Annotated in this window: 105 protein-coding genes, 1 tRNA gene and 1 pseudogene (2 of these 107 running past the window's edge); 49 read left to right on the top strand and 58 right to left on the bottom strand. The window is 41.4% G+C overall.

Going from position 1 to position 115,343, the window contains the following annotated elements:
• Positions 1 to 535, top strand: partial view of a LytR/AlgR family response regulator transcription factor gene (locus ACFSR5_RS12600; RefSeq protein WP_380904283.1) — the 3' portion only. Its footprint begins 203 nt before the window's first position; the window shows 535 of its 738 coding nt (coding positions 204–738); its start codon lies off the left edge, out of view; it ends in the stop codon at positions 533 to 535.
• Positions 536 to 623: 88 nt separating this feature from the next.
• The gene (locus ACFSR5_RS12595; RefSeq protein ID WP_380904281.1) at positions 624 to 2,003 is read left to right on the top strand and encodes a serine hydrolase domain-containing protein; all 1,380 of its coding nucleotides are present in this window, start codon (positions 624 to 626) and stop codon (positions 2,001 to 2,003) included.
• Between the two features lie 31 nt (positions 2,004 to 2,034).
• Here ACFSR5_RS12595 and ACFSR5_RS12590 read toward each other — a convergent pair whose 3' ends face one another.
• Positions 2,035 to 2,508, bottom strand: coding sequence for a peroxiredoxin family protein (locus tag ACFSR5_RS12590; protein WP_380904279.1), 474 nt, complete (start codon positions 2,506 to 2,508; stop codon positions 2,035 to 2,037).
• A 114-nt stretch (positions 2,509 to 2,622) separates the two neighbouring features.
• Here ACFSR5_RS12590 and purN point away from each other — a divergent pair, with 114 nt between their 5' ends.
• Positions 2,623 to 3,198 carry a phosphoribosylglycinamide formyltransferase gene (gene purN, locus ACFSR5_RS12585; protein ID WP_380904277.1) on the top strand — a complete coding sequence of 192 codons (576 nt, stop codon included), beginning with the start codon at positions 2,623 to 2,625 and terminating at the stop codon, positions 3,196 to 3,198.
• Positions 3,199 to 3,934: 736 nt separating this feature from the next.
• Positions 3,935 to 5,461 (top strand): bifunctional phosphoribosylaminoimidazolecarboxamide formyltransferase/IMP cyclohydrolase, encoded by a 1,527-nt coding sequence (purH, locus tag ACFSR5_RS12580; RefSeq protein WP_380904275.1) that lies wholly within the window; start codon positions 3,935 to 3,937, stop codon positions 5,459 to 5,461.
• A gap of 203 nt (positions 5,462 to 5,664) precedes the next feature.
• On the opposite strand, the gene ACFSR5_RS12575 is transcribed toward purH, so the two are convergent.
• The 7 genes from ACFSR5_RS12575 to ACFSR5_RS12545 form a co-directional block, all read right to left on the bottom strand.
• Positions 5,665 to 6,639, bottom strand: a complete 975-nt coding sequence (locus ACFSR5_RS12575; RefSeq protein ID WP_380904273.1) for an MBL fold metallo-hydrolase RNA specificity domain-containing protein — start codon at positions 6,637 to 6,639, stop codon at positions 5,665 to 5,667.
• Positions 6,630 to 7,232: a dephospho-CoA kinase gene (gene coaE / locus ACFSR5_RS12570; RefSeq protein WP_380904271.1), complete on the bottom strand. Its 603-nt coding sequence runs from the start codon at positions 7,230 to 7,232 to the stop codon at positions 6,630 to 6,632. The genes ACFSR5_RS12575 and coaE overlap by 10 nt, the downstream gene beginning before the upstream one ends.
• A 1-nt stretch (position 7,233) precedes the next feature.
• Positions 7,234 to 8,121, bottom strand: a complete 888-nt coding sequence (locus tag ACFSR5_RS12565; RefSeq protein WP_380904269.1) for a hypothetical protein — start codon at positions 8,119 to 8,121, stop codon at positions 7,234 to 7,236.
• Positions 8,122 to 8,301: 180 nt separating this feature from the next.
• Positions 8,302 to 8,622 carry a preprotein translocase subunit YajC gene (gene yajC, locus ACFSR5_RS12560; protein ID WP_380904267.1) on the bottom strand — a complete coding sequence of 107 codons (321 nt, stop codon included), beginning with the start codon at positions 8,620 to 8,622 and terminating at the stop codon, positions 8,302 to 8,304.
• Between the two features lie 50 nt (positions 8,623 to 8,672).
• Entirely contained in the window at positions 8,673 to 9,113 is a 441-nt protein-coding gene (locus tag ACFSR5_RS12555) for a DUF1573 domain-containing protein (protein ID WP_380904265.1), read from the bottom strand.
• A 48-nt stretch (positions 9,114 to 9,161) separates the two neighbouring features.
• Positions 9,162 to 10,109 (bottom strand): transcription antitermination factor NusB, encoded by a 948-nt coding sequence (nusB, locus tag ACFSR5_RS12550; protein ID WP_380904263.1) that lies wholly within the window; start codon positions 10,107 to 10,109, stop codon positions 9,162 to 9,164.
• 67 nt (positions 10,110 to 10,176) lie between these two features.
• Entirely contained in the window at positions 10,177 to 11,250 is a 1,074-nt protein-coding gene (locus ACFSR5_RS12545; protein WP_380904261.1) for a Leu/Phe/Val dehydrogenase, read from the bottom strand.
• A gap of 157 nt (positions 11,251 to 11,407) precedes the next feature.
• On the opposite strand from ACFSR5_RS12545, the gene ACFSR5_RS12540 reads away from it, so the two are divergent.
• The 5 genes from ACFSR5_RS12540 (at position 11,408) to ACFSR5_RS12520 (ending at position 19,411) form a co-directional block, all read left to right on the top strand.
• A complete protein-coding gene (locus tag ACFSR5_RS12540) occupies positions 11,408 to 13,183 on the top strand; it encodes an ABC transporter ATP-binding protein (protein ID WP_380904259.1) in 1,776 nt (591 codons plus the stop codon).
• 9 nt (positions 13,184 to 13,192) lie between these two features.
• The gene (locus ACFSR5_RS12535; RefSeq protein ID WP_380904257.1) at positions 13,193 to 15,217 is read left to right on the top strand and encodes a DUF3857 domain-containing protein; all 2,025 of its coding nucleotides are present in this window, start codon (positions 13,193 to 13,195) and stop codon (positions 15,215 to 15,217) included.
• Positions 15,218 to 15,301: 84 nt separating this feature from the next.
• Positions 15,302 to 16,588: a BamA/TamA family outer membrane protein gene (locus ACFSR5_RS12530; protein WP_380904255.1), complete on the top strand. Its 1,287-nt coding sequence runs from the start codon at positions 15,302 to 15,304 to the stop codon at positions 16,586 to 16,588.
• Positions 16,589 to 16,677: 89 nt separating this feature from the next.
• Positions 16,678 to 18,777: a TonB-dependent receptor gene (locus ACFSR5_RS12525; protein WP_380904253.1), complete on the top strand. Its 2,100-nt coding sequence runs from the start codon at positions 16,678 to 16,680 to the stop codon at positions 18,775 to 18,777.
• A gap of 274 nt (positions 18,778 to 19,051) precedes the next feature.
• Positions 19,052 to 19,411 carry a DUF4180 domain-containing protein gene (locus ACFSR5_RS12520; RefSeq protein WP_380904251.1) on the top strand — a complete coding sequence of 120 codons (360 nt, stop codon included), beginning with the start codon at positions 19,052 to 19,054 and terminating at the stop codon, positions 19,409 to 19,411.
• A gap of 19 nt (positions 19,412 to 19,430) precedes the next feature.
• On the opposite strand, the gene ACFSR5_RS12515 is transcribed toward ACFSR5_RS12520, so the two are convergent.
• On the bottom strand, positions 19,431 to 20,627 hold the full coding sequence (locus ACFSR5_RS12515) for a class I SAM-dependent methyltransferase (RefSeq protein WP_380904249.1): 1,197 nt from the start codon (positions 20,625 to 20,627) through the stop codon (positions 19,431 to 19,433).
• 142 nt (positions 20,628 to 20,769) lie between these two features.
• Here ACFSR5_RS12515 and ACFSR5_RS12510 point away from each other — a divergent pair, with 142 nt between their 5' ends.
• Entirely contained in the window at positions 20,770 to 21,558 is a 789-nt protein-coding gene (locus ACFSR5_RS12510) for a Cof-type HAD-IIB family hydrolase (protein WP_380904247.1), read from the top strand.
• A 127-nt stretch (positions 21,559 to 21,685) separates the two neighbouring features.
• Here the strand turns inward: ACFSR5_RS12510 and trxB are convergent, their stop codons facing one another.
• From trxB to pyrE, 4 genes are all read right to left on the bottom strand, one after another.
• Positions 21,686 to 22,648, bottom strand: coding sequence for a thioredoxin-disulfide reductase (gene trxB, locus ACFSR5_RS12505; protein ID WP_380904245.1), 963 nt, complete (start codon positions 22,646 to 22,648; stop codon positions 21,686 to 21,688).
• A 17-nt stretch (positions 22,649 to 22,665) separates the two neighbouring features.
• Positions 22,666 to 23,607, bottom strand: coding sequence for an exonuclease domain-containing protein (locus ACFSR5_RS12500; protein ID WP_380904243.1), 942 nt, complete (start codon positions 23,605 to 23,607; stop codon positions 22,666 to 22,668).
• A gap of 272 nt (positions 23,608 to 23,879) precedes the next feature.
• Positions 23,880 to 24,278, bottom strand: coding sequence for an SRPBCC family protein (locus tag ACFSR5_RS12495; protein ID WP_380904241.1), 399 nt, complete (start codon positions 24,276 to 24,278; stop codon positions 23,880 to 23,882).
• Positions 24,279 to 24,295: 17 nt separating this feature from the next.
• Positions 24,296 to 24,940 (bottom strand): orotate phosphoribosyltransferase, encoded by a 645-nt coding sequence (pyrE, locus tag ACFSR5_RS12490; RefSeq protein WP_380904239.1) that lies wholly within the window; start codon positions 24,938 to 24,940, stop codon positions 24,296 to 24,298.
• Between the two features lie 22 nt (positions 24,941 to 24,962).
• Between pyrE and ACFSR5_RS12485 the strand changes: the two genes are divergently transcribed.
• Complete coding sequence (locus ACFSR5_RS12485; protein ID WP_380904237.1) at positions 24,963 to 25,547, top strand: NUDIX hydrolase; 585 nt, start codon at positions 24,963 to 24,965, stop codon at positions 25,545 to 25,547.
• 71 nt (positions 25,548 to 25,618) lie between these two features.
• Here the strand turns inward: ACFSR5_RS12485 and ACFSR5_RS12480 are convergent, their stop codons facing one another.
• Positions 25,619 to 26,095: a hypothetical protein gene (locus ACFSR5_RS12480; RefSeq protein ID WP_380904235.1), complete on the bottom strand. Its 477-nt coding sequence runs from the start codon at positions 26,093 to 26,095 to the stop codon at positions 25,619 to 25,621.
• A 248-nt stretch (positions 26,096 to 26,343) separates the two neighbouring features.
• On the opposite strand from ACFSR5_RS12480, the gene ACFSR5_RS12475 reads away from it, so the two are divergent.
• Positions 26,344 to 26,425, top strand: a tRNA-Leu gene (locus ACFSR5_RS12475).
• Positions 26,426 to 27,209: 784 nt separating this feature from the next.
• Complete coding sequence (locus ACFSR5_RS12470; RefSeq protein ID WP_380904233.1) at positions 27,210 to 27,362, top strand: hypothetical protein; 153 nt, start codon at positions 27,210 to 27,212, stop codon at positions 27,360 to 27,362.
• A gap of 93 nt (positions 27,363 to 27,455) precedes the next feature.
• Here the strand turns inward: ACFSR5_RS12470 and ACFSR5_RS12465 are convergent, their stop codons facing one another.
• The 3 genes from ACFSR5_RS12465 to alaS form a co-directional block, all read right to left on the bottom strand.
• On the bottom strand, positions 27,456 to 28,145 hold the full coding sequence (locus ACFSR5_RS12465) for a response regulator transcription factor (RefSeq protein ID WP_380904231.1): 690 nt from the start codon (positions 28,143 to 28,145) through the stop codon (positions 27,456 to 27,458).
• Positions 28,146 to 28,242: 97 nt separating this feature from the next.
• Positions 28,243 to 29,343, bottom strand: a complete 1,101-nt coding sequence (locus ACFSR5_RS12460; protein ID WP_380904229.1) for a TlpA family protein disulfide reductase — start codon at positions 29,341 to 29,343, stop codon at positions 28,243 to 28,245.
• Between the two features lie 111 nt (positions 29,344 to 29,454).
• Positions 29,455 to 32,067, bottom strand: a complete 2,613-nt coding sequence (alaS, locus tag ACFSR5_RS12455; RefSeq protein ID WP_380904227.1) for an alanine--tRNA ligase — start codon at positions 32,065 to 32,067, stop codon at positions 29,455 to 29,457.
• A 168-nt stretch (positions 32,068 to 32,235) separates the two neighbouring features.
• Between alaS and ACFSR5_RS12450 the strand changes: the two genes are divergently transcribed.
• The 5 genes from ACFSR5_RS12450 to ACFSR5_RS12430 all read left to right on the top strand — a co-directional run bounded on the left by ACFSR5_RS12450 (position 32,236) and on the right by ACFSR5_RS12430 (position 39,565).
• The gene (locus ACFSR5_RS12450; RefSeq protein ID WP_380904225.1) at positions 32,236 to 33,087 is read left to right on the top strand and encodes a universal stress protein; all 852 of its coding nucleotides are present in this window, start codon (positions 32,236 to 32,238) and stop codon (positions 33,085 to 33,087) included.
• Positions 33,088 to 33,098: 11 nt separating this feature from the next.
• The gene (locus ACFSR5_RS12445) at positions 33,099 to 33,965 is read left to right on the top strand and encodes a universal stress protein (protein WP_380904223.1); all 867 of its coding nucleotides are present in this window, start codon (positions 33,099 to 33,101) and stop codon (positions 33,963 to 33,965) included.
• A 247-nt stretch (positions 33,966 to 34,212) separates the two neighbouring features.
• Positions 34,213 to 35,556, top strand: coding sequence for an OmpA family protein (locus ACFSR5_RS12440; protein WP_380904221.1), 1,344 nt, complete (start codon positions 34,213 to 34,215; stop codon positions 35,554 to 35,556).
• A 247-nt stretch (positions 35,557 to 35,803) separates the two neighbouring features.
• Positions 35,804 to 37,597 (top strand): DEAD/DEAH box helicase, encoded by a 1,794-nt coding sequence (locus ACFSR5_RS12435; RefSeq protein WP_380904219.1) that lies wholly within the window; start codon positions 35,804 to 35,806, stop codon positions 37,595 to 37,597.
• A 174-nt stretch (positions 37,598 to 37,771) separates the two neighbouring features.
• Positions 37,772 to 39,565: an AMP-dependent synthetase/ligase gene (locus ACFSR5_RS12430; RefSeq protein ID WP_380904217.1), complete on the top strand. Its 1,794-nt coding sequence runs from the start codon at positions 37,772 to 37,774 to the stop codon at positions 39,563 to 39,565.
• An 88-nt stretch (positions 39,566 to 39,653) separates the two neighbouring features.
• Here the strand turns inward: ACFSR5_RS12430 and ACFSR5_RS12425 are convergent, their stop codons facing one another.
• From ACFSR5_RS12425 to ACFSR5_RS12400, 6 genes and pseudogenes are all read right to left on the bottom strand, one after another.
• On the bottom strand, positions 39,654 to 40,250 hold the full coding sequence (locus ACFSR5_RS12425; RefSeq protein ID WP_380904215.1) for an HPP family protein: 597 nt from the start codon (positions 40,248 to 40,250) through the stop codon (positions 39,654 to 39,656).
• Between the two features lie 5 nt (positions 40,251 to 40,255).
• Positions 40,256 to 41,035 carry a 23S rRNA (guanosine(2251)-2'-O)-methyltransferase RlmB gene (gene rlmB, locus ACFSR5_RS12420; protein ID WP_380904212.1) on the bottom strand — a complete coding sequence of 260 codons (780 nt, stop codon included), beginning with the start codon at positions 41,033 to 41,035 and terminating at the stop codon, positions 40,256 to 40,258.
• Positions 41,036 to 41,278: 243 nt separating this feature from the next.
• Positions 41,279 to 43,081 carry a DNA polymerase III subunit gamma/tau gene (locus tag ACFSR5_RS12415; RefSeq protein ID WP_380904210.1) on the bottom strand — a complete coding sequence of 601 codons (1,803 nt, stop codon included), beginning with the start codon at positions 43,079 to 43,081 and terminating at the stop codon, positions 41,279 to 41,281.
• Between the two features lie 143 nt (positions 43,082 to 43,224).
• On the bottom strand, positions 43,225 to 43,944 hold the full coding sequence (locus ACFSR5_RS12410) for an MIP family channel protein (RefSeq protein ID WP_380904208.1): 720 nt from the start codon (positions 43,942 to 43,944) through the stop codon (positions 43,225 to 43,227).
• Positions 43,945 to 44,063: 119 nt separating this feature from the next.
• Positions 44,064 to 46,247: pseudogene (locus tag ACFSR5_RS12405) on the bottom strand (DUF4838 domain-containing protein).
• Positions 46,248 to 46,413: 166 nt separating this feature from the next.
• Positions 46,414 to 46,791: a response regulator transcription factor gene (locus ACFSR5_RS12400; RefSeq protein ID WP_380904206.1), complete on the bottom strand. Its 378-nt coding sequence runs from the start codon at positions 46,789 to 46,791 to the stop codon at positions 46,414 to 46,416.
• A gap of 554 nt (positions 46,792 to 47,345) precedes the next feature.
• On the opposite strand from ACFSR5_RS12400, the gene ACFSR5_RS12395 reads away from it, so the two are divergent.
• The gene (locus tag ACFSR5_RS12395; RefSeq protein ID WP_380904204.1) at positions 47,346 to 48,554 is read left to right on the top strand and encodes a hypothetical protein; all 1,209 of its coding nucleotides are present in this window, start codon (positions 47,346 to 47,348) and stop codon (positions 48,552 to 48,554) included.
• Positions 48,555 to 48,808: 254 nt separating this feature from the next.
• Here ACFSR5_RS12395 and ACFSR5_RS12390 read toward each other — a convergent pair whose 3' ends face one another.
• Both ACFSR5_RS12390 and ACFSR5_RS12385 read right to left on the bottom strand, forming a co-directional pair.
• Positions 48,809 to 51,634 carry a TonB-dependent receptor gene (locus tag ACFSR5_RS12390; RefSeq protein ID WP_380904202.1) on the bottom strand — a complete coding sequence of 942 codons (2,826 nt, stop codon included), beginning with the start codon at positions 51,632 to 51,634 and terminating at the stop codon, positions 48,809 to 48,811.
• Positions 51,635 to 51,747: 113 nt separating this feature from the next.
• A complete protein-coding gene (locus ACFSR5_RS12385; RefSeq protein ID WP_380904200.1) occupies positions 51,748 to 52,971 on the bottom strand; it encodes a hypothetical protein in 1,224 nt (407 codons plus the stop codon).
• 341 nt (positions 52,972 to 53,312) lie between these two features.
• On the opposite strand from ACFSR5_RS12385, the gene ACFSR5_RS12380 reads away from it, so the two are divergent.
• From ACFSR5_RS12380 to ACFSR5_RS12370, 3 genes are read left to right on the top strand one after another with little or no spacing between them, the layout of a single operon-like run.
• Entirely contained in the window at positions 53,313 to 53,951 is a 639-nt protein-coding gene (locus ACFSR5_RS12380) for an ABC transporter ATP-binding protein (protein WP_380904198.1), read from the top strand.
• A 5-nt stretch (positions 53,952 to 53,956) separates the two neighbouring features.
• Entirely contained in the window at positions 53,957 to 55,342 is a 1,386-nt protein-coding gene (locus tag ACFSR5_RS12375; RefSeq protein WP_380904196.1) for an ABC transporter permease, read from the top strand.
• Position 55,343: 1 nt separating this feature from the next.
• On the top strand, positions 55,344 to 55,829 hold the full coding sequence (locus tag ACFSR5_RS12370; protein ID WP_380904194.1) for a hypothetical protein: 486 nt from the start codon (positions 55,344 to 55,346) through the stop codon (positions 55,827 to 55,829).
• 25 nt (positions 55,830 to 55,854) lie between these two features.
• Here ACFSR5_RS12370 and ACFSR5_RS12365 read toward each other — a convergent pair whose 3' ends face one another.
• The 9 genes from ACFSR5_RS12365 to ACFSR5_RS12325 all read right to left on the bottom strand — a co-directional run bounded on the left by ACFSR5_RS12365 (position 55,855) and on the right by ACFSR5_RS12325 (position 64,819).
• Positions 55,855 to 56,574 (bottom strand): 16S rRNA (uracil(1498)-N(3))-methyltransferase, encoded by a 720-nt coding sequence (locus ACFSR5_RS12365; RefSeq protein ID WP_380904192.1) that lies wholly within the window; start codon positions 56,572 to 56,574, stop codon positions 55,855 to 55,857.
• Positions 56,575 to 56,577: 3 nt separating this feature from the next.
• Positions 56,578 to 57,894 (bottom strand): hemolysin family protein, encoded by a 1,317-nt coding sequence (locus ACFSR5_RS12360; RefSeq protein WP_380904190.1) that lies wholly within the window; start codon positions 57,892 to 57,894, stop codon positions 56,578 to 56,580.
• A gap of 8 nt (positions 57,895 to 57,902) precedes the next feature.
• Complete coding sequence (locus ACFSR5_RS12355; protein ID WP_380904188.1) at positions 57,903 to 58,445, bottom strand: inorganic diphosphatase; 543 nt, start codon at positions 58,443 to 58,445, stop codon at positions 57,903 to 57,905.
• Positions 58,445 to 59,104, bottom strand: a complete 660-nt coding sequence (locus ACFSR5_RS12350) for a DedA family protein (protein WP_380904187.1) — start codon at positions 59,102 to 59,104, stop codon at positions 58,445 to 58,447. The genes ACFSR5_RS12355 and ACFSR5_RS12350 overlap by 1 nt, the downstream gene beginning before the upstream one ends.
• A 137-nt stretch (positions 59,105 to 59,241) precedes the next feature.
• Positions 59,242 to 59,661, bottom strand: coding sequence for an HIT family protein (locus ACFSR5_RS12345; RefSeq protein WP_380904185.1), 420 nt, complete (start codon positions 59,659 to 59,661; stop codon positions 59,242 to 59,244).
• Positions 59,662 to 60,029: 368 nt separating this feature from the next.
• Positions 60,030 to 60,503, bottom strand: coding sequence for a transcription elongation factor GreA (gene greA, locus ACFSR5_RS12340; RefSeq protein WP_380904183.1), 474 nt, complete (start codon positions 60,501 to 60,503; stop codon positions 60,030 to 60,032).
• A gap of 132 nt (positions 60,504 to 60,635) precedes the next feature.
• Positions 60,636 to 61,334, bottom strand: coding sequence for a response regulator transcription factor (locus ACFSR5_RS12335; RefSeq protein WP_380904181.1), 699 nt, complete (start codon positions 61,332 to 61,334; stop codon positions 60,636 to 60,638).
• An 8-nt stretch (positions 61,335 to 61,342) separates the two neighbouring features.
• Positions 61,343 to 63,016, bottom strand: coding sequence for a sensor histidine kinase (locus ACFSR5_RS12330; protein ID WP_380904179.1), 1,674 nt, complete (start codon positions 63,014 to 63,016; stop codon positions 61,343 to 61,345).
• A gap of 3 nt (positions 63,017 to 63,019) precedes the next feature.
• A complete protein-coding gene (locus ACFSR5_RS12325) occupies positions 63,020 to 64,819 on the bottom strand; it encodes a S9 family peptidase (RefSeq protein WP_380904177.1) in 1,800 nt (599 codons plus the stop codon).
• 267 nt (positions 64,820 to 65,086) lie between these two features.
• On the opposite strand from ACFSR5_RS12325, the gene ACFSR5_RS12320 reads away from it, so the two are divergent.
• Positions 65,087 to 65,377, top strand: a complete 291-nt coding sequence (locus ACFSR5_RS12320) for a DUF4286 family protein (protein WP_380904175.1) — start codon at positions 65,087 to 65,089, stop codon at positions 65,375 to 65,377.
• A 7-nt stretch (positions 65,378 to 65,384) separates the two neighbouring features.
• On the opposite strand, the gene ACFSR5_RS12315 is transcribed toward ACFSR5_RS12320, so the two are convergent.
• From ACFSR5_RS12315 to ACFSR5_RS12290, 6 genes are read right to left on the bottom strand one after another with little or no spacing between them, the layout of a single operon-like run.
• Positions 65,385 to 65,777: a DUF983 domain-containing protein gene (locus ACFSR5_RS12315; RefSeq protein WP_380904173.1), complete on the bottom strand. Its 393-nt coding sequence runs from the start codon at positions 65,775 to 65,777 to the stop codon at positions 65,385 to 65,387.
• A 9-nt stretch (positions 65,778 to 65,786) separates the two neighbouring features.
• Positions 65,787 to 66,056, bottom strand: a complete 270-nt coding sequence (locus ACFSR5_RS12310) for a hypothetical protein (RefSeq protein WP_380904171.1) — start codon at positions 66,054 to 66,056, stop codon at positions 65,787 to 65,789.
• Between the two features lie 54 nt (positions 66,057 to 66,110).
• Complete coding sequence (locus ACFSR5_RS12305) at positions 66,111 to 66,800, bottom strand: RluA family pseudouridine synthase (protein WP_380904169.1); 690 nt, start codon at positions 66,798 to 66,800, stop codon at positions 66,111 to 66,113.
• Positions 66,801 to 66,850: 50 nt separating this feature from the next.
• On the bottom strand, positions 66,851 to 67,843 hold the full coding sequence (locus ACFSR5_RS12300) for an MlaD family protein (RefSeq protein WP_380904167.1): 993 nt from the start codon (positions 67,841 to 67,843) through the stop codon (positions 66,851 to 66,853).
• Positions 67,844 to 67,849: 6 nt separating this feature from the next.
• Positions 67,850 to 68,623, bottom strand: a complete 774-nt coding sequence (locus ACFSR5_RS12295; RefSeq protein WP_380904165.1) for an ABC transporter ATP-binding protein — start codon at positions 68,621 to 68,623, stop codon at positions 67,850 to 67,852.
• 7 nt (positions 68,624 to 68,630) lie between these two features.
• Complete coding sequence (locus tag ACFSR5_RS12290) at positions 68,631 to 69,389, bottom strand: MlaE family ABC transporter permease (RefSeq protein ID WP_380904163.1); 759 nt, start codon at positions 69,387 to 69,389, stop codon at positions 68,631 to 68,633.
• 222 nt (positions 69,390 to 69,611) lie between these two features.
• Between ACFSR5_RS12290 and ACFSR5_RS12285 the strand changes: the two genes are divergently transcribed.
• From ACFSR5_RS12285 to ACFSR5_RS12275, 3 genes are all read left to right on the top strand, one after another.
• On the top strand, positions 69,612 to 70,991 hold the full coding sequence (locus ACFSR5_RS12285; RefSeq protein ID WP_380904161.1) for a DUF6600 domain-containing protein: 1,380 nt from the start codon (positions 69,612 to 69,614) through the stop codon (positions 70,989 to 70,991).
• 121 nt (positions 70,992 to 71,112) lie between these two features.
• Positions 71,113 to 72,288: a nicotinate phosphoribosyltransferase gene (gene pncB / locus ACFSR5_RS12280; RefSeq protein WP_380904159.1), complete on the top strand. Its 1,176-nt coding sequence runs from the start codon at positions 71,113 to 71,115 to the stop codon at positions 72,286 to 72,288.
• Positions 72,285 to 72,986, top strand: coding sequence for a class I SAM-dependent methyltransferase (locus ACFSR5_RS12275; RefSeq protein ID WP_380904157.1), 702 nt, complete (start codon positions 72,285 to 72,287; stop codon positions 72,984 to 72,986). The genes pncB and ACFSR5_RS12275 overlap by 4 nt, the downstream gene beginning before the upstream one ends.
• A gap of 422 nt (positions 72,987 to 73,408) precedes the next feature.
• On the opposite strand, the gene serS is transcribed toward ACFSR5_RS12275, so the two are convergent.
• On the bottom strand, positions 73,409 to 74,680 hold the full coding sequence (serS, locus tag ACFSR5_RS12270) for a serine--tRNA ligase (RefSeq protein ID WP_380904155.1): 1,272 nt from the start codon (positions 74,678 to 74,680) through the stop codon (positions 73,409 to 73,411).
• A 503-nt stretch (positions 74,681 to 75,183) separates the two neighbouring features.
• On the opposite strand from serS, the gene rsmI reads away from it, so the two are divergent.
• The 4 genes from rsmI to ACFSR5_RS12250 all read left to right on the top strand — a co-directional run bounded on the left by rsmI (position 75,184) and on the right by ACFSR5_RS12250 (position 79,574).
• Entirely contained in the window at positions 75,184 to 75,852 is a 669-nt protein-coding gene (gene rsmI / locus ACFSR5_RS12265; protein WP_380904153.1) for a 16S rRNA (cytidine(1402)-2'-O)-methyltransferase, read from the top strand.
• A gap of 45 nt (positions 75,853 to 75,897) precedes the next feature.
• Positions 75,898 to 76,602, top strand: coding sequence for a PH domain-containing protein (locus ACFSR5_RS12260; RefSeq protein WP_380904151.1), 705 nt, complete (start codon positions 75,898 to 75,900; stop codon positions 76,600 to 76,602).
• 2 nt (positions 76,603 to 76,604) lie between these two features.
• Entirely contained in the window at positions 76,605 to 78,242 is a 1,638-nt protein-coding gene (gene lnt / locus ACFSR5_RS12255) for an apolipoprotein N-acyltransferase (RefSeq protein WP_380904149.1), read from the top strand.
• A 195-nt stretch (positions 78,243 to 78,437) separates the two neighbouring features.
• The gene (locus tag ACFSR5_RS12250) at positions 78,438 to 79,574 is read left to right on the top strand and encodes a cysteine desulfurase family protein (RefSeq protein ID WP_380904147.1); all 1,137 of its coding nucleotides are present in this window, start codon (positions 78,438 to 78,440) and stop codon (positions 79,572 to 79,574) included.
• Positions 79,575 to 79,699: 125 nt separating this feature from the next.
• On the opposite strand, the gene ACFSR5_RS12245 is transcribed toward ACFSR5_RS12250, so the two are convergent.
• Together ACFSR5_RS12245 and ACFSR5_RS12240 are read right to left on the bottom strand one after the other, a co-directional pair.
• Positions 79,700 to 80,113: a copper resistance protein NlpE gene (locus ACFSR5_RS12245; protein WP_380904145.1), complete on the bottom strand. Its 414-nt coding sequence runs from the start codon at positions 80,111 to 80,113 to the stop codon at positions 79,700 to 79,702.
• A gap of 65 nt (positions 80,114 to 80,178) precedes the next feature.
• Positions 80,179 to 80,517 (bottom strand): tetratricopeptide repeat protein, encoded by a 339-nt coding sequence (locus tag ACFSR5_RS12240; protein WP_380904143.1) that lies wholly within the window; start codon positions 80,515 to 80,517, stop codon positions 80,179 to 80,181.
• Between the two features lie 368 nt (positions 80,518 to 80,885).
• Between ACFSR5_RS12240 and ACFSR5_RS12235 the strand changes: the two genes are divergently transcribed.
• The 5 genes from ACFSR5_RS12235 (at position 80,886) to ACFSR5_RS12215 (ending at position 86,266) form a co-directional block, all read left to right on the top strand.
• Positions 80,886 to 81,623, top strand: coding sequence for an electron transfer flavoprotein subunit beta/FixA family protein (locus tag ACFSR5_RS12235; protein WP_380904142.1), 738 nt, complete (start codon positions 80,886 to 80,888; stop codon positions 81,621 to 81,623).
• Between the two features lie 20 nt (positions 81,624 to 81,643).
• Entirely contained in the window at positions 81,644 to 82,618 is a 975-nt protein-coding gene (locus ACFSR5_RS12230) for an electron transfer flavoprotein subunit alpha/FixB family protein (protein ID WP_380904140.1), read from the top strand.
• Positions 82,619 to 82,813: 195 nt separating this feature from the next.
• Positions 82,814 to 83,434, top strand: a complete 621-nt coding sequence (locus ACFSR5_RS12225) for a bifunctional nuclease domain-containing protein (protein WP_380904138.1) — start codon at positions 82,814 to 82,816, stop codon at positions 83,432 to 83,434.
• Between the two features lie 18 nt (positions 83,435 to 83,452).
• The gene (locus tag ACFSR5_RS12220) at positions 83,453 to 84,817 is read left to right on the top strand and encodes a nucleoside permease (RefSeq protein ID WP_380904136.1); all 1,365 of its coding nucleotides are present in this window, start codon (positions 83,453 to 83,455) and stop codon (positions 84,815 to 84,817) included.
• Between the two features lie 114 nt (positions 84,818 to 84,931).
• Positions 84,932 to 86,266 carry a mechanosensitive ion channel family protein gene (locus ACFSR5_RS12215; protein WP_380904134.1) on the top strand — a complete coding sequence of 445 codons (1,335 nt, stop codon included), beginning with the start codon at positions 84,932 to 84,934 and terminating at the stop codon, positions 86,264 to 86,266.
• A 207-nt stretch (positions 86,267 to 86,473) separates the two neighbouring features.
• Here the strand turns inward: ACFSR5_RS12215 and ACFSR5_RS12210 are convergent, their stop codons facing one another.
• The 3 genes from ACFSR5_RS12210 to ACFSR5_RS12200 all read right to left on the bottom strand — a co-directional run bounded on the left by ACFSR5_RS12210 (position 86,474) and on the right by ACFSR5_RS12200 (position 89,402).
• Positions 86,474 to 88,036, bottom strand: coding sequence for a calcineurin-like phosphoesterase C-terminal domain-containing protein (locus ACFSR5_RS12210; protein ID WP_380904132.1), 1,563 nt, complete (start codon positions 88,034 to 88,036; stop codon positions 86,474 to 86,476).
• Positions 88,037 to 88,214: 178 nt separating this feature from the next.
• A complete protein-coding gene (locus tag ACFSR5_RS12205) occupies positions 88,215 to 88,631 on the bottom strand; it encodes a hypothetical protein (RefSeq protein WP_380904130.1) in 417 nt (138 codons plus the stop codon).
• 174 nt (positions 88,632 to 88,805) lie between these two features.
• Positions 88,806 to 89,402, bottom strand: coding sequence for a C40 family peptidase (locus ACFSR5_RS12200; protein ID WP_380904128.1), 597 nt, complete (start codon positions 89,400 to 89,402; stop codon positions 88,806 to 88,808).
• 76 nt (positions 89,403 to 89,478) lie between these two features.
• On the opposite strand from ACFSR5_RS12200, the gene ACFSR5_RS12195 reads away from it, so the two are divergent.
• Positions 89,479 to 90,375 (top strand): EamA family transporter, encoded by an 897-nt coding sequence (locus tag ACFSR5_RS12195; RefSeq protein WP_380904126.1) that lies wholly within the window; start codon positions 89,479 to 89,481, stop codon positions 90,373 to 90,375.
• Between the two features lie 43 nt (positions 90,376 to 90,418).
• On the opposite strand, the gene mtaB is transcribed toward ACFSR5_RS12195, so the two are convergent.
• Complete coding sequence (mtaB, locus tag ACFSR5_RS12190) at positions 90,419 to 91,741, bottom strand: tRNA (N(6)-L-threonylcarbamoyladenosine(37)-C(2))-methylthiotransferase MtaB (RefSeq protein WP_380904124.1); 1,323 nt, start codon at positions 91,739 to 91,741, stop codon at positions 90,419 to 90,421.
• A 115-nt stretch (positions 91,742 to 91,856) separates the two neighbouring features.
• Here mtaB and ACFSR5_RS12185 point away from each other — a divergent pair, with 115 nt between their 5' ends.
• The 3 genes from ACFSR5_RS12185 (at position 91,857) to ACFSR5_RS12175 (ending at position 96,393) form a co-directional block, all read left to right on the top strand.
• Complete coding sequence (locus tag ACFSR5_RS12185; protein ID WP_380904122.1) at positions 91,857 to 92,678, top strand: thymidylate synthase; 822 nt, start codon at positions 91,857 to 91,859, stop codon at positions 92,676 to 92,678.
• 34 nt (positions 92,679 to 92,712) lie between these two features.
• Positions 92,713 to 93,207, top strand: coding sequence for a dihydrofolate reductase (locus tag ACFSR5_RS12180; protein WP_380904120.1), 495 nt, complete (start codon positions 92,713 to 92,715; stop codon positions 93,205 to 93,207).
• A 528-nt stretch (positions 93,208 to 93,735) separates the two neighbouring features.
• Positions 93,736 to 96,393 (top strand): M14 family metallopeptidase, encoded by a 2,658-nt coding sequence (locus ACFSR5_RS12175; protein ID WP_380904118.1) that lies wholly within the window; start codon positions 93,736 to 93,738, stop codon positions 96,391 to 96,393.
• A gap of 33 nt (positions 96,394 to 96,426) precedes the next feature.
• Here the strand turns inward: ACFSR5_RS12175 and ACFSR5_RS12170 are convergent, their stop codons facing one another.
• Entirely contained in the window at positions 96,427 to 97,431 is a 1,005-nt protein-coding gene (locus tag ACFSR5_RS12170; protein ID WP_380904116.1) for a D-alanine--D-alanine ligase family protein, read from the bottom strand.
• Positions 97,432 to 97,629: 198 nt separating this feature from the next.
• Between ACFSR5_RS12170 and ACFSR5_RS12165 the strand changes: the two genes are divergently transcribed.
• From ACFSR5_RS12165 to ACFSR5_RS12135, 7 genes are all read left to right on the top strand, one after another.
• On the top strand, positions 97,630 to 98,388 hold the full coding sequence (locus ACFSR5_RS12165) for a PASTA domain-containing protein (RefSeq protein ID WP_380904114.1): 759 nt from the start codon (positions 97,630 to 97,632) through the stop codon (positions 98,386 to 98,388).
• Between the two features lie 3 nt (positions 98,389 to 98,391).
• Complete coding sequence (gene mltG / locus ACFSR5_RS12160; RefSeq protein ID WP_380904112.1) at positions 98,392 to 99,435, top strand: endolytic transglycosylase MltG; 1,044 nt, start codon at positions 98,392 to 98,394, stop codon at positions 99,433 to 99,435.
• 37 nt (positions 99,436 to 99,472) lie between these two features.
• Positions 99,473 to 99,883, top strand: coding sequence for an acyl-CoA thioesterase (locus tag ACFSR5_RS12155; protein ID WP_380904110.1), 411 nt, complete (start codon positions 99,473 to 99,475; stop codon positions 99,881 to 99,883).
• Positions 99,880 to 100,848, top strand: a complete 969-nt coding sequence (locus ACFSR5_RS12150; protein WP_380904108.1) for a YihY/virulence factor BrkB family protein — start codon at positions 99,880 to 99,882, stop codon at positions 100,846 to 100,848. The genes ACFSR5_RS12155 and ACFSR5_RS12150 overlap by 4 nt, the downstream gene beginning before the upstream one ends.
• Before the next feature lie 234 nt (positions 100,849 to 101,082).
• Positions 101,083 to 103,017, top strand: coding sequence for a 30S ribosomal protein S1 (gene rpsA / locus ACFSR5_RS12145; RefSeq protein ID WP_380904106.1), 1,935 nt, complete (start codon positions 101,083 to 101,085; stop codon positions 103,015 to 103,017).
• Between the two features lie 146 nt (positions 103,018 to 103,163).
• Entirely contained in the window at positions 103,164 to 103,979 is an 816-nt protein-coding gene (locus tag ACFSR5_RS12140; protein ID WP_380904104.1) for a metallophosphoesterase family protein, read from the top strand.
• A 1-nt stretch (position 103,980) separates the two neighbouring features.
• Complete coding sequence (locus ACFSR5_RS12135) at positions 103,981 to 104,556, top strand: hypothetical protein (RefSeq protein WP_380904102.1); 576 nt, start codon at positions 103,981 to 103,983, stop codon at positions 104,554 to 104,556.
• 29 nt (positions 104,557 to 104,585) lie between these two features.
• Here the strand turns inward: ACFSR5_RS12135 and ACFSR5_RS12130 are convergent, their stop codons facing one another.
• Positions 104,586 to 105,467, bottom strand: coding sequence for a pirin family protein (locus tag ACFSR5_RS12130; protein WP_380904100.1), 882 nt, complete (start codon positions 105,465 to 105,467; stop codon positions 104,586 to 104,588).
• A 96-nt stretch (positions 105,468 to 105,563) separates the two neighbouring features.
• Positions 105,564 to 107,522, bottom strand: a complete 1,959-nt coding sequence (gene gyrB, locus ACFSR5_RS12125; protein WP_380904098.1) for a DNA topoisomerase (ATP-hydrolyzing) subunit B — start codon at positions 107,520 to 107,522, stop codon at positions 105,564 to 105,566.
• Between the two features lie 216 nt (positions 107,523 to 107,738).
• On the opposite strand from gyrB, the gene ACFSR5_RS12120 reads away from it, so the two are divergent.
• Together ACFSR5_RS12120 and ACFSR5_RS12115 are read left to right on the top strand one after the other, a co-directional pair.
• Positions 107,739 to 108,356 (top strand): OmpH family outer membrane protein, encoded by a 618-nt coding sequence (locus tag ACFSR5_RS12120; RefSeq protein ID WP_380904096.1) that lies wholly within the window; start codon positions 107,739 to 107,741, stop codon positions 108,354 to 108,356.
• A gap of 149 nt (positions 108,357 to 108,505) precedes the next feature.
• Positions 108,506 to 109,408, top strand: a complete 903-nt coding sequence (locus ACFSR5_RS12115) for a CorA family divalent cation transporter (protein WP_380904094.1) — start codon at positions 108,506 to 108,508, stop codon at positions 109,406 to 109,408.
• On the opposite strand, the gene tsaB is transcribed toward ACFSR5_RS12115, so the two are convergent.
• The 5 genes from tsaB to mscL all read right to left on the bottom strand — a co-directional run bounded on the left by tsaB (position 109,403) and on the right by mscL (position 111,586).
• Complete coding sequence (tsaB, locus tag ACFSR5_RS12110; protein ID WP_380904092.1) at positions 109,403 to 110,095, bottom strand: tRNA (adenosine(37)-N6)-threonylcarbamoyltransferase complex dimerization subunit type 1 TsaB; 693 nt, start codon at positions 110,093 to 110,095, stop codon at positions 109,403 to 109,405. The genes ACFSR5_RS12115 and tsaB overlap by 6 nt on opposite strands.
• Positions 110,096 to 110,101: 6 nt before the next feature.
• Positions 110,102 to 110,356 (bottom strand): membrane protein insertion efficiency factor YidD, encoded by a 255-nt coding sequence (yidD, locus tag ACFSR5_RS12105; RefSeq protein ID WP_380904090.1) that lies wholly within the window; start codon positions 110,354 to 110,356, stop codon positions 110,102 to 110,104.
• On the bottom strand, positions 110,319 to 110,732 hold the full coding sequence (locus ACFSR5_RS12100) for a ribonuclease P protein component (RefSeq protein ID WP_380904088.1): 414 nt from the start codon (positions 110,730 to 110,732) through the stop codon (positions 110,319 to 110,321). The genes yidD and ACFSR5_RS12100 overlap by 38 nt, the downstream gene beginning before the upstream one ends.
• Before the next feature lie 50 nt (positions 110,733 to 110,782).
• A complete protein-coding gene (gene rpmH, locus ACFSR5_RS12095; RefSeq protein WP_003002285.1) occupies positions 110,783 to 110,941 on the bottom strand; it encodes a 50S ribosomal protein L34 in 159 nt (52 codons plus the stop codon).
• A 237-nt stretch (positions 110,942 to 111,178) separates the two neighbouring features.
• Positions 111,179 to 111,586, bottom strand: coding sequence for a large-conductance mechanosensitive channel protein MscL (gene mscL / locus ACFSR5_RS12090; protein WP_380904085.1), 408 nt, complete (start codon positions 111,584 to 111,586; stop codon positions 111,179 to 111,181).
• A 291-nt stretch (positions 111,587 to 111,877) separates the two neighbouring features.
• Here mscL and ACFSR5_RS12085 point away from each other — a divergent pair, with 291 nt between their 5' ends.
• On the top strand, positions 111,878 to 112,525 hold the full coding sequence (locus ACFSR5_RS12085) for a response regulator (RefSeq protein WP_380904083.1): 648 nt from the start codon (positions 111,878 to 111,880) through the stop codon (positions 112,523 to 112,525).
• Positions 112,526 to 112,547: 22 nt separating this feature from the next.
• Here the strand turns inward: ACFSR5_RS12085 and ACFSR5_RS12080 are convergent, their stop codons facing one another.
• The 3 genes from ACFSR5_RS12080 to ftsZ all read right to left on the bottom strand — a co-directional run.
• Positions 112,548 to 113,690 carry a sugar phosphate isomerase/epimerase family protein gene (locus ACFSR5_RS12080; protein ID WP_380904081.1) on the bottom strand — a complete coding sequence of 381 codons (1,143 nt, stop codon included), beginning with the start codon at positions 113,688 to 113,690 and terminating at the stop codon, positions 112,548 to 112,550.
• Positions 113,691 to 113,849: 159 nt separating this feature from the next.
• The gene (locus ACFSR5_RS12075) at positions 113,850 to 114,035 is read right to left on the bottom strand and encodes a histone H1 (RefSeq protein WP_380904079.1); all 186 of its coding nucleotides are present in this window, start codon (positions 114,033 to 114,035) and stop codon (positions 113,850 to 113,852) included.
• Between the two features lie 269 nt (positions 114,036 to 114,304).
• Positions 114,305 to 115,343 carry the 3' portion of a cell division protein FtsZ gene (gene ftsZ, locus ACFSR5_RS12070; RefSeq protein ID WP_380904077.1) on the bottom strand. 680 nt of this gene lie beyond the right edge of the window, so only the last 1,039 of its 1,719 coding nucleotides appear in the window; its start codon lies beyond the right edge, outside the window; the stop codon is at positions 114,305 to 114,307.

The following is a 115,343-nucleotide window of genomic DNA, read 5'->3' as shown; positions in this document are numbered from 1 at the left end:
AGTTGATGATATGCCTAACGTTATATTTACGACAGCGTTCGACGAGTTTGCTATTAAGGCGTTCGAAAAAAATGCTGTGGATTATCTCTTGAAACCAATTAGCAAAGACCGGTTTGAACAAGCGCTTCTGAAATTTCGAAATACCCATACTCCATCTTCAGCACAACAGGTGTCGTCGAAAGTATCTGCCATAACGGAAGAAGAATCTATAGAACGTATTGTGGTCAAAAATGGCGCTCAGATCAAGATCATTCCGGTACAACAAGTTAACTTTTTAGAAGCCTATGACGACTATGTGAAAATCCATACAAAAGATGGAGTATTTCTAAAGAACAAGACGATGAGTTCTTTTGAAAAACAACTCGATCCGAAGCAGTTTGTACGCGTACATCGTTCCTTCATAGCCAAAGTAGATCAATTGGCTAAAATTGAACCTCTGGAAAAGGAAAGTTACATTGCGACGCTACTTACTGGCGAAAAAATCAACATCAGCAAATCGGGTTATACACGTTTAAAACAAATCATTGGCTTATAAGTAATTGTTTATGTAATTTTGCGCCATGATTCGCAATCTACTTTCACTTATCGGCATCGTATTTTCTTTGGCAACTTTCGCTCAAAGTATGACAGAACAAGCCAATCGGGCAGTTTTCAATAGGATCGAATTTTTTATTAATACCCAAACAACAGATTCCATTTATAGCTTAGCCTCTGATAATTTTAAATCGCAAATTCCAGCCGAACAGCTGGCCTTCGTTTTAAACAATGTATATCAACTCGGAAAAATTAAAAATGTGGAGGTTGTTGATTTCAGGGAAAACACGGCAACTTATCGATTGCAATTTGCCCAGCATGCAGTTCAGGCGAAATTCGCATTGGGTGACGATTACCACTATGACTTATTGAGTTTTGGCCCTGCTGCCGATAAGATAGAACCAAAAGCCGACAAAACCGAGGTCTTAAGCAATGTGGAAAAGGTATCTCCGTTAGATTTCTTTATCGATTCCGTAGCGAACACCTATATTAAAAAAAGAAATACACAATCGCTTGCGATTGGCATTTTTCACCAGAATCAGTATAAGACCTTTTCTTATGGAGAAACAGAAAACGGCAATGAGACTTTACCAACAGAAAACACAATCTACGAAATCGGATCAATTACCAAAGTGTTTACAGCTGTTCTGCTGGCTGATCTCGTAGAGAAAAAACTTGTCCAACTAGACGATTCTATTATTAAATTTTTACCAGATTCGCTTCAGCGGAATCCCTCCTTACAAGGAATCACATTCAAAAGTTTAGCGAACCATACTTCAGGACTACCACGGTTGCCTGACAATGCGGATGCCGACGCTGGCTTCTCAACGAAAGATCCCTACGCGTTGTACGACCGCAAGGCGCTATTCGCTTTCTTAAAAGGATTCAAAGCAAACCGACCGCCGGGTGAAATTTATGAATACAGTAATTTGGGTTTTGGATTACTTGGTGAGCTCTTGTCTATCGTGACGAAGAAAACGTATATACAGCTGCTTCAAGAGACTATCCTCACACCTTTACAGATGGTTAATACGACAGACAAAGCGGACCCGAAGAAAGAGCAAATCTTGTCAAAGGTATATGACGACCAAGGAGAAGAAACTCTCCCATGGAATTTTAAAGCAATGGTTGGCGCCGGCGGATTAAAGTCTAACGTGAAAGATTTGATACGGTTTGCCGTGGAGCAGTTCAAAATGCCACAAGAAGAACTGCAGTATGCCATGGCGCTTACTCGGCAATTTACATTCTTTACCCCTGAAAACATGGATATCGGGCTAGCTTGGCATATGAGCATGCTCGACGGCCTAATCTATTTTCATCATACCGGTGGAACTGGGGGCAGTAGCTCTTTTATCGGTTTATCCCCAGACACAAAAACAGCTGTAGTAGTACTTTCCAATGCAGCGAGTAGCGTTAACGCAGTAAGTATGACCATTATGGAAAAATTACTAGAGCAGAAAAATGAGTAAAATAAAGGTTTGCGCCAAAATGGCCTGAATATTAAAGCGTATTGTACACATTATGCCCCACCTGAGATTCCCGAAGCAACTTTTTGCTTTTCGCATCGTAGACGTAGGTAGCAGGATAGTTTTCTGGCCGAAAGCGTTCTAAAAACTCCACCCCAGGATCTTTCCAAAACGAAATCCGAGGTTTGTTTTTTAATTCCTTTGCGAACATATTGATAAAGCCATCCACATATTCCCTGTCGTTCATACTAATAAAGAAAAACGATACATCGGTAAGTCGAGGCAGGTTTTTCGCGATACTTGTGCCCAATTCTTGACAATGGCCACATCCGGTGTCGTAAAAAACTAGAACTATCCGTCCCTCTTTCGGAAGCGCTTGTTGTAACAGTCGTTCGGGACAGTAAACATCATGTATAGACATAAATTTCGGCAGTTCCTTTGGCGCATGCTGACCAAACGAATGGAACGAGAATAGAATAAAAGATAGGATTAATCTGTTTTTTGTCATTATTTACCGGTTATGGTTGTATTACGAAGCAATCATCATGCCCGCGGTTAAAATGTCCAAGAAATACCATATATTTGGTACAAATCAATATTAAAAGATAAAAGATTTATCATTGTGAAAAAACGCATCGCTATCTTTGCCTCCGGCTCGGGTTCAAATGCACAAAAAATCATGGAGCATTTCAAATACTCCAACGTAGCTGAAGTCGCATTGGTATTAAGCAACAATCCCGAAGCTTACGTTTTACAACGTGCTGACAATTTTGAAATTCCGTCACACATTTTTGACCGCAAGACATTTTATGAAACTAATGAGGTCGTAGAAATCTTAAAGCGACTGGAAATTGATTTGGTGGTGCTCGCAGGTTTCCTGTGGCTTGTCCCTGAAAATCTGTTGAAGGCATTTCCCAATAAAATTATCAATATCCACCCAGCTCTATTACCAAAATTTGGCGGAAAAGGAATGTACGGAGACAGGGTTCACCATGCTGTTTTGGCAGCTAAAGAAGATGAGCATGGAATTACCATACACTTTGTCAACGAAAATTTTGACGAAGGCGAAGTCATTCATCAAGCCAAATTTAAAATTGAACCGGAAGATACGTTGGAGATCGTAAAATTCAAAGGGCAGCAGCTCGAACATCAATATTTTCCCAAGGTGATTGAGAACTTGTTAAAGAAATATAATTAAAAGGAACGGTTCGTTCCTTTTAATTGGAATAGCTTAGAAAAAAATGGCCAGGTAGTCAAGCGAATTGGACCATGCGTGTCCACCGTCACTTTCATAATATTGGTATGTGATATGCTGCTATTCTAGTCTACGCCTGAACTTTTCTCCCGTTTGATACAGAAAAGTATATCACCTTTTAGAAACTGTTCCGTGAGGCACTTCTTGAATTTGATATCGTGCAGAACGGTCACCATTCGTAATCAAATAGCTAAACATATTCCTGACGTCTCGCATCTGATACATATTCAATGGATCTCTTGTCAAAACCCCATCTATCTCGAACTGGTATAAAAATACGTCGGATGGTAGTACGGTGCTTGTATATGTTTACATCTCTCCTTTTTTTCACAGGCATTTTACCTGGGGTTCCATTTGAATCAAGTTCCATCCAGTTTTCAAGCACATATACCTCGGTTGGGCTAGCAAAAGGTAGGTTAAACGTCACCGTATTATTCGCATGCACCACAGACGAAAGGATACGTTACCTCTGTCCGGATCCCCTATTTTCCTGACCACGAGTGGACATAATTACAACGATCCAAAACAATGGAGTAAAAAGAAAGACAGCTCTATACATAGCTAGTTGTTTATTCTTAAAGATACGAAAGCCTTTGATTACCAGTAGACGTCTAAAAAACGAAAAAGTCAAAATTTATTAAATCTATATTTGTATCTTTGCGGCTCCAAACATATTACAATGAATCATCCTGTTAAGATTAAAAATGCTTTGGTGTCAGTTTATTATAAAGACAACTTAGCGCCACTTATCCAACTTTTGAACAAATACGGAGTTACTTTCTACTCTACAGGCGGTACGGAAGCGTTTATCCGTGAACAAGGAATCGACGTGGTTCCGGTTGAAGAGCTAACCAGCTATCCATCTATCCTCGGAGGACGCGTAAAGACCTTGCACCCGAAAATATTTGGAGGTATATTAGCACGTCGTCCGTTAGAGAGTGACCAACAGCAGCTGACACAATATGAAATCCCTGAGATTGATCTGGTAATTGTTGATTTATATCCATTTGAAGAAACCGTGGCATCAGGAGCATCGCAACAAGATATTATTGAAAAGATAGATATAGGCGGGATTTCGCTTATCCGAGCTGCCGCAAAGAACTTTCATGACGTCGTTATTCTATCTTCCAAAAATGATTATCAAGAATTGGAAGATCTATTAGCTGCACAGGACGGACAAACATCTGTGGAACAACGTAAAGAGTTCGCAAAAAGGGCTTTTAACACGTCTTCTCATTACGACACGGCAATCTTTAATTATTTCAACCAAGAATCACCAATACCTGTATTCAAACAATCTGTTCAACAGTCCCAAACATTACGGTACGGTGAAAACCCGCACCAAAAAGGGACATTTTTTGGTGATCTTGATGCGATATTTGACAAACTCAATGGTAAGGAACTTTCTTACAACAACCTTGTTGACGTAGATGCTGCTGTTGCTATTATCGATGAATTTGAAGAGCCAACCTTTGCCATTCTTAAACATACCAACGCCTGCGGTGTAGCTTCACGTTCGACCGTAAAACAAGCTTGGCTGGATGCCTTAGCTTGTGATCCCGTTTCGGCATTTGGGGGTGTATTAATCACCAACGGTGAAATAGATGCTGAAACAGCATTGGAAATCAACAATCTATTTTTTGAAGTGCTAATCGCGCCGTCATACACGGAGGAAGCGCTTCACGTGTTAACAGCAAAGAAAAATCGTATTCTTTTAAAACGAAAAAACATAACGTTACCGAAGGAACAGTTTAAGACTTTGCTGAATGGTGTGATCTTGCAAGACAAAGATCATACGGTAGAAGGTCCAGATTCCATGGAAGCGGTCACTACAGTCAAGCCGACAGAAGACCAATTACGTGATCTATACTTTGCTAATAAAATTGTCAAACATACCAAATCCAATACTATCGTCTTTGCGAAAAATGGAACTTTAATTGCTTCAGGTGTAGGACAGACATCACGGGTCGACGCGCTGAAACAAGCAATAGAAAAAGCGCTGTCATTTGGTTTTGACATCCAAGGAAGCGTAATGGCTTCTGATGCATTTTTTCCATTTCCAGACTGTGTCGAAATAGCTGGAGACGCAGGCGTCGTCGCTGTTTTGCAGCCGGGGGGATCGATCAAAGATCAATTGTCTATCGATATGGCCAACGAAAAAGGAGTTGCCATGGTGATCACTGGTGTTCGACATTTCAAGCACTAAAAGCCATCATCAAAAGAGACAAATAAGGAGCCTAGGCTCCCTATTTGTCTTTCTTTTGCTATAAAAAACCAAGGAGCCAATAGATAATGATGAATACGACAATTGTGCCAAAACACCCCAGTCCCACTTTCCTTGCCCCCCAGCCTGCTATCAATGCCCTGAAAAACTTGTTCATAATCTGTTTATAATTTTTGTAAACACGATCAAGAACAGTGCCGAAAACATTCTGCTTTTAATAAATCTCGAACGACCATTTGTTGGGCAAAGTGTTTTTGTAACGCTCGCCCATCCCCATGAATAGTCCATATCTCAGTAGGTTCTACTTTTGCTATGAAAGAGAGCAAGTCATCCCAATCCACGTGATCGGATATATAGAGTTCTATATCATTTTGCTTTTGTAAACGTTCCCAACCAGATGCAAATGCTTTTAACACGTTTTTTGCCTTGAAATAACTGTTAAATGTCAGTGGCGGCACCAAGTATATTTTGTTCGTCGCTCCTTCCTTCATTGCCTTTCGGTTGTAAAGGGAATAACGGAGGGCCGTCCGCCCAAACAGCTCGTACAGCTTATGAATCGGGTGCATTTTATGATGGACAAGAACTTCACGCTCCGGCAAATATTGATTAATCAGTGCAGTCAAACGCTGAGCTTTCCCAAGCGTGTAGCAGCCCAGCATAATGTTGCTTGGCCGATCTTTGAGCTTTAAAATCTCTTCACGGAAATCAGGATGTTTCGTTGCGGGATCTGCAAACGTAGATTCGGTAATAAGTACCTCCGCCGGTACGATCTGCAACGGCTCACATGTTGCATCCTCCTGTAGTTTATAATCTCCCGTGTATAGATACCGTACGCCTCGAAATATCATAAGAATTTGAGCAGAACCTAATATGTGGCCAGCGGGAAACAACGTAAGTTCTACCTCTCCTAATCGAAAGGGAAAACCAAAATCTTGTTTAAGCATTGATATTTCGGGAATTTTGGCATATTTATTTCTCATAAAGGCAAATGTGGCTGCTGTCGCATACATCCGCCCATGTCCGTTTGTGGCATGATCACCATGAGCGTGCGAAATAACGTTTGTCTCTACTGGAGCCAGTGCATCAATGTAGAAATCTCCGTACCGACAGTAATATCCTCTTTCCTCTCTCACTAAAAAGTCTGCTAACACTACTGCCATACGTTCCCCTCTTTCAAAAAAAGCTCATGCAACGCAAGCACCTCCGATAGCAGCGGATTTTTCTCATCATTCGACAGCACAAAATCCGCCATCTTTATCTTCTCCTCATCTTTCATTTGTTTTTCAATTCTATCGAGCACTTGTTCCCGCGAGAGACCGTCTCGTTTTATTACTCTGTCAATCCTTAGATCCATGGGTGCCATAACCAATATCGTATAATCTAACGACTGATATGAGCCCGTTTCGAATAGTAGTGCTGCTTCTTTTAAAGAATAAGCAAAGGTCTGATCCTCAGCCCATTGTTTACCGTGTTCAATAACAATTGGATGTATAATCGCATTCAATGTGTTCAATTTCTCTTGATTCGTAAATACCACTGCGGATAAATAATTCTTATCCAACCGTCCATCGATATTATAGACCCTTTCGCCGAAAACATCAATTAATTCGGCTCGTATGGTTTCGCTGGTATTCATTAAGTGTTTAGCTTCATAGTCAGCGTCGTAAAACGGTACACCCAGCGCTCTAAAAATCTTGGCTACATAGCTCTTTCCTGAACCAATACCTCCAGTAATGCCTATTTTCAATCCCATGCTAACGTCTTACAAAAAAATCTACATTTTGTGGTTCAATACTAATAACGTGACAGAAGTCAGGAATTTTAGTCAAAATTACAGAGAGACTTTGCACCTTATTTTTTTCCCAACTCTCCATATCAACTACTGCTTCAAAATCACGAGACGACCACTTGTTATAATCCTTTAGTGAAACTAAGAATGTTACCTTTATCTTGCTAGGAAGCGTGCGCACTGAAGTATATCGAGATGCGTTTTCTACCTTCAAAGGGAGTTCAACAGTTTTTTCGGTGATCTCACCAACGGGTATCGTAATCTCCGAAAAGGTTGGATAAATCGTAATATTATTTTTTTGATGTTTATTTAAGTAGGCTACGGTACGAATGTCGGCACCAACATTACGGCCCCGGATCGTATCCGTTTCTAAAAACTCAATATTAGCAACATCTTCCAAAGGACCTGTTACGGTTACATACTCGGGATTGGCCTTAGTATCCCCAATAATACCATATTGTTTTTTAAATTGTATGTCATACAATGGGCGAACAGGCACCTTCCGCTGAGTCTGCTTTGAAAAGTCAAAAAACAAAGTATCTGGACTAACGGATACCACCTGATTGTCTACTGGAAACTGCCTGTTAATATAGCCCAGTTGATTTGTAAACACGATAAAACTTCGTGTTTTCAAGCCGCTGAGATCGACTTGAATATGCGGTGTATCGGGCTGCAATTTCTTCAGAAAGATCTTCCAGCCGCTCATTTTCATCTTTACACTCACTGTATCTGATTGTAATGGATGAAAGGCCTTCTGTTCCGGGATATTGACATAAGAAATACCGGCTTTAATGGTGTATGTCTGTATACTGGAAACCGCAAACAGTAACCAAGCGACAAAAGAGATCGCCATACATCGCAAGAATATTGCAATTTTCCTTCGCTTTACTTTGCTAATTCGCGGTTGAGCCATAGGCACAAAGGTAACAAATCTTCGTTATTTTGCAGCTATGTCCATTGGTGTAACGGCTGCTACAAACAGAGAAGAGGCGACCAAAAAAGGTTGCCTCTTCTTCCATATAATACTTCCGAATTATTTTTTTACTGCTTCTCCATTTGCTGCTTTTGAAGCATCCAATGCGATGGCTGATTTATCAAAACGAATGCGTACACCTGATCCGACGTCTACTAAAAATGTGGATTCCGCAACCTCTACAATGCGGCCATGAATACCCGCCGTCGTTACGACCTTCGAATTTACGCCTAGCTCTTCAATATATTTTTTGTGATCTTTTTGTTTCTTCATTTGCGGTCTAATCATAAAGAAATAAAAAACCACAATAATCAAGATCATGGGTAAAAAACTCATAAGGTTACTGCCTCCCGGTGTTGCCTGTAATAATGTTGTCATCATATCAAAAATCAAATTAAAGTTAAAAACTGAAAAAGGACAAGGTCTGTTCGTTACTTCGCTGCTACTTCTCCCTTTAATTGAATGGTTGTTACTCCATTTTCCGCATTGGAAACTACCGTAACAATCTTTTGTTGTTTGCCCACTTGCCCATTGCTATCAAAGCTCACTTTGATCTCGCCTGTCTTCCCGGGAAGAACGGGCGTCTGCGTGTATGACGGAGTCGTACACCCGCAGGACGCAGATACCTGGGATAAAATCACTGGAGATTTGCCCGTATTTTCGAACGTATATACGTGTTCCACAATGTCTCCTTCGTTCACTTGTCCGAAATCAAATGCCGTTTCGGCAAACTCGATTTTACCTAAATGGGACGAATCCTTCGTGGCGACAGCTGAACTATCATTTGTTGCATCCGTATTGCCTCCTGTAGTACCACAAGACGTAAGTGTTGCTAACACAAAACAAATAAAACCTATGTTAATTATATTCATATCTTCTGTATTTGAGCAGTTTTTTACTCTTTTCCATGCTAATCTGAACTAATCCTTCAACCCTCGTCCCTGTTTCTGTATACGCCGTTGTTGTGTCAGGTCAGCTAAAATTTTATCCAAAATACCATTAATGAAGGTATTACTTTTTGACGTACTGAAAGCTTTAGATAACTCGATATATTCATTAATAGTAACCTTTACTGGAATTGTCGGAAAATTTATCAGCTCACAAATAGCCATACGCATTAATAAATTATCTACCAAAGCAATGCGATCCGCTTCCCAATTCTTTGTCTTCAGTGAAATCATCTCCTGATACTCGCCCCCATAGCGGATTGTCTGTTTCAGCAAGTTGATAATAAATTCCAAATCTTCGTCCCAATTGGGCGTTAACACCGCCAACTTATTTTGTACAGGGTTTTCACTATTAAAGTTCTTGAAGGTCTTGGCGATCATGGCTTGTAATACTTCTTTGTCTACCGGCCAATTAATAAATCTGGTCTCGAATACCTGCTCTATTTCCGATGATTTCAGAATGATCTTTTTGAAAATGTATTTGATGATGTCCTTCTCTACTCCAATGGAGCGATCTTCTTGTTGAAGGTAAGCCATATATTCTTCCGATTCTTTCAGTTCTGCGAAAATGGATCGAACAATTTCAGGATCAAACCCCCACGAAACCCGATATTTTTTGACATTTTCGAGGTAAGTCCTGTTTTGCCTAAGGGATTCGATAAAACTGTTGCTGTTTAACTTGGTTGTGTACGCCTTGTCCTTTTCGGTCGGCAAAAATTTATTGGCTCTTCCCTCTGCGTCAATCAACACATATTCCGCAACTTCATCCAAAAGATTCAGTGTCCAAATATACATTTGATTGACTTCATCCACACTGGTCATCAGCGCTTTTTCAAAATCTTTGATGTGTTTATCTTCTGATAAACTAAACGCATAAAGCGTTTGCATGACTTTCACCCGAAGGTGCCTTCTGTTAAGCATAATGTAATTTAAAGAACGATTGTATATAAATAAGAACGATATTATACTTGATAACGGATAGCCTACACTATCTTTTTAATTTCTTGATGTCAAAGATACGCTTTTCTGCCAATTGTTTAGCCGCTTCATAGGTGGTAATTTCATCTTCCACAGATTTCTGTATAACGTGTCGAGTGGCATTATAGATGTTTTTCACGAGCGACTCAGTTCGGTCGCTGCCGTAGCCCTCCAATTCCGAATAACAACTGATCAATGCTCCCGCATTAATCAAAAAGTCGGGGGTATATAGAATATTATGCTCCTTCAACAAACGATTTGTCGCCTCTTCGTCTTTCAACTGATTATTGGCAGATCCAGCTATAATTTTACAGCGCATACGTGGAACCGTATCCGGGTTAACCGTCCCGCCTAATGCGCATGGCGCATAAACATCAGCATCCAACTCGAAACTTGTAGAGTACGTAATTGGTTCCGCCTTATATTTGGCAGCAATTTTCATTTTACGTTCCTCGGTCATATCGGATACATATACGCGCGCATTCTCAGCACGCAACATTCCCACCAATTGTTCGCCAACGCTTCCAACACCTTGCACGGCGATTTTTCGACCAGCTAAACTATCATCACCATACAGCTCCTTAATCGCAGCCTTTATCCCATAAAAGACACCCCTCGCCGCAAACACCGTGGTATCTCCTCCGCCATTTAACGATGCCGGTAGCCCTGCCACGTAGTTGGTCTCGGAAAGCATATACTCCAAATCTTTCTGCGTTGTCCCAATATCCGTGGACGCTATAAAATTTCCATTCAACCCTTCGATAAACTGGCCAAAACGACGCATCAGTACTTCGGTTTTGTCCAAACGGTTATTACCGATAATGATAGCACTGCCCCCGCCTAAATTTAATCCCGCTATAGATGCCTTGTACGTAATCGCCTGAGAAAGCCGCAATGCGTCTTCTACAGCATCCGAGACGGATTCGTAAGGTAACATCCGAACACCTCCTATCGCCGGCCCTAGCGTCGTGTCATGAATGGCAACTATAGCCTGCAAACCTACAGCCTGGTCATGACAGAAAAATAAGTTCTGATGACCCGAAAGGCCCATCTTTTCAAATACAGAAGAATTGTATACCTCCATAGCACTTAAATAGAAACAAATTAACTTTTGCAAAAGTAGGAAATATTTCCGGCACCCGATTTCGATTCTTTGCAATATTTACACAATTGCAATTCATTGACAGAACCTACGAATTCTTGGAATCTTTTTTGAAATTTTAGCCTTACATTTGTTCTCGATGAAAGAGCTCGCCTATCTGAATAAATATTTTTATAAATATCGCTGGAAATTGATTCCCGGAATCCTCTTTGTAGTCATTTCTAACTATTTTGGAATTCTTCCTGCCAAAGTAATTCGCGAAGCCTTTGATCTGGTTAAAGAAAATATTGATCTTTATCGTCTTTATGATGGCTTCGATCGTCAAGATCTCGTATACCAAGTTTTCGGAAGTAGCTTACTTTTTTTTGGGGCAGTAGTGCTACTCCTTTCCTTATTACGAGGCCTTTTTCTTTTTTTCATGCGACAGACGATTATCTTAACGTCACGACATATTGAATACGATCTAAAAAATGAGATTTATAATCACTATCAACAATTAGATTTCGCTTTTTTTAGGAAGAACAATACCGGCGATATGATGAACCGTGCAACGGAAGACGTAAATCAGGTTAGAAACTATCTTGGTCCAGCCATTATGTACGCTATTAACACAGTAGTGTTATCGATCATGATCATTTATGCCATGTATGATGTAAACCCAAAATTGGCAACCTATTCTTTGCTCCCCATTCCAATTCTGTCTGTCATTATCCTATACATCAATAAAATCATCAATATACGAAGCGAGCGTATACAGCGACAACTCTCTACGTTATCGTCTTTTGTCCAAGAGACCTTTGCGGGTATTCGTGTCATTAAAACTTACGCGCGCGAAGAACATAAAATGCAGGTATTTGCCGGAGAAAGCAATGTATACAACAAAGTATCTCTGGACCTAGTTCGGGTACAGGCAATTTTTTTTCCTTTAATCATTTTTTTGGTCGGTTTTAGTACGATTATTACGGTGTATGTCGGGGGAATTGAAGTCAATAACGGTACTATTACAGCGGGAAATATTGCTGAATTCATACTATATGTAAATCAATTGACTTTTCCAGCGATGTCGCTGGCTTGGGTAACTTCACTTTTCCAACGAGCTGCGGCGTCCCAGAAACGGATCAATGAATTCTTAAAGACAACTTCAGAAATCGCCGACGGCACCGAAAATATTCAGGTAGTGGGAAATATCACAGTAAACAACCTATCATTTACATATCCGGAAACAGGAATTAAAGCAATCGATAACTTATCTTTTTCCATCGCACAAGGCAAAACTTTAGCCATCATCGGAAAGACTGGATCAGGGAAGTCTACCCTTGCTAACTTACTACTTCGCATGTACGATGCCGACGAAGGCGTGATCATGTACGATGGAATTCCGGTTAACAAATTGAAAATCAGTAAACTTCGAACACAAATTGGCTTTGTTCCCCAACAAGTTTTTTTGTTTTCAGATACTATTGCCAATAATATTGCCTTTGGTCTAGATACCTTAGCATTAGAAAAAGTAGAGAAAGCGGCAAAAAATGCAGCAGTTTATGAAAACATCATCGGCTTCGACGAAGGATTCCAAACGTCTATTGGCGAGCGAGGAATAACGCTTTCTGGCGGACAGAAACAACGTGTGTCCATAGCCCGCGCATTGATTAAAGATCCGCAAATTTTAATATTTGATGACTGCCTTTCTGCGGTTGACACCAAAACAGAAGAAGAGATCTTATTTAATTTGAGCCGTATCATGAAAGACAAGACGACCATATTTATAGCTCATCGTATCTCGACGATTAAAAACGCAGATCACATATTAGTCTTAGACCAAGGTCGGATTGTAGAACAAGGAACACATACGGAATTAATGGCCTTAGGCAGAGACTATTTCGAACTACATGAAAAACAGTTGTTGGAGACCGAATAAGTAAATAAAATGAGAGCAATCTCATTTTATATCTGTATATTGCCGACCAAATTAACCATGGTTATGCGCCTTTTATTAACAGCATTTTTTATCCTGACACTTGGAACAGTATTTAGTCAGGAACATCCAATTCCTTCATTAAAATATGATGATTTGACAAAATCATATCAGCAAATTGATTCCAACGCTTCCGCCGTTGTTGTGGATGAATGGGGCAAAACAGAACTCGAAGTAGTAGAAGCCGATCACGCGTTACGTGTGGTACATACCTATGCTGTTCGAATTAAAATCCTCAAAAAAGAGGGGGTTGACTATGCTAATTTTCAGATTCCACTATACGCCTTTGGCAATACATTTGAAACGATTGCAGATATCAAAGGAAAAACATATAATCTTCGAAACACGGGGATATCAGAGTCGGAGATGAATAAACAGTCGATATTTCTGGAGAAGACTTCACCCTTTCTACATCTTGCAAAATTTACCCTTCCTCAAGTGGAAGAGGGTTCCATCATTGATGTGCAGTATCGTATTTTTTCGCCAGATGTACTAAATTTTCGGACATGGCAATTTCAAACCGATATTCCCAAAATACATAGTGCTTATACCGCCATCATGCCAGCGACATACCAGTATCGTGTTGTGCTTCGTGGACCTTACAAGCTTACGGATACAAAGACAGAGGTGCTTCGTTCACATTTCCTTTTGAATGGTGTGCGGAACGATTGTTCGAAAATTACATACGTTATGGACAGCGTTCCTGCATTTTTGGAAGAAGAGCATATGTTAGCCAGCAAAAATTACAAGTCAGCAGTATATTTTGAACTAGAGCAATATTACCTAACGAACGGTTCTAAAGTACGAGTTACAAAGGAATGGAGAGATGTAGACCGTGAATTGCTTACCGAAAAATCGTTTGGCGGTCAATTAAAAAAAGAAGACCTTTTCCAAAACCTTCTTCCAACGTGGATTGCCACCGCGTCGACTGATCTGGAAAAAGCAATGGCCATTTATGACCATCTTAAACGTACTATTCGTTGGAATCAGGTGTACGGAAAGTACGCGCAATTTGGTATTAAAGAGAGCCTCGAACAACACAAAGGAAATATCGGCGATATAAACCTCGCCCTTATTACGGCCTTAAACGCCGCATCCTTACCAGCCTATCCAGTTTTGGTATCAACACGGGAAAATGGAATACCGAACAACCTCCATCCTGTAATTTCTGATTTTAACTATGTGATTGCCTCCGTGACAATAGATGGAAAATCGTATTTTCTAGACGCTTCCGAGGCTGCAACACCTTTTGGTGAGCTGCCGTTGCGATGTATCAACGAACAAGGACGAATTATCTATTCGAAAAAGTCTTCAGAATGGATACCATTGAAAAATGAGCAGCCTTCCCTCGTTTCTTTTACGTTCTTAGGACAACTGGACACGGCATATAACCTGACTGGCAAGCTAACGATCAGCTACAAAGGACTTGATGCATTGAAAAAAAGAAACGAAATAGCGTCCTTCAATAGCCAGGAAGAATATTTCGAACGTATGCAGGAAAAAATCCCAAACATTGGGGTAAAAAAAAGCTCCTTACAAAATCTTGACAGTCTGAAAGATTTCTTGTACGAACAACTGGAAATTGAAATGCCAATGGATGAATATGTACAAAATGGCATCCTTCACATCAATCCCATTTTTATCAATCGAACGTTGAAGAACCCGTTTAACCTCAATGAGCGATTTTATCCCGTTGATCTCGGCGCACAACGACACGTTACACACAACGTGAATATTCGAGTACCTGAAGGATTTATCATTCATTCATCACCAAAGAATAGTGCGATGAAGCTCCCTGAAGACGCGGCACGATTTATGTATCAATCGTCAATCGATAAGGACAGGTTCGTGCTACGTCAGGTTGTGTCCTTAAACAAAGCTATATATTCAGTTGATGAGTATTTTCATCTAAAGGAGTTTTTTTCGAGGGTGATTCAACAGCAACAACAAGAACTTGTCATCACCGGCACGCGCTAAAACGCAATCAACATAGACAAAAATCTGTATCTTCGCAAACAACGGCTAATTCCCGTTGTTAATGGAGAAGAAAAGTAGATATGCATGTATAGAATCTTAATCGTCCTTTTTTTGGTGTTCAGTTTGTATTCCGCTTCGGCGCAAAACATCATTTTAAAAGACACGATTATCAACGACTCAAAAGATTCGATTCCATCATACAGTCATTTGTATGACATTAGTGACGGCTTCAAAGATATTAGCCGTTTTATCCGTCGGGATACCTCGAAAAAAATAATAAAAAAAAGATCCGGCATCTCCATCCTGCCGAATATAAATTATAACCCCAGCATTGGTTTTCAGATTGGCGCTAAGGTTGTTGGTGGGCTCTATCTTGGTGATCCCTCAAAAACGACGATGTCGACCTTTGCCACCGCCCTCAGTTACACCACACGTGGCATTATATTTGGTTACCTCGCTCACGATACCTATACCAAGCAAAATAAATGGAATATCAAAGGCGGACTTGTGGTCGCCAAGATGGTTGCACTAGATTACGGTATGGGAATGGGAAACAGCATCAGTTCAACGAGTCTAGAAGAATCAGTGCTTAATAACCCAGAACGCACGCGCTTTGTCAACGAATACACCGTTTACAGCCTTAACGAAAGATTATACAAAAATCTTCTCCCAGGCATGTTTGTCGGAGCGGGCATATTCATCGAACTTAAAAGGAACATTCACACCCTAGGTAACCCTGACACCACCCCCCTTTCGGTTTATAGCAACTTGACCGGATATCACCCAGAAAAATATAACAACAACGGCTTAATGATCAACTGGCAATATATGACACGCGATAATCCCAACAGCGCTTATAAAGGTATCTATGCCGACATTGTATTACGCATGAGCCAAACTTGGATGGGAAGCGCCCAAAATGCCCTGCAGTTGCAAACAGACTTTCGAAAATATTGGTCATTATCTAAAACACGTCCTAATCACGTACTTGCTTTTTGGCATTGGGGATCCTATAGTGTAGATGGAAAACTTGCTTACCTCGACTTACCAGGCACCGGGAGAGACACCTATTCCAGAAGCGGGCGGGGATATACTAATGGGTATTTCAAAGGAAACTCATTTTTCTATTCTGAAGTGGAATACCGTTTTCCAATACTAAGAAACCAGTTTCTCAGTGGTGTGGTTTTCGCAAACATACAAACCGCAAACGACCGGCTCGGCACAAAACTATTCGAACGTTGGGAACCGGCTGCAGGTACGGGTTTACGCATATTATTCAACAAAGCTACCCGAACTAATCTCTGTATAGATTACGCCTTGGGTCGGTTTGGACAAAGGGGGTTATTTCTGGGGCTGAACGAAGCGTTTTAAGTCTCATGTTCGTATTACAATACGAACAATTTGCTGTCACATCGTCCAAAATACGTACCTTCGAACTACTCGAAGCGAAAATTTACAACATGAACTATCTTTCAAAATTTCTGTCGATTATACCATTCATTTTTTATACATTTTTCGTATCTGGCCAAGAAACCCGTGATACAGCGTCCATCCAACCTATTAACATCCACGCTTATTTCAGTACCCAACCCTTACTGGGGTTAACAACTTCGGCTCAATCCATAAATGAACTCCACCTGCAACGCCAACAGACACACTCACTCTTATCTGCCCTGAATGAGATAGCCGGGTTACGTATGGAAGAGCGATCGCCAGGAAGCTACCGTTTAGCTATGCGTGGAAGTCTGATCCGCTCCCCATTTGGTATTCGCAATGCCAAAATTTATATTGATGAGTTCCCGCTAACGGATGCTGGGGGCAACACCTACCTGAACCTTATTGATCCCTTTTCAATTCACAGTATCCATGTATTAAAAGGACCTGACGGCTCATTATATGGAGCCAATTCGGGAGGAGTGGTACGCATTGATCCCAAAGGATTCTCGTCAGCGCCCGATCAAGCGGAGGTCCTTTTCACCACAGGTGCGTATGGTTTATTCCAAGAACAGCTATCTCTGCAGAAAAATATGTCAGATACTTACCAGTTCTCCTTCGATCAATCTTTCCAACGTTCGGACGGTTACCGTGATCAGACGGCATTGAACAAAAAAACATTTCAGACTGCCCACCGTTGGCGTTATCATAACGACAACGTTTTGAAATTATTCTTACTCTATTCTGATCTTGGCTATCAGACGCCAGGTGGGCTTACCGATACTCAGTTTCAAGAGAATCCTCGAATGGCACGTCCTGCAGCAGGGCCGAACCCCGGAGCGAAAGAACAACATGCAGGAATATATAACAAGACCTTATTCGGTGGTATCTCGCATACAGCGATGCTTTCTTCGAAATTATCGCATCACATCAGTCTTTTCGGTTCACACACGGACCTCAAAAACCCGTTTATCACCAATTTCGAGGTACGTGCTGAACGTAATCTTGGAATCCGGACATATCTCTCTTTTGCAAAGAATAAGCATGCACGGTTCAGCTGGCAAATGCAGGCGGGTTTCGAGGGACAAAAAGGGTGGAATATGATCGAAAATTACGACAATAACAAAGGAGTCCGTGGGAATGAACAAAATAAAGATGATCTATACAATGCGCAAGCCAGTTTATTTTACCGCGCGATGGCGAAGATAGCCAACCGCTGGACAGTGGAGGGATCTATCGGTTTAAACACCGCTACGATAAACTATGTTTCTCATTATCCTAAGATTATCGATCCGAATGGTGAAATTGATTTTGGACATATTTGGATGCCTAGATTCGCTTCCTCTTATCTAATCAACTCGCACGTAGCGATTCGCGCATCCGTCTCAAAAGGTTACTCCGCCCCAACGCTAGCTGAAGTCCGATCTTCTGACAACCAAATTAATACAGAATTGCAAGCCGAAACAGGAGTGAATTACGAACTCGGAGTTCGGTTGGAAAGCAAAAATAGACGGTTGTTAGCAGATGTTTCGGCTTACACGTATCAAATGGATAATGGTATTGTCCGACAGCTCCGCAATGACGGTGCAGAGTATTACGTCAATGCCGGGAAAATAGATCAAAAGGGAGTAGAGGCTATGTTTCTTGCTCATATTTTGTCGCCTTCTTCTACAAGACTTGTAAAGCAACTTGATTATCAAACCTCCTTGGCCCGCAATTTTTATGAATTTGACACCTATCAAATTGATAATGAAGACTTCACCGGCAATGCCGTGACGGCGGTTCCTGATTGGACCGTGACGAACAGCTTGTCGTTTACTTTTCCAGCAAATATACAGTTTCATATTTTTCACAATTATGTGTCGTCCATGCCTTTGAATGATGCCAATACGGTATACGCTGATGCCTTCCACCTAGTGCAGGCTAAAGCTGGAATTACGTTCCCATCGATAAAAAAGTTGCAACTCCATATGTTTGCAGGCGTAGACAATTTGCTCAACGAGCGGTATAGCCTAGGAAACGACATCAACGCATTTGGTAACCGGTTTTTCAATCCGGCACCTCCAAGAAATTTTTACGGTGGAGTAAGAATCTCATGGAAAACAATACGTCATCAAATCATATAAGCCAAAAAAGGCCACTCTGGGGAAGAGTGGCCAACCTACATAACCTATCACATTATAGAAAAACAAACGTTACATATCTCTTGAACGACCCATCCTTAGCTCTTTCCCGTGAGATAGGTGATCGTAACCCAAAATTAATATGCTTAATGGCAAGATCACATACCCGGAAATGGGTAATTTACAATGTTCTATGATATTTTATTCCAATCCCCGTTTCCAAGCTGTTAGTTGTCAAAACAGGTAAATATCCGTATTATTGCCTTAAAGCATTTACATGGAAATTACCGAACATACAATTGGACAACTTCGCGTAGCTCAAATACATACTACGGAAACTCTATTTCAAACAGTGGATGATGCCACCGATTTTATAGGATATATATATTACCAAGGCTTTGATGCCCTAATTTTGGATGCTACCCATATCGCTACGCATTTTTTTGATTTAAGAACGAAAATAGCAGGTGAGATTTTACAAAAGTTCACGAACTATCGAATGCGAATCACACTGGTTGGCGATTGGAGGAACATTTCTTCCGACAGTTTATCGGATTTCATTCGAGAGTGCAATTCAGGAAAACAGGTTCATTTCGCCCAGAATCTGGATGAGGCCTTGACAAAATTAGCGACGTAACGGACGAACTTGGCGTCCATCATTGCGGCAGCGTCTTCATAGTAAGCAGGCGTTCTAAATGATGATACCCAATACCAAAATAAGCCTTACTCGTAGCGATCTTTTGAAGGATTTCTTGCTGTTTTTCTACACGTAAGGGCTTCTTTATACCGACAATAAGTATGTTCTTCGGCGTATGCGTGTCGGCAATAAATTGAAATACTTTAGTCTGATAGCCGAAATATTCCATAATAAGTGCACGAAATCCATCCGTCAACATTTCTGCTTGGCGTTCCATGAAGATTCCGTGCTGAAGCAAGAAATCTAGTTCGTTTTTCGTTCTAGCTTGCTCCATTTCTCTCCGGATCTGTTTATGACAACAGGGAGCTACCACAATCAATTCCGCGCCATATTGAATACCTTTGGCGATAGCGTCATCCGTAGCTGTGTCACATGCGTGCAGTGCAATAAGCATATCGAGATGCCCAGTTGGTATATAACCTTCGATGGTTCCCTGTGTAAAAGACAAGGCCTCAAATCCAGATTGTTTAGCGATATCATTACAAAAATCTACCAGATCTTGCCGGTATTCCACCCCCGTCACATGGACACTTCCTTTTATGGAATGCTGCAGGTAGTCATATAACGCAAAAGTGAGGTAACCCTTTCCTGCTCCCATATCCACCACTTCAAGTCTCTCCTTCGAGGGCAACCCATCCAACATTGCGCTTAAAATTTCCAGGTAATGATTAATCTGCTTCCATTTGTTTTGCGCATTCTTATAGATTTTGCCATTCGAATCACTGATACGTAAAGCTTGTAAATATGTTCTTGCAGTATCGGGCAGCTTGCGGATCTTTTGGCGATCATGCATATAGGTAGGTAAAGACTTTACAGTCGGAGGTTCGTTTCTTTCATACCACTGGCCTTTTTTTCCCAATTGCAAGGTTGTATTTGCCTCGAGCGTAAACAACGTAGCGGCACAAAATCCATTGGAACCTAGGCAGTTGACTAAGAACTCCATTCCGTAATCCACTGGATAATTCTTCGTTATATCTTTTGTTTTATACCTGAACACAAAAGACAGGTTCTCGACGCGTTTAATCGATATCGGCTTCACATACATATTTTTGAGGTCCGCTTCCGTTCCCTTATAGTTTCCAAGCGATAATTTAACAAATGTTTTCGTCTTCAGACACTGATTAATACGGTTCAAAAAATTTAAATACGGATCCATAGCAACAAAATATCTGCAAATATAGGCAAATGCGGAAAGACATTCACGCCACCTTGAACAGGTGTCATAACTTTTGTAGAATTTTACAAATATGTCACGAGAATAAGTTGACCACTCTGTTCCGCTTTGTTACTTTTGCTTTATGCAGGATTTCACCATTAAAGCCGTTTTTTTTGACATCGACGGTACGTTATTGAGCTTCAAAACACATCAAGTACCTAAAAGTACCGAAGAGGCTATTAAGAAACTAAAGGAAAGAGGAATAAAAGTTATCGTTTCGACAGGACGATCCATCAATAGTATTGACCATGTCAAATACCTAAATTTCGATGGATTCATCACATTCAATGGCGGTTATTGCGTCACCCGGGAGGGTGAAGTATTATTTAGGCAAGCTATTGATCCTCGCGATATTCAAGCCGTACTTAATTATGCGAAAGACCATCCGTTAAGCTTCTCCTTCATGTCCGAAGAAAAGATCACGATTCACGATGTAACACCGGAAATCGCAGGTATGTATGCGCATCTCAATCTGCCGGTTCCACCACTTGTGGACGTGGACAACGTCGATCTTTCCAGTGTATTGCAAACCAATATCTTTCTAGGTCCCGAAGATGAGAGCGAATTTATGCAAAAAGTTATGCCCAATTCCCTCGCTTCGCGCTGGACGCCTCTCTTTGCGGACGTAAACCCAAAAGGACAAAGTAAACAAGTGGGTATAGATATTTTTTGTGCACACTTCGGACTGGATATTAAACAGACCATGGCCTTTGGTGATGGAGGAAATGATATTACGATGTTAAAACATGTTGCGATCGGAGTAGCTATGGGCAATGCAAATCCAGAAGTAAAAGAAATCGCCGATTATGTAACGGCAGATGTTGATAGCAAGGGTATTGAGAAAGCACTACAATACTATAAGGTCATTTGATATCACATTTATTCTATTGAACATAGGTATAGAATGAACGGCTCGACTCCCTCTTTAAAAAAACGGAATCTAGCTTATCGCAAGATTCCGTTTCCATTTATCTATTGTCTACAAAGAATAAAACATGTTATTCTCCACTATGTTTAGCCGCTAAGTAACGCTCTGCTTCGAGTGCGGCCATGCATCCAGTACCAGCGGCTGTGATCGCCTGGCGGTAGATATGATCTTGCACATCTCCACAAGCAAATACTCCCGGTACATTCGTCGCTGTACTATCAGCTTTCGTTAAAAGATATCCTGTTTCATCCATTTCCAAAACACCTTGGAACAACTCGGTGTTAGGCTTGTGTCCAATAGCCACGAAGAAACCTGTCACATCCAGCGTTTTTTCCTCATTGCTACGATTGTTTAAGACCTTCACAGCATGCACACCTTGTTCATTACCCAAAATTTCCAATGTTTCTGTATTGTAAAGAACTTCGATGTTTGAGGTGTTCATTACACGATGTACCATCGCTTTAGAAGCACGAAATTCGTCTCTACGGACAAGCATATATACTTTTCTACATAATTTCGCAAGATAGGTCGCTTCTTCGGCTGCCGTGTCACCCGCACCTACAATCGCCACATCCTGCCCTTTGAAAAAGAACCCATCACATACCGCACATGCGGAAACCCCAAATCCATTATATTTTTCCTCTGATGGTAAACCAAGCCATTTTGCTGTTGCTCCGGTAGCAATAATTACAGTTTCCGCTGTAATCCACTTTGCCCCGTCGATTTGTACCTTATGGGTTCCTCCGTCTTTAGAGAAGTCCACCTTTGTCGCATAACCAAACCGAACATCTGTACCAAAGCGCTCAGCTTGGGCTTTCAAATCCTCCATCATAATGGGTCCGGTAATACCCTGTGGATAGCCTGGAAAATTGTCGACTTCCGTAGTCTGTGTCAACTGTCCTCCTGGAACGATCCCTGTGTAGACTACGGGTTTCAGATCCGCTCGAGCAGCATAGATTGAAGCTGTATATCCCGCAGGGCCTGAACCAATGATTACGCACTGTAAATGCTCTAATTCCTCCGTATTTGTCATGTGTATTAGTTAAAATTTTATTTACCAAATTTGCCTTGCAATTGTTTTAGCATGTCCGTGGTTATCGGACGATCTTGCTCGATTTTCTTCGCAGGATTTTCTTTACTGCTCGCCTCACGTTTTGTTACGACCCGGGAATCTTTTTGCTCTTTTTTCTTATTTCGGTGCGTATTCCATATCCCTTCTAATACCTTTTTGGTGTACAACGGAAAATCACCATTCTGCATCCAGGCATAGTAACTGGGCTCTACGTCGAAGACATCCGTCACTTTTTTTCCTTTATGCTTCCCGAAGTTAATACAAGGATCTCCTGCTTCATCGTAAACCAAACGGCCCGCAAAATCAACTGGATTACTTAAGTTGGTAAATTTATGTAGTGCTTCCACATCATTGACCACCGGTTTGGAAACGTTACCGTGTTTGTCCTCAAAAAGTGCATGCTCATATTTAGAAAGCTGCGCTTTTAAGACCTCATACGTTGCCCGAACGTCTGCTTCTGCTGTATGCGCGTTTTCGAGGTTAGCATCACAATAAAAACGATACGCCGCCTTCAATGTTCGCTGCTCCATTTGATGAAATATATTTTGCACATCAACAAACGCACGCCCTTCCAACGAAAAGTCAATTCCTGCACGTAAAAATTCTTCCATGAGCATCGGCACATCAAATTTGTTGGAATTGTAGCCGGCAAGATCAGCGTCGCCAATAAAATCTCTGATTTCCAATGCACGATCCTTAAACGGCAGAAGGTCTTTAACGTCTTCGTCAAAAATACCATGGAAAACAGATGATTCCGCCGGGATCGCCATTTCCGGATTGATCCGGGTAGTCAGGACTTCTTCTTTCCCGTCGGGCCACACCTTCAATATGGAAAGTTCAACAATACGGTCTACAGAGATATTCACCCCAGTTGTTTCCAAATCAAAAAAAGCCAAGGGGCGTTTTAATTGTAATTCCATTTAACAATGTTTGATTAAACTCGAAAAACAAAAATACAAAACTCTTTCATTCTTCTCTTGTTCACATCAAATTAATGACACTAATCTCACGGTTTTTCCTAAAGAACGACCCCTCGTTATCTTTTTCACAATCGCCCTTCACGGCAGCCTCTGATTGATCGTTGCCTTAAAAGAAACTAAACTCGCTACATGCCAATAGTTTGTACGATCCTTTAAAAGAAAAATCCCGGATCAAATGACCGGGACATCTTAAAAAAAGCCACCACAGCGGATTACGCCAATGTTTCTTGCAACTTATTTACTTGATGATCAACCAACTTTTGAAGAGGGCCTGCAGCCATCATCTTCATCATCATATTCAGTTCAGCTTCAATGACAAATGTTGCCTGCGTAACCTTAGGAGATGTTTCAAGAACTCTCCAGCGCAATGTGATCGTAAAAGGCGCCTCTTCGGACGGTATGCATACAATTTCTTTGTTTTCGATTCGTTGACTAATTTTCAGCGCTAATTTAGCCATATTTTTAATCGTGAAACGCGCCTCATCTGCCGTCGATGTCCAATTATAAATATTATCAGGCATCAATTGCTCGTGGTTGTTGAGGTCAGCGAGAAATGTATAGACCTCCGCTATTGGCTTATGTATATCAACACTATTTTGAATGATTGTCATATCCTTACCATTTGGAGTTATTCACTTGTCCAAGTTGAAGGATCTTTACGCCATTGCTCTAACAATGCCACATCCGATTCCAGCACGTATCCGTTCGTCACCGCAACTTTGATTAACGAATCATAATCGCACAAACTAAAGAAAGAACATTTAGCTTGAGCAAAATTTTGCACCGCCTCTTCAAATCCATACGTGAAAATCGACACAAGCCCCACCACATTACAACCTGCAGCACGCAAGGCCTCAACAGCTTGTAAACTACTTTTCCCCGTAGAAATCAGATCCTCCACGACAACTACTCGTTGCCCGCTAATCACTTCTCCTTCAATCAAATTTTGTCGGCCATGATCTTTAGCACTACTCCGCACGTAGGTAAAAGGCAAACCTAGATCCTGTGCAACCAAAACGCCTTGCGGAATTCCGGCTGTCGCTACCCCTGAAACCATTTCTACCGTACCAAATTCTTCCTGAATAAGTTGTGATAGTTTCTGACGAATATATGTTCGGATAGATGGATGTGATAGCGTAATACGATTATCACAATAAATTGGAGACTTCCAACCCGAAGCCCATGTAAAAGGGTTTTTAGGTTGTAATTTTATTGCTTTAATTTGCAATAAAGATTCAGCAATTTTTTGTTCAACCTCATTTAAATTATTCATGGCACAAATTTATAAAATTTATATGAACGAATGTCAGCTAATTTTAGCTGATTTCGTACCAAAGAAACTATCTATTGTTCAAACAATTGGTTTACAAGATATTGACCTAGAAAAACTTTTCCAAGCATCCAAGAATAAGACTAGCAAGGGCCTAACGTATTTATATGTACATCCGGATATTGAACTGGTTTTCAAATCCATTTTGCAAAAAAACAACATTATCAAAGCTGCTGGCGGCGTGGTGAAAAATGGCGAAGGAAAATACTTGTTTATACATCGATTGGGAAAATGGGATCTTCCAAAAGGGAAAGTTGAAGATAATGAAAAAATGAAAGAAGCTGCGGTTCGAGAGGTGGAAGAAGAGTGCGGTATTCGCATAAATTATTTGGGACCGAAGGTACAAACAACCTATCATACATATGTAATGCGTGGCAAATTAGTCCTAAAACAAACCAACTGGTACGAGATGGGCGTTAATAAATCTCCAAAGCTTGTTCCACAGACAGAAGAAGATATAACCGATGCGCGTTGGTTGGGAAAAGGGGAACTAACATCGGTTAAAGAAAACACATATCCACTCATTGCGCAAATCATCAAACAACTTTAAAAAAAGAAAGGGGAAGTCTCCCCTTTCCCTTCTATCTAGAAATAGACTTGACCGTTACTGTTAACGCTTTGTTAGCCTTCTAACTTACCCTCAGGGGACTTTTGATTATCCATAGAACCACCTTTCCTAAACTCCCGCTTTTTACGCATAAACTTTTCTCCCTTGCGGTGTGTAAATCTCTCCCTTGCTAACTTTTGTTGTTCGGGGGTAAGCAATTGATGCAACTTACTCATGTCCGACTTTTGTTCCGCTCTCCTTGCTTCGTGTAATTTCTTCATCTCCTGCTTGTAGGCCTTCTGACGTTTGGCCTGGTCTAGCTGGAGCGAGTACACTTTTTCACGTTGCGTGTCAGTAAATTTCAACTCTTTGTCCAATCGGATGGTTCGCAATTTAGCGATTTGCTCAGGTGACTGATTTTCCTTGCTGCTGGCCTGGCGACCATGTCGGTGTTTGTCTCTGTTTGTACGATCTGGATCCAATGTTGTTTGCCCAAATGAAACTAAATTCAAACCTGCAGCCAAAACAGCTAATGTTAGTATCTTTCTCATATTTTTTACGTTTTAAGATTTATTGTCACGTTCCTTTACAGCCAATAGATTGATTCGGACGCCAAACGTTTAAATGGTGTTCGTTAAATTATGTTAATCCACCCACAACACTGCTTTTCGGCGCTTCCTCCTCGCCAATTAAAATAAATAAGTTAAGAATCAGCAACTTCAATAAATTTAGCAAGAATATATTTGGGATTACTTAAAACATATTCTATATTTGCATCGTCAACAAGGAAAAACAGCTTGCCCAGCTGGCGGAATTGGTAGACGCGTTGGTCTCAAACACCAATATCTTCGGATGTGCCGGTTCGACTCCGGCGCTGGGTACTTTACTAGAATGCGAGCCGGTGACGACTCGCATTTTTTCGTAAAACCTTGTTTGAACGACATAAACACACCCTTGACACGGATGTTTTAATAATTCAAGCCGAAAGTTTCGCGGACATTTTGCAGACATAATTTTCGGCCATGGTATCATTTAATACATCCGAACATACTTTGAATTTTCAGGCATATTCTAGGTTTTGAATACTGAGTAATGAAGAATGGTTATTCTCTATTGTCTCTCATTCCGTATGAAGGTTCCGTTGATTGGAGCAACTTAAAAATGAACCTGCAATAGCGAATCAAGAAAATCGATTTGATATACCATGGTCCTAGCCTATTACGAGAAGGCATGAACATCAAATGGGGGCATGATGGGCAGAAACATAGCAATATTTTACAAAAACAATATGGGCAGAACACTCTCTTGTGGTCGGATGGCTATTTGGTTTGTTCAATAGGTCCCACCAGATACAATTCGTCAATACATCCTTTAGCAAGGTTAATAATTCACAATATAAGTGTAATGAGTATCGCTTACGTCCCATCAAACTAAATGATAGATAGTTTTACGCTCCATAACATAAAAAGGTTTCAAGCAGAGATTTTTTTTCGTGCTCAGTCTATGAATTCTGATTGATCCAATATTATTTATTCGTTAAGCCTTTTTTTTTGATAAATGAGTACGTGTTTATGTATATCTTTAAAAAAATATTGATAAAGTCTCGTCTCTGACAGCTAAGCCGATCAAGCTCGGAGTAAGTTATTGAAATCTAGAATAGAAACTATGGAAGTTAACTATATCATCATCGGAGCCGTTGCCCTTGGCATCATCTTGTTGATCTTTTGGCTCGTCTTTCGAAACCAACGAGACCGAAAAGGGTTGGAAAAAGATTTAAACCGTACCACAACCAGGACAGAAAAACACAATGGCGAATAAGCCCAGAATAATAGATATACACATGATTATCAAATGTTTGAAAAAAAAGCAAGTCAAATGACTTGCCTATTTATCTCAGTTCCTGTAAACATCTCAATTAAGCTCAAACTTGTAACCCACACCTTTTACCGTAGCAACGTAGTTTTCTCCGATTTTCTCGCGCAACTTCCGTATATGTACATCAATAGTCCGGTTCGTAACGACTACCGAATCTTCCCAAATAGCTTTTAAAATCTGCTCTCTCGTGAAGACTTTATTTGGTTTGGAGGCCAAAAGATACAAAAGTTCAAATTCCTTTTTCGCCAATGTTATCTTGTCAGTATCGCGATATACCAAAAAAGAATCTCTATCAATAACTAGATCCATGATTTCCAACTTATCACCATTGCTGATTTCCGTTTCTGCACTATTTCGACGAAGTATCGCGTTTATTCTACTCATCAAAGCACGTGGCTTGATGGGCTTCGCGATATAGTCATCCGCACCTACATTAAAACCTGCAATCTCGGAATACTCTTCACTGCGAGCCGTAAGGAAAACCATAAACGTATGTTTGAACTCAGGCATAGAACGCATCAAACGACAAGCTTCAATACCGTCCATCTCCGGCATCATCACGTCCAGTATAATGAGATCCGGATTCACCTGTTTGGCCATCTCTATCCCCTCTTTACCGTTGTGAGCTTGATAAACTTGATAACCTTCTTTGGTTAGATTATAGGAAATCAAATCGACGATATCGTGTTCATCATCTACCACTAGTATTTTTTGATTGACGCTCATTTGTAGTTTTTTTGCTAAATTATGTACTAAATGGTAAAATAAAGTTAATGTAGTGTTATTAAATTGTTAACACTTAACACTAGTTAAACATATATTTTTAGTGTAGTGTTTTTTGCAGAAAAGCTTCCAATTCTTTTCCACGTAAATTTTTCGCTAAAATATTTCCGCTAGGGTCGACAAGATAGGATGTCGGTATCGCTTTAATACGATAACTGATGATTAGTGGCGAACTCCATGCTTGTAAATCGGAAACCTGCGTCCACTCCAATTGATCATCTTTTATCGCACGCATCCAACTGCCGGGATTGTTGTCCAAAGATACTCCTAAAACTGTAAAACCTTTCTCCTTGAATGCATGATACTGCTTTAAAATATTCGGATTTTCCTGCCTACACGGTGCACACCAAGATGCCCAAAAATCAACCAATGTATACTTCCCCCTAAAATCTGATAATTTGACTGGTTGATTTGTTGGCGTAAACGATTCAATCTCCGGCGCCGGCTGGCCTACAGCTAGTCGCTTTAGTTTCTTTGCCTCTTCCTTAAATTGGGAAACATATCGGTTGTCTGCAAATTGACCAGCGATTTCCTCTGCATATCGAATAATCTCTGATTCGGCAACTTCTGGATCCAATGTGCTGATCGCATAAAACCCGGCCAAGTTATCTTTATGTTTATCGGCAAACTGAACGGCCTGGGTAGTATACGCAGCCAATTTAGACTTGAACGCCGTCAGATAGTCAAAACGAAGACGTTCTATCTCTTCCGCAGACTTACCAGAGGTCACTTTTGTAAAGGCGGCTTGTAATGAGTCCTGGACAAATTCCTTCCTTCTTTTGTGCGGAGCAAATTCCTTCAAAGCTGCGGTTAATGGAGACCCTTCTACGCTATATTCCTCGGGGCGATGCATATCTGCTGTAAACGAAAGGGGTTCGCCTGGGCTAAGAATCACCGGATACTTATTATTCCCGATTGCGATAGACAGCAAACGCGGTTGTGTAGCCTCACGTTCAAATTTAAATTGGTTACCATCCGCTAAAAAAACAGAATCTAATTTCCGATCGCCCTCATAAAACGCGACGACTTTCACGTTTCCTGGGTTATCAATCCGTCCGGAGACCAAAATCACATCCTTCTTGGAACAAGCACCAATAAACAACAAACTTAAACAACCTAAAATACCGATAGCTTTTCTCATCTCCTATTTATTTACGCATATTGGCTAATAGTCCTGTATAAACATCTCCAACATGCAATTACGTTTATTACAAATGATGGCTATACACCAAATGGTGCATAGCCATATATGTTATTTTAAAAAATCTTTTGCTCTATCTATGGCTTTTGACAAACCGGGACTAAACTTACCTCCAGCAGTTGCAAAAAATGGTTGGCCGCCCCCCCCGCCTTGAATGTCTTTCGCTAATTCTTTAACAATAGCGCCTGCATTCCAGCCTTTAGATTTCGCCAGATCGTCCGAGATTGCAACGGTTAAACTTGGTTTTCCTTCAAAATCTGCTCCAAGAACTAAAAAAATATTCTCAATCCCACCTTTTAGGGCATAAGCCAGCGTCTTCACCGCATCAACATTTGGCAGATCAACCTGAGTCGCTAAGAAATTTACGCCATTCAAGGTTTCGAATTTTGTTATCAATTCATTTTTAAGCGCTAACGATCGTTGATGAATATGACTCTCGATCTCTTTTCTCAGATCATTATTTTCATCGATCAATTTGGAAACGGAAGAGACAAAATCTCTCGGATTGTTCATCAAATCTCGTATGTTATTGACGAGCTCGAACTGTTCACGAATCGCCGCATACGCCTGCGTACCTGTGATAGCTTCAATCCGTCTGACTCCTGCCGCTACAGCCGACTCCGACGTAATCTTAAAGAAGCCAATCTGTCCGGTCGATCGCACGTGTGTTCCTCCGCACAACTCCTTCGAAAAAGTATCATCAAAAGTGATTACTCGCACATAATCTCCATACTTTTCACCGAACAGTGCCGTAACTCCGCTATCCAACGCCTCTTGGAAAGGAACCATTCGTTCTTCTTTCAGTACGATATTCTCCCGGATCTTGCCGTTTACTATATCTTCAATTTGTTTAATTTCCTCGTACGAGATCTTTGCGAAATGAGATACGTCAAAACGCAATAGATCACACGTTACCAACGATCCTTTTTGATTAACATGATCTCCAAGCACATGCTTCAATGCCGAATGAAGCAAATGCGTTGCCGAATGGTTGTTTTCGATATCGAAGCGCCTGTTTTGGTCAACCAAAGCTTTAAAGTCACCTTCTAACACCGAAGGTAACTCATTCACAAAATGTACAATGAGCCCGTTTTCTTTCTTAGTATCCGCTATACATATCTTCTCATTGGTCTCTGATATCAATAAACCAGAATCACCGATCTGCCCACCTCCCTCCGGGTAGAAAGGTGTTACGGATAAAACAAGTTGGTACTGATCCTTTCCTTTGGCAGACACCTTTCTGTATTTAAGAATTTTTGTTTGCGCCTCGAGGTAATCATACCCGACAAACGTCGATTCTTCTTCATCATTTACAACGACCCAATCCCCGGTATCAATCGCTGTTGCCGCACGTGAACGCTCCTTTTGTAACTGCAGGGCAGCCTGAAACCCCGTCATATCGACAGTTAATCCTTTTTCGCGAGATAACAAGTCGGTCAAATCTATTGGAAAGCCATAGGTATCAAAGAGCTCAAAGGCAAAATCTCCATCAATCTGTGTGTGACCTGTCACATAATTCTCGAACCGCTGAATACCTGTAGTCAATGTTCGTAAAAACGAAACCTCTTCTTCCAATACTACCTTCTGAACAAAGTTCTGTTGCTGAATCAACTCGTCGAACACACCAGCAAATTGCTCTGCTAATAAGGGAACCAATTCGTTGATAAATGGAGTTTTAAACCCTAGGAAAGTGTAGGCGTAACGCACGGCGCGACGCAAAATTCGACGGATGACATAACCGGCTTTATTATTGGACGGCAGTTGACCGTCTGCAATAGCAAAACCGACGGCGCGAATATGATCAGCAAGTACACGCATGGCGATATCCGACTTCTCTTCGGCCCCATAGGCTATCCCAGATCGTTCAGCTATATACTGTATAATCGGTTGAAAGACATCAGTATCATAATTTGACGTTTTACCCTGTATAGCCCGAACTAACCGCTCGAAACCCATACCTGTATCCACATGTTTCGCGGGTAGAGTTTCCAGTTTACCGCTTTTCAGACGATTGAATTGCATGAATACCAAGTTCCAAATTTCGATTACTTGCGGATGATCAGCATTGACCAGTTCCTGTCCGGGTAGAGCCAAACGATCTGCTTCCGATCGCATGTCGTAATGGATTTCGGAACAAGGCCCACATGGTCCCGTTTCGCCCATTTCCCAAAAATTATCCTTCTTGTTTCCTAACAAAATCCTATCTTCGGCGATAAAACTCCTCCATAAGTCTTGAGCTTCGGTGTCGCGCGCGAGCTCTTCTGCCGGATCACCTTCAAATATAGTCACATATAAACGATCCTTATCCAGCTTATAAACTTGCGTCAAAAGTTCCCATGCCCATGAAATAGCTTCCCTCTTAAAGTAGTCGCCAAACGACCAATTTCCCAACATCTCAAATAATGTATGATGATAGGTATCGATTCCGACTTCTTCCAAATCATTATGTTTTCCCGAGACACGCAAGCAACGCTGAGTGTCTGCCACGCGAGGAAATTTAGGTTGCGCCTCGCCTAAAAACAGTTCTTTAAACTGGTTCATCCCCGCGTTGGTGAACATCAGCGTGGGATCGTTCTTAACAACTACTGGCGCTGAAGGCACTATTTGATGGGATTTGCTTTTAAAAAAATCTAAAAAAGCGGCACGAATTTCTTTACTGGTCATGGAATGTTCTTATTCTATTTTAAGATGCAAATTTAGTCAAAAATGATCGCTCTCACAACGCGCAATCTTGACAACAATGCTGCATCGTGCAATCTGACAAAATGTTCAGGAAACCGATTCTATTACCATATATTATTCGTACTTTTATACAGAAACCCAAGCATTTTTATGAAGAAACTTCTAGTACCAACTGATTTCTCAGATAATGCCTTTTTAGCGGCGACATACGCAGCGGAACTAGGTATGAAACAGAAATTCAGCTTACATATTGTACATTATTACACCGCGCGCTCTTCTGGTTTCGATGAAGCTGAACTTACGGAAGAATCCGAACATTCTGATATCCTCAAAGCCGACTTGACTATAAAGGACTGGGCAGGAAAACTTCAAGCCTTATACCCTGAACTACTGATTTCATACCATAATGACCGCGGATTGTTAGAAGAGGTTCTCCCGAAAGAGGCAAAACGTGAGGAGTATATTGCCATCATCATGGGTACAACCGGGGCAACAGGAGATAAAAACATTTTTTGGGGCAGCAATACAGCTGCTATCGCCGCAAAATCCCCCATACCGGTAATTGCTGTACCCAACAAATCGCTACCTAACGAATTGACAAGAGTTGGTTTGTTGACGAATTTCAAGCAGGAGGAACTAATTACTCTTCAGGAATTCTTACATATCTTTAAACAAGATGTACACGTCGATCTAATCCACGTATACAAAGATACAGAAGACATAGAAACGGTCAATAGCCGATTGGAATCTTGGGTGTTTAATATCCGTGAATTTTCTGCGGTTCGTGAAACGCAGATTTGCACAGCGCCCACAGTGAAGGACGACAAAGAATTGGATAGCGTTTCAGAAGTCATAAGTAAACTTATTGCAGAAAACAACATTGATCTGATCCTGATTTCCAGAAGCAGAAAGACATTCTTTGAGCGATTATTTACACCGTCGGTGTCGAAAGCCATGGCCCTTGAGCTTCAAAAACCGGCATTTTTTGGAAAAACTATCTAAACACAACGATCATGAAAAAAATATTAGTACCCGTTGACTTTTCAGAATACTCGCAACGTGCAGTCGACTATGCCTGCCAAGTAATTGCAACCAATAACAATGGACAAGAATTGGACATGGTCCACATATTTACCAATCACTCAAACGTGTATGTAAACAGACAGATCCATCCCGACTTAGTCGATCCTCAGGTAGAGATTGCTAAAAAGGAAATGGATAAATTGAAGGAATCTATCCGCGTGAAGTTTCCTGCTATAGTTTGTCACGAAATTTTTAAGGAGGGCAATTTATTTGAAGAAGTCAGTAAAGTCACCGCCTCTTTCGCTTACGATGCCGTCATTATGGGAACCAAGGGATCATCTGGATTGGAGGCCATCTTTTTGGGTAGTAATACGTACGACGTCATTCTCAATACGAAAACCCCCGTGTTAGGTATCCCAAAAGAAAAGGCACAATATAAAAAAGACCGTGTCGGGTTGTTATGTAATTTTAAAGAAGGAGAAATCGAAGTTCTCCTACAAGCTATCAACCTTATTGGCAAGGATTTCGAGCTGTATTTAATACACGTAAACAAGGATGACCGAGACATCCGTGTCATTGATGGACAATTCAAGTCTTGGATTCAGGAAATCATTGACAGGACAAACATCCAAAACATTTCGTATACTGTAAAGTCTCAAGCTCTTTACAACCGAGCAGCAGAAAACCTCTCCCATGCAATCCACAGCGTACTGATTGATGAGCAGATCGACCTACTTCTTATCACAAAAAGTAGAAAAAGCATTTTTAGAAAATTCCTCGAAGAGAATATTGTTCGAAAAATGGCATATAACCTGTCGGTGCCGACATTTTTTGCGCGCGTTCACGCCCAATCGTAGCTTTTAGTTTCGCAGATACATAACTGTTATATGCTTCTTGGTTAACCATTACCGAGAGGCGTATTTTTGCATTCTCTCGCTGGGGCAAACATGCCATCCGTCCCTTTTTCACTTGAAAACCTCCCAATTGTAGCAGAAAGACGACAAATACCAAAACGAGGAATACAAAAGAGAACGGCGGATCACTTTTGGCAAAACAATTGCGTAGGCTCTTTTGTATATAATCAAAAGATTAACACATATTTTTATGGGAAACTTTAACGTTAAAAAAGTAGGCTTTTTAGGCTTAGCAGGTGTAATTGGCAGCATATCCATTGCCCAAGCACAAAACAACACAACAATCGAAGGCACTACTCCATTTGGATCACCTACACAATATCGTACATGGTCTGTCGGTATCAATGCAGGTGTATTGAATCAATCCAACATTTTTGGTTTTAACCGCGACGGTTTTGATAAGCTCGAACATAACGTGGGATATAGCGCGTACATAAAAAAACAAATTTCACCTTCATTTGGAATTAAAGCACAGTATTTAGGCGGAAAGGTTGGCGGCACAAACGAAAGTGCTTCCTCCGAACAGATATCGTCTTTCGAAACGAAGATGCCTTGGTCGGGCGCACTTTCTGGAGAGTGGACCATGGCAAATACCAACTGGAGATTCTTTAACAGTATCGTTAAACCTTATGCTGCTATCGGTTTAGGAGCAATGAATTTTGAGACGACGACGACCCAGGATGGAACAAATACAACGGCTGAGAAACAGACTAAATTGTATGTACCTGTAGATTTCGGATTCAAGTTCGCGGTAGCGAAAGGTATCAACCTAGACCTTGGGTACCAATTAAACTGGGCGAATCAAGATTTTAACGGACAGACAGGAGGCACGTTTAAAAACGACCTGTTCTCCTATGCACACGCCGGTCTAGAGATTGCACTCGGAAGCGGGACGAAACCAGCATTGAACAACTCGAACCCAGTTGCGACGCTGGTAAACGATTACACTGCTAAGTACGATGAAATGAAGGCAGAACGCGATCGCCTCGTTGCCGCTAACAACGAACTGAAATCCCAAATGGAATCCTTAACTAATGACTTAAAAGATGATGACGGAGATGGTGTAGCAAACAAATATGATAAATGTCCAAATACACCAGCAGGCGTCAAGGTAGACGGTTCAGGATGTCCGCTTCCGGAACTGAAAAACGAAACCAAGGTTATAGAAAAGATCGTTGTTACCGAAGAAGACAAAAAAGTTGTGGATGAAGCTATCAAGAATTTGGAGTTTGATTTAGGCAAATCAACCATCCGTTCATCTTCATTCCCGTCGCTCAACCGCGTGGCAACCTTATTGATAGAAAAGAATTTTAGTTTAAAATTAGCTGGGCATACTGACAACACAGGGTCTATGCAAACAAACATGCGCTTATCTAAAGAACGCGCTGAAGCGGTAAAAGCGTATCTCGTGTCGAAAGGCGCAAATGCGTCGCGCATTGAGGCGACAGGATATGGGCCAACACAACCAATCGCATCCAATGCTACAGCAGAAGGACGCCAGATAAATCGCCGCGTGGAATTCACCTTATATTAGGAGCTTGAGGGCGTTATATTTTTGCGCTGGCCGTATAATTTTATAAAAAAGCTGCCTATTCTACAATGCCCCCAAAAAGTTAGACACTTTCTGGGGGCACTCTATTTTAGAGTGGCTTTTTTTCTGGTTTACATTTGGGTAATTTTTAAATATTTGAAAATTAAAAGGTTAAATATTTTTTTTTATAAAAAAACATCATTATCTTTGCACCGCCTTAGGCAATAGAGCCTATTGTATATTTTATTTCATGAACCCATTTTTAGACTTGGGAATCCGTCATGAAGTTGTTAATGCCATCGCTGAGATAGGTTTTGAAAAACCATCTCCCATCCAGGAAAAAGCCATTCCTGTATTACTGACTGGTAACGACGATTTTGTCGGATTAGCCCAAACCGGCACAGGAAAGACCGCGGCATTTGGTCTTCCATTATTAGAGTTAATTGACTTTTCTCACAAGCATCCACAAGCGTTAGTTTTATGTCCTACGCGTGAATTGTGTCTGCAAATCGCAAAAGATTTAGAAAAATTTGCTAAATACATTGACAACGTACATGTTGTTGCCGTATATGGTGGCGCAAATATTTCTGACCAATTGCGCCAAATCCGTCGTGGTGTCCAAATTGTTGTTGCCACTCCGGGACGTATGTTAGACATTATCGGCAGAAATGCTATCGACTTCTCCAACGTGAAATATGTTGTGTTAGACGAGGCAGACGAAATGTTAAATATGGGATTCCAAGAGGATATAAACAATATTCTTTCGGAGACTCCTGACTCAAAAAAAACCTGGTTGTTTTCAGCGACCATGCCGAAAGAAGTGCGTCGTATAGCACAAAACTATATGAACAACCCTTTTGAGTTGACAGTTGGAACAAAAAACACAGGAAATGCAAACATTGAACACCATTACTATTTAATTAAGGCTAAAGATAAATACGCGGCGTTCAAACGTATAGTAGATTACTATCCTGAAATTTTCGGTATTGTATTTTGCCGCACGAAGATCGAGACCCAAGAAATTGCAGAAGCCCTTGTGAAGGACGGCTACAATGCCGATTCTCTTCACGGAGACCTCTCTCAACAACAACGGGACAAGGTCATGAAACGTTACCGAGAACGTAATCTGCAGCTTTTAATTGCTACCGATGTTGCTGCACGTGGAATAGACGTTAACGATGTAACACACGTGATCAACTTCTCGTTACCCGATGAAGTAGAGAACTACACCCACCGCTCAGGTCGTACGGCACGTGCTGGAAAAACTGGTATCTCGCTTTCACTGGTAAATGTGAAAGAACTGAGTAAGATTCGCCACATCGAAAAAATCATCGGCAAGGCTTTCGAGAAGAAGCAGGTACCGCAAGGAACAGAAGTTTGTGAGAAACAACTTTTTGCTATGATCGACAAAGTGCATAATGTGGATATCAATGAAGAACAGATCACCCCGTTCTTGCCGTCAATCATGGAAAGCATGAACGATTTGTCTAAAGAAGATATTATCAAGAGATTTGCATCTCTCGAATTTAACCGCTTCTTAGATTATTATCAAAACGCTCCTGACCTTAATATCGAAGCACGCGAAGGAAAAAGAGACAGTGACAGAGAACGTGGTGAACGCAGAGATAGATCTTCATCAAGAGGCTATACGCGTTTATTCATGAACTTAGGTTCAGTAGACGAATTTAGCCGAGGCGATATGCTTGGCTTCATTTGTAACACCGCTAAAATTTCGGGAAAATCAATTGGAAAAATCGACTTAAAGGGCGTGTTTACCTTCTTTGAAGTGGAAGATGCTGAAGTCAACAAAGTTTTCGATGGTTTTAAAGGAGTAGATTTCAACGGGCGCCAAGTCCGGATCGAAGTATCCGGAGATGGAGGAGGCCGTTCTGAAGGTCGCAATTCTCGCTCTCGCGGAGGAGATCGTAGTAGTCGAAGCGGTGATAGAGACCGTAAGGACAGAAGAAACGGAAGAGACAGAAGAGAATCAGGTGGATTCAGAGATTTCTCTGGCAAAAGACAGGCATCTCGCTCTAAGTATTAATCTTTTTTTTAAAATTGAAAGGCCAGATATTCTAACGAATATCTGGTTTTTTATTATTCTAACTGGTAGCAAATGCATAAAAATTCCTATTTTTTTCTCAACGTTCATTATCTGAAAAAGCATTAGATTCCTGCTAAACTTTTTTCACCGAAAGAGGTTATTCTTAGACAAAAAATGGAACTCATAAATCCGACGTTAAACATGGACAATCCCAAGAGAGTATTCGATCTAGCCTACCGACAAATTTTATCCTTCCCTGATCTCCCTATGTTCGCTTATAAGTCTGCAGGACAATGGCAAATGGTGTCGTCTCGAGATTTTCTAGAAGAAGTATGTGCGATCTCTAAAGGCTTGATCGCTTTAGACGTAAAACCCGGAGATAAAGTTGGATTAGTTGCAGAAAGCCGTTATGAATGGCATGTCGTTGACTTTGCTATCCAACAGATTGGTGCGGTAACCGTTGCCGTGTATCCAAACATTACCGACGCTGATTATCAATTCATTTTCAATGATGCTGAAATACGCTTGTGTATTGCGAGTGACAAAACGCTCTACCAACGTATTTGCAACTTGGTAGATTCTATCTATTCCTTGAAGTATGTCTTCGCCATAAACAAATTTGCTGAGTCGCGCCATTGGAAGGAATTGGCAGATCTTGGTCGTGCAGTAAGCAACTCGCAACTCGATGATCTTCGGGATGCAGTACAGGCACATGATCTCGCAACACTTATTTATACTTCCGGAACGACAGGCAAACCAAAAGGGGTTATGTTGACCCACTTGAATTTATTAAGTTGCGTATTTGCCGCAAGGGAAGTTACTCCCCTACAGACAAACAGCAAGGCCTTGACTTTCCTCCCACCATGCCATGCTTATGAACGTATGGTCATTTATACCTATTTCTATATTGGCATAACAGTGTATATCGCAGAAGGGCTGGAGCATATCGGACAGAATATCAAAGATGTCAAACCGCATATTATGACTGCCGTGCCCCGTATCATGGAAAAGTTATTCGAAAACATTATGAAAACTGGGAGCAACCTTCCAGACTTCAAGAAGAAGCTATTTGATTGGGCAATAACACTTGCGGAACAATTCGACCCAACAGGAGAAACAAATGGCTTTTTCTACAAACAAAAACTTTCCATTGCGCGGCGTTTGATTTTAAATAAGTTTCACGCGGCACTTGGTGGAAATCTAGTAACCGTTGTTTCAGGAAGTGCGTCCTTACAACCCCGAATCATCCGCGTACTATTGGCTGCACGTAACCCCATATATGAGGGCTACGGCCTTACCGAAGCCTCGCCCTTGATCGCTGTCAACTTTTATAACCGAGGGGTTCGCGTAGGAACAGTTGGAAATGCGGTAAAGGGTGTAGAAATAAAACTGGCTTCCGACGGAGAAATCTTGGTCAAAGGTTCCAATGTCATGGCCGGTTATTACAACAACCCCGAAGCTACCGCAGAAGTTTTAAAAGATGGTTGGCTTTACACTGGCGATATCGGCAAATGGATAAACAACGATTATCTAAAGATTATTGATCGTAAAAAGGAGATGTTTAAAATCTCCGGGGGCAAATATATTGTTCCACAACCTATAGAAACGAAATTGGTCGAGTCAGCCTTTATCGAACAAGCTATGGTGGTAGGCGAGAGTATGAAATATGCGAGCGCCTTTATCGTTCCAAATTATGCATCTTTAAAGGAGTGGGCGCGGGAAAACGCACCAACCGTAGTGGATCTACCCAAACAACAATTTCTATATAGTCCTGCCATTTACAAGCGCATCAACCAAGAAGTAAAACTTGCAAACAAACATTTTGGAAATTGGGAACAGATCAAAAAAATCACTATTCTACCTCAAGAGTTTACGATAGAAAACGGAGCGCTGACACCCACGCTAAAAATGAAACGAAGAGAAATTATGAAGAAATACCAACACGAATTTGAACAAATGTACAACTAGTACACAGCATTCAATTCATCAGGCTCTCCCGATCGACTATCCAGGATCCTTTCGCTTCATTCGCGTACATCGACAGTCGCTGATCTTATTAGACGAATCGTCTTCTTAGATGCTGTCTTCGTGAACGGCGCAATCGAGAACCTTTTACGGGATAGTGCCTCTTCCTAGTTATATTATTAAAAATAAGGGCAACTGCAAAAAGGATAATACAGCCTGACAGCACAGGACTTAATACATACCAATAGCCTAAAGAAGCGATCTTTGTACCGCTACTCACGGCTATTAAAGCTGTAGCGCCGCCAGGGGGGTGCAAGGTCCGCGTCACCTGCATGCAAACGATCGACAGAGCAACCGCTAGCGGTGCAGTCAACCAAATGATGTCTGGTAGAAGCTTAGCGACCGTCACACCCGCTAATGCCGATACAACATGACCACCGATCAAATTTCTCGGTTGCGCCAATGGGCTCTGAATAGCTCCATACACCAACACGGAAGACGCTCCAAATGATCCAATAAGAAAAATATTCTCCATATTGGACAGACTGAGAGATTGAATAAAAGCGATGATAAAAATTCCCGAAAAGGCACCGACAAACGACCAAAAATGCTCCCGCGGATCTACTAATGTCTCTCGGTAAAAGACATAGCGATAAACACGTAATTGCCTATGAATCTGTTTCTTCAAGGTACTTAACCAATTTTAGCTCGTTGACGAATAGCCTCGTAGATAACCACACCGGCAGATACCGATACGTTTAACGATTCGATCTCACCAAACATCGGTATTTTAGCCAGCTTATCTGCTATCCGAATCAGTTCATCTGATACGCCAACATCCTCCGCCCCCATAATTACACAAGTTGGGACTGTATAATCTACATTATAAATCGATTCCTTGGTTTTTTCGGTGCTCACCACCAATTGTATACCGGAGTCGATTAGAAATCGTCCAGTACGCCCCAAAGAATCCTGACGACATACCGGAATTTTATACAAAGCTCCTGCCGACGTCTTTATGGCATCCGGATTTATTTCCGCGGAGCCCTTACGTGGTACGATAATAGCATGAACGCCTGCACACTCAGCAGTCCGGGCGATAGCTCCCATATTGCGCACATCGGTCACCCCATCCAACATCAATAGGAAAGGAGTTTCTCCTTTTTCATAAATAGCAGGCAAGAGATCTTCAATATTCTGATAAATTATCGGGGAGATTACTGCAATCACGCCTTGATGGTTTTTGCGCGTGATGCGATTTAATTTCTCAATTGGAACCTGCTGAAAACCAATGCCATGTTCTTTCAACAGCGTTTTTAATTCCAAAAACAAACTTCCGCTCAACCCGCGCTGAACAAACAACGACTCAATTTCTTTCCCACTATCGATTGCCTCAATAACCGCCCTGATTCCAAATACCATTTGATTAGATTCTCTTTTCTCTCCTCTTTCTCTTCGCTGAAAGTTTTGCATGATGAAACGTATAAAGTTATAAATTAAAAGCTTTGGTCTTTTCAATCACCATTGTCTCCAATGCTCCTAAATCGAGTGAAATAAGATCATTTGCGAAAACAAACTGGAATCAAAACACAAGCACTTTTAGAAAAAAAGACATGGGCTTCCCTCCCCAATACTTTCAAACTTTGGTCTGCAAAGATAAGAAAAAACTGAAGGATTTAACAAAGAAACAAAGGTATATGTTTCACACTGTTAGGATTAACTCAGCCCTAGATTAAATGCCTTACGAAGTGTTTCTAGCGCTGGATTTTTAGACAACATTGCCTGATACTTCTCTTGCGATGTGTAGGGCTTGCGCGATCGGGTCATCTCCACCTGAACTCCTTTAATATCGAGCGCAAAATTATTGAGCTCTACACGCAAAAAATTCAAAATATCGATCTTTCCGAGCTTCAATTCATCCATTTGAACGCCATTTTCTACGTCAATTTCAATAACAGTGCCGTTAAGACGGGGCATGTTTGCTGTCATAATCGTATACAACGTTATACGGCTCGTTTGCTTCAAACTATCTGCAAAGACATTCCACTTGGATAGGAATGCATTCAAGGTCACCTCCCGGAATTCGTTACCCTGTACTAAATCAGGCTCGTCCGACTCCTCTTCTGACTTGTCTTCAAAAATGGTATTTAGATTGGGAACCTGAACCGAGGAGGTCACCTTTCCCCACCCTTTTTTGAGTGGTACAGTTACGCTCTCTTCTGAGGACGAATTACTACTCGATGCTGTTGAAAATCTAGCTTCTTGCGTCCGAGATGCTACCGTAGCGGGAGCCACAGCCGTTGGGGCTGAAGAGAGAGCCGATGGAGTGAAAGAGACGGGCTTATTTATAAGTTGCTCAGGAAGTTTTTTTTTTTCCTCAGGCGATGCTGAGGACACAAAACTCCCCTGTTTATTGAGCAAAATTGCGGCAGCAATATGACACATCTTCAGAAGGGCTAATTCTACTTGAAGACGTTGGTTTTTACTATTTTTATAATTGATCTCACACTGATTGGCAATATTTAATGCGGACAACAATAAACCCGAGCTCAATGCTTGAGACTGTTCTAAATATTTCCGCTTGATATTGTCACTCACTTCCAGCAACTTCAACGTAGAGGGCTCCTTTGAAACGAGCAAATTACGAATGTGAGTGGCCAAACCGCTAATGAAATGTCCTCCGTCGAATCCATTGTTTAGCACCTTGTCAAAAGTCAACAAAGCCTGCGCTGCGTTCTCGCTCGCAATGTTGTCCATCAGCTGAAAATAGTAATCGTAATCTAAAATATTAAGATTATCAATGACTGCCTGATAGGAAATGTTCTTATTGGAAAAACTCACAATCTGATCGAACATAGACAACGCGTCGCGAAGACCGCCGTCGGCCTTTTGTGCAATAATATGAAGGCCATCCGACTCAAACGCCACTTGTTCCTTATCAGCGATAGAGGCCAAATGCGCAGCCATATCTTCTACTTTAATCCTATTAAAATCAAAAATTTGACAACGGGAAAGAATCGTTGGTAGAATCTTATGCTTTTCCGTGGTCGCCAAGATAAAAATAGCATAAGAAGGAGGTTCTTCCAAAGTCTTAAGAAACGCGTTAAATGCTGCTTGAGACAACATATGCACCTCGTCAATAATATAAATTTTGTATTTTCCTGCCTGAGGCGGAATTCGCACCTGTTCGATGAGGCTACGGATATCGTCCACCGAATTATTGGACGCCGCATCTAACTCGTGAATACTAAAAGAATTTCCGTTCTGGAAGGATTTACAGCTCTCACAGGTACCACACGCTTCAACCTGTTCATTGATCTTTTCACAGTTTATTGTTTTTGCTAAAATCCGTGCGCAGGTAGTTTTTCCCACCCCTCGTGGACCACAAAACAAAAAGGCTTGTGCTAACTGACTGTTGTGGATCGCGTTTTTAAGCGTACTGGTAATATGCTGTTGGCCTACGACAGAATCAAAGGTTATTGGGCGATATTTCCGGGCTGAAACAATAAAATTATCCATTGCACGAAGATAAGTATTTTAAGAAGTAAAGTATGAAAATTCGAACGTAAAAAGTCGTAAAAAGGTACAGGAGTTACAAAATACAAAACTGGCTTGGTTTGGAAAAGGCATGGCTGATAATACGCCATGCCTTTTCCTATTTCTCAATTCGTGCTGGGCGCTATCGCCCGCCACGCAACAGCGGCAAGCACAGCCCCAACAATGGGAGCCATAACAAATAACCAGAGCTGCGCAAGCGCCTGTCCTCCAGCAAAAAGCGCCGGGCCTAAAGAGCGGGCTGGATTAACTGATGTTCCGGTGATCGGAATAGCTACGAGGTGAATCAGTACCAAGGTCAAACCGATAGCCAACCCGGCCATGGTGCCATTTCCCACATGAGAGGTAGTTGCCAGAATAACGAACAGAAAGATAAATGTCAAAACAGCCTCAGTTAGAAACGCTGCTGCTGTTCCATATTCATTCTGATAGCCTTTGCCCCAACCGTTAGAACCAAATGCCCATTCACCCGGTGTAAAACCAACTAGCTGACCACTAACAATCTGTTGGAGAACAAACGCACCTAAAAGAGCACCTAAACATTGGGCAACAATGTATACTAATGCGTCCTTGACTGACATTCTGCCTGCTAAGAGAACCCCTATGGTTACCGCCGGATTGATATGGCACCCGGAAATACCACCTATGGCGTAGGCAAATACAACAACTGAAAGACCAAATGCCGTGGAAATTCCGAGCAATCCCAGACCAGATAAACCGCCCATTGTGTCGACGCCCGCTACCACCGCAGCACCACAACCGAATAAAACCAAACCAAACGTACCGATTAGTTCAGCAATAAATTTAGAAGATGTTTTGATTTCCATAAGAAGTGTGTTTATTAATTAGTTAGCCCTAAGTTAACGATTTTTCATATATACACTCGTAGAAATAATATTTTTTGTATCTATTGTGGGGGCGGACGTAAAGTACTATTCAAGGCTTTTTATTCAAGCCAGATCTCATCACACGCAAGCAGAGGCTGTCTATTTGGGACAAAACGCCAAGGCGGTAATGAGGTTTGGGGAGCGGCGTAAATACGTACGGCCAGAATGTCCCGCCTTACCGAAACGTTGAATCGCACTTTACGTACCTTGTCATCTTTCTCGATTTTTTTTGTCTTATGTCGAAAAATTTCTTTAAAATGGATGCCGTCGGTTGAGACAAACATACGGACTTCTTTTGGCGGAAATATCCAGTGACAGGCATCCTGCAGAAAATTAACGTCTAATGAGTCAATATACGTTTTCTCACGTAGACGAACCGTAGCATCCATAGGTTTTCCGTTCCAAATGAGCCAATTGTAGCTAAAATCCAGGTATCCAGGAACACTGTCCGTTAACGCGCTGATGCCATTCGCAGGAAATGACGGATCGAACATGTGCTTCACAGATATCACAGCATCATTTGCCTTGTTAATTCGTATCCCTCCGTTTAGTATGCTGTCCCATGATGCCAAGTATTCATCGGGGGAAGGGCCAACTTCTGCGAGTTCTCGCATTCCTATTTGTTTCGTATCGGAAACAAGCTGTTTAATTTTTTGAACAACATACGGCCGAGCCATCCAATGACCGTCAATTTTTTCGAAGACGCCATATTGACGTGATCCAAAAAATAGACACAGTTGCAGATAGGTATAGTCGAGTCCCAAACCGATTCTTCGGATACGTTCTTCCAGTTTTTTATCTCCCTCGACCGAAGTTTCAGCTTTTTCCAGCAGCGAGCTATAACTATCCATTGCCGCTGTGCTTAAAAAGTCGTTCCGATTATCGATTGGATTGCCATATATAGAAAGTCCCGATGAGCGTAACGGCAAAGCGTCCCGACGCATGTGTACGTACGCTCGGACAAACGGTGACGCTTTACCGTAGTAGCCGTCCAGAAATTCGTTTGTCAGATGGCCCTCTGATAAATCAACATCCCAAACCAAATGAGCCAAAACATAAGCATTAAGCTCTGCCATGTCGGTATAGGTACTTCCGCCACCTTGAAGAAAAACACCCTACACATTTCTTGATTGCAAATAATGCAAGTTGGGTTGCATCGTGCCCTGAATCGGGAATGGTGCTAAATAGCTTGTAAACTGTGTGAGGTAGTCCCAGACAAAAACATGTTTACTTTTGGCTTGCCAGTCGCTTAATTGTTTCCTAAAATTCTCAGCCGAAGGTTCGCGACAAATCTCCTTTCCTCTGAATGCCTCTGCGTTACTCAATATAACATATACATTATCCGCCACACGTGTATGTGTTGGCGCATTCGCAGTCTGTGAATAGGCTAAAGTGCTAAATTTTTGTTCTGGAAATCTTGTAGCCACACGGTTTACAAAATGAATAAGAGCTCCTTGGGGACCACCGTCATACTCATTTTTCGCTTTACATAAGCCGCACGTGCAATATCCGATGGCATCATTCGGAGCGATCGACCAATAGGTCGCCCGCGGATTCTCTTGAATTTTCTCTTTGAAAAAACGTACGGTATGTTCAAATACCGCTTCATTAGAAAGACAAAGTTGGATAGGTTGTCGCCTTCCCTGATAATAAGCGTAGTATGTCGGGTAACTTTTAAAGTACAGTTCTGCCGGAAGAATCTTATCAAAAGTATGCCCCCATAACCCCCACAGCTCCTCTAAATTATGCAACCCATACCAATCTAAATATTCTCGGTCTAGCTCAACCGGGAAATAGACTTCTCGGAAACGAAAACTTGGTCTAGCTGACAAGTAAAAATCCATATTCACAGGTAATTCTCGGCGCATGGGGATCCAGGTATTTTCTGTTCCCGTATACCACTTCCGACCGCCAATTATTTCCCTCACATAGCGGTAAGCCGCATAAACAACCCCTAGTCCCTCTCCTCGAATATGGAGGTTCTCTCCTTCAACGTAAAGCGTATAATTGACGGTCTGATCAGACGACCTATCATTGTCAATGCGCTTTATAATAATAGCGTTTCCGGAGGCTTGTCCTGATCGGATAGAGAGCTCCTGTCCAGTGCTTTCTTTTGTATATCGTTGTACAATTTTCGCAGCGCGCAATGCTAGAGAGTCAGCACGATTTACATAGATCGAGTAATCCGTTTTTCCGTCTTTCACTAAAAACAATCTTTCTTTTCCGTAGACCGTCTTTGTCATCAAGAACATGGCACCCATACCCAACATACACATATGCCTAAACCACCCTAAAAGGTTAGAAAAAGACGACATGGTAGCACCTTTCCTTTGTGTACGTATGTTTTGTACTCTCCCAAGCGACGTAAACTTCTCTAGCATAAAATATATACAAGACAAGGCGTATTTCTTAAGCATGCATTCGAAGCCGTACCCTAGAAATCAGTTCTGCTGGAGATAAAGGTTTTTTGATATAGTCATCTGCTCCCACTTCAAATCCTTCAGTAATGCTAACATCATCCTTGTATCCCGAAACAATAATAATGGGTACCTTTTTGTTATGTTCTCCTTTACGGATGTGATCGATGATCTCATAGCCATGCACCTGCGGTAGCGCCAAATCAGTGATTACAAGATCAATTACTTGTTCATCAATTAGCGATAAACCTTCTTTTCCGGATTTAGCAAGAACCAAATTGTACCCCTCTTTTTCCAAAATAAATTGCATGGTAGCAATTAGTATCTCATTATCTTCAATAATTAAGATCTTCTTCTTTGCAGACTCCATAATTCTCCTTTTTGATTTCGTTATAAAACAAAGGTCAATCAAAAAAAGGGAGACAATTGTAGTTTTTCTCCTACAAGCTTCTTTACAAGCTAAAAAAAGAGCCTTAACAATTGTAGATTATTTTAAAAGTAGCCCTTGTACTACAACTTTACCAAAAAAGCATGCAGTTCATTGTCACTTCGCATGTGTTTTCTCGAAAAACTTAGGTGTAAATTCACAACCTCCAACCTATCCTCTAACAGCAACGACATGATAAGAAGCGGGCGTCGACGAGACTTTGTTGCACAAATAATACAACCTGAAGGTAGCTGTATCCGTTGCGACCATATATCTATCTTACAAACAAACAATACTGGGCTAGTCATATAAATTCCATTGTATGTACGAGCGCACCGCCTCAATATCGGCTCACTATAGCTCGCCATGTTCCTTCTCACAGTTAAAATGTCATGCTATAAAGTCTCGTAGCTAAACGCTTGTTTTTACAAAAAAAACATCTTTGTAAGATTTAATATTATCTTTATGTTATATTTATATTATAAAAATGTTACATAATGAAACGATTCGTTGCCTATATAGCCTTCCCGGTGATTGCTGTTTTGAGCATATCGTTGTCACCTCTTCGAGGATTTAGCCAAAATCGATTTTTTGATTTCTTTAACAAACAGTTTTCGTTCGCCGCTGACTCCTCTATCCTTGTTCCATTTGAAGACGCGCTATCAACAGCTTCAATTAGAAAGTTTTATGCAACGATGGATAATGGTAGCTTTCATCCAATTATCCAATCATTATTGAAGCATAAGGAAAACAATAATATGAACGACTGGCTCTACTACCAATTGGTTCGCAAAGTTGCACAGACACTCAGTCCAAAAGAAGACAATTATGCGCGATACACACTTTACAAATGGTTTTTTATGCTTAAATCTGGATTCGATGCCAGGCTGGCTTATCGGAATGAACAAATTATATTCTACATACGGAGCGAGGAAGATATTTCGGATCTACCGTATTTACAACTGGAAAAAGGCACATATATCTGTTTGAATTACCACGACTACGGCGCATTGTTTAATAACAAAGAACCTTATACCTTAGCGGACTTAGTTGATTTATTAAATCCTCAAGCTCGGGGGTTCAGTTACAAAGTGACTAGATTGCCGGAGTTTAAGCCGGAGAATTATGTCGAAAAAGAATTGGCCTTTAAGTACCAAGGAAAAGCTTATCATTTTAAAATAAAAATAAATGATGAGGTAACCGATATTTTTAAAAATTATCCAATTGTTGATTTTGAAACTTATTTCAACATTCCGATGAGCGCGCACACATACGAATCATTAATACCAGTTTTGCGAACTCACTTAAACAAACTACCGGTGGCTAAAGGCGTAGACTATCTTATGCGGTTTACACGCTACGCGTTTCTTTATGAAGATGACCGAATGATATTTGGGAAAGAAAAACGAATGTCACCTGAGGAAACATTGAGTAGCAACGCCAGTGATTGCGATGACCGAGCGGCCCTATTTTTTTATCTCGTAAAAGAAATTTATAATTTGCCTATGCTCGCCATACGGTATCCGACACACGTCACTGTCGCCGTTCAATTTAGGACCCCCGTGGGAAAGAGCATTTTCTACGAGGGAAATTACTATACAATATGTGAACCTACGCCCCAAGACGCGGATTTGTCTGTTGGCGAAGTCTCATCTAAAAATGAACGAGAGTCATATGAGATTGTCTACCATTACGCACCGCAATAGTTATAGATGTGCATAAATCGCATAACCCTGCTATAAAAGAAAGAGGCTGTCTCATAAATGAAATTCAGAATTACAAACCAGAATTAAATTTGGGAGTATAGCTTTCAATTACTGAATCATAAAAAAAGGACCAAAACTTTTTAGGAATTTGGTCCTTTTTTCGTTGAATCTGGTAAAACGTCAAAATTATATTTGGTGTCAATCAGTTAAAATCGACTTTTGAGACAGCCTCTTTCTGTGAATAGAGCTGACATTTAAAAATTGTAGCTATAGCCAATACTAAAGGTGCGTCTGGGAGAGCGTTGCTGATAAATCTGATCAGTAGCCATGTAAGCTTCATAGACACTTAATCGTTTACTATCCAAAAGATTGTCTATTTTAAAACTAATTGCACCACCATCTAAATTTTTACCTATTCGTTTAGACAAGTTCACATTTAAGCTATTAAAAGGTTTAGCGTACACATCAGAGTTTCTCGAAAATCCGATCAACTGTAATGTTTTTCCTTGTACATTATAGAAGACACCGGCTTCGAAACCTTTATCTGTTGTCATATAACTTAACCCCGCATTAATTAGATAAGGTGATTGGCCTTGTAATTCCCGCTCTTTCTCAATAACTTCTCCTTGCCTTGCAAAAGACAAACGTGAATTATATTCATTATCCCCCATTTCAATTTCCGACTTTACAACGGAAGCATTCAAATTCAAGCTTAGATTTTGTAAATCTTCCGTCAAAAAACCAAAATTCTTACGCGCCTCAACTTCTACTCCGAATACATTAGCCGTTTTTGAATTACGAGCTATGATATTGTTTGGCAAAGCATCAGAATATGCTTGCAATTCAATCGGATTTTCAAATCGTTTATAAAATCCGCTTAACGCAACCATTTGTGCTTGGTCCCCGAAAATTTCATACCGTAGATCGACATTATTAATATAAGTCGGTACTAAGTCCAAATTACCTAAAAATCTAGTATCCGTCAACGGATCGTAAATTTGAACGACTGAAAGTTCTTTGAAAGAAGGTCGAGCAGTTGTACGTGAATATGATCCTCTTAGATTATGGTTCGCCGCTGGACTATAAATTAAGTTGAGCGATGGAAACAGGTCGAACTTGTTAATAGTCTTAACATTATCATACGTTACTCGATCTATGTTCTGTCCTGTAAAAAATGACATATATTGCTCAGCTCTTAAGCCAATTACTGCTCGAAATTTCTCCCAAGGCTTAACTTCAGCTGAAGCATAAGCTGCAGCCGTATGTTGGGACGCATCAAATGTGTTAGCAGCTTCAAACTGGCCTTGTATATAAAATCCCGCGTCACGCGAAGCGTTATATGCATTATCAGAGTTTAATATTGCATTGGGATCGCCATTTGGACCAGACAAATCAACATTTCTGTAATTAACAGTGTAATTATTTATGGAATAATCACGTTGTTTATAACTATAAAGACCGCCGAATTTCAATGATGCGTCGCGTTCAAAAATTTGTGTTTTCTTAGTAAAATCGATTTTACCAATAGCATTAAATTCATCTAATGAGCGCCAAATACGCATGGGAAGTCCGGCATCCGTACTAATAACAAAATTTCCCGATGGATTTAAAACAAATGTAGTTAATCGGACATCCTTATCGTTAACTTTCGCCACAGAAGGTGAAACTTTCCATTCTGTTATAAAATCGGCATTTTCGTTACTGTGCTTACCACTCAGTAAAACGTTAGAAATAGATCGCTGACTGTAATCCAGCAAATGCTTGTTCGTATTATTTGAATTTGCTATCCGCGTCTCTTGATTAAAAATAGCGGATCTTGATTCGCCGTTTTGAATATGCAATAAATTTAATGTGTATTTAGAACGAACAGTCTTATAATTGAGGCCCAACATTCCGGACAATAACACGTTTTGTTCCCCTAAATCCCCAATAGATGTCCTGTCAGCTCTTAGTTCCGAACTTTCATCACTCTGGTTGGGCTTTTGGTATATTCCGTTTTGATAGCCCTCATAAAATACGGTAGTTTTCTTGTAATTTAAAACGCCGATGAGTCCAAGTTTATTTCCCCATAAATTATACTGATTGCTAAAGTCAAAACCAAGGGACAAGTCAGGCATATTATTAGTCTTGCGATCGGCGCCTAGAAGTGACGAAAAAGACTTTGTCACTTGCTCTACTACCGGACGATTTGCAGAAGAGACTGGATTGGGAATGTCATACCCCTGTGAGATTGGAAGCTTACGATCACCATTATCAAACCCTAAAAAATCACTGCTACTACCTTTATAAGAAACAAAGTTATCTTTAAAATGCATGTTTGGATTGTACCCCAAAGAGAACGACAATCCGACTTGCTTTTGGGCCGGAATATCCTTCGTAACAATATCAACCACACCTCCCGTAAAATCAGCGGGTAACTCAGCCGATGCTGATTTCATCACAACTATATTCTCAAGTACTCCAGTTGGAAATATATCCATTTGTACGGTATTCTTGTCAGGATCCAAACCTGGAATATCCACCCCATTTAGAATCGATTTCGTATAACGATCTCCTAACCCCCGTACGTATAAATATTTTCCATCTTGTACAGAAACTCCCGGAACTACGCGTACGGCAGAAGCAATATTACTAGCTCCCGAGCGCTGAATAGCTTGAGACGAAAGCCCATCCATGACGACGCCAGAATTTTTTTGCATGTTTAAAATGGACTGTTCTGTATTCTTTCGCGCAGAGACCGAAACGATGACCTCTTCAAGTTGGTCGGAAGATGGAGCTAATGTTATATCCACATTGGTAGCTCTACCAGTTTCTACCCTTACGTCTGTAATTTCCTTACTTACATAGCCTACATACGTAAAAACTAGTGTATATGTGCCGGGAGCTAACTCTAGATGATAGTCTCCCTCAAAATCTGAACTTGCAGCTTGGTTTCCTCCGAGAACGGCAACGCTTACACCTGCCAAAGACGCGTTTGAACTTTCGTCCTTAACAATTCCATGTATTTTTCCGCTTTGCGCAAATAAAATAACCGGAGAGACTACAGTCATCAGTAGCAATATAAAATAATGCTTGTTCATTAAAGTGTGTTATGTTATGGTAATATTGAGTTTCATACGAAATCCATCTTCCATCAAGATTAGTTTCTAAGTTGGAAGATGGATTTTTATACTAGCTTTAGAAAAAGCTTAAATTAAAATGCGCTTTTAGTTTTAGCAAATGTCCAATCAAATACTGAGGTATTCGCACCAACTGTTTGTTGACCAGCAGTAACAGACGTAGCATTGCTTGTGAATTTCGCTAGCATTGGAGTGGTTTCTCCTTTAAAGGTTAAAAGATTTTCAAGAGTCTTTCCAGTAGGTACAACAATTTCCCATTTCCCCAGTGTCAACTTATCCCCATTGAAATTACCTACACTCAACTCATCATTAATATTAACTGTCGATCCTGTAGCGTTTACATTGTAGACATAAATATTCTCTAAACGTCCCATAGCCCCATCTCGGAAATCAGCAACAAACTTCCCTTCAAAATTGCCCATGTTCACAGTAACATTCTTAATAGTAAATGAACCAGTCGCATTGCCTTCCGGACCATCGATTTCAAATGCACTTCCAGAATTTGCTGTTTGAATCACTAGAGCATTGTCGATAGTACCGGAATATGCTTGGTCAATATCTAACCCATCATCTTCTTGTCCATAAATCACAACGTTTTTAACATTCACAGTTCCGCCAAACCACTCAATTCCATCATCTTTGTTGGAAAAAATTTCGATATTTTCAATCGTTGTACCACTGCCAACTCCTCCCAATGTCAGTCCTTGAATTTCAGCATCCTGTTCTAATGCGACACCGCTAAAACGAATCGAAACATATTTCAAAGAACCAGAATTATCTGTTGGATTATTACCACCATATTCACCGTATGACAATCCACCAGGTAACCCCTCAATGTAGTCAATCCCGTCTGCGGCAGCAACAGATATAGGAGCATTACCAAGTACAATTACGCCTCCCCACTGTCCTGCATCCTCAATGTTCAAAGTGCTTTCTTTTTGACCTACCTTGATATCGTCATTTACAGAAGTAAAGATGATCGGCTTTTCGGCCGTTCCGTTCGCAATTAATTTTCCTCCTCTATCCACTATTAAAGTAGACGCGTTTGATCCCTGTCCATCTTCAGCTTTGATAATGGTTCCGGGCTCTATTGTCAAAGTTACTCCGTCATTTACCACCACTCGGCCGTCCAATACATAGATATTGTTTGCTGTCCAAGTTTCATTTGCTTGAAGAATACCTGTTTTAACAATCTCCTCTCCTTGTGGAACTTCAGGATCAACTGGATTATCGTCCGAACAGCTAGTAACACCTCCTAATAAGGCGATTGTCAATGCAGAGAATAAAATCTTTTTCATTGTATAAAATGTTATGTTTTTACAGCTACAAATATTCAGCTATTCTATTAAGTATGTGTTAACTTAAGATTATCTTAAAAACACTTTATTGTTATATTAATATTAACAATATCCAAATAGATTGTATATCGTCCTTTTAACAGATCGTTAGTGAAACAATGTTAATTTGATACTAACAATTTTCCTTATTACGTCCGAGCCTAACACCCTGTATCTGGAGCGTCGCATCCAGTGACCAGGTGCTCCCACTGTATTTTTTTCGTTAAACAAATCAAATGCAACTATATTTCATTCGTTGTTCTGTAGAATAGTTAGTAATTTGCAGCGTAAAACTACAGGTTATGGCAGATTACGTTTTATCCTCGGCGCAACTGAGCTATCAATACCCACAAGGTCCAACATTAGCCTTTCCCGACATACATATGCTCGAAAACCAGCACACCCTATTATTAGGCGACTCAGGACAGGGAAAAACCACTCTTCTGCATCTTTTAAGTGGTCTTTCTATTCCAACCACCGGCTCCATCAAATTGATGGCGCAAGACTTGTATAGTTTACGTGGTTCTGCCTTAGACGCCTTTCGTGCTAAAAATTTAGGATTTATTTTTCAAGAAGCACATCTGTTAAAAAACTTAACCGTTTTAGAAAATATTAAGCTCGCTCAAAGCTTAGCTAACAATTCTGTTAACACAGCCGAAGTCCTCACTATACTCGAGGTACTTCAGTTAAAGGATAAAGCTCACTCGCTTCCACAACACCTCAGTAGAGGACAGAAGCAACGTGTCGCCATAGCCCGTGCCCTCATTAACAGGCCGGCCTTATTGCTTGCCGATGAGCCTACCGCTTCGTTAGACGACTCCAACACAGCATTAGTACTACAATTACTTTTCGATAGCGCAGAAACCTATGGATCCACGTTACTTATTGCGACGCACGATAAACGAATAAAAGACCAATTTACCAACGCATATCAACTTTAGTCGTTATGAACAACTTGCAACTCGTTTGGAGAAATATCACCCAACAATGGGGTTCGACTATACTCAGCATACTTCTTACGTCCTTCGGCGTAGCCATTCTCTGTGTGATTTACATAACGGGAGATTCTTTCGAAAAACAATTGACAAACAATACGAAGAATATCGACCTTGTGGTAGGTGCAAAAGGAAGTCCACTCCAGCTAATTTTAAGCTCGCTCTATCACGTAGATAATCCCACAGGAAACATAAAACTGGATGACGCTCGTCAATTAGGCAATACTCCATTTGTAGAATTGGCTGTCCCCATATCACTTGGAGACAATTATAAAGGGCATCGTCTAATTGGAACCGAACCCAAATACCTACAGCTTTACGATTTATCTATCGAAAACGGGTCCTTGTGGACAAAACCTTTCGAAGCCGTAATCGGCAGCGAAGTGGCTAGAAAACGTCACCTTCAGAAAGGAGATACTTTTCATACGGCCCATGGATTAGCTGCAGAAGGCCATGTACACGACGAGCACCCCTTTCGTGTTGTTGGTGTATTAAAAAAGTCAAACTCCGTTGTTGATAATCTAATTCTATGCAATCTGGAAAGCGTGTGGGACGTGCATGGCATTACGCATGAAGGACACGACCATGATCACGACCATCCCCAGGACGACAATCATTCAGATAAAATCAACGACGAGGCCGCAAAAAAAATGGCATCAACAAACGAACACGATCACGATCATCACGCGCACACAAACGGGCCACATAATCATGCTGGCAACGGAGAAATTGTATCAGAACGACCTCGTGAAACATTTGTCAAGAGTATTGGTGATGATCTATTCGAAAGCCGAGGTGATGAAGTGACTGCTTTATTGATTAAATACGCTTCGCCGGCAGCGATGGGCATCGTTCCTCGTCTCGTCAACCAATCAACAGATATGCAGGCCGCTTCTCCTGCTTTGGAAAGCACTCGGTTATTTTCATTACTGGGCGTTGGATTAGATTCACTAGCGATCCTAGCTTATGTTATTATGTTCATAGCAGGTGTAAGCGTTTTTATAAGTTTGTATAATGCCCTAAAGGAGCGGAAATACGATTTGGCAATAATGCGTTCTATGGGAGCGTCCAAGACTAAACTTTTCACCCTCGTGTTAGTCGAAGGATTAGTAATTACATGTATAGGGGGAGTGATCGGCCTCTTGTTTGGCCATGCGACGTTATTCTTTATAAATCAACAGGCAAGTGAAACGGCGGATTTTCTAGAAGCATTTCACATAAATAGCAACGAATTATTCTTAATTTTGGCGGCTTGTTTAATTGGTATACTTGCCGCCGCAATTCCGGCAATGAAAGCATATAAGACCACCATTTCGACTATACTAGCAGATAAATAACATGATGAAACGAAATATTATTCTTATTCTATTTAGCATCCTAAGCATTGGAGTAACCCGCGCACAAGTCGGGCAATTTCCGGAAATGAACGTTCCGGACCATACACCAATGATGAATAGTACATGGGAGGCTATAGACAAAATGATGTACAAAGTGACTTATGAGGGCAATAAAAAGGTCTATACACCTACCTATCCTCCTGCTTTGAAATCACTAGAGAACAAAATTGTCGAATTACCGGGCTATCTCATACCTTTAAACAGCGGTAGGACACACAGCACATTCATGCTGTCGGTGTTACCAGTTATGCAATGTATGTTTTGTGGGACAAACGGTATTCCTCCCATGGTGGAAATCTTCATGAAAAATGGGTCGGTAAAATTTACAGAAGAGCCTATAAAGGTAAAAGGAAAAATGAAATTCAATCCAGAACCGTTAAAAGGAAATGCAGAGATTCAAATCATAGATGCTGTACTGCTTAAATAAGCAGATATAGACTAACTGCCACCTGCTATAGTCGATTTAACAACGAAATTTCAAGACAACTAGCGAGCGCAGCCGTTTCAGTACGCAGACGGCTGTTCCCTAACGAAACGGGCTTAAAACCCATTGACAGCGCTTCCGCAATCTCCGCTTCTGAGAAATCTCCTTCTGGACCAATCAAGAGTAAGTAACGATCGTTCCTACGGCATATATCAGACAAATATTGCTTATCTCCATCAGCACAATGTGCTATTGTCTTGACCGTATAAGCATCATCTAGATTGTGTCTCAAAAACTGGCGGAATGAAATTGCCGGATTAATTTTGGGTATATAGGCTTTTAAGGACTGCTTCATCGCAGAAACAGCAACCTTATGCAGTCGATCTGTTTTCACCTCCTTACGTTCGGAATGTTCCGCAATAATTGGTGTAAATTCTTGAATCCCTATCTCCGTTGCTTTTTCTAAAAACCACTCTATACGATCAATATTCTTAGTGGGTGCAACAGCCATATGCAGGTAGTAGGTAGGTTTACCGAACGCTTGCTCTACGCGCTGTACAGCCAATGTCGTTCGCTTTGGATGTGGATCGATTATTTCTGCATCGTACCATCCCCCACGCCCATCGACTAACTGTACACGATCAGTGACCTGCAGCCGAAGTACCCGCACTGCATGCTTACTTTCTTCCTCGTTTAATACAAACTGTGTATGGTGAGGCTCGAGGGTCGGCGTGTAGAATAAATGCATGACTTAATCTTCGTCAATATCGTCGTGCGGCGTTTCTACCAACTCCAATTTGACAAATTCTATGTTTTGTTGTGTCTTTTTAATAATGGTAAAAGAATAACCTTCAATCTCTTTAGTCTCTCCGACATCAGGTATCTTTTCAAAATAATGGCCGACTAATCCAGCAACGGTATCATAATCGGAGCTTTCTGGTAGTTCCAACGGAAGATAGCCATTAGCGTCGTGCACGCTCGCGCCCGCATCGACCATATACTCTGTCTCAGAAATACGTTCCACAACGGGCGTTTCTTCGTCGTATTCATCCTGAATTTCTCCCACCAATTCCTCTACAATATCTTCCAAAGTCACCATCCCGGCCGTACCACCAAATTCGTCCAAAACAATAGCGATCTGTATCCTCTTCTGTTGGAATTCAGTCATCAGGTCATTGATCTTTTTCGTTTCAGGAATAAAATAAGGCTTCCGCATGATGTCTTTGAGTACCACTTCTTTCCCTTTTACAATGATTGGAAGGATATCCTTGGTATGCACGATACCTACAATTTTATCGATATTATCGTCATAAATAGGAATCCGGGAATACCCTTCTTCCGTCACGGTATTGATGAAGTCTTCCGCCGTATCGGCCACCTCTATAGCTACAATTTTAGTACGTGGCACCATGATGTTTTTTACAATGCGCTCGTTAAAATCAAACACGTTTTTAATCAACTCGTGTTCCGCATTATTCAATGCACCACTTTCTTTTCCCTTTTCCAATAAATATTGTAATTCTTCCGACGAGTGGTTTGCTTCGTGCCCTTGCACTTCTATCCCCATCAAACGCAATAAAAAATTGGCAAAACCGTTCAATATCCAAATAATCGGCTTAAAAATGTAGTAAAAAAACTGTAATGGGGCAGCAATGCGCATCGTTGTGGCCACAGGACGCTGTATAGCGATCGATTTAGGAGCTAATTCACCAAAAACGATGTGTAGGAATGTAATAATGCTAAAGGCCAGCACATGTCCCAAATTTTTCGCAATAGTTCCCGTCAATTCAATGTCAAAAAGACCGAATATCTTGTGTACAATCTCGGTCATAACAGCTTCTCCTACCCACCCAAGAGCAAGAGAAGCTAATGTGATACCGAGCTGTGTAGCAGCTAAATAACCGTCGAGATGTTCTGTAATATTCTTTGCAATTTTTGCGACTTTACTTCCTGATTTTGCCTGCAGTTCGATTTGCGAAGCTCTGACCTTAACAATAGCGAATTCCGCCGCTACGAAAAAACCATTAGCTAAAACCAAAAATATAGTCCAAAAAACGTCAACGGCCATGTTAGAACTTATTTATTTCCGAATTCTTTCTTATACAATTCGATGCTTTCCAAAAGAATTTCTTGGGCACGCTCGCGTCCATGTAGGCCCTCCACCACCACAGATTTCTTTTCAAGCGCCTTATAGCTTTCAAAAAATTGCACGATTTCTTTCATCACATGCGGAGCCAATTGCTCAATATCCGTAATATAATTATAAATAGGATCGTTTTTCGCTACAGCGATGATCTTGTCGTCTTGTTCGCCACCGTCAACCATATTCATGACACCAATAACCTTTGCTTCCACCAAGGTCATAGGCAAAATATCGACAGAACAAATGACTAAGATATCTAACGGATCTTTGTCATCACAATAAGTCTGCGGAATAAAACCATAATTGGCCGGATAAACGACAGAAGAACTCAAAACACGATCTAATAGCAGCAGACCTGTTTCCTTGTCCAGTTCATATTTTCCCTTTGAACCGTTTGTAATTTCAATAATCGCATTTACGGAATTTGGCACATCGCTCCCAGGAGCTATTTGATGCCAAGGATGTTGTTTACTCATTAACTAATATTACTGTTTGTTTTGTTTTCTTTCTTACTTTTAAGCCAACGTTTTAGTAAAGCAATAACAATGGGTAAGAACGCTATTACGATCAGACCTACAATGATATACTCTACATAATTAATAATTGTCGGAAACTTTACCCCTAAAAAATACCCAGTCAACGTCAGCAAGCTCGCCCACAAAAACGCGCCTACGACATTATAAATGACGAATTTTCTAAAGTTTAGTTTGACGACACCGGCAAATATAGGTGCAAATGTACGAATAATCGGAACAAACCGTCCAATGATCAGTGCAGTTCCACCGTATTTTTGATAGAATTCTTCCGCCATAATGACGTACTTACGTTTGAAAAGAAGGGAATCCTTACGTTTAAACAGAACAGGGCCTGTTCGATAGCCAAACCAGTACCCTGTGAAATTCCCCAAAATACCCGCCGCTAGAATACCCAAATACATAGTGGTAATGTCTACGTCGATTTTACCCAGCGCACAAAAAAGACCGGCTAAAAACAACAAATAATCTCCCGGCAGAAAAAAACCAAAGAAGAGTCCCGTTTCCGCGAAGACAATCAATACAACAATATAGAATCCTCCATGACTAAGCAAATACTCCGGATCCATCAATTGCTGAAAGGACAGCCACAAATCTTGCATATATTCTATTTAATCGAGTGTGTCCCGATGACTTCGGAGATAGAAAAGCAAAAAGGACCGCGCTCTTCTCTAGGAAAATCATAGGTGGCCAACTTACTTACTCTAGACATCTCTTTGAATTTAATAACTTTCTGATATTATGAATTCGAGGTACTTGTCACTCTAGATATAGCTTCGCGAATACGTTCCGCAATAGATATCATTTCCTCGCTTGACAAAGACAGTTTCGGCCGGGCGAAATTCATATCATCCACTTGATTTAAGGGGATCAAATGTATATGTGCATGTGCCACTTCCAATCCTACGACAGCAACACCAACTTTACGGCACGGAAAAACGCGTTGAATACCTTGAGCAACTATCTTCGCAAAGACCCACATTCCCATATATTCATCATCGTGAATATCAAAAATATAATCGGTTTCCTTTTTCGGTATCACTAAGACGTGTCCTTGCGTCAATGGGTTGACATCTAAAAACGCCAAATAGTCATTGCTTTCCGCTACTTTATATGCAGGTATCTCACCTGATACGATCTTTGAAAAAATTGTGGACATACCCTATCTTATTAAGAATAACAACAAACTTAGATAAATTTGCTTTTATATGCAATTAAATCCGATCCAATATGAGCCCAATACCTGTACATGTTATATAAATTTATACAAAAGAAACAATTCTTAAACAACAATAGGCACCAGCTAACGTTCTTTTACCTTTACCGAACCGACAGCTTAGACTAAAACAACGGAAAGAATGAAATAGACACACGCGTTTCAACCAAACTTTCGTACTACATTAGATTATTGACACGCATAAAATTCTTGATGTCCACAAAAAAACGGTCGCTGATCGCGACCGTTTACGTATATTACTCTCTAAATTATGTGCGGTTATGGCAATACCGCACATAACCTTTACGCTTTTATCTAGAGATTTCTAAGATCTCAAACTCTAACACACCCGCTGGTGCCTCTATTTGAGCTACCTCCCCTACAGACTTCCCTAACAAACCTTGAGCGATTGGAGACTTAACCGAAATCTTACCGGATTTTAGATCGGCCTCTGTTTCAGAAACCAACTGATAAGTCATCACGGCGTTGTTTTTCTTGTTCTTGATCTTTACGTAGGATAACGCCAAGACTTTCGATGTGTCTAACGTGGATTCGTCGATCAAACGGGCACTGGCCAATACCTCTTCGAGTTTGGCAATTTTAGCTTCGTGTAAACCCTGAGCTTCCTTCGCTGCATCGTATTCAGCATTCTCCGATAAATCGCCCTTGTCTCTTGCCTCCGCAATCGCTTTAGCAATATTAGCTCTACCTTCCGTTTTTAGATGCTGCAGCTCCTGCTTCAGCTTATCTAATCCTTCTTGCGTGTAATAAGTTACTTCTGCCATATTTATTTACCTATATTTATTTCCAAAAAAAACAAAAAAAAGACAAGACCACACCGCCCTTCAGCAGGACAACATGGTCTTGTTCGTTGATTGCTAAGATAGCGATCAACTTTTATAAAACCAAATTTCTTTTTATTCCTCTTCGTCCGTATCCACGAATTTGTATCCTAACCCACGTACTGTCTGCAGGTAATGAGGTTTATCCGGATTTGTCTCAATTTTCTTACGCAAGCGCACAACGTGCATGTCCAGTGTCCGCGTGTTGACGTTCGAGCTGTATCCCCAAACAACCTCCATTAACTCCTCGCGCGTAATCTCTTTCCCCACATTTTGTAGAAAATAGAGCAGTATCCTATTTTCTAAAATAGTCAACTCGATCTTTCTTCCATCCCGAATGAGTGAGTGAATGTTAGGATGATGCTCGGTCTGTCCAAAGGTATAGATATCATTATTCTTCGGAAGAAAAAAACGTACCTTGTTCTCAATCATGGCCACTAGGACATCCATATTAAATGGCTTCGTAATATAGTCCGTAACACCATAAGCATACGCATCTATTTTGTCTACGTCCTGCGATTTAGCGGTCATCATGATAATGATGTTCTCAAAACCAGCTTGACGAACGGCTTCACAAACTTCTATCCCCTCCTTGCCCGGCAGCATCCAATCCAGCAAAACGACGGCAGGCTTTTGCTGCAAAATTATGTCTTCCGCTTCTAAGCCGTTAGAAGCTTGGACAACTTTGTATCCTTCTGTCAGCAAACGATGGGCTACCAGAAATCGTAAATTTTCGTCGTCTTCGACTACCGCAATGGTGATATCTTTACTCATAATACTTCTTAATTCTTTTTTGGCCCCAACGGAAAAAGCAAGGTGAACGTGGTGCTTTGGCCAACTACACTTTCTACCTTGATTTCTCCTCCCATAAAATCAACAATTTCTTTACAAAATGCCAGTCCCAAACCTATGCTGCCTTGTTGATTAAATTGGTTCTTAACTCGATAAAATTTTTTAAAAATACTATTAAATTCCTTTTTATTTATACCAATACCCTGATCTTTAAATTTTATAACAAAATTCTTTTTGTTTTGTTGCACATCAATATGCAGAAATTTCCGTTGTGGTTCCGAATATTTATATGCATTATCAATGAGGTTTTGGAATACACTCAACAATAACGTCGTATCAACAACCATATTGTTTTGGACATCGATATGATAGGAAAAGTTTAAATCTGGATATTTTAATTTGACAGCTTCGAAAATCGGTTCACAAAACTCTTCCACATGTACCTCTTCCTTGTTTGGCTTAATGGATTTATTCTCAATCTGCGCAAATGAAAGTAGTTTATTCATCAGGCTATTCAGCTTATCTGCCTCCTGATCAAGTATTTTACCGTACATCCGCTGTTCCTCCGTCGACAGCTTCTCCGAGCTCTGTATATTATTGCCTGCGATTTTGATAACGCTCACCGGCGTCTTAAACTCATGTGTCAGATTATTTATAAAATCATACTGCAATTGAAATAACTTGCCGTTTATCGTAATATTACGATAAATGAGATACGCAATAAAAATCAAGATCAAATAGATTATAGAGATACCTAAACTCACCGGAAGAAACCGCCGGTTGATCTCTTTATTAATAAACCCTTCCGAACTGGTGTACTGCAGTTTATAATCAGATAGAGCTCCAGGAAGAGGTAGCTCTGTTTCTAAGTAAAAATGCTGATCAGTAACCCGTCCTGATACAATCGGTAAAATCTCAATCTTTTCATAAAGGTTCGCTGCCACGTTTTTGATTTGTAATCTACTCGGATTAATCAAAAACATGAACATGTCTTGATCATACGATACAATAGGATTGTCGGAGGAAGACATCATTCGCTTATAAGCCAATAAATCAGAGATTCGTGGGATATTCATATACGACACTTTTCCCGCATTCATCGTATAGAACACCTTATAAATGTCGTTGTCAGACATCCGGGTCGAGTCACTGACTCGATCTAGAAATCCGACAAATTTCAAAACCATGCTATTGAAGTCTTCCACAAATGCGCGCGTTTCATTGCTTTCTTTCCGTTGAGCAATAAGCCTGTTTTCCGCGTCTAAGGCAAAAGAGATAACACTCTTGGGATAAATCAATAAATGGTTATATTTGATCCCTGACTCTATAGAATCGGAGTTCGTCACTGTTACATCATAAAAAAGAACACGTTCTACAAATGCATTTCTACGAATAATATCGTTGACATATGCCGCTGCTTTGACAGAATCCAAATAGCCTTGATAATACGATATTTCAGGAATCTTGTCATTGAAAAATTCATTGAAAGGCTGCACCGATTGATCGAAAATTTCTACCTTTCTGTTATTGAATTCAGATTCAATAAAATTTGCTATCATAGACCGTGCAGCCAACATAGCCACTACAAAAAGAATCGTAACAAGAACCACGAATGCAATCAGCAAACCAAAATTTTTGCGGTATTTCAACTGATTATATCCCATGTCTTATTGCAAGTAGTCCTTAAGAAAGGCTTCTACTTCTTGATAATAGTTTATAATATTCTCTTCACTCTTAAACCGCCGACCTTCATCTTCTCTATATATATACTTAATCGGTACGTTATTGTTTTTCAGCTTTTGAACAAACTGATTAGCATCTGTCAATGAACTAAACCTATCATTTCCTCCCTGCGCAAACAAAACCGGGATCTTGACCTTATCAGCATGAAAAACAGGCGAGATGGCTTTAAACATTTCATATTCTTTACTCGGATTCCCAATGATGTTATAGAACAAGCGAACATATTGCTGCTGGTGGGGAGGAATTTCCTTAAAATAAGTAAACAAATTCGTATAACCCGACATCGATACTGCACATCTATAAAAAGACGAATTGTATGTAGCCGCATGTAAAGCAGAATACCCCCCAAATCCACTGCCCATAATCGCAACTCGATTTTTGTCAACGATACCTTGATGAATCAACCAGGTGACACCATCAATAATATCAGATTGAATCTTTCCGCCCCACTCTTTAAAACCAGATGCCCAAAACTTTTTACCATATCCTGCGGATCCCCTATAGTTTAGTTGAAACACGAGATACCCTCGGTCTGCCAAAAATTGCACTTCCTCATCAAAGTCGATACTCTCCCTCCTATACGGACCATCGTGGACCAATACGACAACCGGCAACCCTTCTCGGCTTCGGGTACGTGGATACGTAAGGTATCCATGAAGCGTTAGTCCGTCACGACTTTGAAAGCTGATCGGCTCTTTAGGGGACAAAGTTGCCTTAGACAACTTCGGATTGATGTCTGTTAATAGGTTAACAATATTCTTACTTGCATCATAAAAATAGATTCCGCCCGCATGTACATCCGTATAAATTTTGACAATCCATCGGTTTAAACTGGTATCGGTATCCAATATATCAATAGATTGCCCTTTGAATTGTGCAGATAGTTTTTCAAAATTACGCCGAAACTGTACGTCAAAAAAGTGTTTCTCAGGTTTATCAACAGTGTATTGACTAAACACCATGGTTTGCAAGTTATCAGAATATCCAGCAGATTCCAGATCGACTTCCTCATTACTATACAAGACGCGCTCTTCCCGACCTTCGGCTGCATTGTACTCCACCAATGCCAGTTTATCGCGTCCGTGATTGGATAAAGCGTAGATGTGACTTGCCGATCCTTTGACGAAACCTAAGGGCTGAATCTGAGTCTGATAGTCCGTGACCGTCACCTGCTTAAAGGGTCCCTTCCCGTCCGGTCGGTACAAAATACTCTCCTGCACGCTGTCACTCGTCACCGCTAATCGAACTTTGCCATCCGGAGATGCGAACCAATTCGAAACGTTCCCCGGATTTTGCGTAACCAATTGAGGCGTAGAACCGTCCACAAACACTTTATACAAATCAAACACGGTGGAATCCCTATCATTCAACGAAGCCAATAAATAGTTCCCGTGCAGGGTTTGCGGGGCTAACCAACGCAGTCGAGCCTTCTTGGAAGGAAATAGTGGTGTAGATCGCTCCGTGCTGATGTTGATAGAGAACAAACGTAAACTATCTCCAGGTGAATGACTATTGGAATAAATAATCAAAGAGTCTGATGCCCAAAAAAAATATTGAACGTTCATAGCCGATTGATAGGTCAGCTGTTTTGATTTTTTCTTATCCTCCACATCTAAAACGAAGATATTCTTACAATGGTCATCAACACCCAAATAAGCAATCTTCCTACCATCAGGAGAAATTTTAAAATTACTCTTTTCTGGTTTTACAAAAAAGTCCTCCACAGGTATTAGGTCATTGGCGTGCTGTCTATACCCACACGAAATCGAAACACAAAACACACAGACGAAAAACACCCAAGGCAAAAATCTAAACATATACTAATCCTATTCCACTTCAAATATTGCTAATTTTTACTAATATACCGAATATGCAACCTTATTTTTACAGGCAACCTTCTGCAGTCGAGGCGAACAACCTTTGCCGGCTATACCTGCACAAAGCTTTCTCGCCCGCTCGTCGAAACTTCAGTTATTTTTGTACTTTCGCATATGATTTTATACAATATTTCTATCATAGTCGAGGACAGCAATCATGATCAACTATATACTTGGTTGAGAAAAAAACTTCAGGAATCAACTTACGACGTCCAACTTCTTAAGATGTTGGAGTCCCCTCACGAAGGAACAACATACTGTGTGCAGTATGTCGCGGCAGATGAACAGCAGCTAGCGAGCTTCCAACAAGAGATCGTTCCCATGTTACACCTTTATATTACAGCAAACCATTCAGAAAAAGCCTTTCTGTTCGAAAGCAAAATGCAATATCTTATATTGAATTAGACGATTCTTATCGATCGTCTCGCTTAGCATAATTGGGATTATAGGTGATCTTCGGAGACAGATAATGCAAGAGCACTAAGCGGGAATAACGTAAATTAAAAGGAGCGAAAAGTAAAATAGCCGCAAAAAGCACCCCAATATACACCCAGGGAGACTCGCTCTTGGTCAAAAAAGCAGTCGCAAGCCCTAAACTCACTACCTCTGCGACGGAAAATGCATAGCTGACATACATCGCAGCATAAAAATAACCAGGTTCCACCTCGAACTTTAACCCACAATGCGGACAATGTTCATGCATCCGCTGTTTTCGCATGCCGTAAATAGGTCCTTCAAAGACTTTTCCTATTCGACAACGCGGGCACTTCGATTGTATCAATGCACTAAACTTAGAAGGGGTCATGACAAATGATTATTTCTCAAAAGGTGAAATTTGCTTTGTTTGCGCTTTGCGGTATTTTTTGTACCAAAGAAGACCAATTCCCACAGTGATCAAATATGGAATAGCCAACAAAAAAAGAATACCGTCGTTCAGTCCCTTGCCTTGCGTATTTCCATTTGTCGTGCCATTCTCAGCATTTAAACTACACATAGCACATTGTGCAGCGGCGTCCCTATAAAAAAAGAGGCCAAGGATCAACAACGTGGTGACAAATACAGGAATTGATCGTTTTGAAATCATAATACAAATGTACCTAAAATAGTCTAATACTCCTATTTTGAACAACGCATACAACTAGAGTAACACATTGAACTTTTCCCAAAAGCCGTCCATTGGTAAAGCGGCCTCTATGTAAATAGGTTCCTCCTTAATCGGATGAATAAATGTTAATGCTCTAGAATGTAGACATATCGTCCGACGCAAGCTCCCTCGCGGATAACCGTACTTATTATCGCCCACGATGGGACAATTCATGTAGGCGAGTTGGCAACGAATCTGATGGGTACGTCCGGTCAATGGGATCACCTTAAGTAAGGTGTATCCTTCTACTTCACCTAGAACTTCATAGTCAAGCTGAGCGAAACTTCCACCTTTTACTTCCCGATCATAAGCTTTCGTGATCATCTTTTTCCGATCACGGAGCAACCAATTTTTTATTGTTCCTTGCGATTGTGGCGGACGGTTGCGCACAACAGCAAGGTATGTTTTCGACACTTTACGGTCGTGGAACAGACGGTTCATTCGATCGAGTCCCTTGCTGGTTTTCGCAAAAAGAATCATACCACTTACCGGTCGATCCAAACGATGAATCACGCCGACAAAAGCACCATTAGGTTTTTGGTATTTCTTTACCAGGTATTCTTTCACCATGTCCTCCATGGATTTATCTCCAGTGTTGTCCACTTGCACGATGTCACCAGCTCGCTTGTTAATGGCGATGTAGTGATTATCCTCATAGATAACGTCCTTATCTGTTATATGCATTGTCTTTTCCAAAAATAAACCGCTTCTTTACGTAAGCCTTCAATCGTCATCTATTTAATCGAATCTTGAGCCGCTCGATCTTGTTCCTTTTGCCGCTTTTTAAAATAACCTCGGAATAAGAAATTGCTTTGCAAAGCTTGCATATTATCGTCAAGCTTTTCCGTACTCGAGTTTAAATTCTGCAAAATCTGTTTAATCTCCGCTGCGACCTCTGGATCATTAGTCAAAACACCAATAGCATTATCTTTATCATTCAGCCGAGCGGAGGTCGCGTTCAAATTGGCCATGAGCGCGGAAGCCGTTTGTGTAACTCCTTGTAATTGCGCCGCAGATTCCCGCAAGCTTGCAAAGACGGCCGTATCGGTAGTCAAATCATGAATCAGTCCTTGATTGCTGTTTAGTTTATTCATCAAAATAGCCAAATTTGCCGACGCCTTATTAGCATCGGACATGACCTTGTTTAAAGAGTTAACCGACCCCTTCAAAGACAATGCAATCGTCGAATCGGTCATCAATGCTCCTACTGTACCCTTCCCTTCTACCATCTGCTTCGAAAGCACTGCAAAATTTTTCGTGATCTCCACGAGATTCTCATTATTGGTTTGCAGCGTTGCAAACATAGCGTCGGTATCGGTTCCACCAACCGATTTCAAGACATCGCCGTCCTTAATCGGCGAAGCTTTGTCCGAACCGCCAACTAAACTCACAATCGCATTACCGATCAACCCATCAGAACCCAATTTAGCGACTACATCTTCTCGAATAAACTCACTGGATTTCTCCTCAATATGCATGACCACTTTTACGTCGTCAATACTCTGAAATTTGATCTCCTTGACAATCCCCACCTTCACGCCGGAGAACCATACGTTATTTCCGACTTTCAGACCCTTCACATCGTGAAAATAGGTCGTAACAACCAAGTTCTTACTGAATTTATTTTGTTGGGTACCCAATACTAGAATTCCCGCTACTAGAATAACTAGGCCGATTAAAACAAATAAACCAACCGTAAGCGTACGCTTTCTTTCGTTTGCACTCATATATCTTTAAACAATAAAATTATAATCATAAAATGGTTTGACACGCTCATCTTCCGTGTCGAAAATTTCTTTAAACGAGCCTTGCCTCTCAAATTTTCCATCCAGCAACATTACCATCCGATCTCCGACCATCTTCGCACAAGCCAAATCGTGGGTAATAATAATTGATGACGTGTTATACCGCTCCTGCACTTCATTGATAAGTGTATTAATATCAAGACATGTTATCGGATCTAACCCCGCCGTGGGCTCATCGTACAACATAATATCTGGTCGCAGGATCAGTGTACGTGCGATACCTATCCGCTTACGCTGCCCTCCGGATAACTCAGAAGGCATTTGATTTATAGCACGTAAAAGTCCAACACCTTCTAATACCTCTTCTACCTCTTTGTTAATTTCACCTCGACTTAAGTTACGCTTATTGCGCACCAATGGAAATTCTAAATTTTCGCGAACAGTCATACTATCATATAGCGCGCTGTTTTGGAAAGAAAATCCAATTCGTTGGCGCAAGGTGCGTAATTCACGGTCGTCCAACCGATTCACAATCTCGCCTAACACATGCACATCTCCTTTATCGGGTGCCAACAGACCGGATATCAGTTTGATAAGAACCGATTTTCCAGTACCTGATCGTCCCAATACGACTAAATTTTCTCCATTGTACAACTGCAGATTTACGTCGCGCAAAACGTGCAAATCGCCAAACGACTTACTAACGTTGTCAACATGGATAACCACGTCTTCATAATTGATTTTTACGTTGTCTTTCTTCATCTCGACTTCAATTAATCAATGATAATAGCTGAACGATTAACAACTCTTCTATAAACACCAAAAACATCGACGAAACGACAGCGCTGTTCGCCGCCTTTCCTACGCCTTCAGTACCCTTCGACGAATAATACCCCACATATGAACTCGCGAACCCAATGGTAAAACCAAACACCACAGCGCGCAAAACCATGGCGAATATGTCTTTAATATCAATGGATTCAAATACCTGCGTAAAAAACGCTAAAAAACTGAGGTCGTCCTTCGAGGTAATACTCAAATAACCACCAAGCAACCCGATACCCGCGACATAGAAACAAAGAACAGGGATCATAAACGTAGTGGCGATAATTCGGGTAGATACCAAAAACTTGGTTGGATTTGTACCCGACACTTCCATAGCATCAATCTGCTCAGTCACATTCATTGAACTGAGCTCAGCGCCAATCTGTGAACCGACTTTACCGGACGCAATAAGTGCTGTGACCAAAGGTGCCAAAGCTCGCACAATTGCAATAGAAATGAGCGCTGGCAACCACGATGTTGCCCCAAACTCTTCTAAGGAAGGCCTAGATTGTTTTGTAAACACAAATCCGACAATAAAGCCCGTCAAACTAATTAGCGGAAAGGATTTCCAACCAATTTCGTAACATTGACGAATAATTTCCTTGAACTCATAAGGTGGAGATACCGCTTCGCGTAAAAAACTCATCATAAACCGATGAATCCTCGCGAATTCGATAAGTAGTTTTTCTATTTTACTTCCCATTCAAGTATGAAGTTAAAGCTGATGTTCTTAAGATGTCTCTTCAAAAAATACCCGACAAATGTACAAACTTTTATGTTTCTATGTTAGTCGAGGTTTGCTAATAATTAATAAACGAAAATAATTACCGTTTGTTTACAATTTTGATCGGATGATTAAACCTTACAGCGAAACAGCCAGTCATACCATAAAATAAATAGAAAGTTTTACTAAAAACAAAATGCCATGAAACGCATGAAGACATCTACACTACTTATCGCCTTTATAGCGACTGTTTTCAGTGTATTTTCACATAAACAAGCGGCCGCACAACCTTACGGATCGGTGTCATTCGACGTATTCTATGACGAGCTATCTCCGTATGGATATTGGGATCGCGATGCCAACTATGGCGACATTTGGTTTCCTGACGTTGATCGTGATTTTCGCCCATATGGTACGAATGGTTACTGGACCATGACAGAATACGGCAATACGTGGGTATCGAACTACGATTGGGGGTGGGCTCCATTCCATTACGGACGCTGGGTGTATACCAACTACAATGGTTGGGGATGGATCCCGGGGTACGAATGGGGACCTGCTTGGGTAGACTGGAGAAGTGGAGGTGATTATTACGGTTGGGCTCCTATGGCACCTGCTGTTGGCGTAACGGTGTCAGTAGGCATACCGCTAAATCTGTGGATATTCTTACCTGCTCGTCGAATTTATGACCCTTACATTCATCGCCATTGGAGTTACGGAAACCGCAATATTTATAATCGTACAACGATTATTCACAATACATACATTGTAAACAATCACCGTTATTATGGTGGGCCACAACGTCGAGATATTGAACGCCACTTAGGTCGCCGCGTAGATGTACGTACAATTCGCACATCGGATCGCCCTGGTCGCTCCCGAATGGATAGTCGTTCAGTTTCAATCTACAGACCGGATCGCGGCGGTGCTCGATCCGATCGGAATACGGTCCGCAGGGATGACAACAGAAGCGCGCGAACAGGATCTGGAAGTTCTCGTAAAAATGAACGTTATATCGGTGACAATCCAACTCGTAACAACGGCAACAATAGAAATTCAGCGGAGAAACGTGTAGAACGGAGAAATACTTCTTCTGAACGTACATCCAACGAACGCGCTACACCTTTCGATCGCAATAATTCGTCGAGCAATCGCAATACGCAACGCGTTCAACGGATAAACGAACGCTCGACAACAACGACTCCATCTCGAAACGAACGAAATAGTTCATCCTCAAGACGGATACGTCACGAACAAGCTCCTGCAACAGCACAACCGCGCATGGAAAGTAGTCGGAATACTCGTCAGCCGGAACGTAGCAGAAACACCATGGAACGTTCCAGCAAAGGGAGACAACAAGGGACCCCAAATCGTAGCGACAACCGTCCCAGAAGCCAAGGACGACAAAGTACTCCAAACCAACGGATATATCAGTCGACAAGCCAACGCAACAGCGCTCCAGTTAAGGTGAGCCGACAAAGCTCTTCTCACATCGAACGTCGTACTGGTGGAGCCGCATCAAGAGGACAATCAAGCGGAAATGCGACGAGAGAACGTGGAAATGGACGCAGTTCCAGATAAACAAATAGAATGAACGAAAAAGCGGATGGGTGGATGACCATCCGCTTTTTTTGTTTGTTCAGCTTGTAATCCTATAACAATTTCCTAACTTCAACCATTCATTTTTATACGAACAGAGACGATGGCCTACTTGAAATCTATTTTCGACAACGATTTTTATAAGTTCACCATGCAATTTGCTGTCAGCAAACTGTTTCCAAAAGCACAAGCTAGATACCAGTTTATCAATAGAGGTAAACACCGCTTCCCGCCAGGATTCAACGAACGGCTTCGAGATGCTATCCAAGAGATGGCGCAATTGAAATTAACCAAAGCTGAGAAAGAATTTTTACGGGAAAAATGTCCTTACATCGACCCCACCTATCTCGATTTTCTACAGGGTTATCGATATGATCCCGAGGAAGTACGTATCACACAGGAAGAGACAGAGCTGACCATTAGCATCGAAGGGTATTGGTACAGGACGATCCTCTGGGAAGTACCGATCATGTCGTTGATCTGCGAACTTTATTACGAGCTCAATGATGCTGTACGGCTCTCAAACCCGGAGGTGTGTCAGATCGTGGAAGATAAAATGGTCAAATACGATAAACTTGATATTACACTTGCTGACTTCGGCACAAGACGTAGACATTCTTACGAAGTACACGACCTGGTGCTACACACGTTGAAGAATCATCCTTCCCGGACGTTTATCGGGACATCAAATGTACATCTGGCCATGAAGTATGAAACTACGCCAATAGGAACGCATGCCCACGAGTGGTTTATGTTCCACGCCGCGAAATACGGATACAAAATGGCTAACCTACTCGGATTGGAACACTGGTCAGAAGTATACCGAGGCGACCTCGGAATAGCGTTATCGGACACTTATACTACACAAGTATTTTTCAAACAATTCGATAAAAAGCTCACTAAGCTATTTGATGGAGTACGGCATGATAGTGGCGATCCGCTTGTTTTTGCACAAATGACAATCGATCATTACAAAAAACACGGAATTGACCCTCGTTCGAAAACCATTATATTTTCCGACGGACTGGACTATGAAAAGGTCGAACACATTGTAAACTTCTGCGAAGGGAAAATTGGACATTCCTTTGGTATCGGCACCGACCTAACGAATGATGTGGGATTGCCGCGCATGAACATTGTCTTAAAAATGGTGGAAGCAAAACCGGAAGACGGCGAATGGACAGAAGTAATCAAACTGTCTGACGAACCAAATAAACACACAGGGTCGGCTAGAGAAATAAGCATAGCAAAAGAAATCTTAAAAATCCAAGACGAATGAGACGCGACGTTTACGGTGAAGCCTTGTACGACTTCCATACGCTCCAAACAGTAGAAGAGCCGTTGCTCCTGCACAGCAGCTATGGCGACACTGAAGATATGCCCGTAGAGGTATTCTTTCGCGACGAAGAGGATTTTCCTGAATTGGAACATATTGCACTCGCCTTGTGCGACGGCCGCGTGCTCGATGTGGGTGCTGGAGTAGGTAGTCATGCGCTATATTTGCAAAAACAGGGATTTAACGTGGACGCCGTTGAACAATCGAAAACAGCGTGTGATGTGATGACCCAACGTGGTGTACAGCAAGTTATACACACAGATTTTTTTAAGCTGAAAAATAGACGGTATAATACTTTACTTTTTCTAATGAATGGTATAGGCCTCGCCGGATCATTAACTGGATTTCGACAACTCCTTCGACATAGCAAAACTTTACTCTCTGACCGAGGTCAATTGCTTTTTGATTCGTCGAATATAGCCTATCTATACGAAGAATATCGTATTCCAAAACCGATGCACTACTTAGGAGAAATTCAATTTCAATACGAATATAAGGGTGTACGTGGAGAGCCTTTTGCCTGGCTGTATATTGATCAACAAGAACTGATCCATATCGCTAGCGAAGAAAATTGGGTGGTACAGATCCTTTTTGAGGATGACAACGACCAATACCTAGTTCGTATGGAACCAAGAAAATAATATTGGCAAACAAACTGGTGAACACGACAGATACAAAGAACAGAAGCGTATCCAAAATTATTCCGATAAGATTGTCACTTCTGTCCGTCATCACTTAGGATAATTTTGTCATTTTTTTGCCCTACGCTGACCAGATCGTGAATCTTTGTTCACCACTTCCGGCACAACCGCAGCGACGTCTAGATCGTGGTGTTGCACCTGCGCTTTGGCTAGTCATGATTTGTACACTTACGTTAACCGCAAAAAAAATTAAAACTGCACCCACAGAGGTAAGAAAGGAGGAGTTCGATAGTGAGACGCAAAAAAATAGCGAGAAGCAAGGAAACTGAAGCCGCAATGGAGACCATGTCGGCTTTCTTTCTCCTCGCCAACAATAGAGCGAAGCTACTTATGCAGGAGTAAGCCTGCATGAAACAGCAGAACTAATCGATATACGCGAATCCGGTGTATGGAACAAGCACCGTTGGGATACGTATCCCTTTCTCTGTTTGATTATTTTCCAGAATAGAGGCTACAATCCGAGGTAATGCCAAAGCTGAACCGTTTAACGTATGTGCCAGTTGCATTTTTCCCTCGGAATTTTTAAAACGTACCTTCAGACGATTAGACTGATATGTTTCAAAGTTAGAAACTGAAGAAACCTCTAACCAACGCTGTTGAGCGGCACTGAATACCTCCATATCATAAGTTAAAGCGGATGTAAAACTCATATCCCCTCCGCATAAACGAAGAACGCGATAGGGAAGCTCCAATTTTTGCAACAGACCTTGTATGTAGCTACTCATTTCTTCAATAGCATTATAGGAACGTTCGGGGTGTACTATTTGCACCGTTTCAACCTTATCGAATTGATGCAATCGATTCAAGCCGCGAACGTGTGCTCCGTAAGAACCCGCCTCCCTCCGGAAGCATGGTGTATAAGCCGCATGCTTTATCGGAAACTGATCTTCTTTCACAATTACGTCACGATATAAATTAGTCACCGGCACCTCCGCCGTAGGAATAAGATACAAATCATCGTTCCCAACATGATACATCTGCCCTTCTTTATCCGGTAACTGTCCGGTCGCAAAGGCAGATGCTTCATTCACCACCACAGGAACTTGTACTTCTGAGTAACCTGCTTCCACAGCTTGGTCTAAGAAGAAATTGATCATCGCGCGTTGCAGACGAGCACCTTTACCTTTATATACAGGAAATCCAGCTCCTGTAACCTTCACCCCTAGTTCTAAATCTACAATATCATATTTTAATAGCAAGTCCCAGTGTGGTAAAGCGCCTTCATGTAATGAAGGTACTTCTCCATGTGTCAAGACGATCTCATTATCATCCGCAGATGTGCCCGTCGGAACTGATGCATGGGGCAGATTCGGCAATTGCACCAATTTATCATGCAACTCTTTTTCTACTTCCGCCAACTGCTCTGTGCGTAACCTGATTTGCTCCTTATATCCGGAAGAAGATGACTTTATGGCCTCGGCTTCCTCTTTCTTTCCTTGGCGCATCAAGTCTCCAATCTGCTTCGCAGCAGTGTTGGCTTCCGCCGCAATCGCGTCCGATTCGTTCTGAATGCTCCGACGCGACTCATCTAATTGAATTAACTCGTCAATTAACGCCACGTCTTTAAAATTCTTCACAGCCAATCGTTCGATTACGGAATCCCTGTTTTCACGGATATAATTTATCTGTAACATATAATGAAATGAATAATTAGTGGAACAAATATAAGAAGTGTAAACGATAAACACCATTTTATTAAACAATACAATAAAACGACATATTGTTTGCAAAAATGATATACAAATATTTGAAATATTAAAAATATAATATATTTTTGAAGAAATAGACAACGAATTAACAATTAATTGATAAACTCGTAATTTTTAGTTCATAGGCTAGGAGTACTTTTGATGTATTAAAAAAACACAATAGTTATGTTAAAAGACTTAGAAATTTTCGAACAAGACCTTTACACCGATTTGCTGGAGTTGGGATATGATGGAGACGACCACGTCAGCCTAGAAGACTAGGAGTTGGGTATACTAATGAGAACTAAAACTTGGCCAATCCTGTTCAAGATTCTCTCAATTGGTTCTACCTAACTTTTGGTTCATTTTTCCTTACCTTAACGTTTAGCCGATCGGCGCTTTCCGTATTTCCGCTATAAAGTACTCACGACTATTTACTACCTTTGAACATGCTTTACTTGGTACCAACGCCTATTGGCAATCTGGAGGACATAACTTTTCGGGCAATACGCATTTTAAAAGAGGCGGACTTGATATTGGCTGAAGACACGCGCACTAGCGCCCCTCTACTTAAACATTTCGGCATCGAAAAAAAGGTCTTCGCACACCATCAACACAACGAGCACAAAGCTGTTGCCGAAATCATTAAATTCTTAAAGGAAGGACAAAACATCGCGCTTATTTCCGATGCTGGAACACCGGCTATATCTGACCCTGGCTTTTTATTGGTTCGAGAGACTATTAAGGAAGGGCTCGAGGTCCAATGTCTGCCGGGCCCCACAGCTTTCGTGCCAGCGCTTGTAAATTCTGGGTTACCCAATGATCGATTTTGCTTTGAAGGATTTTTACCCGTAAAAAAAGGCAGACAAACGCGTCTAAAACAACTCGCGCTCGAATACCGAACCATGGTCTTTTATGAATCACCGCACCGAATTTTGAAGACCATTGAAGAGTGCATACACCATTTTGGAGAGGACAGGGAGGCATCCGTATCCCGTGAGCTTAGTAAGCTATACGAGGAAACCATCAGAGGTACTCTCGCAACACTAAAATTACATTTTGAAAACCATCCTATAAAAGGAGAATTCGTATTTTGTGTAGCAGGTTTAGGTAATTAATACATGCGCAATTTTGTTTGACACAATCGATTCTTTACGTTTAACATGAACATAGAAAAATATATTCAAGATGGACAAGACGCCAAAGTGGTGGAGAAAATCCATGATAAAATATTGGATATGCTAACCGGGGGGGAATATATCCAATATATTTCGTTACAGAAAAAACCTGCGGTCACGCTGTTGCCGGATAGTATTACAGTGAGTAACAAACGAATCTTCTTATCCGAATTCACAAAGCTTGGTTTGGCGACTAACTTTGAAATTTTCTCTTGGGCTGACATTAAGGACATCGCATTTAAAGAGGAAATTTTCGGATCAAAAGTAACGGTGATCCCGCTCGCAGGCGAGAATTTGACCATAGATTATATACCGAAAATACAAGCAAGAAAATTATATCAATTAATAAAAGACGCCCTAGAGCAGGAAAACAAAACCGTCATCAAAGCTCCGCAAAGCCGTGATATAGCGTCACCCCCTACTTCAGCTATGGTATCTAAGGAGGAAATATCCACCGAAGCCTACCCCGTCCCGAATCACTCTGACAAGAAAGACGAGCAGGAACCCGTTGAGCCACCTCGTGTACAAATCTCGTCAGCTCCCGACCAGCTACAAACAGCCCCCATATCTATTGAGGAGGACGATGAGTTAACGTTGAAGCTCCGAAAACTGAAATCTTTATACGATCGACAACTGATTACGCAAGCTGAATATGAAAACAAAAAGACCGAACTATTAACGAAGTTATAACTGTGAGACAAAACTATCTTTTGGCGCTGGGTAGCGCTATCATACTTTGGTTAGGATGGCCGCCTATACCCTATAGTAGCCCCCTACTTTTTATGGGTTTTGTTCCTCTGCTTTACGCTATCGAACGTATAATGCGAGGAGAATATACCCGCAAAGGAAAGAAGATATTTTGGCTCGCGTTCTTGACTGGATTTATTTGGAACACGGCCTCTATTTATTGGGTCTATAACGCCATGAGTGCATACCTACCGGGTTATGTGGCCATATTGATCGCTTTGATCCCTTTCGGACTGGCTCCTTTGCTCATGGCAACAGTATTTCGAGCCTACTACCAGCTGCGAAAAAAAACATCCATTTGGTACAGCTTTATAGGGCTCGTTTCATGCTGGTTAGGTTACGAGTTCCTGCACCAATGTTGGGACCTAGCGTTCCCCTGGATGACATTAGGCAATGGTTTTGCTAATTTTCACCAGTTGATACAATGGTACAGCTATACCGGTATTTTCGGAGGCTCCGTTTGGATATGGGGAGCAAATATCCTCCTATTTATGTTGGTGTGGCAGATTCGAGAGAAAATCGAGGCGATTAACAATAATTTATTAGCCTTGTCGCTAGTTGTCTGGTCGATATTACCTATAGCAATATCATTGGTTATATACTACAACTATATCGAACACATCAACCCTTCTCACGTCGTCGTGGTACAGCCTAATGTTGATCCTTATGGTAAACTAAGAAATATTCCACCACAGGAGCAACTGGAAGACTTAGTCCGTCTTTCTGAAAGTGTTGCCCAACCAAATACCGAATTTTTTATATGGCCGGAGACCGCTATTTCAGCCTCTGGGGGGATCGATGAAAATGAATTCAGAAGCTATCCAGCGTATGAACGGACGGTGCAGTTCTTGAATAAATACAAAAATGGGAACGTTTTATCCGGTATCGAAAGCCATCAGTTGTACACTTTTCCCAAAACGCCCACCGCACGTGAGGTAGTTCCTGGCCGTTTCTTCGATCCGTTTAATGCTGCGGTACTAATTGACCAATCAAGTAAATTGCAATTTTATCATAAATCCAAACTCGTTCCGGGCGTCGAGCAAATGCCGTTCGGTGGTGCTTTAGCTTTTATGAAACCGCTTTTCGCCCACTTCGGAGGATCTACTGGTGGATACGGCAGTCAAGACAAGCCTTCGGTTTTTTATACCCGAAGCGGCATTGGCGCAGCTCCGGTCATTTGTTACGAGTCAATCTGGGGAAACTACGTCACAGGGTACATCAAACAAGGCGCGCAATTCATAGCCATTGTGACTAATGACGGTTGGTGGGGAGACACGTCCGGAAAAGATCAGCACCTGCAATATGCTAAACTGCGTGCCATTGAAAATCGTCGCTGGGTCGCCCGATCGGCAAACACGGGTATCTCAGCATTCATCAACCAGCGCGGCGATATCGTCCAGAAGACAAGTTGGTGGCAGCCCAATGCTTTAGCGCAAGAAATTAACTTAAATGAAGAATTAACTTTTTATACAAGATACGGTGATTTGATCTTATTCCTTGCCCTAGTAGGCGGGGTATTTTCAGTATTTCTACTTTTCTCTAGCAAAAAAAAGCAGAAAACACCAGTCTTTCCTAATACTTAATCGGAGCTCGACATCCGCGCACAACAGCCGTTTGAAACACTGTTGTACTTGCTCATTTAAATGGGATCCCTATCTTCTCATACATTTCCTAGGCCAACGCTATAGTCTGACTAACACACCCTGAGGCGACCCGTCTTAGCAGTTCCTTACATAAAGATTATAGGGATTTACATTTGCTTTGTTTATTTTTGCGAGATGCAAGTATATTTCGATAATGCCGCAACTACACCACTGGAACCAGAAGTGATCGGTGTCATGACGGCAGCCATGCGCGAAAATTTTGGCAACCCCTCTTCCATTCATACTCATGGTCGTCAAGTGAAAACTATTATAGAGAAGGCACGAAGGATGATCGCAGGTTTATTAAAAGCCTCTCCCTCAGAAATTTTCTTCACATCGGGGGGAACTGAAGCCGATAATATGGCCATTGTACGTTCTATTATCGATTTGGGCATAACGCACGCCGTCACCTCTCCGATAGAGCATCATGCTGTATTACACACGCTGGAAGAACAGGAAAAACGGGGCTTAATCAATTTATCCTACGTTCGACTTGATGAACGAGGAAATATCGATCTGGATCACCTTCAGGAGCTTCTTGAAAATAGCCCCCGAACGTTCGTTTCACTAATGCATGCAAATAACGAAATTGGGAATCTAACCGATATAAAGAAGGTATCAGAAATTTGTCAGGAACATAATGCGGTTTTTCATTCCGACACGGTACAAACGATGGGTCATTACAGACATGATCTCTCCGATCTTCACATAGATTTTATTACAGGGGCGGCTCATAAATTCCACGGACCAAAAGGCGTAGGATTCTTATACGTCAATGGCCGGAATAAAATACAACCGTTAATCTATGGAGGAGCCCAAGAACGAAATATGCGAGGCGGTACAGAAAACGTGTATGGTATTGTTGGACTGGCCAAAGCCTTAGAACTTTGTTACGAAGGGATGGATGTACATCAACAGCATATCCAAGGCTTGAAAGATTATATGCGTACAGAGCTTCAACAGGCGATTCCGGATGTCCGATTTAACGGAAACGTTCACGCGAACGATTCGTTATATACAGTTCTAAGCGTTTCCCTACCTTGTACAGAGATCGCTGATATGCTCCTTTTCAGCCTTGACATTGCGGGCATATCCGCTTCTGGAGGAAGTGCGTGTAGTTCTGGATCGGAAATAGGTAGCCATGTGCTACGAGCTCTATCAAGCGATTCGCTCCGTCCGTCTGTTCGTTTTTCATTTAGCAAATACAATACGAAAGAAGAAGTTGATTTTGTTGTAAAAACCGTTAAAGATCTTTGCGAAAGTCATAAATAAAACAAGGTGCTCTTCGTTAAGGCTCGCTACAATTAAGCCGCACTGGCAAGTGGCAAACACGCATGAAAAAATAAAAAAGAGTTTAACGATGGCTAAACTCTTTTTTTTACACATTAGATTCACTTTTATTCCAGTACGCGCAACACGTATCGCTCTGCTAAATCACCGGTTATTTCCCTACCCGACAAATCCAATTGTCGAAGTTGGTTGGGCTCCACCTTATATTTATAATCCAAGCCTTCCAAATTCAGAAACTCGTTTTCCAACTTCCAAGTACCAGTTTTAGAAAAAGCTTCCGTACTTTTCCCTACATAGACATATTCTAACGTGTACGAACGATTGCTGCCTAACGTCAATACCGTTGCGATCGCCTCACAGTCTGTACAAGGCAGTTCTCCACGATACGCTCCTAACAGTCTACCTTCTGTGATTTTGCCAAATTTATTGCTCTCAATACTCGCATTTGTTCGAGTGTTTATGCAACCAATCCACAAAAACAGACCAACTAACAGTCCACTTATATATACAACGAAACGCATTCGATCATTTTTTGATAACCATAACAAAAAGGATACCACAAACTGAAATACGTGCACATTTAACCTTACTCGTCCCAATCGTCTTCCTCGAGACCTAATGCTAACCGATAGGCACCTAACAACTCGTTATAGGCATGTCTATTTCGCATACGATCTGCAACCAGCATACCAGACTGATAAATACTTATGGCATGTTCTTTTTCACCTTGCTCTTCTAAAAACTTTGCATAATGATAGTATGTCCCTACATAATCTGCATGTTTAGCAATCAAGTCTTCGAATCCCTCCCGAGTTTTCAATACATCGCCGACCTTCCTATATTCCATTGTCAGCGCATATTTTAAAAAGGGGTCGTTTGGACTCTCTGCTAAAAATCCGAGTAAATCATCTATTCGTGTCATCATGTATCGTATAGGACGACAAAACTACGAAATGCGATAAGTATTTAATAATTCCTTCTGAATAAAAAATACTATGCTAGCATATAAAAATGACACTAAGGTGACCAGAAGTAGAATCGATTCATTTCTAACAAAAAATCAACAATTCTCGCGTTTTTTTAAAAATAATGAAATGGAAGCTTTAATTAACTTCAGATAATTAAAAAATATTTAAAATAGCATCCTAGATATTTCGCAAATTTTAACCCAACATCCTTGTTTTTACCTCTAAAAAATAATACGTTTGTGTAAATACAAAGTCAGAGGAACCACCTAAAAGGAAGTAGCCGTAGGTGCAATCACTCACACCACTTAAAACTAAAAATTATCTGATGAAAATACTTGTATGCATGAGTAACGTTCCCGATACGACATCGAAAATAACGTTTACAAACAACAACACAATCTTTAACACAACTGGTGTACAATACATTATCAATCCGTATGACGAGATAGCGTTGGCTAAAGCCGTAGAGTTGGCCGAAGGCGGAAAGGCGACAGTAACAGTCATCCACGTAGGAGAAGCATCTGCAGAACCAACGATTCGTAAAGCTCTTGCAATAGGAGCTGACGATGCAGTGCGTATTAATGCAGCGCCGCGTGATGCTTGGTTCGTTGCCAACCAAATTGCAACATTTGTCAAATCACAACAATTCGATTTAATACTTACCGGACGGGAATCGATCGACTACAATGGGGCGCAAGTTCAAGGGTTCTTGGCCGAACTACTTGGTATGCCTTCCGTTTCGATCGCCAAGAAGTTGACTATCGAAGGAAATGAGGCGACCATAGATCGTGAAATAGAAGGGGGTAAAGAGGTGTTAACGGCGTCACTTCCGTTGGTTGTCGGAACAGCGGAGGGAGTTGCTGAACCGAAAATACCGAATATGCGTGGGATTATGACAGCCCGAACCAAGCCGTTGCAGGTTATCGAACCAATAGACGTACCCGTACTTTCCACGATTAATATTTTTGAAACACCCACCCCGCGTGGTGCAGTAAAACTGATCGAAAAAGACAATGTGGCACAATTGGTGGAACTATTACACAAAGAGGCTAAAGTTATTTAAACAGGTTCAAAAGATAAATTATGTCAGTTTTAGTATATATAGAGAACGTTGACGGCGCGTTTAAAAAGTCTGGCTTTGAGGCATTAACCTATGCCAAAGCGATTGGCGATCTAACAGGAAAAACAGTTGCTGCGCTCAGCATTGGGCAAGTAGAACAGGAGTCACTTGAGAAGTTAGGAACATATGGGATATCTCACGTAGTACAAGTTGATTCCGGTCGGTTGAAACAGTTTGTCAACCAAGCCTATGCAGCTGTGATTGCAGATGTCGCGAAGCATTTGCAGGCAACTACCATTGTGTTATCGAACTCGTTCAGTGGAAAAGGATTAGCGCCTCGTATTGCAGCAAAGCTTGGAGCAGCTTTGGCAGACGGTGCCATCTCTCTTCCAATCATCGAAGCCGATATTTGGCAAATTAAGAAGTCTGTTTTTTCCAGTAAAGCGATAGCAACGGATAAGCTCCGCACAACAACTAAGGTCATTGCCTTAACGCCAAATGTGTTCGAGGTAAAGGAGTCTCCGGTGTCTACGGAGATAACAGCATACGAACCATCCATAAATACCACCGACTTCTCGACCGTTATTAAGGATATCGTGCGTACTACAGATAAGGTTTCTTTGCCTGAAGCAGATATTGTCGTATCTGCCGGACGTGGGCTTAAAGGGCCAGAAAACTGGGGAATGATCGAAGAGTTAGCGAATGTATTGGGTGCTGCAACTGCTTGCTCGAAACCTGTTTCCGATGCCGGATGGCGCCCACATGCCGAGCACGTCGGACAGACAGGACTCGCTGTAAGTCCTAGTTTATATATAGCGATCGGCATTTCAGGAGCTATTCAGCATCTTGCGGGAGTCAGCTCCTCCAAAACCATTGTCGTCATTAATAAAGATCCTGAAGCCCCCTTTTTTAAAGTGGCCGACTACGGCATTGTCGGTGATGCCTTCGAGGTTGTTCCACAACTCATTGAAGCGCTTAAAGCACATAACATCCACTAAACAACATATTGAAACAAAGTGAATGACCGGACACCCTTGCGATGTCTGGTCTTTTTTTTAGCAAATCAGCAGATGGCAACAATACGAAATAGCGCGCTTCACAATTTATGCAACTGATTATTACGAGATTTGAGCCACAGGGTTTTTATTTTGTCGCGAATATTTACATCTTTGTAGTACTGTAAGGCTTTAAGAATGAAGAAAATCAAATTAGATATAGTTGGGTTATCGTATAGTCAAACACAATCCGGAGCGTATGCGTTGGTATTAGGAGAAATAGGAGGCAATCGCCGCCTTCCGATTATCATCGGAGGTTTCGAAGCACAAGCAATTGCGGTAGAAATTGAAAAAATGCAGCCCAGCAGACCTCTGACGCACGATCTCTTCAAGACCTTTGCCGACAACTTTCAAATCAACATTCAAGAGGTATTAATTTATAACCTCGTCGACGGTATATTCTTCGCAAAGCTGATTTGCTCAAATGGGGATAAAACCATCGAGCTGGATTCTAGAACATCTGATGCAGTAGCGTTGGCGGTTCGTTTTGGAGCGCCGGTGTTTACCTACGATTTTATTATGGATGCAGCTGGAATCATTATCGAAAGCAACGATTTTGCATTTTTGGAAAATATAGAAAATCTTCCTCCAAAAGAAAACACATTGCACAAGGATCCTGTTCTGGAAGACGAACCCAAGTCACCCTATGCGCATTTAAGCGACGAACAGCTGGAAACAAGCCTCAACAAGGCAATTGAAGCCGAACAGTACGAAACCGCTGCCAAAATTCGGGACGAGATCGAAAGACGAAAATCATAATTACCTAACAACGCTTCTATGTCAATTAAATTACGGTTAACCGTCATGAGCTTCTTTCAGTTTTTTGTGTGGGGAGCTTGGTTAATTACAATTGCTAATTATTGGTTTGGCACCAAACAATGGGACGGAACACAATTTGGTGCTATCTTCGCAACCATGGGAATCGCATCACTGTTTATGCCGACGATAATGGGCATAATTGCAGATCGATGGGTTCATGCAGAAAAATTGTATAGTATCCTCCATCTATCGTACGCTGCAACACTCTTTTATCTGCCTTTTGTAAGCGATCCCCAAATTTTCTTTTATATCATGTTATTAGCTATGTGCTTCTACATGCCTACATTAGCCCTTTCCAATTCCATCTCGTATACAGCGCTGATCACTGGCAACTATGACTTGGTCAAAGCATTCCCTCCCATCCGCGTTTGGGGCACCATAGGTTTTATCGCAGCGATGTGGTTAGTGAACCTAACCGGAAACAAAGCAACTGGTCATCAATTCAACATTGCTGGAGGGGCAGCTTTCGCACTAAGTATGTTTGCACTCACACTCCCTAAATGTCCACCACGCAACATTAACAGAGAAAACCGATCTTTGGTTCAAACCTTTGGATTGGAAGCATTTAAGCTATTCGGCAACTATAAAATGGCGTTATTCTTCATCTTTTCGATGTTTTTGGGAGGAGCCCTACAGCTTACAAATGCTTATGGTGACGTCTTTTTGGATGAATTTAAATTTTATCCACAATATGTTGACTCTTTCGTCATCAAATATTCGACAATTATTATGTCGATATCTCAAATTTCAGAAACACTATTTATCCTGGCCATTCCATTTTTTCTTAAACGATTTGGGATAAAGAAAGTAATGTTGATTTCTATGTTTGCTTGGGTACTCCGTTTTGGATTGTTCGGCTATGGTGACCCGAGCGCAGGACTATGGATGATCATCATGTCTTGTGTTGTCTACGGTATGGCTTTTGACTTCTTTAATATATCAGGGTCATTATTTGTCGAAACCTCAACTAATTCGCATATACGAAGTTCTGCTCAGGGTTTATTTATGATGATGACCAATGGTTTTGGAGCAGTGCTAGGTAGCTTGATCTCAGGTTGGGTGATCGATCATTATTTCACCTTACACTTTTCCGATATTTCTTCATTAGCCACTTACCTACAAACCAAAAACACCAACACGACATTGTTGGAATTTGTTCAAAGCCGAGGTGTAAGCGTCCTGGAAAACGGCGCATTAAACAGAAATATCCTACTCAAAGACTGGCATCATATATGGCTTGCTTTCGCAGGCTATACATTCGTTATTGCCCTACTGTTCGCAGTTTTCTTCAAACATAAACACCAGCGGCCTTCCTCGAACTAATAAGGTCTTTTATGTCATTCATCATGTGCATAGAGTGGTTTAGGATATAAAGAGTTCCCGGACATAGGCCTCTCGTCCCTGACTCGACCGATTTTTGTATATTTGTCTGTTAATATGGAAAAAGCAAACTTTATTAACATAACAAACACACAAACCAGCAAACTCTACGAATGGACATTACAACAAATCGAACAAATAGGTCTTAACGATCAAACAACACATCTAATTACCACAGCAGCTTTGTTGATGGTAAGTTTAATTACACTTTTACTTTTGGATTACATCGTCCGAAAAATACTCCGTACCCTATTTATTCGATTGATTAACAGAACCACGACAACTTGGGATGACTTTTTACTGCAAAATAAAGTTATCAGTCTTATCAGTCATTTAATTCCGCTATCTTTTGCACAAATTCTCTTGCCTACCGTATTTTTAGGTTTTCCTTCCTTCACCGCAGTACTGACGAAGTTTCTTTCAATAGGTATATGCATCACCGTGCTTCGTTTGGTCAATGGTCTTTTAAAAACACTTAGGGATATCTTGAAAACATCGAAGGCATTTTATGACAAACCGCTCGATAGCTATCTGCAGGTTGCACAAATTGTACTACTTTTTATTGCCGGAACGATAATATTTTCTATTATCACGGGCAGTTCGCCTTGGTCATTTCTAGTTTCTTTAGGAGCTGCATCCGCTATCCTCATGCTTGTGTTCAAAGACACTATCTTAGGCTTTGTTGCCAGTATACAGGTTTCGGCGAATGATTCTGTCCGTGTCGGAGATTGGATTGAGATGACCAAATACGGCGCGGATGGCGACGTTGTCCAAATCAATTTGAATAATGTCAAGGTACAGAATTTCGACAAAACGATTGTTACAATTCCGACCCATACACTGCTGACAGATTCCTTTAAAAATTATCGCGGTATGCGACAGTTTGGTGGGCGCCGCATTAAACGTGCAATTAACATCAAAATTTCATCAATTCGCTATCTTTCCGAAGAGGAAATTGAGGGCCTCCGCAAAATACAGATCTTAGCGCCGTACATTCAACAACGAAATGAAGAAATTCAAATCTACAACGAACGAACCAAAGCAGATCCAACTATGCCGGTTAACGGACGTCGAATGACAAACATAGGTTTATTCCGTGCCTATATTACGCGGTACGCAAAAAACTTGGTGGATATCCATCAAGAAAAAATGCTCATGGTCAGGCAGCTCCCGCCCACGGAACATGGACTCCCTTTAGAACTATATATGTTTACAACGAGCACAGAATGGACATTCTACGAAAATGCCATGGCCAATATATTTGACCACCTCTTTGCTGCGATTAAATATTTCGATTTGGAAATATTTGAACTGCCCGCATCTGATGACCTACGCAAACTCCTTGAGTTCAAGATATGCACCTCCCTACGGGAGGAAGATCAACTTACTTAAAGAGAAGAACGTAAAGCAAATAAAAAAAGGCCGTCTCTCGACGACCTTTTCTTATTTGTATGAAAACAAATTTTTCTGTTTCAGCATATTTCACAACAGGCTTAACATTAACCATAACACTATGAACAAAAATTACTCTAAAACAAAAGTGCAATTTTTATATTAATTCAATATTAGCTTCTCATTAAAATTAAAGACAGGCCAGAACTAGGGTACCACTGTGATTTCCTGCTTTGCCGTGTGCATCCGTCCGAACATGTCTTTTGCTTCCACCTCAACCACATGTCTCCCCTCCTTCAAACGAGGTAATTTCAGACGCCACAAATGTGTAGACGGAACCGCATCAGAGGGGCGACGCCCCGCTACTAGTGCCATAGCCCCATCAAAATCCAACAAATCTCTTACATACACTGGATCCCCCTCTTCTATGCGTTCCATCTCTTTCCATTTTCCATCCCCAATGCGGTATCGAACCACGTTATCTGTTGCTCCTATATAAAAGTTCGCATACAGTGGATAGCGGGCAGTATACTTTGCCGAAACGACAGCCGGCCCGAATAAGCCAATAGTATACTGATCGTCTTTACCAACCACCTTATAGTCAAAGGTATATTTATTATTATCAATAGACAGGATAGCGTACCCTTTAGGTGTCCCGTCCCGCATAGTCGACACCGGAATACCCTGTTCGTTGAGCTGTCCCGAATACCAGTCGCCCGATGTTGTGCCCACGTTGTATTCGTGATGAGGACGATCCCCCTTCCAGCCATGGGCTGTCGTATAATAGTTTTGCTGCTGGAAATGTGTGTGCGCCGATAGGGAAAGGGTGTGTGGATATTCGGACAACAAATCGAATAAACGTTGCCTATCAGCATTACGAAACGAAGCGTTGTTGTCCGGATTCAATGGGATATGGAAGGCCAGAACAATCAATTTATCCTTCGAAACAAAACGCAGGTTATTGGCAATGAAATCCAGTTGATCTTTTCTGAAACCACCTTGGTATCCCTTTCCTGTCGTAGGATGCGGATAGAGTACGTCGTCCAGAACAATGAAATGTGCATTTCCGACATTAAATGCATAGTTGGCCGGGCCAAACATCTTCTCAAAGCCTTCGTCTGATAACGAATCCTGCTCTACATCAAAATTTAGATCATGATTTCCGATAACATTATGCCATGGTAACCCCATCTGCCCTACCGTTTGCTTATAACTAGGATGCAAGCTTAGATCGTTTCCGACAAGGTCTCCTAGGCTAATGCCAAATAATGGTCCCTTACGCTGTTTTGCTTCGTCGATAACGCCGCGTCGAAAGAACTCCATCTCTTCCGCAGTGTAAGCTTGGGGGTCGCCAAAAACGAAGGCAGAAAATTGCATTGGTTCCGATACTTTGCGCAATGCAAAATCCACGGATTTCGGCAGTTGTCCCGTAGGTGCAACACCAGCATATTTTAATTGCGGCGATCCCTGTGGTTTGTGGATATAATAAAATTTCGGATGGTTGTCAGCGTCTACCGCAAACGCGTATCCACTAGGCTTAACCACAAACAAGATATTATCGTTCTTTACCGGCAATGTATACCGTCCGTCTTTGTCGGTCTGAACCACATCCATCCCATTGCTCACGCTAACACCTGCTAGGCCTATTTCTTTTCTGTCCCGCACGCCATTGCCATTGGCATCCACGAAAACTATCCCCTTCGCCGTCTCTTGGCCGAATACTGTGCCTGAAAGGGCACATGCGAGAAGCGCACCGTATATTTTTTTCATAAGTACATTGATTTATTTGCAGCAAACTTAGTTTTCACACTTAAAGATAATGTAAATAAACGATTAATTTCACGTTACGATCGTGTAAACAGAAGCGTAGTATAAGGAAGTCTTACATTCTGTAAAATAAAATACCCTCCAACATAAATTGGAGGGTATCAAAAATTGCCGTTATTCTTTAGCGGGCATTTGCCACATTGATCATGTCTAAAACTTTCTCTATGGTTGTTTTCGCTGCGTCTTTCATCTTCTGATTCCCTGGATAATCAGCATCCAGAGTTACTTTTTTCCCTTTCTCTTTATACTTATATTCTAAAATATAACGCGGAATATCACGCCCTTCCAATGAATCTTTCCGAGGTGTCGTCATATCATCATCCACATTCCAAAATCCCATCTCCATTGCCTTACGATGCAGATAAAGCAAGTCGTCATCAGTCAATTTTAATTTTTTCTTGACGACCTCATTTTGTTTATTCAAATATTGATACTCCTGAGTTGCTGAGTTAAAGCTATTTAATATGGAATCACGCACACCATATTGTATCGTCAGATATTCGAAATCCGAAAAACGATAAGGTGCATTTTTGATCATATTGGAATAATAAAAAACACAATAGATAAAAAAAGACCCAATAATACATAGTCCCAAAAAAATAGCCCTTGTCTTTTTACTCATGTCAATTTTAATATGTCGCAAAAATAAGCATAAAGGCTGAACTTAAATACCGACTATACTTAGATTTATAGCAATTTTGTAATTTAAATGTTAGATTTTAGGCGTTCCACAACGCACAAGGTATTTATAGTACCACGTATCTTTGATGTCGGATATAATCACTCCTTTTCGAGTGGATACATGAACAAATTTATTATTACGTAAATAAACCCCAACATGATCGATGTTCTTCCCGCCAAATGAAAAGAAGACAAGATCCCCCTCGTGAAGATCTTCTTCATATCGACGTTTCACGTTGTTGCTCATATCCCTCGAACTACGCGGGAGGTTTTTTCCATACACTTCTCTATATAATATACCAACAAAACCAGAGCAATCGATGCCCGACTTTTCCATTCCCCCTAAACGATGAGGACTGCCCATCCAGCTGTCAATAAAATAATAAAGGGAGGCATTGCCCAAGTCTCTGGACGACACACCCAATAATGCAGCATACCGATCCATCTTGGTTCCAGTCAATGTTTTACTACGCGCATCACTCGCGTCGGTTAACACGCCTTTAGAAGAACCGGGATGGGACCGTCCGCCGTAAACGCCCTTTCTTCGTGCTCCACAAGAAGACAATAAAATAGTGGCGATGAGGAAACCAAGCAAAGAAAGACTGAATTTGTTGGATAGACTGACCATGTAACAAATGTAATTCTAAAATACAGTTAACACAAGTTTAAACGACTATTTTTGTAACTTGCGCGAAATTTCAGTAATGGATAAGATTAAAGGTATTCTCGCTGTTTTTCTTGGTGCAGCCAGCTTTGGTATTCTTTCAACCTTCGTAAAAAAAGCCTACGCACAAGGGTTTAATTTAGGAGAAGTAACCGGTATTCAAGCCTTATTCGGCATGCTTTTTCTTTGGATCGCCCTAGGTTTACTAGCTGGGATCAACCCAAAATATTTCCATCGATATGCTTCGTCGAGTCCCAAATGGCTCATTATATTTAGCGGGCTATCTACCGGAGCAGTTAGCATATTATATTACAAATGCGTACAGTTGGTGCCTGCATCTCTTGCCATCGTGCTCCTCATGCAATACATATGGATCGGACAGTTGATCGAGTTCCTATTATTTGGACAAAGACCAACAATCAAACTCTTATTGGGTATTGTTATCATCTTGGGTGCGACCGCGTTGGCTACCGGACTACTAGAACAAGATTTACAGCAACTAGATGTGCTAGGCCTGGGCTATGGACTCGCCGCTGCTACAGCTTACGCTATTTTCATTATTGTTAACGGTCGCGTGGGAAACGACTATCCTCCTCTACAAAAAAGTGCATTAATGGTGTCCGGAGCATTTATTTTCGTTTTTCTAACCTTGCAACCTCTCTCTATTTTCGACAGTCAAACACTAAGAACACTATGGCCCTATGGATTGCTACTCTCGCTATTCGGCACGGTACTTCCACCTGTCCTTTTTGCTTACGGAATACCAAAAACGGGCGTCTCATTGGGCAGTATTTTAAGCGCCGTAGAACTTCCTGTCGCGGTATGTATGTCCAACGTGGTGCTACAGGAGAACGTATCCTTCATACAGTTAGTGGGCGTCGGATGTATATTGCTCGTCGTCATTTTCTTGAATATCCAAAAGAAACCGAGCTCGTAGAAACCGCTCCTTTATCTGAAAACACGCATGTCAACCCAAGGCGTTACCCGTGTGTTAATAATGCTGGCAATTCTTCCACATCCATCTCTCCATTAACCGATATCGAAGTAAACTTCACTGGTATAAGCTCGTTGACCAATAACGGATCATATAAGTAACGTACTTTCACATAATTCTTGGAAAATCCGTGCATATATCCGTCCTTTACATCGCTTTCAAATAAGACATGACCTATCCTACCCAATTGGGTTTCATAAAATGCCCGCCGTTTCTTTTCCGATAAGATATGTAGCATCTTGCTGCGATCACTCCGTTGAACACCTGGCACAGCGCCCTCCATCTGTGCAGCAATCGTATTCTCTCGTTCCGAATAGGTGAACACGTGCAAATACGAAATATCCATTTCATTCAGAAAGTTGTACGTGTCGAAAAAATCTTCTCTCGTTTCTCCGGGAAAACCGACTATAACATCAACACCAATACAGCAATCCGGCATCAACGACTTGATCTTCGCCACACGTTCCGCATACAACTCGCGTTTGTAACGACGGCGCATCATTCCTAACACGTTATTGCTTCCAGACTGCAGCGGCATATGGAAGTGCGGCACGAAACGCTTAGATCGGGCCACAAACTCAATGATTTCATTTGATAGCAAGTTCGGTTCTATGGAGGAGATACGGATACGATCTATACCGTCTACCTCATCTAACGCCAGCACAAGATCTAGGAACCGGTCTTGCCGTTTACCATTGCGAATTCCAAAATCGCCGATATTAACGCCGGTAAGTACAATTTCTTTCACACCAGATGCTGCTATTTCTTCAGCTTGACGCACAATATCATCAATCTTTCCCGATCGACTTTCTCCGCGCGCCAAAGGAATAGTACAAAATGTACAGGAATAATCACATCCGTCCTGAACCTTCAAAAATGTCCGGGTGCGGTCGCCAATCGAATAAGCTGATACAAACTGATGCGTTTCGTCGATCGGTGCATTATGAACAACTGCCTTTTCCCGCTTTGTCAAATCATTAATATGCGCAATGATGTTAAATTTCTCTGCAGCCCCCAACACCATATCTACACCGGGAATCTCAGCGATTTCTCGAGGTTTCAACTGTGCATAACAGCCCACAATCGTAATATACGCATTTGGCGAATGCTTCAAGGCCTCCTTGACCACTTTGCGACACTTTTTATCAGCATTGTCTGTCACTGAACATGTATTAATCACATACACGTCAGCAGGACTATTAAACGCCGTAGTTTCATAACCAGCATCCTGGAAAATCCGACCAATAGAAGATGTTTCTGAATAGTTCAGTTTACATCCTAATGTATAAAAAGCAACTTTTTTATTCATGATATGGGTGCAAAAATACACAAAAAGTCCCAATATGTGAGTTGTTGAAAAATTGTGATATTGTAATGATCTAAAAACGGTTATCTTCGTAGTCATACTTTTTTCACTTTTCATTATGAAACAATATCTAGATTTACTGCAACATGTATATACAAACGGGGTCGACAAAACAGATCGGACGGGAACAGGGACGCGCAGTGTATTTGGATATCAAATGCGGTTTAACCTTCAACATGGATTTCCATTGGTAACTACTAAAAAACTACACGTGCGTTCGATTATCCACGAGTTGATCTGGTTTCTGAAAGGCGACACCAATATTAAATATCTCAAAGATAATGGGGTAAGTATCTGGGACGAGTGGGCTGACGATAATGGTAATTTAGGTCCAGTCTACGGGTCACAGTGGCGCTCTTGGCCCACACCCGACGGACATCATATCGATCAAATCAGTCAAGTTATCCAACAAATAAAGAAATCACCAGATTCCAGAAGGATTATTGTTTCGGCTTGGAATGTGGCGGAAATCGAGCATATGGCACTGCCTCCCTGTCACGCATTTTTTCAGTTTTACGTCTCACCCGCCGAGCCGGATAAAGGCGTGACAAAACCACGTTTATCGTGTCAGTTATATCAGCGAAGTGCCGATATTTTTTTAGGCGTACCGTTCAACATCGCCTCTTATGCGTTGCTGACCATGATGGTTGCCCAAGTCTGTGATATGGAAGCAGGAGACTTCATCCATACATTAGGCGATGCACATATCTATAGCAACCATTTTGAACAGACAGAACTTCAATTAACGAGAGATCCTAAACCACTTCCTACGATGAGAATTAGTCCAGAAGTACGTGATATCTTTGACTTTAAATTTGAAGATTTTGAATTGGAAAATTACACCTTTCATCCACATATTAAAGCGCCTGTAGCGGTTTAATAAAACACTATTTCAACTGTAGACGATAGAACACATGGGTAATCTAAAAATAACGCTAATTGTGGCCGCTTCAGAAAACAACGCAATCGGCAAAAACAACCAAATGCTCTGGCATTTACCAGACGACTTTCGCTATTTTAAACAGCAAACCTTGGGACACTCCATCATTATGGGACGAAAAACCTATGAATCTATCGGAAAGCCCCTACCCGAACGGCGGAATATTGTACTGACTAAAGATCAAGAATGGCTAGCAGAAGATGTGGATGTAGCCAACTCCATACCTGAAATACTTACGTATTGCCGAGATGAACGAGAGATTTTTATTATAGGGGGTGCAAACGTCTACGCGCAAACATTAGCCCTTGCCCAAAAAGTACTGTTAACGAGAGTCCATGCTTCAATCCAAGGAGATGCCTATTTTCCCGAACTTCCTTCATCAGAATGGAAACTGAGCAGCAAACGAGAGCACCCAAAGGATGATCGACACGCCTACGATTTCACATTCCAAATCTGGGAACGTTTCTAAATGGCATGCCAAAAAAAACGGCGCCAACCATATATTTATCGTAAACAAACAATTAGCATGATTCGCTATGGTACACGATCTAATAGATCACATTTTTTTAGGCAATCTATTACACGTCTATCTGGAACGGGCTGACACTATCCTTTGCCATACCAATAATAACAACGTTCAAATTCTATATACACAAATAGATCGAGAGATGGAAGCACGCTGCACTTCAGTAACTTTTCCTACCTGTTCGATCTTTCTTGATATTTTCACAACCGTCCACAGTATGTCCATTATACATAAAAAAAATGGCGTCAATTTTTGCTTTCTTTAGTGGTTCATAAATGAGATTTACAATGACAGTATGCATATACGACTACCAAAACGTGACATCCGCTTTCTAAAATCCAAATCCGATTCTTGTATCAGGAATAGCATCAACATGCGATATACATCAAACAGGAACCACGGAAATTCATAGTTTAGGTCCCTTCATGAACCATACGTTGTCGCAGCAGAAACTAACTAACCTTTGCACATATGAAAAAATATCAATTACTTACGCTACTGTTCCTCACGTTGTCCTTTTTATCTAGCCATGCCCAGATTCCCTCTCCAAAGGAACACTTCGGATTTCATATAGGGGATAACTATCAATTAGCCACGTTCGAGCAAACTGAACACTATTTTAAAAAGCTCGCCGAAAGTTCCGATCGAATCAAATATACCGTGATTGGAAAAACAGAAGAAGGCCGTGAGCAAATGATGCTTGTCTTTACTTCGCCATCCAACCATAAGCACCTCGAGCGCTATAAACAGATCGCTCAACAATTAGCCCGGGCAGAGCTGTCGGAACAAGAAGCGCTACAATTAGCCGACGAGGGAAAATCAGTCGTATGGATCGATGGCGGTTTGCACGCGACAGAAACAGTAGGTATGCATCAGCTCATTGAACTGGCCTATCTTCTGGCGTCGAATGAAGACCGCGAAACACTGGAAATTCTTTCCAATAGCATTATTCTATTAACACATGCAAATCCTGACGGACAAGAACTTGTGTCGAACTGGTATATGCGCGAGGCTCAACCCGAAAAGAGATCCATAGCCAACCTGCCTCGGCTGTATCAAAAATATGCCGGACATGATAACAACCGTGATTTTTTCATGCTGAATTTAAAAGAATCCCAAAATATCGCCCGGCAGCTTTTCATCGAATGGAATCCGCAGATTATGTACAACCATCACCAGACGGCTCCCGCCGGTGCAGTTGTTGCCGGCGCGCCCTACCGGGATCCCTTCAATTATGTATTTGATCCCCTTCTAATTACCGAAATCGAAGCACTGGGAGCCGCCATGTCGACAAGGCTCAATGCAGAAAACAAACCGGGGTATACCCAGCGAGGCGGTTCGGTATTTTCTACATGGTATAACGGAGGATTGAGAACGACCACGTATTTTCATAATACGGTAGGTCTTCTTACAGAAATTATCGGAGGCCCCTCGCCTTTTGACATACCTTTGGTTACGTCCCGTCTACTCCCAAACAGCAATACACATAACCCAGTCCTTCCACAAACCTGGTACTTTAGACAATCTATTGATTATTCAACATCGCTGAATTATGCTGTCATGAATTACGCGTCCAAATATCGGCGCGAACTACTCTTCAATATATACCGTATGGGAAGAAACGCTATTGAAAAAGGCCAAAAAGATACATGGTCCCTCTCTCCAAGTAAAATCGCGGTAATTGACAGTGCCTACGCACGGAGCAAGCGTCTGGATAGCAGTCTTGCTGCTGGACGCTACATGCCTAATGGGTTTATGGATTCCTTGTATAAGGACAATAGCCTACGGGATCCCAGAGGGTACATTATCCCCGCCGACCAACCCGACATGGCTACCGTCTGCAAATTCTTAACGGCTCTTTCCCGCAACGGCATTCGGATACAGCAGGCTGCAACTTCTTTTCAGGTAAACGGAAAGGCCTATCCAGAAAAAAGTTACGTAGTTAAAACGGATCAAGCGTTCCGTCCTCACGTTTTAGACATGTTTGAGCCACAAGACCATCCCAACGATTTCGAGTATCCTGGCGGACCTCCCGTTCCTCCATATGACGCCGCAGGATGGACACTAGCTTATTTGATGCATATACAATTCGATCGAATATTAGACGATTTTGAGGGACCATTTACCCCTTTACCCTTCGGATCAGACGTTACATTTAGCTACGAACAGCTGCCAACAACACGTTTCTTCCGTCTCCCATCTTCGCAAAATGATGTCTTTCAAATGGTTAACACACTCTTACACGCAGAGAAAAAAGTCCTCCGCGACGACAGGAACGGCGATTTTTATATCCAGCGTTCGGCTTGGCTAGACGTCGTGGGCCCACACGCCTCCTTGCAAATGTTTGGTGCGTCTCAATGTCCAAAAAACGCAAAAGAAGTCCGTCCTCTACGCATTGGGCTTTGGGACAACTACGGGGGATCTATGCAATCGGGCTGGTTGCGTTTTCTATTAGAGTCCTTTCAATATAAGCATGCCCGATTCTATTCGCCTGATCTAAACGATCAGGACCTACGTCAACGTTTTGACGTGCTAATTTTACCTGCCCACGCCATCCCGACCGACGTGCAGACAAACAAAACCACAGAAAACGACTCCGTACCAGCCTCCATTCCCGCACCGTACGACACCCAGTGGGGACGAACATCTGTCCGGAAAGCGCTCCCCCGGATCAAACAGTTTTTGGAACAAGGCGGGCGTATTATCACACTAGGAAGCAGCGATGCCCTCGCCCAGCATCTTGACCTCGGTGTGGAAAGTGCCTTGGTCGACTCTTTACAAAACCCGCTATCACGCTCCATCTTTTACACGCCCGGCTCCGTGCTTACCGCAAAAGTGAATACACAGACAGCCGCCACATGGGGTTACGAAGAATATGCAGATCTTTATTTCAACAATAACAGCGTATATCGGATCATTGATAAATCGATTACGCCATTAGTATGGTTTGATGCCCCGCGTGTACTAAAAAGCGGCTGGTCTTGGGGAGAAAGATATTTACAAGACGGTGTAATTGCATTCGAAAAAAATCTAGGAAAGGGAAAATTGACAGTCTTTACGCCCGACATCACGTTCCGAGCCCAAACGCATGGCACCTTTAGGTTATTGTTTAATCAATTGTATCGATAATCACCAATAAAAAAGAGCGCAATGCGCTCTTTTTTATTGCGTCAATGCTGCTTCAATCAACTCTGCATAAAAATCACCTTCCTTCATTCCATATGCCCGCACCTGTTGCGGTATAAAACTTTGCGCCGTCTGTCCCGGGATAGTATTGATCTCTATGAAATAAAATTTATTGGTACCCTTTTCCAAAAAGAAATCAACACGAATCATTCCCCGACAGTTTAAACGTACATAAATCTCCTGAATAATTTGTGCAGCGCGTTCTTGTTGTTCGGTAGTCAAGTCGGCAGGGGTGATCTCTTCGGTTAAACCCGGAATATATTTCGCTTCGAAATCGAAAAACTCCCGTGTAGTACGTACCTCGGTCGCCGGAAGCACAATAAGTTCACCCGCCGCATTGCGAAAAACTCCCTGCGAGAACTCCCTGCCCGTTACAAACTCCTCCACCAGCACCTGATGACCTGTGTTGGCAGCGTCAAAAGCCTTATCCAATGCAACGGGCAATTCTGCACGTTCCTTAACCTTGGTCATACCGATACTGCTTCCTCCCGCATTTGGTTTGACAAAATATGGTAGAGAAAGGGTACGTTCCACCATTTCTACAGCCTGAGCACGATGAGCCTCAAACAATAAAACAGACTTCGCTATATGCAATTTAGGAATATCCGCTAAGATCGCTTTGGTATATCCTTTGTTCATTGTTAAAGCGGACGTCAATGCGCCACAGGAGGTATATGGCAAACCAATCATGTCAAAATATCCCTGCAACCGGCCGTCCTCTCCCGGTGTCCCATGAAGCATGATCAATGCCACATCGAACCGAACAATATGTTCACCGATCGTCAATGAGAAATCTTCCCGATTCACTGGTATTTTCACTCCAGCTTCATTCACGTGAAACCAAGAATCCAAGGCGATCGTTATGGGGTAAATCTCGTATCGCTCTGAGTCCAGTTGCTCGTGGACAAATGCCGAACTTTTAAACGAAATTTCGGCCTCGCCGGTATACCCTCCAGTTACTAATGCTACTTTTCTTTTCATGCGTATTTTTTCCATGGCTACTGAGCACACGATATGCTATTCACGCGTCAGTTTCCTAAATATTGTTAAAGCTGAACAAATATAATTTGCGTTCCACGGAAAAACGAATAATTTTGCTATTATATTAAATACAGAAATTTGCAGCATCGATAAGCCAACTGGCTTTAAAATTGCTCTTTAACATCTCAAAAAGAATACATGTCAAAACTGTTAATGTATCTAAAAACAGATACTTTTAGAAAGAACCTTATTGCTGCGCTGGTAGTCATTGTCCTGCTATTTTTGGGAATTTACTTCGGTTTGCGGGCATATACTCAACACGGGGTATCGATTGAAGTTCCACAAGTGAAAGGAATGCATATCAATCAGGCTATTGACGCGCTTGAACGTGCGGATCTAGAATACTATGTGGATTCCGTTTACCAAATGGACATGAAACCAGGCTTGGTCATCGAACAAGACCCGGAACCCAAAGCACATGTAAAAACCGGCCGAACAATATATCTAACGGTGATCACGCAAGTACCTCCTGATGTAGCTTTCCCAAACATCATCGATAAAACATTTATCGAAGCATCAGCTATGCTGCGAAACCAATCACTAAAGGTTGGCGACACCGTTTATATAGCAGATATTGCACGAGACGTCGTACTGGATGTTAAGTTTGCTGGCCAACCCCTAAAAGCAGGACGCATGGTTCCGAAAGGATCAAAAATAACATTGGTATTAGGAAACGGTAGGGGAGCCAATGAGGTGGAAATGCCTAATCTAATAGGCTTATCCCTAGACGAAGCGAAGTTCGCGCTAACTGGCGTAGGTTTAAATTTAGGTTCCGTGACTTACGCGGGTAGTATCGCCGACTCTCTCGCAGCGAAAGTCGTTGGCCAACTGCCTGATACAACGGCAGGCATCGTCAGTATCGGAACCGCCGTCAATTTAACGTTATCTAACAACTAACACATGACAGATAGAAAAAAAGGGCTCCCAAAGGCGTTGAAGGTCATTATCATACTCGTAGTGGGGCTGGGGGCCGCTGCGGCATGGATAGCTTACCAGGCATTTATGGGGCCGAGCGTCACTAAAAATCAGGATTATTTATATGTACGTACGGGCGACACATACGCCGATGTACTGAGAGAAATAGAAGAACAACAACTCGTCAAAAACGCCAAATTCTTTGATTACGTGGCACAAACGATGGACTATCCAAAGATGGTGAAACCAGGACGGTATAAGTTGTCAGAGGGAATGTCCAACCGACGTCTTATCGGCAATTTAAGAGGTGGTTATCAAGAAGCTGTTAAATTTCGATTTGAGAATGTACGGTTAAAAGAAAACTTCGCCGCGCTGTTGGGAAAAAATTTCGAGGCCGACTCCGCCACATTCCTGCAGATCCTCAATAACAAAGAAGTTGCGCAAACGTATGGATTTACTTCCGACAATTTTTTCAGTATGTTTATACCGAATACTTATGAAATTTATTGGAATACACCACCCGCTAAAATCGTCGCTCGTTTTCACGACGAATATAATAGGTTTTGGTCTACCGGACGCCAAGACAAGGCGGCAGCCCTGAATCTCTCGCCACAAGAAGTTAGCATATTAGCGTCCATTGTCAAGGGAGAAGCCTTGCACAAAGACGAAATGCCGGAAATAGCCGGCCTATATGTAAACCGTCTCAAAAAAGGAATGTTGTTACAAGCAGATCCCACGGTTATTTTTGCAAACAATGATTTTACTATCCGCCGGGTTTTAAATAGACATTTGACCATAGACAACCCTTACAATACTTACCGTTATCGCGGACTACCTCCTGGGCCAATTATGTTACCAAGTATTGCCTCTATTGACGCGGTTTTAAATCACAGTCAACATGATTATATCTATATGTGCGCCAAAGACGACTTTTCGGGCTACCATAACTTTGCCAAGACAGAAGCCGAACATTTGGTCAATGCGCGAAAATTCCAGCGGGCATTAGATGCGCGCAATATTAAGCGGTAAAACGTACAGAACTCAATTTGACATTTATTTATCCTTCATGTTTATACACGAAACCAAAATCCGAACACGATATGCAGAGACTGACCAAATGGGCTACGTGTATTACGGCAATTATGCATCTTATTACGAAGTAGCACGAACAGAAATGCTTCGAAGTACAGGAATTTCTTATCGGGAATTAGAAGAGATAGGGGTCATGCTCCCAGTCACTGACCTCACCTGCAAATACTATCAACCCGCTCGTTACGACGACCTCATTACGGTGAAGACATATATCCGCGAGAAGCCGTTGGTGCGGATCAAATTCGAATACGAAGTATTTAACCAACAAGGTATACTTTTGAATACAGGCTCTACCCAGCTGGTTTTTGTGGACATGAAAAAAAATAAACCATGTCGGGCACCACAGATCTTCCAAGAGAAAATGGAGCCTTTTTTTCAAACATGATGCAAAAAAAAATACATCATTCTCTACTACGTCTAAAACCCTACGATCGTTTTATCGAGTGGACGAAAACTGCTATTATTCCTGGCTTTGGTTCCTTACCTCTGTACACGGTATTCACTTTTTTCTTTCAAGAGATTGCTCGGGAGTCCATATTAAACAAAGCGTCCTCCCTCGCCTACAACTTTATGTTGGCGATATTCCCAGGCATTCTATTTCTCTTTACATTAATCCCTTACATCCCCGTCGACAACTTTCAGCAAAAGCTATTGGAACTCATACAGGTCGCGCTTCCACATAATGCCTACGAATTTCTTCAAACCACATTGATCGATATCGTTAAAAATCAGAATTCAGGCCTACTGTCTATCGGTTTTTTACTAGCCACTTTTTTTGCTACCAATGGAATGACTACGTTAATGATGGCATTCAATAAAGCCTCCCTCTCGAAGGAAAAACGCACCTGGTTTAAAAGACGCTTAGCCGCTATCGGGCTTTCCGTAGCCATTGTGGTTGCTTTAGCCGTCGGTATTGGTATATTTACCGGGACCGGACTTGTAATCAATTATCTAAAGAAATACATTGATTACGATTTATCCTGGTTCTGGACGTTTATCCTGACTTTATCCCGTTGGATTGTATTGTTTGGCATTTACTTCATTACTGTCAGCATGTTGTACAAGTTCGGCCCGAGCGACTCCAAAAAATGGAAGTTCTTAAATGCTGGAGCAAGCTTAGCGACTATCTTAGCCATCCTCACGTTTTCTGGATTTACGTTTTACATCAATCATTTTGGAGCTTACAATAAACTGTATGGGTCTATTGGAACGCTAATCGTAATGATGATTTGGATGTACTTAAATTCACTCATTCTCCTCATCGGATTCGAACTGAACGCAGCCATCGCACTTTCTAAACAAAGCATCAAAATCGTAAAGCCTCGTGTCTACAATTCCTTCAAAAGTTAGGACTTCTCAAGCATCTTTCTTAGAACACGCCACTACACAAACCTTGCCGCACGTAATTCAGTACTAACCAAGGCAACAAAAGACACAAACATTAGTGGAATACAGCTCTTCCCAACGACAACAAAATTAGAAAAAAGAATTAAGCTACTTTTTTTTCACTTAATCTCTTGTATATAAAAGTTTTTCGTATTTTTGCAGTCCCTACAATGTAGGGAAAAGGAGAAAAAATAATTAATGGCAAAAAAACAAGAAGCAGAAAAAGAGTTAGCGGCGAAAAACGCAGAGCTACAAGGTGCTGACACTAAAGTAGTGAAAGACACTGAACAAATCGAGTCTGAAGCAGATTCAAAATTAATCGACGAAATCAAATCTAACACATGGAATACACCGACAGGTGATTTCGATTGGGATCTTGATGAAAAAGCTTTCGGTAACTACAGCGAAGCAGAACGTACAAAATTAGAAGAACAATATGCAGGTACGTTCAACCAAATCAACCAAGGTGAAATTATTGAAGGTACAGTGGTATCGATCAATAACAAAGATGTTGTTTTGAACGTTGGTTTCAAATCAGACGGTCTTGTAGCATTATCTGAGTTCCGCGACTTAACTGACTTGAAGGTTGGCGATAAAGTAGACGTATTTGTAGAGTCTCAAGAAGATGCAAATGGTCAATTGGTATTGTCACGTAAACGTGCTAAAACACAAAAATCTTGGGAAGCAATCAACGAAGCATTGGAAAATGATGCAATCATTGACGGTTTCGTAAAATCCCGTACAAAAGGCGGTTTGATCGTAGATATCAAAGGTGTAGAAGCTTTCTTACCTGGATCTCAAATCGATATTAAGCCAATTCGCGATTACGATGTATATGTTGGTAAAACAATGGAATTCAAAGTAGTGAAAATCAATCACGAATTCAAAAACGTTGTTGTATCACATAAAGTATTGATCGAAGACGATTTAGAAAACCAAAAATCTGAAATCGTTGCAAAATTAGAAAAAGGTCAAGTACTAGAAGGTACAGTTAAAAATATCACAGATTTCGGTGTATTCATCGATTTAGGTGGTGTGGATGGTTTACTTCATATTACAGATATTTCTTGGGGTCGCATTGAGCATCCAAAAGAAGTACTCGCTTTAGATCAAACAATCAACGTGGTTGTATTAGACTTTGATGATGAGAAAAAACGTATCGCATTAGGTTTAAAACAATTATCAGAACATCCTTGGGAGTCTTTAGATAACGAATTAACAGTTGGTTCCAAAGTAAAAGGTAAAATCGTAACCGTAGCAGATTATGGTGCGTTCCTTGAAATCATCCCTGGTGTAGAAGGTCTGATTCACGTATCGGAAATGTCTTGGTCTCAAAACTTACGTTCTCCTCAAGAGTTCTTGAAAGTAGGTGATGAAATCGAAGCGGAAATCTTGACGTTAGATCGCGACGATCGCAAGATGAGCCTGGGTATTAAACAATTGACCCCAGATCCATGGAAGAACATTACAGAACGCTACCCGGTTGGTTCTAAGCAATCTGCAATTGTTAAAAATATGACAAACTTCGGTGTGTTCGTAGAACTAGAAGATGGAATCGATGGATTAATCCACATTTCTGATTTGTCTTGGTCTAAGAAGATCAACCACCCGAATGAGTTCACTAAAGTTGGTGAGAAATTAGATGTTGTGGTTCTTGAATTAGACGAAGAAAACCGTAAATTATCTCTAGGTCACAAACAACTAGAAGAAAACCCATGGGATACATTTGAAACGATCTTTACAGAAGGATCTGTACACGAAGGTACGGTTATCAAAGTTGGAGACAAAGGTGATATCGTAGCTCTACAATATGGTGTTGAAGGATTCTGCCCGAACAAGCACTCTGTAAAAGAAGATGGTTCTGCATTGAAGGTGGACGAAGTAGCTGACTTCAAAATCATCGAGTTCAATAAAGAAAACAAACGTTTAGTAATCTCACACTCACGTATTTGGGAAGACCAAAAAGCTGAAGCGCGTATTGAAGAATTCAATGCTCGTAAGAAAGAAGCGAAAGCTGCTAACTCAGCTGTAAAAAAAGTAAAAGACTCTGTTGAGAAATCTACTTTAGGTGATTTAGACGTTCTTGCTCAATTGAAAGAGCAAATGGAAGGTGACGAAAAGAAATCTAAATAATTAGATTCTTCCACATACTTTCAAATCCCTGACCAATGGTCAGGGATTTTTTTATTGACCAAAAACTGACTTTTTGATTTACAAAGTAAATAATTAAATACCTAACATTGTAGCTTCATAGTTGTCCAAACATCTAGTAAAACTACATGAATACAATCCGACACATTGCATGGTTAGGTCTCGTCCTATTTTCTGCACTTTTTGTAGCTTGCAAACGCAACTTTCAGTACTCTGTTTTGGAAGTAAAGCCATTAGCAAACAATTTAAATAATAAAGCGATCGCTAAAATAACAGCACTTGCTCCTAAAGATACGTTCTCCTTTCTTGTTATTTCCGATACACAAATTGCTTACGACGAACTAGAAGACTTCGTTAAACATGCCAATACACGATCCAGCGACAGCATTGCTTTCGTGCTACACGGTGGAGATTTCACAGACTACGGTGCGAACTTCGAATATAATCTTTACTACGACGACATCCGGAAGCTAAAGTTTCCCGTCGTAGCAACAATCGGGAACCACGACATGTTGGGAAATGGTCGAGAAATATATCGTCGTTATTTCGGAACAGAGGAATTCACGTTTGAATATGGCAGCACCGCTTTTGTTGTATTTAACTCGAATTCCCGCGAGCTCGCCTTCGACGGTAGCCTTCCCAATCTAAATTGGCTGGAACAGCAAATCAACACCTTGCGACACAAGAAAAATATTATCTACCTATCACATATTTCCCCTGTTTCTTACGATTTTGATCAACAAAAGACGACAGCACTAGCATCACTATTTGCTCAGGCAACCAATACGCGGTTATCGATTCATGGTCACACACACACCTTTGAACACACCAAACCCTTTTCTGACGGCGTACCTTATCTCGTCGCGCCGACCCTCCTCAAGCGCTCTTATGTGCAAGTAAATGTAGCGGATACCATCATCACTGTTCACGAGCTATTCTATTAATATGCGTGTTTTATATCCTATTATTCTCTTATTGATTTTATCTTCCGAGCTTCAAGCGCAACGTTTCAATAGGGACAGTCTGCTTCACCACATTCTGCCCAACGATATAAAATTGCAATATGCTGGAAATATCGGCATGTTTGCCGTAGGCGTGGGCTATGTCACGCCCAACCAAAAATGGAAAGCAGATCTACTTTACGGTATCGTGCCCAGCGACTATGCAGACGATCCCATTCATTCATTAACAGTCAAAGGCAAGTACACGCCGATCAACAGACAGTATGGAAACGGCGTACACGTCAATTGGTTTCATACAGGCATGCTCTTCAACTATTCCTTAGGCAATAAATACTTCCTCGGCCTTCCCGAATATTACGACAAAGGGTACTACTATTTTCCCACGGCATTAAATGTTGGCGTCTTCGTTGGAAGCGAAATCCGCTACAAAAAATGGGGAATATATTACGAGCTTGGCACAACAGAAAAGCGCGTCATCAACTATGCTAAAAACACCCGCTCGATCGATTTTAATGAAATTTGGAATATAGGCGTAGGATTGGTATATCATCTCAAATAGCCTTATATCTGCCAATTAAAGACCTACCCTTATTTCAATTTTGATTCAGGTAACGGCACGTAGCCATCGTCATGAATAACCTTCGGAAAACGATGCTCCCGCCACTCCTCTTTCGCTTGTTCAATGATTGCCTTATCCGTAGCCACAAAGTTCCAGAAAATAAATCGCTCTTCGGGAAACGGCTCCCCTCCGAAAATGTAAACGGTCGTGTTGGGTTTCATCGTAAATAAACACAAATGGGCATCTTTTGTAATGAGGATTTGCTTTGCGCCGTACCGATGTCCTTGATTTTCCACTTCACCTTCCAAAATATAAAGACCACTCTCTCCAAAAAGTTCAGAACCAATATCAATGGTAGTTTCTGTTGACGATTTAATTTCAATCATATATAGTGGAGAGTATACCGGTACAGCTGAACGTCTCCCGAATGCCTCACCAGCTATTAGCTTATAAGCTGCTCCATTATATGTCCATGCCGGAATATCATGTTCTTCCACATGAAAAAATGCCGGTTCCATAAATTCCAATGCTTTGGGTAAAGCCACCCAGATCTGTAAGCCATGTAAAAATTTATCTCGTTGCCGCAGATAATCAGGCGTCCGTTCTGAATGTGTTACCCCTTTTCCAGCTGTCATCCAGTTGACCGCTCCTGGTTGTATTTCAATCTCGGTCCCCAAACTGTCCCGATGCATAATAGCTCCCTCAAAAAGATAGGTCAAGGTCGATAGTCCAATATGTGGATGTGGAGGAACATCCAAATTTTCGTAATCCGCAAGACATGCCGGCCCCATATGGTCAATAAATACAAAAGGGCCGATGGATCGCTTTTGACGGAAAGGCAATAGACGACCAACCAAAAAATTTCCAATATCTGCAGCTTTTTCTTCCTGTATAAAATCAATATTTGACATAACTCCAATCCTTTTTTAAACGTTACGACAAGTTACAAATAAAAATCCCAACCAAAAATGGTTGGGATTTTTTATAGCATAATACACCATAGAATTTTACACATCAATTTTTGCATACCGGGCGTTGCGCTCGATAAACTCGCGGCGGGGTGCTACCTCATCCCCCATCAACATGGAGAATATACGATCACATTCTGCGGCATTTTGTATCGTTACTTGGCGTAATGTACGATGCTCCGGATCCATCGTCGTTTGCCACAACTGCTCCGCATTCATCTCACCAAGACCTTTATAACGTTGCACGTGCACCGAATCTTCTTTCCCTGCACCTTTCAAACGCTGTATTGCAGCCAACCGCTGATCTTCATTCCATGCATATTCGAAGTCCTTTCCCTTCTTAACTTGGTAGAGCGGAGGTGTTGCGATGTATACATAACCTTTTTCGATCAACTCTTTCATATACCGGAAATAGAACGTCAGAATGAGTGTCGCAATGTGCGAACCATCTACGTCAGCATCGGTCATGATGATGATTTTGTGATAACGAAGTTTGTCTAAGTTCAACGCTTTCGAATCCTCCGCCGTGCCAACGCTTACGCCCAACGCCGTAAACATATTTTTGATTTCCTCATTCTCGTAGATTTTATGCTCCATCGCTTTCTCCACATTCAGAATCTTACCACGCAATGGCATAATCGCTTGAAAGCGGCGATTACGTCCCTGTTTGGCAGTTCCACCCGCAGAGTCCCCTTCGACAAAGAAAATCTCACACATTTCTGGATCGTTGTCAGAACAATCGGCCAGTTTTCCTGGAAGGCCAGAACCTCCCATTACTGTCTTACGTTGCACCAACTCTCGAGCTTTACGAGCTGCCGCACGCGCTTGAGCCGCAATGGCAACCTTTTGTACTATCGCTTTGGCTTCTCGCGGATTCTCTTCCAAATAAATACCCAAAATCTCTCCTACAGCAACATCCACAGCTCCCATCACCTCGTTATTTCCCAACTTGGTTTTGGTCTGTCCCTCAAATTGAGGTTCGGCCACCTTTACAGAAACCACAGCAGTCAATCCTTCACGGAAGTCATCTCCCGTAATATCGACTTTCAGATTCTTCAGTAAACCGGATTTATCCGCATATGCTTTCAGTGTCCGCGTTAGTCCGCGACGAAAACCGGCAACATGCGTACCGCCTTCGATTGTGTTGATATTATTGACATAGGAATGTACATTCTCCGAATACGTATCGTTATACTGCAACGCCAACTCCACCGGAATGCCCTGCTTTATCCCTTCAACATGGATTGGTTCAGGTATAAGCGGTTGGCGGGTACCATCCAAAAATTTAACAAACTCCTTCAACCCACCTTCCGAAAAATATACGTCTGACTTAAATGATCCATCGTCATTAATCTCCCGTTCGTCAGTTAACGTCAAACGGACCCCCTTATTTAAAAAGGAAAGTTCCCGCAAGCGATTCGCCAATGTATCGTAATTGTATACCGTAGTCATGGTAAAGATCTCGGCATCTGGGTGGAAGGTAACCGTTGTACCCGTAATATCGCTCTCACCAATTTCTTTTACATCATAAAGGGGCTTCCCTTTTTCATATTCCTGTTGGAAAATCTTTCCTTCCCGATGAACAACCGCTGAAAGGTGGGTAGATAACGCATTCACACACGAAACACCCACTCCGTGCAATCCTCCTGATACTTTGTACGTATCTTTATCGAACTTTCCTCCAGCATGGAGAACAGTCATGACCAGCTCCAAAGCGGATTTGTTTTCTTTTTTATTAATCCCTGTCGGAATACCACGACCATTGTCTCTAACAGAAATCGAATTATCTTCGTGAATAGCGACAAAAATATCGGTACAGTATCCCGCAACAGCTTCATCAATCGAGTTATCAACAACCTCATATACCAAATGGTGCAAACCTTTCACACCGGTGTCACCAATGTACATGGAAGGCCTCTTACGTACCGCCTCTAATCCCTCTAAAACCTGGATATTATCGGCTGAGTACGTCGATGTATTCTTCTTTTCTTCGCTCATGAAATAAAATTAAAATGAGTATTGTTTATTAGTCAAAAATACGATTTTTTTGGCTAAAAATCAAACATTCACAGACGCAAAACGTCCCGAAAACGACGGTTCCAAAATGCCGACAAAACGACATTTTTTCGAAGTTTCCATCACGGATCGGTGAAAATTTAATTTTTTTGTATTAGGTTTGTTTTTTAAAATTGAAAACTCGAAAAATAGATTAGAATGAATAAATTATTTGTAACCTTATCAAAAGTAACATTGGGACTAGTCGTTGCGCTTGCTGCTGTCTCGTGTAATCAAAACGCGAAAACAGGAAGCACTACTCCTTCAGGAGATTCGACAACCTCGTCAACCGTCAAAGAAGAAAAAATTGTCTATATTAATTCCGACACCCTTTCTGAAAAGTACGAATATTTTAAAGATATCCGCGCCAAATTAGAAGCTAAGGTAAAGAAAGCACAAAGTGACCTACAGTCTAAAGGACAAGCATTCCAACGCGAAGTAGCCGAGTACCAACAGAAGGCTGCTACTATGAGCGCCTCCGATCGCCAAGCTACGGAAGAAAAATTAGCTCGCAAACAAGACGAATTAGGAAGATTGGATCAGAATGCTTCGGCATCAATTGCTCAAGATGAGTCAACCGAATTTAACAACGTATACAATACAATCACAGAATACCTGAAGAAACATGCAGAAGACAACGGATACACGTTGGTATTGACTTACTCAAAATCAAATCCGACTGTACTCTACGCGGATAAAAATTTAGACATTACCGCGAATGTTATTGATGCCTTGAATAAAGAATACAAAGACAAAAAAGCCAGCGACAAAAAATAAATATTGTCCGCCGCAAAAACGAGCTTTCTGACATCAGAAAGCTCGTTTTGTTTTACACCCAGTCTGCCTAAATGCTGCAGCGCCCCGTACCATTTATTTGCATATATTCCAAAGGATTAATACCTTGCTCTTGTGAAACTGAGCAACCAATGGTAAGAAAAATTGTAACGACTGACCAAGCATCCTTTGAATGGATCGATATTTCAGAGCCAACCTTAGCAGATTTTGCAGAATTGAAAACAACCCATCAGCTCCATGAAGCTTCTATCAAAGACTGTTTACAGATCGGACAGCTACCAAAAATCGAGGAATTCGAGCACTATCATTTTTTGATTATCCGCTCTATTCCCGTTCGCTTTGACAACTTTTCGGACACATTAACAGAAATCACCGAACGCGTATCGGTCTTCTTCGGCGAAAATTTTGTCATTACCGTGCATAGGGGCACAATCGATTATCTTGAAAAGCTAGTAGATAATTTCCCATTTACCAAACTTCACTCCAGCAAGCTCTTTATCAACCATCTCACGTCCGAAGCTTTAAAAACATTTGAAAGCCTCGTCATCAACAAATTGAATAAGCAGTTGGACAGTTACGAAGAAATGGTCTTTCTTCATAAACGCAAAAAAGATTTTCTTAGGCAGCTTTACTACATTAAAAGACAGATCGACCTGATCCGTATTATCCTCACCCTATACAGGGATATTGTAGACTTTTTCCATTTGTCTGCGTTCAAAAATATCTATACACAGGACCTAAAGGATATTTATTCCCGGTCTTCCACACTTTACCGAAATATCGCAGAGAATACGGCTCAGCTCCTATCCGTATATTTCAATATCGAATCGAATCATACCAATGATATCATGCGGACACTGACGATTATATCCGTTTTTTTTATGCCGCTCACCTTTATCGTAGGCGTATACGGCATGAATTTCAAACACATGCCAGAACTAGAATGGTATTACGGCTACCCCGCCATTATGCTGGGGATGGCGGTATTAGCTTTGTTAATCTATTATTGGTTTAAAAAACGTAAATGGCTATAACCGTTGCTTTGGTGTCGTTGCTACAAAATCCTTGAGATAATAGGGTTCAAAATGTACTGCATCTTCCACAGCCCCGTCCTGGAATTTAGCAAATGCTATTGACGACATAAAAGAAGCTGAATTCATAAACGATTTTTCGATATGAATGTGCTTGTGCTTTTCAAACAGGGTTTCAAATTTATCCGCACCGCTTCCAAACAAAACATAGCTCCCCCCATCTCCAAATGAATACTCATTGATAATTTGGGCGTTGGTAGCTTCTTGAGGATAAAGATTAATATCGTATTGCGCCATATAAACTTCCATTCGGCGCGCATCAATCATGGGTACAAGTGTCGTCCTCCCCTCCTTCCGGTTCCGCGTCTCTAAAAAACCCGTAGCCATCGCGTACAAGGTATCTATGGCTATCAGTGGAATATCCAAACCGTAGCAAAGCCCTTTGCCCGTAGACACACCGATACGTAAGCCTGTATAAGACCCCGGTCCCTTACTGACAGCCACAGCTGATAACGCGGAAAATCCGATACCTTCTTCTCTCAGTATTTCCGCTATAAACAAAGTCAAATGACTCGCATGCAGGTTAGGCTCGTCTGCTTCCACCACTCCCACAGTCTTCCCATTTTTACTAAGCGCGACCGAACAAACGGGAGTAGCGGTCTCTATTTGTAAAATATAACTATCTTTCATACGCAATCAAGGTACAGGATCGTGTCCATGTCCCCCCCATGGATGACATCGTAAAATACGTCGAATGGCGAGCATGCCTCCTTTAAACGGGCCATACTTTAAGATCGCCTCTTTTCCATAGTGCGAACAAGTTGGTGTATACCGACAATTGGCACCTAGAAATGGGGAAATAAAAATCTGATAAAAACGAATGATCAAGATGAAAAGCGCCTGCAAAGGCCACTTAATCACCTTTTGCCAAATTAAGTTTATGAATTTCATCTTGTAATCTACCTAAAACAGTCCCCATACGTTGAAATAATTGCACATAAGGAACATCGTCTTTTCCTATATACTGAAAGGCAACGAGCAAATGTAAGGAATGTTCTTGAAGAAACTCATACAATACGGACTTTTGCAGACGGTAGACCTCACGCATTTGCCGTTTTAAACGATTCCGATCGACGGCACGCTTGAACTTTCGTTTAGAAACGGAAATAATACATTGCGAAGGGCTCGCAATATCCTCAAACGATTCTACATTTAAATAGACGACCCGATAGGGATATACAACGAAAGAAGAACCATTATGGAAAAGACGGTCAATTCGCCTCTTACTACATAATCGTTCTTCTTTTTTAAATGTATAGTTCTTCATGGTGACCAATCGCCGGCTCACAGGCTCGGAGGAGTCACCGGCAACGTATATTATCCTTTGTGACGGTATTCGTCTGATACAGTAAGGCGTTTTCTTCCTTTAGCTCTACGAGATGCTAATACTCTTCTACCATTAGCTGTACTCATACGTTCTCTGAATCCGTGTTTATTTCTTCTTTTTCTTTGCGAAGGCTGAAATGTTCTTTTCATGACGCTATTATGCTTGTTTTAATATTTTTAATCAATCCGTCCCTCTTTATGGGAACGCAAAAATACAGTTTCTTTACAAAAGAAGCAAGCAATCTTTTAAATTTATCTAAAAAACTTTGAGGCTGTAAAAGCAGTTATGACGGTCACATTCGTGCCTGACAAAAAAACTACCTGCCTAGCCAGAAATCCGTCCACACACGACCGGCTAGACAAGCAATCTTAAATCGTCCCCGTATTCTATTTAGTACGTAAAATATCGCGAATCTCGGTCAATAAAACCTCTTCTTTCGTTGGGGCGGCTGGAGCAGATGGTGCAGCTTCCTCTTTCTTCTTTAACGAATTAAGACCTTTTATTACTAAGAAAATACAGAATGCGATAATCAAAAACTGAATAATAACATTGATAAAATTGCCGTATTTAATTGCAACTTCCGCGATCCCTGACGCTTCATTGGCTTCTGTAATAACATACTTCATGTTCGAGAAATCCACTCCTCCGGTCAAAAATCCTATCGGTGGCATAATGATATCATCCACTAAAGAGGTCACAATCTTTCCAAATGCACCTCCGATAACAACACCGACAGCCAGATCAATAACGCTGCCGCGCATCGCAAATTCTTTAAATTCCTTTAGAAAACCCATAATTCAACTAGTTAAAAACAATCAATAAATAAATAATATAATTAATAAATCAGTTTTTTGCACCAATTTTTATACCAAAATACACAACACCGCCTTAGGGTTCAATTTTTTTTCACAACAAGAAATACCGCTATAAAACCCAAACAGCTGTTTCTCACCCTTCGTATTTCTAATATAAATAATTTAGTTAAATTCCTTATGACATTTCTTTGATTGACTTTTTTCCTATCTTTGCTAATCATCTGGAATTATTCTAGTTAAACCGTGTAAAAAATTAACCATTCCCATACGATGAAAAAGATTTTAATAGCAGACGACCACAGCATTGTGCGATTAGGCGCTTCTGTCATCATTAAAGAAAGTATTCCCGACGCAACAATCTTACAAGCTCAAACGTACGATGAAGTGTATACTCATCTTCATCAAGAAGGGTTTGAGCTATTGCTGTTGGATATCAATATGCCCGGCGGAAATAACATTAAAGTGGTCAAAGAAATACTCGCCCTACAACCTCAGCTAAAAATACTCATCTTCTCATCCTACGAAGAGAGTCTGTATGCACTTCGCTATATCAGCGCCGGCGCCTGTGGGTATTTAAATAAAAACACGGCGATGTCGGAACTAAAGAATGCAATACAAAGCATTATGGCCCGCGGCAAATATATGTCTGAAGCGGTCAAGGAGCTTTACATCCAAAAACTGACAACAAGCAAATCCCTATTTGATGAAAACAATCCGCTTCACAAGCTTTCCAACCGGGAGATGGATGTAGCAAAGCATTTAATCAAAGGACTCGGAATACTAGAAGTAGCAACGTTGATGGATCTAAGTTCATCCACTGTCAGCACCTATAAAAGCCGCGTCTTCGAAAAACTAAATGTAAACAATATCCCCGAACTCATCGAACTTTTTAAATTGCATAGCGAAGAGCAACAATAATCCGTTGCTCCTCGGTTATCTTCTAAACCAACTTGTCCATTGTTACTTCTGGAATATCGCGGACCGTCGGAACAGACAATTCCTCTCCGCCCGGATAGACATACCCCTGTTCTGTGTCTAGTTCCCAAAGCAATGGAGACAGGAAGCGGATACATGCTTCAAAGCCTTGATTGATGGCCTTTAGGTTACCCGTGTCCTTTGAGTTGCGAGCCTCATTTTCAATCTCAAAAGGCCCGTTAAACCCGCGTCGGTGCAACACAGCTACAAAGGCATTCCAATCCATATGATCTGTCCCACCAAATCCTGGCAACATCGCTTCGTAATGATGACGGTCCCAATCGTTTTTTGGGATATCAACACCTGCCTGACTAGCCAACGTCACGTCCACATATTGCATAGGATATATGCCTCCCCATTCCGTACGTGCTTTTGTTCGAAGATTCCGCGTAGTCTTGACATGGATTCGCTTCAATCTTTGGATGTCCATTTGCTCCATCACCTCCACCGGATCTGTATTTTGCCAAATATCGTGTGAAGGGTCGTAGATCTCTCCATGTGCCGCGCTAGGAATCAACGTATACATCAACTTCCGTGCAGCTAGAACGGCCGGCAGATTGTTATACGTCGTCATGTAGCGTGCGGAGCGCCAGCCCTCCATCGGACAATTCTCATAGATAATAGTTACGCCCAGATCTTCTGCATAGCGGACTATCGGTTCAAATACCCGTTTATATTCCTCCAGATTTTTTTGAAATCCGTCTATACTGTTACCGAGCTCATGATTATACCCAACAAATGTTCCGACTTTCACATCATTTGCATCTCCTCCCAATAAGTGTGCGATCCGGATCAAACGCAACAAATGATTTTGATTCTTCAGACGCTCAGAAGGCTCTCCGCCAATCATATTTTCGAATGCGCCTAAAGAAAGCTTCAATCCGGATAGATTAAACATATCTACTAAGCGACGGCCATCCTCCGCAGTAAAGCGCTCATATTGCAAATGAGTTGCTGTGTGATCTTCACGTGTTCCATCCCTCCGGAATACACACAAGTCAATTCCCTGAGCACCCACAGCCTTAGAGGTCGTAATTAACTCCTCAAGCGACAATTTATCGTACGCCGAACTCATTACCCAAATAGGATTATTCCATTTCTTTAACATATATCTCTGCACATTAGTTGTGAAGTAAACTTAGAGATTTTACGGTGTTTATGCAATATCGAAACCTGATCAGCATACGAAGCACCACCCCAAACAACTACGATAAACGGAACAAGCCCTTGATCGCAAGGGCTTGTTTGACTCGCTAAATGGAGAAGATTACTTCTTGTTTTTCAACTCCTGTATACCTAAGCGCAATTCCTGCGACAAATTTTTTATATCTTGCAATCCTTTTCTCACCCGTGTACCAGCTGCACTATTTCCTTTCGAAAAGAATTTTTCGGCGTCAGCGCCAAGACCATCCACTAATGCTTTTAATTCGTTGAATTTATCAAAATTAGCCATAATTGAAATGATTTAAGTTTTATAATGTATTAATAATTAACAACTTCATAAAAATAGTATCTTTTCTCAAATAAAAAAATTTTTATAAAAACTTTCCAATTCCATAGCGAATCAGTATGTAGTGATGCATGCATCTGTTGAATTTCAGAATCATTGAATCACAGGTACTGAGCCGCATCCTAGCAGGCCAACCAATACAAGCAACAATAGGATACAAAAAAGAAGACAGCATAAAAGCTGTCTTCTTCAGATATTAAATAGGATAAGATTTAATCAACGTTATCATGCAAAAACGAATTGTTCGGACGGATCTCCGTCTCCCCCTCATCAAACGATAAGGTAAAACGAGACACTTGCGATTGTGACGAATGCGGTACGTCATCTAACGATTTCTGCCTTCTTTTATAGGCAGGTTCGTTTTCCAACTCTTGAAGACCATTGCTGGATTTCAATTTCATACTCAGCTCCTTCAGCCGCAAGATACGCTCTTTGGTTTTCATCAACTGATCTTCAAAATCGATCTCCTTCGGTTCCGATGCCAGCTCTATCTTTGCTGTAGACTCATCCGCATAGGTATTTTGAGACACTGGCTCCGATTCTCCTGCAGGGATTTCCGGTTCTGACTTATCCGCATATGCATCAAAGACAGAAGGCAACTTAAACTCAAACATGGATGGCGATGTTTTCAATTCAAAACCTCCCACCTCTTCTTGCGTTTCTTCCTCTGCAGTCGGTTCTTCGAAGCTTAAGGTATGACGGATCACCTGAGGCTCCTCATTCTTAGCAATAGCCGAATGAATTGGCTTTGGTGATGTAAACAGGTCGACTTGTGGCGCAGCAGGCGCTATAGGTGATGCTACCACCGTATTTTGTACAGGCTTTATATAAGTTTGTGAAGATGCTGCAGGCTCTGCCTTTGCAACAAACTGATTCTGAACCACTGGCTTTACAAACTGATTTGCTACAGGTTCAGGTGTTAAGGGTAACGCAATTTTCTCTTTTTCCTTCTCTTTAACGCGCTCTTCTGCTGTCTGAAAACCGGTGGCAATGATAGTCACAGACAGTTCGTCTTCTAATTTTTCGTCGATACAATTTCCCCAAATCAAATCCGCGGACAAACCAGCCTTCTCTTGAATATAATCAGTCACGATCGCTACCTCGTCCATGGTCACCTCTTTCTTACCCGACGTGATATTCAATAAGATATAACGTGCGCCTTCGATCTCATTATCTTTCAATAACGGCGAAGCTAACGCTCCAGTGACTGCTTCGATAGCACGATTATCACCCTTCGACACGGCATTACCC

Origin of the sequence: Sphingobacterium suaedae, from assembly GCF_042684625.1 — a bacterium.
Classification (GTDB): Bacteria; Bacteroidota; Bacteroidia; order Sphingobacteriales; family Sphingobacteriaceae; genus Sphingobacterium; species Sphingobacterium suaedae.
This window is presented reverse-complemented; position numbering and strand designations above follow the sequence as displayed.

Coding starts and splice junctions, on each gene's coding strand:
- ACFSR5_RS12515 (WP_380904249.1), bottom strand. CDS start 20,627: ATGGATCCGTATTTAAATTTTTTGAACCGTATTAATCAGTGTCTGAAG.
- nusB (WP_380904263.1), bottom strand. CDS start 10,109: ATGCTTAACAGAAGGCACCTTCGGGTGAAAGTCATGCAAACGCTTTAT.
- ACFSR5_RS12595 (WP_380904281.1), top strand. CDS start 624: ATGACAGAACAAGCCAATCGGGCAGTTTTCAATAGGATCGAATTTTTT.
- ACFSR5_RS12315 (WP_380904173.1), bottom strand. CDS start 65,777: ATGACCCCTTCTAAGTTTAGTGCATTGATACAATCGAAGTGCCCGCGT.
- ACFSR5_RS12365 (WP_380904192.1), bottom strand. CDS start 56,574: ATGCATTTATTCTACACGCCGACCCTCGAGCCTCACCATACACAGTTT.
- mtaB (WP_380904124.1), bottom strand. CDS start 91,741: ATGAATAAAAAAGTTGCTTTTTATACATTAGGATGTAAACTGAACTAT.
- ACFSR5_RS12335 (WP_380904181.1), bottom strand. CDS start 61,334: ATGAGTAAAGATATCACCATTGCGGTAGTCGAAGACGACGAAAATTTA.
- ACFSR5_RS12260 (WP_380904151.1), top strand. CDS start 75,898: ATGAACATAGAAAAATATATTCAAGATGGACAAGACGCCAAAGTGGTG.
- ACFSR5_RS12175 (WP_380904118.1), top strand. CDS start 93,736: ATGAAAAAATATCAATTACTTACGCTACTGTTCCTCACGTTGTCCTTT.
- ACFSR5_RS12555 (WP_380904265.1), bottom strand. CDS start 9,113: ATGAATATAATTAACATAGGTTTTATTTGTTTTGTGTTAGCAACACTT.
- ACFSR5_RS12155 (WP_380904110.1), top strand. CDS start 99,473: ATGTTTATACACGAAACCAAAATCCGAACACGATATGCAGAGACTGAC.
- ACFSR5_RS12250 (WP_380904147.1), top strand. CDS start 78,438: ATGCAAGTATATTTCGATAATGCCGCAACTACACCACTGGAACCAGAA.
- ACFSR5_RS12200 (WP_380904128.1), bottom strand. CDS start 89,402: ATGGTCAGTCTATCCAACAAATTCAGTCTTTCTTTGCTTGGTTTCCTC.
- ACFSR5_RS12395 (WP_380904204.1), top strand. CDS start 47,346: ATGAAACGATTCGTTGCCTATATAGCCTTCCCGGTGATTGCTGTTTTG.
- ACFSR5_RS12135 (WP_380904102.1), top strand. CDS start 103,981: ATGCGTGTTTTATATCCTATTATTCTCTTATTGATTTTATCTTCCGAG.
- ACFSR5_RS12360 (WP_380904190.1), bottom strand. CDS start 57,894: ATGGCCGTTGACGTTTTTTGGACTATATTTTTGGTTTTAGCTAATGGT.
- ACFSR5_RS12140 (WP_380904104.1), top strand. CDS start 103,164: ATGAATACAATCCGACACATTGCATGGTTAGGTCTCGTCCTATTTTCT.
- ACFSR5_RS12170 (WP_380904116.1), bottom strand. CDS start 97,431: ATGAAAAGAAAAGTAGCATTAGTAACTGGAGGGTATACCGGCGAGGCC.
- ACFSR5_RS12185 (WP_380904122.1), top strand. CDS start 91,857: ATGAAACAATATCTAGATTTACTGCAACATGTATATACAAACGGGGTC.
- ACFSR5_RS12495 (WP_380904241.1), bottom strand. CDS start 24,278: ATGACAATCATTCAAAATAGTGTTGATATACATAAGCCAATAGCGGAG.
- ACFSR5_RS12375 (WP_380904196.1), top strand. CDS start 53,957: ATGAACAACTTGCAACTCGTTTGGAGAAATATCACCCAACAATGGGGT.
- ACFSR5_RS12085 (WP_380904083.1), top strand. CDS start 111,878: ATGAAAAAGATTTTAATAGCAGACGACCACAGCATTGTGCGATTAGGC.
- ACFSR5_RS12530 (WP_380904255.1), top strand. CDS start 15,302: ATGTATAGAATCTTAATCGTCCTTTTTTTGGTGTTCAGTTTGTATTCC.
- ACFSR5_RS12205 (WP_380904130.1), bottom strand. CDS start 88,631: ATGATCAAAAATGCACCTTATCGTTTTTCGGATTTCGAATATCTGACG.
- gyrB (WP_380904098.1), bottom strand. CDS start 107,522: ATGAGCGAAGAAAAGAAGAATACATCGACGTACTCAGCCGATAATATC.
- ACFSR5_RS12100 (WP_380904088.1), bottom strand. CDS start 110,732: ATGAAGAACTATACATTTAAAAAAGAAGAACGATTATGTAGTAAGAGG.
- pyrE (WP_380904239.1), bottom strand. CDS start 24,940: ATGAATAATTTAAATGAGGTTGAACAAAAAATTGCTGAATCTTTATTG.
- ACFSR5_RS12410 (WP_380904208.1), bottom strand. CDS start 43,944: ATGGAAATCAAAACATCTTCTAAATTTATTGCTGAACTAATCGGTACG.
- purH (WP_380904275.1), top strand. CDS start 3,935: ATGAATCATCCTGTTAAGATTAAAAATGCTTTGGTGTCAGTTTATTAT.
- yajC (WP_380904267.1), bottom strand. CDS start 8,622: ATGATGACAACATTATTACAGGCAACACCGGGAGGCAGTAACCTTATG.
- ACFSR5_RS12290 (WP_380904163.1), bottom strand. CDS start 69,389: ATGGGAAGTAAAATAGAAAAACTACTTATCGAATTCGCGAGGATTCAT.
- ACFSR5_RS12230 (WP_380904140.1), top strand. CDS start 81,644: ATGTCAGTTTTAGTATATATAGAGAACGTTGACGGCGCGTTTAAAAAG.
- ACFSR5_RS12080 (WP_380904081.1), bottom strand. CDS start 113,690: ATGTTAAAGAAATGGAATAATCCTATTTGGGTAATGAGTTCGGCGTAC.
- ACFSR5_RS12300 (WP_380904167.1), bottom strand. CDS start 67,843: ATGAGTGCAAACGAAAGAAAGCGTACGCTTACGGTTGGTTTATTTGTT.
- rlmB (WP_380904212.1), bottom strand. CDS start 41,035: ATGCAAAACTTTCAGCGAAGAGAAAGAGGAGAGAAAAGAGAATCTAAT.
- ACFSR5_RS12465 (WP_380904231.1), bottom strand. CDS start 28,145: ATGAGCGTCAATCAAAAAATACTAGTGGTAGATGATGAACACGATATC.
- ACFSR5_RS12220 (WP_380904136.1), top strand. CDS start 83,453: ATGTCAATTAAATTACGGTTAACCGTCATGAGCTTCTTTCAGTTTTTT.
- ACFSR5_RS12450 (WP_380904225.1), top strand. CDS start 32,236: ATGAAGAAACTTCTAGTACCAACTGATTTCTCAGATAATGCCTTTTTA.
- rpsA (WP_380904106.1), top strand. CDS start 101,083: ATGGCAAAAAAACAAGAAGCAGAAAAAGAGTTAGCGGCGAAAAACGCA.
- ACFSR5_RS12415 (WP_380904210.1), bottom strand. CDS start 43,081: ATGGATAATTTTATTGTTTCAGCCCGGAAATATCGCCCAATAACCTTT.
- ACFSR5_RS12435 (WP_380904219.1), top strand. CDS start 35,804: ATGAACCCATTTTTAGACTTGGGAATCCGTCATGAAGTTGTTAATGCC.
- ACFSR5_RS12330 (WP_380904179.1), bottom strand. CDS start 63,016: ATGGGATATAATCAGTTGAAATACCGCAAAAATTTTGGTTTGCTGATT.
- ACFSR5_RS12590 (WP_380904279.1), bottom strand. CDS start 2,508: ATGACAAAAAACAGATTAATCCTATCTTTTATTCTATTCTCGTTCCAT.
- ACFSR5_RS12240 (WP_380904143.1), bottom strand. CDS start 80,517: ATGATGACACGAATAGATGATTTACTCGGATTTTTAGCAGAGAGTCCA.
- ACFSR5_RS12285 (WP_380904161.1), top strand. CDS start 69,612: ATGAAACGCATGAAGACATCTACACTACTTATCGCCTTTATAGCGACT.
- ACFSR5_RS12195 (WP_380904126.1), top strand. CDS start 89,479: ATGGATAAGATTAAAGGTATTCTCGCTGTTTTTCTTGGTGCAGCCAGC.
- ACFSR5_RS12470 (WP_380904233.1), top strand. CDS start 27,210: ATGGAAGTTAACTATATCATCATCGGAGCCGTTGCCCTTGGCATCATC.
- ACFSR5_RS12165 (WP_380904114.1), top strand. CDS start 97,630: ATGTCAAAACTGTTAATGTATCTAAAAACAGATACTTTTAGAAAGAAC.
- ACFSR5_RS12575 (WP_380904273.1), bottom strand. CDS start 6,639: ATGGCAGTAGTGTTAGCAGACTTTTTAGTGAGAGAGGAAAGAGGATAT.
- ACFSR5_RS12430 (WP_380904217.1), top strand. CDS start 37,772: ATGGAACTCATAAATCCGACGTTAAACATGGACAATCCCAAGAGAGTA.
- ACFSR5_RS12510 (WP_380904247.1), top strand. CDS start 20,770: ATGCAGGATTTCACCATTAAAGCCGTTTTTTTTGACATCGACGGTACG.
- ACFSR5_RS12150 (WP_380904108.1), top strand. CDS start 99,880: ATGATGCAAAAAAAAATACATCATTCTCTACTACGTCTAAAACCCTAC.
- mltG (WP_380904112.1), top strand. CDS start 98,392: ATGACAGATAGAAAAAAAGGGCTCCCAAAGGCGTTGAAGGTCATTATC.
- ACFSR5_RS12535 (WP_380904257.1), top strand. CDS start 13,193: ATGAGAGCAATCTCATTTTATATCTGTATATTGCCGACCAAATTAACC.
- ACFSR5_RS12445 (WP_380904223.1), top strand. CDS start 33,099: ATGAAAAAAATATTAGTACCCGTTGACTTTTCAGAATACTCGCAACGT.
- ACFSR5_RS12380 (WP_380904198.1), top strand. CDS start 53,313: ATGGCAGATTACGTTTTATCCTCGGCGCAACTGAGCTATCAATACCCA.
- ACFSR5_RS12235 (WP_380904142.1), top strand. CDS start 80,886: ATGAAAATACTTGTATGCATGAGTAACGTTCCCGATACGACATCGAAA.
- ACFSR5_RS12565 (WP_380904269.1), bottom strand. CDS start 8,121: ATGGCGATCTCTTTTGTCGCTTGGTTACTGTTTGCGGTTTCCAGTATA.
- ACFSR5_RS12305 (WP_380904169.1), bottom strand. CDS start 66,800: ATGCATATAACAGATAAGGACGTTATCTATGAGGATAATCACTACATC.
- ACFSR5_RS12520 (WP_380904251.1), top strand. CDS start 19,052: ATGGAAATTACCGAACATACAATTGGACAACTTCGCGTAGCTCAAATA.
- ACFSR5_RS12295 (WP_380904165.1), bottom strand. CDS start 68,623: ATGAAGAAAGACAACGTAAAAATCAATTATGAAGACGTGGTTATCCAT.
- ACFSR5_RS12390 (WP_380904202.1), bottom strand. CDS start 51,634: ATGAACAAGCATTATTTTATATTGCTACTGATGACTGTAGTCTCTCCG.
- ACFSR5_RS12275 (WP_380904157.1), top strand. CDS start 72,285: ATGAGACGCGACGTTTACGGTGAAGCCTTGTACGACTTCCATACGCTC.
- ACFSR5_RS12370 (WP_380904194.1), top strand. CDS start 55,344: ATGATGAAACGAAATATTATTCTTATTCTATTTAGCATCCTAAGCATT.
- greA (WP_380904183.1), bottom strand. CDS start 60,503: ATGGCAGAAGTAACTTATTACACGCAAGAAGGATTAGATAAGCTGAAG.
- ACFSR5_RS12075 (WP_380904079.1), bottom strand. CDS start 114,035: ATGGCTAATTTTGATAAATTCAACGAATTAAAAGCATTAGTGGATGGT.
- ACFSR5_RS12440 (WP_380904221.1), top strand. CDS start 34,213: ATGGGAAACTTTAACGTTAAAAAAGTAGGCTTTTTAGGCTTAGCAGGT.
- ACFSR5_RS12320 (WP_380904175.1), top strand. CDS start 65,087: ATGATTTTATACAATATTTCTATCATAGTCGAGGACAGCAATCATGAT.
- ACFSR5_RS12540 (WP_380904259.1), top strand. CDS start 11,408: ATGAAAGAGCTCGCCTATCTGAATAAATATTTTTATAAATATCGCTGG.
- coaE (WP_380904271.1), bottom strand. CDS start 7,232: ATGGGATTGAAAATAGGCATTACTGGAGGTATTGGTTCAGGAAAGAGC.
- pncB (WP_380904159.1), top strand. CDS start 71,113: ATGGCCTACTTGAAATCTATTTTCGACAACGATTTTTATAAGTTCACC.
- alaS (WP_380904227.1), bottom strand. CDS start 32,067: ATGACCAGTAAAGAAATTCGTGCCGCTTTTTTAGATTTTTTTAAAAGC.
- trxB (WP_380904245.1), bottom strand. CDS start 22,648: ATGACAAATACGGAGGAATTAGAGCATTTACAGTGCGTAATCATTGGT.
- ACFSR5_RS12130 (WP_380904100.1), bottom strand. CDS start 105,467: ATGTCAAATATTGATTTTATACAGGAAGAAAAAGCTGCAGATATTGGA.
- yidD (WP_380904090.1), bottom strand. CDS start 110,356: ATGAAATTCATAAACTTAATTTGGCAAAAGGTGATTAAGTGGCCTTTG.
- ACFSR5_RS12210 (WP_380904132.1), bottom strand. CDS start 88,036: ATGAAAAAAATATACGGTGCGCTTCTCGCATGTGCCCTTTCAGGCACA.
- ACFSR5_RS12350 (WP_380904187.1), bottom strand. CDS start 59,104: ATGCAAGATTTGTGGCTGTCCTTTCAGCAATTGATGGATCCGGAGTAT.
- ACFSR5_RS12385 (WP_380904200.1), bottom strand. CDS start 52,971: ATGAAAAAGATTTTATTCTCTGCATTGACAATCGCCTTATTAGGAGGT.
- ACFSR5_RS12460 (WP_380904229.1), bottom strand. CDS start 29,343: ATGAGAAAAGCTATCGGTATTTTAGGTTGTTTAAGTTTGTTGTTTATT.
- rpmH (WP_003002285.1), bottom strand. CDS start 110,941: ATGAAAAGAACATTTCAGCCTTCGCAAAGAAAAAGAAGAAATAAACAC.
- serS (WP_380904155.1), bottom strand. CDS start 74,680: ATGTTACAGATAAATTATATCCGTGAAAACAGGGATTCCGTAATCGAA.
- mscL (WP_380904085.1), bottom strand. CDS start 111,586: ATGGGTTTTCTAAAGGAATTTAAAGAATTTGCGATGCGCGGCAGCGTT.
- ACFSR5_RS12485 (WP_380904237.1), top strand. CDS start 24,963: ATGAACGAATGTCAGCTAATTTTAGCTGATTTCGTACCAAAGAAACTA.
- tsaB (WP_380904092.1), bottom strand. CDS start 110,095: ATGAAAGATAGTTATATTTTACAAATAGAGACCGCTACTCCCGTTTGT.
- ACFSR5_RS12355 (WP_380904188.1), bottom strand. CDS start 58,445: ATGAGTAAACAACATCCTTGGCATCAAATAGCTCCTGGGAGCGATGTG.
- ACFSR5_RS12545 (WP_380904261.1), bottom strand. CDS start 11,250: ATGGAGGTATACAATTCTTCTGTATTTGAAAAGATGGGCCTTTCGGGT.
- ACFSR5_RS12120 (WP_380904096.1), top strand. CDS start 107,739: ATGAATAAATTATTTGTAACCTTATCAAAAGTAACATTGGGACTAGTC.
- ACFSR5_RS12215 (WP_380904134.1), top strand. CDS start 84,932: ATGGAAAAAGCAAACTTTATTAACATAACAAACACACAAACCAGCAAA.
- ACFSR5_RS12500 (WP_380904243.1), bottom strand. CDS start 23,607: ATGGAATTACAATTAAAACGCCCCTTGGCTTTTTTTGATTTGGAAACA.
- ACFSR5_RS12310 (WP_380904171.1), bottom strand. CDS start 66,056: ATGATTTCAAAACGATCAATTCCTGTATTTGTCACCACGTTGTTGATC.
- ACFSR5_RS12400 (WP_380904206.1), bottom strand. CDS start 46,791: ATGGAGTCTGCAAAGAAGAAGATCTTAATTATTGAAGATAATGAGATA.
- ACFSR5_RS12225 (WP_380904138.1), top strand. CDS start 82,814: ATGAAGAAAATCAAATTAGATATAGTTGGGTTATCGTATAGTCAAACA.
- ACFSR5_RS12345 (WP_380904185.1), bottom strand. CDS start 59,661: ATGTCCACAATTTTTTCAAAGATCGTATCAGGTGAGATACCTGCATAT.
- ACFSR5_RS12480 (WP_380904235.1), bottom strand. CDS start 26,095: ATGAGAAAGATACTAACATTAGCTGTTTTGGCTGCAGGTTTGAATTTA.
- ACFSR5_RS12115 (WP_380904094.1), top strand. CDS start 108,506: ATGGTAAGAAAAATTGTAACGACTGACCAAGCATCCTTTGAATGGATC.
- ACFSR5_RS12180 (WP_380904120.1), top strand. CDS start 92,713: ATGGGTAATCTAAAAATAACGCTAATTGTGGCCGCTTCAGAAAACAAC.
- ACFSR5_RS12525 (WP_380904253.1), top strand. CDS start 16,678: ATGAACTATCTTTCAAAATTTCTGTCGATTATACCATTCATTTTTTAT.
- ACFSR5_RS12245 (WP_380904145.1), bottom strand. CDS start 80,113: ATGCGTTTCGTTGTATATATAAGTGGACTGTTAGTTGGTCTGTTTTTG.
- rsmI (WP_380904153.1), top strand. CDS start 75,184: ATGCTTTACTTGGTACCAACGCCTATTGGCAATCTGGAGGACATAACT.